Source organism: Acinetobacter sp. LT1 (assembly GCF_059800965.1).
This window is the reverse complement of sequence record NZ_JBBAXE010000007.1, coordinates 115,343-224,697: the sequence shown is the minus strand read 5'-3', so window position 1 is coordinate 224,697 and position 109,355 is coordinate 115,343. Positions and strand designations below refer to the sequence as shown.

Genomic DNA, 109,355 nt, shown 5'->3' with positions numbered 1-109,355 from the left:
TTCTTCTTGGTCTACGTGCCATAAAATACTCCATATATTGATGTTTATAACATCATTTGGGGAGCAAAATATCACTTATAAGTGTTGTTCAAATTTCCTGATCCACCTCTAAAGATCATACTTCTTCATAGTTAGCGACTTCTTTTTCAATGCCATGTAAGCTAATTTTATCTACAATCTCTTTAGTACAAGTATTAATTAACTCCTCAATCTTGCTAATCTCATCTACTTCCGAAATTCTAATTTCACGTGTTATCAATCCATGTACTAAACTTGATAAGTTTGAGTAGTACCCAAGGCTTGTATATTTTATCTTGCCTACATTACAAACATCAGGTGATCTCGTAGCTGGCTTTTTACTACCAATAATTCTTTTCTCTTGTAAAATAAAGTTGTACTCATCAGTTACCACACGATATTTCTTATTTAAATCTAATTCCATTTTTACCTCTACTGTTTATTTTACCCATAAAAATAGCCATAGTTCTTACCTGTCTGGTAGGTAACTATAGCTTCATTCAAAATCGCTCTATAACATGCTTAAATCATGCTTAGAATTAAAGTTTGGTTGTCATTTCCAAGACTTTATTTTCAATTAATTAAAAACTCATGTTTTAACTCCTTTTTTCTCTAGTGATATTAAAGCTATTACCCTTTTGAAATCGTTCTGGTAGTAAAAGCTTCTGTTCTGTTTTACACAAATAAGATGCCCTAATTATTGCATCCTCAAATTCGTTTTTTAAATCGTGCCAATAATAATCAATAAACTCAGTCTCAATTTTGACCTTGCTATTACTGTCTCGTAACTTAAGAAATCCTAGTGACACTACTCGATAATTTTTGGTACATACACAATCTTCATATAGAACCTCCTCTAAACCAGAGATTCTTGAGATCGCTTTATTAACACAAATTTTTATCTCATTACGTCCATAATCATTATGACCAATATCTACTATTATCATGATATGGATATGATGATATATACGCTCACTATTCCCCTCTTCATGCAAATACCTTTCGTATTCACTAACTTTGATGATTTTTGATTCAATACTATAAAGTAACTCGACTTTAGGAATTTTCCTTCTCTGATAATATTTAACTTTATCAGTCGGCATCCATTCCTTTTTATGTTCTTTATTTCTTAACTTTATTTCACTAATAAATTTTTCTTTAAATGATTGAATAAATTTATTTGGAAATGCATCAATATCTACAATTTCCGATACAAAATGAAGCATCCGAGGATTTATCATTGTATCTTTAGCCCTTGATAAAACTTTAATCATTGAATCTAAATTATCTTTATTCATTTCTTTATTAAGAATTATGAAGTTTTTATATTCTGTACTACCTACCATATCCCTCCTTTGTATGTTTAGTTTCTAGTCAGCATTTAACCAACCCTGTTCTCAACACTAAAAAGGCAATAGCTATCGCATAGATTTATTCTTTAAAAGAATATCTAGGATATGATAGTAATAATGAATATAGCTACAGAAGAAGATGCGGTAAGTTTTGTGCACTTATTGCTGAGTAAATTTCAATTAGATATATTGCGATTATTAGTGTTGGTTTAAATAATCAATTATGTTTTTTATTAAAAAAACGTCTGCCAAATCAGACAGGCGGCGAACTATACACAAGTTAAAAAAACTTGTCAACAGTTTTATGAAAAATATTTCTCTACTGTCTTTAATACATTTCCTAATTTAAAAGATTTCAAACACTTAACTATATAAGATATAAATTAATAAAACATACATTCCAAGCAACCCAACTAACAATTTAAAATCAATTACTTAACCGCAATTATTACATATTAATTAATCTCACGTCCCATCTTCATCTTCCGTGTAACACACTAATTACAATTAAGGATTTATCCATTCATAGGTTAAGCACAACAATAGAGGGGCTAAATAAATTTAATGTTATTTTTTAAAATATCTGGATGATTCTGTTCCTTCCTTAATAAACAAAATCAAGTTAGGAGATATCTATCTAACTCATCAGCATACCATTGCATCACTTCTTTCCTCTCCTCGAAATGTGCAGCTTTATCATAAACACCTTTTACCCCTTTTTTCATATGAGCTAAACATGTCTCAATAACCTGCTCTTTATCACTAAATCTATTGTTTAGTGCAGTACTAGCAATATGCCTAAAGCCATGAGGGTTTTGTCTTCCTTTATATCCCATCCTATTTAATGCCATATTAAAAGTATTATCAGAAATTGGTTTTGTTAGACTCCCACGACTTGGAAATAATAAATTAGATTCTGTTTTATAGAGTTGTAACTCTTTTAGTAAAAGGATGGCTTGTTTAGGCAAAGGTACAGCATGAGCTATTCCATTTTTCATAATCTCAGCAGGTTTCGTCCATACTGCTTTTTCAAGGTCAAATTGATCCCAAGTAGCAGAACGCAGCTCAACTGGTCTAGGAAACAGTAAGATAAAAAGCTCTAGCCCTATTGCTAAATTTCTTTTTGGATAACTACGGATTGATCTTATTAAAGTTGGGAGTTCATCTAACTCAACAAACTTCATATTGCCACCAACATTTTTATCAAGATGCTTAGCCATACCTTCTAAGGGGTTAGAATTAACTCGTCCTTGAAACTTTGCCCAATCATACGTATTACGACAGTAAGAAGTTAATTTATCGACTTGAGTATGAATATTTAAATTTCTTTGCAATCCTTGGAAAAAGGTAAACCACTCAACAGGTGAAATGCTTGTAAAATCCCGATCACCAAAAGCAGGAATAATATGTCGCTCAATAGATTTTTTTGCCTTATCAAAGGTAGCAGCTCCCCAATTATTTTTTTTTGTATTTAACCACTCATTAATCAAAATACTAAATTTTTGATTTGCTACTTTTTGCTGCTTCGATTTTAAAGTCGATTTTGTCTCTATACTTTCACCAAGTGCTATTTTTGCTAATTGTTCACTTGCTTTACGTCTTGCTAACGCTCCACCAACTTCGGGATAAGCACCTAAGCCCATCCAAGACCATTGACCATTTTCTTTCTTATAGCGTAATTGCCAAGATTTCCTACCTGTCTTTTTAACTACAAAATAAAGCGCGCCATTATCAGGTTCTCTATAATCCTTTTCCTCTGGTTCTAAATTCAACAATGTAGTGTCAGATAAGGGGCGCTTTTTTATTGCGTTTCTTTTCATAAATAAGATATGTCTTGTATCACGAGTTAGATTTATAGGTATGATACAACACGTGATACAGAATAAGCTTTAATATATAGATTTATATAAAGGCATATAAAGTAATAAAAAAACCCCAAATCATTGAAATTTGAGGTTTTTCGATTCATATAAAGTTATGTAACAGGATATGAATTTAAAATCTTGGTAGGTATATCCAGACTCGAACTGGAGACCTCTACGATGTCAACGTAGCGCTCTAACCAACTGAGCTATACACCTAGAATGGAAAGCATAATATTCATTTTTCAAAAGCAAAACAAGTGATTTACCATCGAAAAAAATACAAATGAGCAGACTTTAAGCAAACTCTTTTTCATTTTCCAAAAAAGAAAAACGGTACATGGTTTAACCACATACCGTTTCTTTAGCTGACTATTAAACTCAACTTAACAAGGACATTTCTTTAAATTACCGCCTGCCGATGGATATCTCGAATCAACACAATGACGGTAGAAAGTCGTCGCATCCATTGGGGTTAAATCAGGATGATGAGCTTTCATGTGCTCCAGATAAGTTTGGTAGTCTGGAACCCCAACCATCAGTCGAAAGCTTTGCTGCAAACGCTGCCACAAGGTTGCAATGCGCGACCAGTTCTTTGGAGAAAGTAATAGCTCTTTTTGCGAGAGCACTGTCATTTTGATGATTTTCGCAATAATGACAGTTCCATTTTTTGCAAATTTAAAATTCATCATTACTCTCCTCGTGGGGTGACCACTTTCGGATCAGCATATACAGCTGGTGCTTCATGCGCAGTTGGTGTCGGGCTTGCTAACGCACGGCGCACAATACCAATCGCAGCAATTACCATCACAATCGCAACGATCATGAAGAAACCACAAAGTGCAGCGTTGATTTGATTTGACATCACAATCGTCTGCATTTCTTCAAGTGTTTTTGCTGGTTTAAGAATTTCACCACGTGCAATCGCATCTGAAAATCTATTCGCTTGTGCTAAGAAACCAATCTTTGGATTTTCGTGGAAAATCTTTTGCCAGCCCGCAGTCATACAGGTAATGAACAAGAAAATTGTTGGGAAAATCGTTACCCATACATATTTTTCTTTTTTCATTTTAAACAGAATGACTGTACCCAAAATGAGTGCCATTGAAGCCAACATCTGGTTACCCACACCAAATAAAGGCCAGAGTGAATTGACACCACCTAACGGATCAATCACACCTTGATAGACGAAGAAGCCCCATCCACCTACCGCAACAGCAGTACCTAGCAAATTACCAAAGAATGAGCTTGAAGATTTAACCGCAGGAATAACAATACCCACAGTGTCTTGCACCATGAAACGACAAGCACGAGTACCCGCATCGACAGCAGTTAAAATGAATAATGCTTCGAATAAAATCGCAAAGTGGTACCAGAATGCCATCATTGAACGGCTATTAAAAATTTCAGAAATGATATGTGCCATACCAATCGCAAAGGTAGGTGCACCACCTGTACGTGAAAGAATCGAGCTTTCACCTACTTCTTGAGCCAACACCGTTAGCATTTCAGGCGTAACAACAAATCCTAGATTCCGCACAGCTTCTGCCGCAGATTCTACAGTTGTACCGAGTACAGCCGCAGGCGCATTAATTGCAAAGTACACACCCGGGTCTAAGACAGTTGCACAGATCATCGCCATAATACCGACGAAAGATTCCATGAGCATGCCGCCGTAGCCAATCACACGAATGTCAGCTTCGTTATCAACGAGTTTTGGTGTTGTACCACTTGATACAAGCGCATGGAAACCAGAAATGGCACCACAGGCAATAGTAATAAATAGGAATGGAAATAAGCTACCTGAGAATACAGGGCCAGTACCGTCAATAAAATGTGTCACGGCCGGCATTTTCAATTCAGGTAATGCAATCACAATACCAACGGCCAAGCCAAGAATGACACCAATTTTAAGGAATGTTGATAGATAATCACGTGGTGCTAACAATAACCAGACTGGTAAAACTGATGCGATAAATCCATAAATGATTAAGCACCATGTAAGCTGTGTTCCTGTTAAGGTGAAAAATTCACCCCAGTAAGGATCTGCTGCAACCTGTCCACCATAAACAATGGCAAGCATCATTAAAACGAAGCCGATAATAGAAACTTCAGCAATACGTCCCGGGCGAATAAAACGCATGTAAACGCCCATAAACAATGCAATTGGAATCGTCGCTGCAATACTGAAAACACCCCATGGACTATGGGCAAGTGCTTTCACCACAACTAATGCCAGTACAGCAAGGATAATAATCATTACCCCAAGCGCACCAAGCATGACCACAATACCGGCAAAAGAACCGAGTTCTTGTTTTGCCATTTCACCAAGTGAGCGACCGTCTCGACGTGTTGAAATAAATAAAACTAAAAAGTCTTGTACCGCACCCGCCAAAACCACACCGACCAATAACCAGATCGTTCCTGGTAAAAAGCCCATTTGTGCAGCCAAAATTGGTCCGACTAATGGCCCCGCTCCTGCAATTGCAGCAAAGTGGTGACCGAAAAGCACGTATTTATTGGTGGGAACATAATCCAGACCATCGGCCAAGCGATGTGCTGGGGTTAAACGTCTTGGGTTTAATTCAAATACTTTAGTTGCAATAAATAGACTATAAAATCGATATGCGATGCTATATACACATGCTGCAGCCAGTACAAGCCAAACCGCATTGACATGTTCACCACGACTGAGTGCCAGCATCCCAAAAGAAATTGCACCTATTATTGCCACTAGGCTCCAGACCAGCTTGGAGGGAAGCGTAGATTTCGCTTGCATTGTGTCCATTCTTAACCTCTCAATAAATAACTACAGCATTTTTATATTGTTATGTACTGTTTCTCTTAATCCCTGTGACTCTACTCCTCCTTTTTCTTTTTTCCTCTTATACTTTCGCATAAAAAAAGGGATGATTTACATCATCCCTTCGATAATAGTGTATTTTTTAACTATTATGCACGCTCTAAATAATCGCCAGTACGAGTATCTACACGAACGCTTTCTTCTTGCTGAACAAATAACGGAACACGAACAACCGCACCTGTTTCAAGCTTAGCTGGTTTACCGCCACCGCCAGATGTATCACCACGTACGCCCGGATCAGTTTCAACAATTTTCAATACAACGAAGTTCGGTGGGCTTACTGTTAAAGGTACGCCGTTGAACAACATAATTGTACATTTTTCATTTGAATCGTCTTTTAACCATTTAGCAGCATCGCCCATTGCAATTTTGTCTGCCGCGATTTGCTCAAAAGATACAGGATCCATGAAGTTCCACATTTCACCATCGTTGTATAGGTATTCCATTTCAACTTCAACGATGTCAGCTGCTTCTAAAGAGTCACCTGATTTGAAAGTTTTTTCTAATACTTTACCGGTTTTAAGGTTACGTAATTTTACACGGTTGAACGCTTGACCTTTACCTGGTTTTACATATTCGTTTTCCATGATTGAACATGGGTTACCATCAAGCATAACCTTAAGGCCTGCTTTGAAATCATTTGTAGAATAATAGGCCATGAAAGGCACACTCCAAACTTAACAAGTCAACTATGCGATATAATGCGTTGTTGCATTATCTTAATCGTGTCAAATGATAAACTATTTATACCAAGAGCAAAACTGGCAATCTCAACTGAGTGACCTTATTACTGATCCTTCGGAATTGCTAAGCCTACTCGAGTTATCCTCAGAACAGCTATTATCGGGTGCGATTCTGGCTTCTGAAAAGTTTAAATTGCGTGTTCCTCGTGCGTTCGTCGGAAAAATGAACGCTAAAAACCCGCTTGACCCGCTTTTGCTACAAGTATTACCTCATCATCTAGAACTCGAAGAACATCCTGAGTTTGTTACTGACCCATTAGGCGAAGAAGCAGCAAATCAGTTACCGGGTGTATTGCATAAATATAAATCACGTTTTTTATTAACCTTGACTGGTGCCTGTGCCGTACATTGCCGTTATTGCTTCCGTCGCCATTTCCCCTATCAAGAAAATTTGCCAAAAAATGAAGATTGGCTAAATATTAAAAACTATATTGAAGCAAACCCGAACATTAACGAGATCATTTTAAGTGGTGGTGACCCGCTTACGCTTTCTAACCGTAAATTAGCACTTTGGTTAGAACGCCTATCATCTCTCAAACAAATCGAGATTCTGAGAATTCACTCACGAGTCCCAATTGTTATTCCAAACCGGATCGACGAAGAGCTAATTTCTTTATTAAAAAACAGTAGGCTGCGTATAGTTCTGGTGGTACACTCAAACCATGCTTCTGAACTCGATGACTTTACTTGTTCAAAATTGTTGCAGTTATCCGACCATCACATTACTGTACTAAATCAGGCAGTATTGCTGAAAGGTGTCAATGACTCTGCACAGACGTTAATTGATTTAAGTTATCGTTTATTTGAAGCTCGCGTTATGCCTTATTACTTACATGTTTTAGATAAAGTAAAAGGTGCACAACATTTTGATTTAGAATCATCCAAGATAGATGATATCTATCGTGACGTGTTAGCGAACCTACCGGGGTATTTGGTTCCTAAACTCGTCAGGGAAATTGCGGGCGAAAAGAATAAAACACCGCTTTTTGGGGCTACAACTTTTTGAGTTATATAATAAGTGATGATGAATAATGCGCTGTCGGACATTTTTCACAATCAAACCGAACTCTCTCGTGAACGGTTAAGCTTTTGTGAAGCCAATATTAAAGATCTTAATGAATGGGTCACTACCCTTTCTATTATGCAACTCGGTGATACGTCAAAAGCATTATTCACAGCTATTTTAGAGCTCAATGAATTAAAATGTAGTGAAACCTTACGTTTCGACCTCATACAAACGCTTCATCCGACCATTAACAATGTACTCGCCAGCCTAGAGAAAAACTTCTTTAACCAAGGCGTGATTAGTACAGATCGTAATGAGCACATTATTGAGTTAGCGATGTTGCTCCGCTGCTATTTCGCCAGTATTTATTTAAATATTGCGCAAAATAGTCATGAGCAACTACAGCATCAAAAGTTTTCACTCTTTGCCTATAAGCAAAAAAAGAATTTGCAAACGGCGCGTATCTTATCGACTTTTCATGCCCTGCAACAATTAACCAATCTCCTCTATCAGCAGCATATGCTTTATAGCGAGCCCCTTAAAGGTCAATGGTTAATAGCGCATCAGCTGTATGAAACCGCGGTTCAATACAAATACCATCTCATCAATATCAATCATATTCAGGGCATACAACACCCTTTAGCGAATATTACACAAGCTTATGCTCAGTTGATTTTGCTGGATATTTTAAATACCAACCAGATTCGTCAGTCAGAAATTCAGGCATTATTTCAATGTAGTTTTGACTGGGCAAGAATGATTCATATTTTGCCGAAAGATACCGCATTAACGAAATATGTGGTTGACCCAAATAAGGACCATCCACCTGTTTATAATACAAAGCGTAGCTCTAACTTTAACCCAAGCATCTTCATAGGTACGCAAGCTTTACTTGAGCATGTCACTGCAACCATGCATAAAAATGCTCAATATATTTCTAAAAATGAAAAGTTTTATTTAAGCCCAGCTTTAAAATTTCATGTTCAAACGATTTTAGGAACCACGGCTCAACGTCGCCATGAACGTTATGAATACAATGCAGAGCTTCAAATTTGTTTTGGTTTAAGCACTGCCCATTTCTATCTATCAAAAGCAAAAAACTTTGAAGAAACGCTACAGCTTAACCATAACTATAACTTACAAAGCGAATCTAAAGTTTTATCCAACTTAGAGAAAAAAGAACAACAAACCAGCTCTTATCAACGCTTAAGTCGTGAAAGCAAAACCATTTATCAAACAACCGTTCTCGATATTAGTGTTAATGGATATCGTATTAAATGGTCTGGCGAAGCACCAAAGAACTTAAGAACTGGTGAGTACATTTTAGTTAAAGAAACTTTGCATGGACAATGGCGTGGCGGTGTAATTCGCTGGATTAAACAATCGACCGAAAAATCCCTAGAGTTAGGTTTAGAGATTTTGTCGCAAGCCATGTTCCCTTGTTCAGTGCATATTCAAGCTGAGCGTCATACTCGCAATTATCATCCCGCACTATTACTACAAACACAAAATCTAGAAGAAATACAAAATACGCTTATTTTACCGGGCTCTCAAATTTTTAGAGAGCAACAAACAATTCATTTACGATTGGGGACAGAAGAAATCAAAGTGTATCTACTCAAAGCACAACTCATTACGCAAAGTTTTATTCAATTTCATTTCGAGCTTTTGAATGAGCAGCAACAAGATCTGCTTGATCAGTTCATGATGAAAAAGGGTAATAACTCTAGCACTCAAGATTTATGGGAAGCACTAAAGTGAGAAACTCTTTATTATCTAAAAAGTTAAAACGTACTGAAACACGTTTACTCATTATTGATGACAACCAGCTACGTTATAACCAGATTTTAAATTTATTATTGGGGAATGATTATCAAGTTCAGGCATTATTACTTGATGATTTAAAAAGTTTTGAAAAACAGTTAAATACGCCGTGGGATGCTATTATTTTTGGTCGTGCTTATGACCTAAAAATTGAACAAACTCTCTCCCTCATTCAAGCATCTGAACAGCCAAATTTACCTGTTTTATTATTACAACCTGAAGATTATCAGCCTCAGCAATATCAGGCGTATATTCAAAAAGGCATTTATGATGTAGTTCCCTTAGAACCATTAGATTATTTTTATATCACCCTTCTTCGGACCTTGTCGTATAGCCACTTATTACAAACCGAACAACGCCTGACCAATGAGTTAGAAACAATTCACTCCCATACACAAACATTGGTCAATAACAGCCATAAAGCAGTTGCCCTTTTTCAAGAAGGGATGCATGTTAAGGCAAATACAGAATACCTCAACCTTTTTGGTTTTAAGCAAGAAGACGAGATTATTGGCCTACCGATTTTAGATGTTTTACAACCTGATGATTTAAATGTTTTTAAACAAAGATTTAAGAAAATTTCATTAGGCCAATTTGATCAGGCACGTTTTGAAATTCAAAGCCAACATGCAGCAATTTCAGGTAATAACGCGCTAAAACTAGAGTTTATTCCTAGTCAGGAAGAAGATGCCGTACAGTTGACCATTGACTACCAACTGGATTTAGCAACACCAGCAAATACAGTTTTTGCCGAAAAGAGTTATGGGGTACAAACAGCTTGGCAACAAATTAATCGACATCTATCGACCTATCCTGCTCAAGCCAATGCGTTAATTTTATTTAAATTAAATCAGTGCCCAGAGCGAGTATTTCAACAAGATTGGCAAACTCCTGCACAATATTTCAATCAGCTGCACAGTTTCTTAAAAGAACACGCGCAAATGCCGATTTTTAATATTGAACTTGGCGCATATGTTGGCGTTTTACAAGCTGAAAACAGCACAGTCCTTAACTCCCAACTGACTAGTCTGCAAAGTTTGCAAAAAGAGCATTTATTAAAGATCGATGAGCTTAACTACTCGATCCAATTTAAGCTGAGCTATGCCCCAATTACTGAACCTTTAAATGAAGATAGCTTTACAAGCTTACTGGCCCAAACAAGTCAGCAAGAGTTACCTAAGGCGCAGGCAGAAATTGAGCTGGCACCAACCATCGATATTATCTCTCCTGAGCCTGTTAAACCTTCTATATCGCTTGATCTAAGCCTTGAGCAAGTCGATGCTCCTTTGCAATCTTCGTTATTGCAGCAATTAAAGCAACAGTTAGCACGAAGTAAAATTCATTTAAAATATCAGCAGATCTACGATAAACACGATCAAGAAACCCATAACTATGAGGTGACTAGCGGTTTTATTAGCGATGAACAATGGTATGACATAAATGACTTGGCTGAATTAAAAGAAGACAGTGAACTTTCTATTCAATTAGATCGCTGGATTTTGGTTGAGGCATGTAAGCAACTACATAACTTTATTACTCAGTACCCTAAAGCTAAACTGATTATTAACCTGAATATTGATATCTTGCTCAAAGACAAAACATTCCCTGAGTTAATTTCAAAACTACTCACCATTATTGGTAGTAAGCTTGAAAGTCCACTGGTTTTACAATTTTCAGAACAAGCAATTCAGCCTCATCTTGCAATTGCTCAGCAACACATAGCTCGCCTGCGTCAACACGGCGCAGAAATTTCGATTCGGGATTTCAGCTCTTCTATGTATAGCGAATCAATATTGCAACAACTAGACGTTCAATATTTAAAACTGCAATCGAAGAAAACTGAGCTATTAAACTCAGATGATGGTTTAGCACGCTTACAAGAAAAGGTTTTGAACTATTTGACAGTAAAACCTGTAGGGATTTTACTGAGTGATCTAGATGATATGAACTTATTTGCTAACGCATGGAATGTGGAAACGCGTTTCTTGCAAGGCCGCTATTTCCAGAAAAAACTTGATCGATTAACAGACGTACAAGACCAATAATGGTCTTGTACTGAAAAACAAAAAACGGGCATAAAGCCCGTTTTTTGTTTCGTATTGCAGTATTAACGCTTGATAGAGCGAGACATACCAGCAAAACGTTGTTTGAATTTGTCGATACGACCACCAGTGTCTACATTCTTTTGCTTACCAGTGTAGAATGGGTGGCAAGCTGAACATACGTCAAGGTAGATAGTTTCTTTACCTAAAGCAGAACGAGTTTCGATTACGTTACCGCAAGAACAAGTTGCAACTAATTTTTCATATTTTGGGTGAATATCGGCGCGCATCGTCGATTACTCCTAATTGGAAGAAAGGCTTAAGCTGTCATCGCAATTGATCACTCTCAACTTAAGTTGAGGACAGGCTCAAAATGAGCAGATCAACACCACAACAGACCATTCTTTTGGCCCACCGAAACCTCTAGGGTTAGAGCTAAGCACAACAAGTGGGCAACATTATACGTCAAATAATTTTCTTTTGCGAATTAATCTTGGGATTTAGCCAAGTAATTTGCGATCACCCCACACACCATTAACTGTATTTGGTGAAAAATCATAATAGGTAACACGATCATGCCTAAAGGTTGGCCAATAAATAAGATTTGCGCCATCGGAACACCACTCGCCAAGGTCTTTTTGGAGCCACAAAAGAAAACTGTAATTTGATCTGCTCGGTTAAAACCTAAAGCACGCGGTAGGTAAAGTGCTAATAGCATAATAATTGTTAAAAGTACTGAACACGCAATTGTTAGAATGAGTAAAGTTTTCCAACTTACTTGATGCCAAAGACCTGCAACTACGGCTCCACTAAATGCGCCATACACCACCATCAAAATCGAGCCTTGATCGAATGCTTTAACAATACTCGGAACTTTTGCCATATAAGGGAAAATATAAGGACGTAATAATTGACCTAAAATAAATGGCACTAACAGTAATAATGTAATTTGTATAATTGAAGTCGTCGGGTCAAATCCATGTTGGCTTTGGCCTAAAATAAAAAAGCTCACCAAGACTGGTGTAATAAACATACCAATCAAGTTTGAAAAAGATGCACTGCATACCGCTCCCGCCACGTTCCCTTTTGCAACCGACGTAAATGCAATAGAGGATTGAACTGTAGAGGGTAAAAAGCACATAAATAAAAAACCCCAGTAGAGCTGTTGACCTAACAGAGGTAATAAAATTGGCTTAGCCAACAGACCAATCACAGGGAAAATAAAGAAAGTAAATGCGAAGACCAGTAAATGCATTTTCCAATGCAAAATACCTTCAATTACAGCCTCACGTGATAGTTTCGCGCCATGCAAAAAGAATAAGATTGCAATCGCGACTGTGGTCAGTGTATTGAAATATTGAGCTGCTTGACCACTGACTGGAAAAAATGTTGCTAGTAGTACCATTCCAACTAACAAAACTGTAAATCGATCAAGAGCCAATAACTTCAGCATAGCCATATCCTATGATTATTCTAGATAAATAAAAAACCCAGTTGATAAATTGACCATTTGGTCAAGCGTTCATCATACTGGGCTAAAAAAATAAAGCTAGGCTTTTAAGAACTAATTCTTAAAGCATCACAGTCAATTTTTAGTTATTTGTCGCATTAGCATCTTGTTGAATCAATTCGACTTTATAGCCGTCTGGATCTTCAACAAATGCGATAACGGTAACACCACCTTTCATTGGCCCTGCTTCGCGTACAACTTTGCCACCACGTGCTTTAATTTCTTCACACGCTTTATAGGCATCGTCAACACCAATAGCAATGTGGCCATAGGCATTGCCTAAATCATAACTTGATGTATCCCAGTTATGGGTAAGCTCAAGCACGGTATTGGTTTCTTCATCGCCATAGCCAACAAATGCTAGTGTAAAGCGCCCTTCTTCATAATCACGCTTACGAAGTAACTTCATCCCTAATACTTCGGTATAGAACTTTAAAGATTGTTCTAAATTGCCTACTCGCAACATTGTATGAAGCATTCGCATATATTTATCTCCTAGGAAACTTTCATTTTGATGATTGATTAGCCAACAACTTACCCACCCAAATCACGAGTAATAAAATTGGTAATCCCATCAAAAATGTAGCCGTAAAAAAGCCTGAATAACCGATATGATTCACTATTGTACCTGAGTAACCACCAATCGTTTTTGGTAACAACAGCATTAGCGAGCTAAAAATAGCATATTGCATGGCGGTAAATGACACACTAGTTAAACTAGAAAGAAATGCAATAAAAACTGCCCCAGCTAATCCGGAGGCTAAGTTATCAAATATGATGCCCATTACTAACCAAACTTTGCTATAAGGAACAACTACTTTTCCTTTCAATTCGATATCCATATTTTTATCAATCGGAATCGCTGGAATATCGGATAAATTCATACGATAACGAGGTTGATTCTCTTCTAGCTGCTTTTGATAAGAATGGTTTAAAGTTAAAGTATGTATTTGCTTATTGGCTTCATAATTTGCTTCTACTTGTATTGAATTAAGTTTAGCAAGATCATTTCCAGGAATAATAACATTCCAATCACTACCTTTAATCTTACCTTCTATTTTATTTTGTGAATTCAATAAAATACTAACGGATTTTAGCTCACCATTTTTAGGTAGATTCAATAAACTACCATGAAGAATTACATCTTTTTTCAGCTCATCTTTATATAAAAGATTATCTCCACCAATTGCTTGAACATAAATATCTGGTTGTGATTCTGAGTTAAATACTTTTAATGGAAGGTTTATCTTTAAAGGTTCAGCATAGCCTACAGGCTGAGAATTAATTGAGACTTCATTCTGAGCTGACGTCAATGTATTACTCGGGAATTTTAGTGACCAATTTCCCACTTCATCAGGGCTTGTTGTATAAGTGTGATCCCCTATATGAACTTGAACATTTTGCATAGTAGCGCCAGATTTAACTAATCCAACAAAAATCAAGTTGGTAGTGCTTGCTAAAATTGCTCCTAACAACATCATTTTCATTACATTATAGCGTTGCGCTAACATTCCTCCGAGAAAACCACCCAATATGACAAAGAAGATCGCAAAGAACTTATTAAACCAAGCAATTTCCTCTTTATCAAAATTCAAGTCTAAATAGAATAAATTAGCCATTACACCAGCAACGACATCTGAAATACGATAAAAACCTATTAGCAATAAAATTGCTAAAGCAACTTTTAATCCATATCGCTTAAAAAAATCTAGTAAAGGTGACAACCATGTTTCTACAACAATTTTCTTATTAATTAGACCAAACTTAATTAACCCAAAAATTACAATCACCGCAATTGATATACTAATTAAAAATTTAATAACTAAAAGTAGAAAGTTTAAAAAAGCATCTTCGATAGAAAACGAATCAAAAATTAAACCAATTTGGTAAAAGCTAATCCCAAAAACGATGGTTGAAATAACAAAAACTGAGAATAACTGAAAATAGTCTTTAGCTTGATAGTGATGTTGAATACGTTTAACTTCAGGCTCATGAATAAATAATGTTGTAATTATTCCTATACCCATGAGGCCTGCCATTAATAAATATGTAGTTCGCCAAGCTTCATATATATAATTACCAACAGCTGTACCCAGTGAAGCTGCAAATAATAACGCACCTAATTGTGTAATGATTGTAGCAGTACGATATCCAGCATTATACGTTGAAGCTAAAACAGTTTGCACATTAGGATCTTCAGTCAATTCAATACGATAAGCATCAACAATAATATCTTGAGTAGCTGAAGAGAAGCCAAGGAAAATAGCAGCTGCTGCCATAATAGTCAGATTTGAAAATGAGCCAAAATCAGAAGTATTCGGTAAGGGATTTGTAAATGCCATTAAACAAATTGCACAGATAACCAAAATTTGTGCAACTAATAGCCAACTACGTCTTAACCCCATTTTTCTTGTTAAATAAGGAAGTGGTAATTTATCTATCAAAGGTGCCCAAATAAACTTGAACGAATAAGCCAAAGCTGCCCAAGAGAACATGGTGATAGTACTTCTGTTAATTCCAGCTTCAGTCAACCAAAATGATAAAGTTGAAAAAATTAGAAATATGGGAATTCCTGATGAAAAGCCTAAAAACAACATAATAATTGCTCGGCGATCCAAGAAGGCCGTAAAGGAACTTTTCCACCCTTTTGATTCAGCACTCATTCGTTTTTTATTTTCCATAAATTATAAATGTGCCTATTCAAACCCTTCTTACAATTGCTTTCAAGATTCTTTATGCAATCAATTTTGTTTTGGCGATAAAAACGGCAAGTTTGCTTGATATTTTATGCTAAACCTGTATACCTTTAAGCTTCAACCTTCGTTTTCTTTTGCTGGATATCAACAGTGACACAAAAACTTGATCAAGTGACCATCTCAACTTTATCACTCGCTAAAACAAACACCACAAACGTCACAATAAATGCATTTCCTTCAGCTTTTGAGCAACCTGATATAAAAATGACTTTGGATAAAACAGCCTTAAAACCCGAACAACTAACACATATTCCAGATTTTGAAAAAATTCCAGCTTCTACAAAACGTATAAAACCGCTTAATAACTTTTTAGGGCAAGACCGTGCCAAAGCATCGGTAGAAGCGGGTATTTCTTTACCCTACTCTGGCTATAACATTTTTGCAGTAGGAACAGCAGGCTTGGGTAAACGCACCATGATTAAGCGTTTACTCCAACAACATGCGAAAACAATGCCTACCCCAGATGACTGGGTATATGTCTATAATTTTAAGCAGGCACGCCAACCACTTGCTTTACGCTTCCCTGCTGGACAAGGAACCAAGTTTCAACATGCCCTTCATCAAACTTGGCAAATTATTTTAAAACAGCTTGAACGCCGTTTTAGTGCGGAGACCTATCATAACCGTATTGAGCGTATCCGTGAGGAAACTGGAGATGAGCAGCAACAAGCGCTTGTCGAGTTAACCAAAGAAGGTGAAGAACTCGACTTAAAACTCATCTCCCGTAATGAAAAGCATGGCTTTGTACCTGTACAAGTAAAAGATGATCAAGTGCAAGAACTGACTCAAACAGAAATTGATGCTCTAAATACTAAGCAACGTGCTGAAATTGCAGCGAATGTTCGCTACATGGATAAAAAGCTCGAGCGTCTTGGTTTGCATTTAGGTGATTTAGAAGATGACGCACGTGACAAAGTCTCTGTGTTGAATCGAGACATCGCGACTCAAGTGGTTAAGCCACGCATGGATTTGATTTTAAATAAATATGGTCAAGTCAAAGGCCTTGAAGATTATTTAAAACAATATGCTCAAGATGTAATTGATAATGTTGAACTCATTTTAGAGCAAGAAGAAGATGACTTTGCTCCGGCAATGTTCAATCGTGTGCCTGCACGTTATCAGGCCAATGTAATTGTCTCAAACAAACCAAACAGTGGCGCACCGGTTATTTTTGAAGATTTCCCAACGCACTACAACTTGCTTGGTCATGTTGAACAACTTACTCACAACGGCACAATTACCACAGATTTTACTCTCATTCGTCCAGGTGCTCTACATCAAGCGAATGGTGGCTTTTTAATGCTTGAGGCCGAGCAATTACTCGAACAGCCTTATGCATGGCAAGGTTTAAAGCGTGCCTTGAAATCAGGTCAACTCAAGCTTTCTTCTCTTGAACATATGCTGACGTTAACAGGCTCTATCTCGATTGAACCTGCTGCTGTTCCACTTGATATTAAAGTGGTTCTTATGGCAGAACCTGAAATTTATTATGAAATTTTAGAAGTAGAACCAGAGCTTGGCAGTGTCTTTAAAATTCGTGCAGATTTTACCGATACTCTGCAACGTAATGACGAAAATGAGCAAGCCTACATGCAGCTAATTGCTGATTATGTACAAGCGGATAAATTACTTCCGTTTGATCGCAGTGCTTTAGCAGCATTACTTACCGACTCAAGTCGTCAGGCAGAAGATCAAAGCTCGCTGTCATTACATGCTTCAACTTTGGGCGACCTCATTCGCGAAGCACATCACCATGCTTTTAAAGCCAATGAAAAGCTTGTAACTGACCAGCACATTAACTTGGCACTACAACACAGACAGTATCGCTTAGGCTATTTAAGAGAGCTTTACTGGCAAGATTTGTCACGTGGAACTCAGTTAATCGAAACTTCAGGTCATCGTTTAGGTCAAATCAATGCCCTCTCTGTTATTCACTATGCAGATGTTGAGTTTGGTTTACCTTCACGTTTGACTGCATCAGTTTATCAAGGCGGCGGCGATATTCTTGATATTGAGCGTAGTGTAGAACTTGGCGGTTCACTGCATGCCAAAGGCGTATTGCTCATGTCTAGCTTCTTGAAAGCTCATTTTGGTCGTGAACAGATTTTACATTTCTCTGCTGCTCTAGCCTTTGAACAAAGTTATGGACAAGTGGACGGCGACAGTGCAACAGTTGCCGAGCTTTCTGCATTAATTTCTGCAATTAGCCAAATACCAATTGATCAATCATGGGCAATTACGGGTTCTATGAACCAGTTAGGCCAAGTTCAACCAATTGGTGGTGTAAATGCAAAAATTGAAGGCTTCTATGATGCATGTAAATTACAAGGTTTAACTGGTAAACAAGGTGTCATTATTCCACGTCAAAACATGCAGCACTTGATGTTACGCCAAGATGTAATTGATGCGGTACAAAGTGGTCAATTCCATATTCATGCGATTGATACTATTGATCAAGCGCTTGAGATTTTAATGGCCCGCCCTGTCGGTACACTCGACAAAAAAGGTAAGTACAGTAAACACTCTATTTATGCTGCTGTAATGGAGCAACTCGAATATTGGCAAGCCATTGAAGATGGCGCAGAAATTGAAGAGGAGCCAAAGAAGAAAAAGAAAAATAAGAAAAAAATTAAGAAGCATGAAGAGCTTACGGCGGAAGACCTACCACAAGAAAGCGTAGAAGAAGTCGCAACCTTAAAACAGAAGTAATAAAAAAGGGCCTGTCAAATACAGGCCCTTTTTACTTTTAGAGTGGCAAAATTAACGAACGATTTGGATCGCTCGTCCTCCTGCTAACTGACTAAAATATTGTTTAAGTGCTTCAACACAGCGCTGAATTTTCATTGGCTGTTGGTCATGCTTGGCAACTTCTGCATACAAAGTAAAAGTTGGTAATTTCCAATCTGGCATGAGTTCAATTAAAGAACCATTTTTTAACTCTTTTTGAGCATCTAAATATAAAATTCTTGCAATACCATGTCCTTGCTGACATAACGCTTTTGCAACTTGTAAATTATTGCTTTGCAAACGGCTTTGCATTTCAACATTAAGTGTTTCACCCGTTTTTACATGTTGAAAATGGAAATGGTGCGCGTCATTCATGACATTAATTGATAATAACTCATGATCTCTTAAATCATTAGGATGCACAATTGGACTAGATTGATTCAGATAACTTGGAGAAGCTACCAAAATCTGATCGACAAAAGCCATCGGAATGACAGAGCTGCTTTCTTCTACCGGCGTAGAACTCATGCGCACTGCAATATCAATTCGCTCTTCAATTAAGTCGATATAACGATGCCCAACTTCAAAATGCACAGATAAACCGCGATGAGCTGACATCCAGTGAGATAACGCAGGAATGAGGTGCTGAACTGCTAAATCAGGAGTAGTTGCGATACGCAAATCCCCAATTAAGTCATCCCTCAACTCATTAATTCTGATTTTCCCCCTTTCAGCAGCCGCCAACATTTCTTGACAGCTTGAAAAAAAAGCCTGTCCGGCTTCTGTCAAACTGAGTTTACGCGTGGAGCGATGTAATAGAATTACATCCATTTCATGCTCAAGGGATCGAATCTGCTGGCTCACCGCACTTGTTGTAATTCCTAATTCACGTGCCGCACCACTAAATGAACTTTTTTCAACCACACAAGCAAAAACACCCATCGCACGAAGCTGATCTAACATAGGTTTCCTCAAATCTAATTCTAAATTTATAAAAAAATGCTTATTGTTGTAATGAAAGCAACCAATTATATTATACGAGGAAACCTAAGTTTTATGCATTAGCTATTTTGGTAAAAGATTTATAGGATTAATTGGTTTTCCATCCAAACGGATCTGGAACTCAAGCATGACCTGAGAAGCCCCAGTAGAGCCCATCTCGGCAATTTTTTGTCCAGCAGTTACATTGTCACCGCTTTTCACCAACATCTTGCTATTGTGGGCATAGGCACTGATATAGCCGTCAATATGCTTAATTAAAACCAGATTGCCGTATTCTTTTAAGCCATCAGCTGCGTAGACAACTTGACCATCTGCTGCGGCATAAATAGGGTCCCCCTGATTTCCACCATAACGGATTCCTTTGACATTATTTGCCAAATTAAACCCTTGAATCACTGGTCCATTATTCGGTTTTATCCAGCGTAAACTAGAATTTGGTGCAACCGAGGTCACTGTCGTATTCGTTGATGGTGCGGTCGATGTAGGCTGAGTTACTGGTGTAACAGGTTGTGTGGTTGGTAGAGCAATAGTTTGACGTTTGATTTGCTCAGGTTGTGCTATGACTTGCGTAGATACTGTTCTTGGTGAAGAACCTTTCTTCAAACGCAAAGACTGATTAACATAAATACGATATGGCGGAGCAATATCATTCATTTCGGCAATACTAATATAGTCGAGACCATAACGCATTGCGATACCACTTAAAGTATCACCTGAACGAACTGTGTAATAGTTAGGAGCCATTGCATAGCGAGAACTATTATTAATTTGTGGTTTAGAAGCACACCCTGCCATAGCAACGGTAAAACCTACAGCCACAGACAACAACATAATTTTCATTATTTTGTCTTTTTGGATATGCACTCTGCTTTGTTGCCCAATTAAATGCATTGATCTCCCTCACTAAATGCTACAAATCATTTCGGCTAAGAGTACCAAAAAAGTAAGAGGAAACACGTTCCTCTTTTTCTTTATTCACAAAGTTATAACATTCGAGGCAAATTATTGACTCAAACTGATCTGTAAATCTTCTAAAACAGCGTAATTTGTTGCATCCATTTGAATAGGGGTAACACTTACATAACCGTTTGCAACGGCAAAGAAATCAGATTGAATCTGGCTAGAAACACGTTGCGGATCTGTAACCGCCTCACCTGCTAGTCCAATCCAGTAAACTTGACGGCCTCGTGGATCGACATGACTGGTAATAGGCTTAGATTGAGCACGGCGACCTTGATATGTAATCTGCGCCCCTTTTAACTGCGGTACGTCAGGAATATTGATATTAAAGATATGTCGCGGAGGCAAAGCTGGTAATCCGCTTGCAATAAAATCATGTACCCACTGAGCAGCCTGAGCATAATCTTCTTTATTGTTATAGGCACGCACATCAGGACCTGCTAAAGACACAGCGATTGCAGGTTGTTTCATTAAACGACCTTCAAATGCGGCCCCTACCGTTCCCGAATATAAAACATCATCACCTAAGTTCGCGCCACTATTGATTCCGCTCACGACCAAGTCAAACTCAAAATCAAACAATCCATTCATGGATAAATAAACACAATCTGCTGGTGTACCATTCACTGCCCAAACATCTTCGGCAATTTGAATGGGGCGTAATGGTCGATCCAATGTTAATGCACTTGAGAAACCACTTCTTTCACTTTCTGGCGCAACCACAACCACGCGTCCAAGTGGTCTTAATGCTTCAGCTAAAGCCTGTATACCTGGCGCAAAAACACCGTCATCATTCGCAATTAAAATATTCACTAAAATCTTTCTCTACAAATAAACCTAAAGGTTTTCACAATTGAATTATTTGTTGAATTATATATATTTATGCCTCCATAGCATTATAAAATTGTGAAAAAATGAAAACTTTCGCTCCTTTTTTTCAGGTATTGGGGATCAGTATCACATTGTGTACGCAAGCGGTTTTTGCAGATGAGGATATCTCAACACAAGAGGCTGATAGCTTAATTAAAGATGACATTGCCGCAACGCAAGTTTTGCAGGAAATCTGCCCAGCTTTTGTTGGAACAAATAAAAAACTTGAGTCAAACGCTCAAAAAATTATTGCGATGTATTTAAGTGGTTATTCAAATAAATCAATGACCTTAGCGACTCTACAAAACGATGCTGAATTTAAAACTTTACTAAATGAAGCACGTCTTGCGGCAAAACAAATGGACCATCACGAGCAACATGAGCTCTGTGAAGAGATCGTTAATTATAAAGAATAGATCTTACTCTTTTTTGATCTAGAGACTTATTCATTTTGGGTTTTCTGTTTGCCATTAAGCAGAAAACCAACATAACAATACATTTTTTCCATTTTTTTAAATTCTAAATTGGTTAAGCTAACGGCATATTTAGAAATTTTATTTTGGGTTATCGATGTTTATGAAGAAAAGCTTAGTTCAATCGCTCTCTTTGGTTTTACTTATGAGCATGGCAACAGCTGGTTTTGCTGCTGATAAGAAAAAAACAACTGAAAAGAAAACCGAAAATGAAAATGTTGTTGAAGTCACTCCACAACAAGGCACGACTCCTGAAGAATTAGCTGCAATTCAAGTGCTTTCTGAAATTTGTCCAAGTTTGATTGGTAAAAAAGACGCTGATTTTGCTCAAGGCTATGAACGTTTAGTTAAAGACTACCTACCAAATGAAACTGATGCTGTTTCTGCATTAGAAAAACGTAGTAAAGACAAAGCTTTCAAGAAATACTTAAAAGAAGCACGTAGCGATGCGAAAGCTGCTGGTGATGAACAAAACACATTAGTTTGCCAAGACGTGAAAGCATATCAATCGCAAAACTAAATTAGTAAAAAACTCTTGAGTTACAATACTGTTTGAAAAAGCCGACTTCTCCCGTAGAAGTCGGCTTTGCTTTATCCTAAAATGCTAGGCTCTTCTGCTTCATACAAGATATTGGAATTACCTAGAATGACTCGAAAAAGCGCTATTGCTGCACTACTCCTCTTACCAAGTTTTTCTTATGCAGCAACTGTCTTATCAGCTCCGCCAGAATTAAATAATAAGTCTTATGTATTAATGGATTATGAGACAGGCCAAATTCTCGCTTCTAAAAATGAAAACGAAAAGCTTGCACCTGCGTCTATGACAAAAATGATGACCAGTTACATCATTGAACAAAAATTATTAAAAGGTGAACTGACTGAAAATGAGCAGGTTCGTATGAACGAGTCTGCATGGTGTAAAGGAAGTAGCTCTGAATCATGTATGTATGTTCCTTTAAACGGTACAGCGACAGTTCTAGAAATGCTCCGCGGTATTATTATCCAATCAGGTAATGATGCATCAAAAGCAATGGCTGAACATATTGCCGGAAATGAAGGCACGTTTGCTCATATGATGAATCAGGAAGCAAAACGTATCGGCATGGTGAACACCCAGTTTATTAACTCGACTGGTATGCCAGCTGAAGGCCACTATTCAACTGCAAAAGATATGGCTGTGTTAGCACAACATATTATTAAAGACAGTTCAAAATACTACCCAATTTACTCTGAAAAAGAATTTACTTTTAATGGTATTAAACAAGGTAACCGTAATGCCTTGCTTTACACTGACCCAAGTGTAGATGGTTTAAAAACAGGTCATACAGATGAAGCAGGTTACTGCTTAACTACTTCAAGTAAACGCGGTCCAATGCGTTTAATTTCAGTGATTTTTGGTACTCCAAGCATGTCTGAACGTGCAGACCAAACGCGTACGTTACTGGCATGGGGCTTTGCAAACTTTGAAACTGCAAATGTTCAACCAGCCAATCAGGTTCTTGCAAAAGCAAAAGTTTGGTTTGGTAAAGAAGATGAAGTTCAAGTCGGTTTGGCTGAAAACTTTAGTGTGACTATGCCTAAAGGTAAAGCTGATGGCATTAAAACTCAGTTAGTGGTTCAACCTAACTTAAATGCACCACTTCAAAAAGGTCAAGTTGTCGGTAAACTTGTTGCTAGCCTAGACGGCAAAGTAATTGCTGAAAAACCTTTAGTTGCATTAAAGCCAGTTGAAGAAGCAGGTTTCTTTGCTCGTTTAATCGACCATATCAAACAATTCTTCAGCAACTTATTCTAATTTTTGAATAGTTGAATTAAGCACTCATGCTATTTAGCCTGAGTGCTTTTTTATTTTATAATTCGACTAAATTTTATTTTGATACTTCTTATGGCAAAGAACATTCGTCCTTATCTTGAACACCACCCTCAAGTAGATACAACCTGTTATATCGATGAAATGGCTGTTGTGGTTGGTGACGTTAGCTTAGCTGAAAATGTTTCTGTTTGGCCTTTTGCAGTCATCCGTGGTGATGTAAATAGTATTCAAATTGGCAAAAACAGTAACGTACAAGACCATTGTATGTTGCATGTAAGCCATAAAAATGATGCCAAACCGAATGGCTCACCTTTGATTATTGGCGAAGATGTAACGGTTGGACACCATGTGACTTTACATGGCTGTACCATTGGCAACCGTGTTTTAGTCGGAATCAACACCGTTATTCTAGATGACGTAATTATTGAAGATGATGTGATGATTGGTGCAGGGAGTTTAGTTCCGCCTCGCAAAGTCTTAAAAAGTGGTTATCTTTATGTAGGAAGCCCTGTACAACAAGTGCGACCATTGACTGAAAAAGAACTGGCGTTTCTTCCTTATTCAGCAAGACATTATGTAAAAGTGCAAAATAATCATAAAAATAGTGAAGTCTAACTTTGCTATTTTTAGTTTAATTGATACATATATTGCACTTACAAAAATAAGAAACCTTTGAGAAATAAATAATGAGCTTAGATAATACCCATAATTGCCCTACTGAACATGAGCTAATAAACCAAATCAAAATCAATATTGAAAAATATGGATTACAAGTTATGGGAATTAGTGCAACGAACTATTTACCTTCTTTCAGTTACAGTGTGGGTTTATATGAGAGTTATCAGCATCCTGAAATTATTTGTTTTGGATTACCTACGGATCTAGCTCATCTCATTATTAATGATGTAGCAAACCTAATTAAAAATGGCGAAAAAATTACCTCCTATCAAGATTATGATGATCAGTTTTTTAAAGAAAGTCGTGCTCAGTTTTTACCTGTAGACTTCAGGAATATTGATGATTATTTTGGAGGGGCGTTAAATTATTACCAACATAATAAATTCTCAGCTTTACAATTAGTCTGGACTGATCGCAATGACAAATTTCCTTGGGAAGATGGATATCAAGAAGAGTTTATTTATGATCAGCCTTTACTAGATCGAAATGCTGATTTTAAATTTAGAGAGGCCAAAAATTTAGGGGTTTTCACCACTCGACAGTGTCTGGAGTTCAATCAACCTATTTTAAGAGTTGTACATGATCATGATGGAGATTGGCAATTTTTGACAGGTAATCAGGAACCTGAAGATATTCGTCTTGTCGCCTTAGAACAAATGATATTAAGAGATTCGAGCTTAAATGAAGTTTTTGATCTTGACTACGGCCAAACTGCTGAGAGAGACTCCATTAATAATTCATGGCAAATAACAAATCTTGATGAGTAAAAAGATTTATAAAATAATACTGTAATCTATAAAAATCTTATCGTAGCCAAAAACCCCTAAATTTCGTATTATACGTCTTTTAAATCATGGTGCTTTTTTATGGCCGCGTGGACTCCTCATGTCACTGTTGCTACAGTCGTAGAAAAAGACGGACGCTATCTGTTTGTAGAAGAGCATAGCGAAGGTTTTGTACACACAGTATTTAACCAACCTGCTGGTCATGTGGAATGTGGTGAGTCATTAACAGAAGCTGCCATTCGAGAAACACTTGAAGAAACAGGCCATCATGTTGAAATTGATGCCTTGCTTGGTATTTATACTTATACCCCACCAATGTTTCCCGATCGCACCTATTACCGTTTCTGTTTTCTAGCGCATGTAACTCAGGTTGAAATTGATCCTCAACTCGACACAGGTATTATCGCTGCTGTGTGGATGACACCGGATGAACTCAAAGAATCTGCCCGTGCTCGCAGTCCTCTTGTGCTAAAAGCAGTTGAAGATGCTATGAAAGGCCACCATTATCCTCTATCGCTTATCTATGAGCACCCCTTCTCTCCCTCATTAACTTCTCATTTGGATGCCTAGTCCTATGCAACAACGTGTCATCGTCGGTATGTCTGGTGGTGTAGACTCTTCTGTTTCTGCAGCACTTTTACTTCAACAGGGTTATCAAGTTGAAGGTCTTTTCATGAAGAACTGGGAGGAAGACGACGGCACGGAATACTGTACGGCAATGGAAGACTTAGCCGATGCCCAAGCAGTAGCTGATAAAATCGGTATTAAGCTGCATACAGCAAACTTTGCTATGGAATATTGGGATCGAGTGTTTGAACTTTTCCTAGCTGAATATGCTGCTGGTCGTACGCCAAATCCAGATATTTTATGTAATAAAGAAATTAAATTCCGCGCATTTTTAGATCATGCCATGACTTTAGGTGCAGACTTTATTGCGACTGGCCATTACGCACGCCGTGGTGAAACTGCATATAACTCTAAAGGCGAAGCATACGCACCATTATTACGTGGTGTAGATAACAATAAAGACCAAACCTATTTCTTACATGCCGTTCATGGTAGAGAAATTAATAAAACCTTATTCCCAGTAGGTGAAATCGAAAAACCTGAAGTTCGCAGAATTGCTGAAGAACTTGATCTTGCTACAGCCAAGAAAAAGGACTCAACAGGAATCTGTTTTATTGGGGAACGTCGTTTTAATGACTTCCTTAAACAATATTTACCCGCTCAGCCCGGGAAAATTGTACTTGATACAGGTAAAGAAGTTGGTGAACATCACGGTCTGATGTACTATACGCTCGGTCAACGTGGCGGAATTGGTCTAGGTGGTTTGAAAGGTGCAGCTGAAGGTGCATGGTTCGTACTACATAAAGATCTTGATAATAATCGCCTCGTTGTTGGTCAGGGACATGAACACCCACTCATGCAAAGTACTCAACTGTGGAGTGAGTCAATTGACTGGGTAGCTGGTGAACAAAATATTCCAGTTGAAGGATTACGCTGTACAGCTAAAACGCGTTATCGCCAACCTGATCAGGCATGTACAATTTTTATTGATGAAAACACTGAACACGGTGTTCGCGTTGAGTTCGATGAACCGCAGCGTGCTGTTACACCGGGTCAAAGCGTTGTATTTTATTCAGATGAAGTTTGCTTAGGCGGGGGTGTCATTCACCATACAAATGCCCCTACACCAAATTTTATTTAAGGGAATGAATGGCATGGTGGAGTTACCATTTCAACAATCACAAGCCTTGAATGTTCGCCAAAACCGTGCCCTTGCCTTGGCTGGGGTATTTCAGGCCACTCAGCTCACCCATATGACAGCCATGACGGGTCAGCAAAGTATTGGTGAAAGTGGTAACTTCTATTTTGAACTATTAATCAAAGCAAGTTTAAATATTCGCCCTACAGCCAACAATGGTGTTCAAACCTTAGATTTTTTTAATCAATTAGCAGATATTTCTTTAGGGCTTAAAACACTCGAAAATTGTATTACTCAACCTTTTTCGAACATGCCTAAGTCTCGCCTTCCAAAAATGGGAACGGCCAAACTGCCAATGTCCTACGCGATGTCGCTCTTACAGCTAGAAAAAAAGGTTTATAGTAACCCTGAATATGTCGCAATCATTGAAAAAGCTCAGCAGAAAATTTTAAAACAGCTGTCTTTTTTTGATAATAACTACTTACACCCGAGTATTTTAGCTAATTTGGCGCAAACTTATGTTGATACGGCTGGCCAGATTAACCCACGCATTTTAGTTCGTGGTAATGCAGAAGCATTTAAAGATACCAATCATACTAACCGCATCCGTGCTTGTCTGTTTACTGGCTTGCAAATGGCCCATTTATGGCGACAACTCGGCGGTAGTTCGTGGAACATGATTTTTAGCAAACGTAAATTGCTACAGGATATTCAAGCACTTGCTCGTTTACAGTACCAAGTCGTTTAAGACTATAAACGAGATTTTTTTTAGTTTTATGTTTATTCCAACATTAAGGAATCGTTATGAACGCTTTAACCGCACTATCACCATTAGATGGACGTTATGCCAGCAAATGTGATGCGCTACGCCCTTTTCTTTCTGAGTTTGGTTTAATCCATGCTCGTGTCACTGTAGAAGTGCGTTGGTTACAAGCACTTTCTAACCGTCCGGAAATTGTTGAAGTTGCACCTTTTTCAAACGAAACAAATGCAGCATTAGATGCAATTGTTAGCAACTTCTCTGAAGAAGATGCAAATCGTATTAAAGAGATTGAACGTACGACTAACCATGACGTTAAAGCAGTTGAGTATTTCTTAAAAGAGAAAATTGCTGGTATCGCTGAATTACAAAATGCGGGTGAATTCATTCACTTTGCATGTACTTCTGAAGACATCAACAACTTGTCTCACGCGCTTATGCTTAAAAACGGTCGTGAAGTTTTAGTATCAAGCATGAAGCAAATCCTTAATGCGATCTCTGCTTTGGCAACGACTCACGCTGAACAACCAATGTTGTCTCGTACACACGGTCAAACTGCTAGCCCAACAACTTTGGGTAAAGAAATGGCGAACGTGGCATACCGTTTAGCTCGTCAAATCAAACAATTTGAAAACGTTGAGTTACTTGGCAAAATCAATGGTGCTGTAGGTAACTACAATGCTCACCTTTCTGCTTATCCAGATGTTGATTGGGCTGCTCACGCACAAGCTTTTGTTGAATCTTTAGGTTTAACATTCAACCCTTATACAACTCAAATCGAACCACATGACTACATGGCAGAGTTGTTTGATGCGTTACGTCGTTTCAATACGATTTTAATCGACTTTAACCGTGACGTATGGGGTTACATCTCTTTAGGTTACTTCAAACAAAAATTGAAAGAAGGCGAAGTTGGTTCATCAACAATGCCACACAAAGTTAACCCAATTGACTTTGAAAACTCTGAAGGTAACTTAGGTATTGCAAATGCAGTATTGGCTCATTTAGGTGAAAAATTACCAATTTCACGCTGGCAGCGTGACTTAACTGACTCAACTGTATTACGTAATATGGGTGTTGGTTTTGCACAAAGTTTAATTGCTTTCGATGCGTGCTTAAAAGGTGTCGGTAAACTTGAGTTAAATGCAAACCGTTTAAATGAAGATTTAGACCAAGCTCAAGAAGTTTTAGCTGAACCAATTCAAACTGTAATGCGTCGCTACAACATTGAAAAACCATACGAAAAATTAAAAGCATTAACTCGTGGTCAAGCAATGACGCGTGACATGATGGTTAATTTCGTAAATGGTGATGAACTTTCTCAAGTACCTAGCGAAGAACGTGCGCGCTTAGCTGAACTTACTCCTGCAACTTACACAGGTAATGCAGCTGAACAAGCGAAACAAATTAACGATCTAATTAGCAAAATTTAATTAAAAAGTTTACAAAAAGCGGAGCTTAGGCTTCGCTTTTTTATTACACTCATATAAATCACAATAAAGACTTCATAAAATGATCGAAAAACAATTCAAACTTAAACACTATATTGCTCTTGGCTTGCTTTTGATTGCGATTGTTATTTCAGCTATTCAGCCTCTTGAATTTGAAGCCTATTTACTTCACCAAGCGGGCACTGTGTTTATGTTGATTTTGCTCTTTGTTATTTTTAAGAAGATTGGACTCGATTTTTTAAGTTTTACTTTCTATCTGCTGTTTTTGCTCATCCATATTGTTGGCGCACATTACCTGTATTCATACGTTCCATACAATAATTGGATACAACAAGTATTCAATTTTAACTTAGATCAATATATGGGTTGGTCCCGTAATATGTATGATCGTTTGGTTCATCTTGCCTATGGTATTTTTCTTTACCCTCTTACTTATCGCGTGTTTCAAGTATGGTTACCATCCGTAAAGCCATTCAGTCTTTTTTTGCTAGTGGTTCAATTTGTAATGGCATCAAGTGTTTTATATGAACTTATTGAATGGGCAATTGCTATTGGATTATCTCCCGAAGAAGCCGAAAATTATAATGGGCAACAAGGCGATATGTGGGATGCCCATAAAGATATGCTGTTAGCAACTATTGGGGCAATTTTCTATGGACTTCTTGCACTGATGCTTCCATCTAAAACAAATAACTCATAAATAAAAAAGCGCTCAATGAGCGCTTTTTTTAAGATCCCTTTAGACAACAGGATAGGTTTGTTCTAAAAGGCTTTGTAAAACCGAAGAAGTCGTATCAGGTAAAACATGCTCAAGATTGGCAGTGATATTACTAGCGTTCGTAGTTATATCACTCTGATCATTTACCTGAGTAGGCTTTAATGCCGCTGAAGACAAAAGAGTTTCAATTGGGTCTGGTTCACTAGACGTAGAGCTTTTTAACAAATCATCTATTGGCACAGATTTCTGCTGCTGGCTATCCGTTTCATTTGTTGTGCTTTGTACTAACTTTAATGTATTTAACCCAACACTATCAGCAACAGATACAGTTTCTGTATGAGCAGTATCAACAGCTACCTCACTTAAACTTGTAACCTTTGGAGCGACCACATAAAACGTAAATGGTGAACTCACTTCACTTGTAAGGCCTGCTGCATCTGTTTGAGTTAAAGTAATCGTATGTTTACCAATTGCTAAGTCTTTATCAAGCGTAAAGCTCCATGATCGACTACTACTTACATTTACAATCCCAATAGCAACACCGTTATCATAAATGGTTAAAGTTGCATTTGCCTCACCTGAGCCTGTCAGCTTTGGTCTTGCATCGTCAGTTTCTGAACCAGCAGTAATCGCACCTTTTAGAGCACCAACATCATCATCCACACTGTTTAAAACAGGTTTTGCAGGTGGTGTTGTGTCCTTAGTACCAATAATATCAAGAACCTCAGATTTATTTCCTGCACTATCAATAGCCGCAACTGAAGCATGTTTGTTATCAGTTAAAGCAGGCGAAATCGTAATTGTAAATTTTCCATTTGCATCTGCCGTTCCCGTACCAATGACCTTACCTGTCGTATCTTTAATTTCAACTTTTGCATTTGCTTCGGTTGTACCTGTTACGGTTGTTCCATCAGCATTAATTTGAGCAACAGGTTTATCAGGTGCAATAGAGTCATAACTTGGAGAAACTTCTAAAGGTTTAGAGGTATTACCTGCTGCATCTTCAACAACAACTGTTGCCTTTTGTGACTCTTTTAATGCTGGAGAAAGCGTAATTTGAAATTCGCCTTGAGCGTTTGCGGTACCAGTACCAATTACTTTACCATCAGCATCTTTTATCTGAACTTTTGCATTAGGCTCAGTTTGTCCTTCAACCGTGGTACCTTCTTTATTGACTTCAACTAAAGGAACATCTGGAGCGAAAGTATCCTTTCCGGCAATAATTTTAGTTGGTTCAGATTTATTACCCGCTGCATCTTCAGCTATAACTTTTCCACCCGCGTCACTCGTCAATGGAGGAGTAAGCTTTAAAGAAAAAATACCATCTTTATTCGCAGTTACAGTGCCTAGTACATTACCACTAGCATCATAAACAGTGATTTTTGCATTTGCTTCAGTTTTACCAGTTACCAATGAGCCATCATCACTCAGCTGAGTTTGGGGAGCATCTGGAGCAATTGTATCTTTGGTACCTGTAATCGAAGCAGCAGTGGACTCACTGCCACCTTCACTTTGAGCTGAAACATTTAATTTATTTCCATCTGTCAAAGGTTTATCGAGCTTAATCGTAAAATTACCACTTGCATCTGCGTTACCTGAAGCAATTACATTTCCACTTAAATCTTTAATATAAATTTTTGCATTAGCTTCGGCTTTACCAGTGACCGTAACAGCATCATCTGCAAGTTTTACTTCTGTTGGTTTCGCAGTGGTTGGAACATTAACAGGCGAGTCATCTTTGTCATCATTATCAAAAGCCCAAAGATATAAACCTTCAGCGGCTAAAACCGCTAAACCTGCTTTTAGCACGTTACCCATCGAAAAAGTTGGGGAATCATCAACCGCCATTGTTGAAGCTGGTTGGCTCGTGCTGGTATAGGCTAAATCTGTGACATGGTTTAAACCTGTATAGTCGATCACCTTACCCTGAGCGTCAAATTGTGCTTCAACAAATTTTCCATGTTCAGTCGGAAGAACAAGTGAATGTTCTGTTGTATTCGTTGCTCCATTAAAGAAATTTTCTAAAACAATAGTCTCTCCATTTTTTAAATGGACGACTAGATTTCCACCTTGTTTTTCCACCGATGCTATATCTTTTTGACTTACGCCAATTTGAATAATAGAAGGTTTACTTAACACGACCTTATTGAGCTGACCATCTTGCAGAACGTCCAAACCCTCTTTGGATGCTACAATTATTCTTGTCATTATTTCCTGTCCTAAATTTCAGTTATATTTTTAAATGTCTAACTTTTTAAATATTTCATTTAAAAGCTATTTTATTGCTGTTTAAAATATCAAAACCATGTGTTTATCACAATTCAAAAATTATATTTATCAACATTTATTTTTTACTTTCCATTAAAAATCTAAGCACATTTAATAAGACAATTTTGAATATTAACTTTATAAAAAAACCAGCATTTAAGCTGGTCTTTTATAACATTTGAATTAGATAAACTTATAGTTTTGGATCACGTACCTGCACAAGCGTCGTATTCGCCTTTGCTAGGCTTTCCATGACTTTACTCATTACAGTAGGAATCAAACTATCGGCCATTTGCGCTGCTTGTAAACCCAGCTTTTCACCTAAGGTCGCTTTCTTACGTGTATTAATGACATAAACATCATGTTGTGGCAATAAAGCTAATAAATACTCATCAGATGTTTGTAATTTATCAACAAGGTTCAGATCTAGGGCATCTTCACCATACCAATGCTCACCTGTCGCCACCTTATCAACATTAAGCTGTGGGCGATATTTTTCAACAAAGTGCTTAAATAAAACATGAGTTTGTTGCAGTTCTTCTTCGAACTTCGCTTTACCTTCAGGCGTATTTTCACCAAACATGGTGACTGTACGCTTATACTGCCCTGCTGTGTAAAGCTCAAAATCCACATTGTGTTCTTTTAAAAGACGATTAAAGTTTGGAACTTGAGCAACCACGCCAATTGAACCCACAATAGCAAACGGTGCTGCAATAATTTCATTTGCAATACATGCCATCATATAGCCACCACTTGCAGCGACTTTATCAACACAAATTGTTAAATGAAAACCTGCATCGCGTAAACGCACCAACTGAGCTGCTGCTAGACCATAACCATGCACCATACCACCTGGGCTTTCAAGACGAACTACAATACGATCACGTCCTGCTTTAGCAGTTGCTAAAATCAGGGTAATTTCTTCACGTAAGTTTTCAACTGCCGAAGCTTGAATATCACCTTTGAAATCTAAAACAAAAATTTTCTGATTATTTTTACGGCGAATTTTAGCTTCTTTAGCAAGTTGTTGAGCTAATTGTAAAAGTTCTAAACGGCTTGCCGTAGTTTGTGCAATTTTTTTTCTCTGTTCATTTACACGTGCATTTAAATGACTAACACGTATTTCCGCAGGGAGTTTAGGCAAATGGAATAACATAAAATTCTAAGCTCATAAGTTTATCTTTATAGCCTTAAGATGTGGTCCTTTTGATTAAAATTCAATAGCGATTTTGCAAAATAGATTCATTTTCATTTATAAAATAAAAAAAAGAGCACGTGGCTCTTTTTCTTTTATTGTTTATTAATCAACCGAAGCGACCAGTAATATACGCTTCCGTTAACTGATGGTCAGGTTGAGTAAAGACTTTTTCAGTTGAGTTGACTTCAATTAAATCACCTAAATGGAAATAAGCAGTACGATCAGAAACACGTGCCGCTTGTTGCATTGAGTGAGTCACAATCACAATTGTGTATTGATTCGACAATTCAGAAATAAGTTCTTCTACTTTTGCTGTTGCAATTGGATCGAGTGCCGAACACGGCTCATCCATTAAAATCACTTCAGGACTAACAGCAATGGTACGTGCAATACATAAACGTTGTTGCTGACCACCTGATAAACCTGTACCTGGCTGATTCAAACGGTCTTTAACCTCATCCCACAAACCAGCTTTACGTAAGCTATTTTCAACAATTTCTTCTAGGTCATATTTATCACGCGCTAAACCGTGAAGTTTAGGGCCATAAGCCACGTTGTCAAAAATAGATTTAGGGAATGGGTTTGGCTTTTGGAACACCATACCAACCTGAGCACGCAATAATACAACGTCTAGATTTGGGTCATAAATATTGTGGTTATCAAGGGTAATTTTACCTGTTACGCGGCAACCATCAATCGTATCGTTCATACGGTTTAACGTACGAAGAAACGTTGATTTACCACAGCCTGAAGGACCAATAAATGCGATCACTTCATTTTGGTAAATATCTAGGTCAATACCTTTGATAGCTTCAAAATCACCATAATAAACATGGGCATCTTGTGCACTAATTTTGATTTCGTTTGAGTTCTGCTTTTTTGAAGTATGTGGTTCAAAATGCGAAACATACGAAGTGCCATGATTCAGCGATTTATCTGTAAATTGAGATTGTTCAGTATTCACTAACTTATCCTTTTCTAAGGAATTCGTAATATCAATAGTATTCATGATTTATCCTCTATTACCAACGCACTTCGAACTTTTTACGTAACCAAATTGCAAGACTGTTTAAACCAATCATTAATGCAAGCAGTACGATAATCGCAGCAGCAGTACGGCCTTCGAAGAAGTTACGCAACTCATTACCCTGCCATAAGTAGACCTGTACAGGTAAAGCAGTTGCTTGATCAAATGGAGTTGCTGGAATACTTGCAACGAATGCACTCATTCCAATTAAAAGTAAAGGTGCGGTTTCACCAAGCGCATGTGCAACACCAATAATTGCACCTGTCATAATGCCCGGTAATGCCAACGGTAAAACGTGATGGAAAATCGTTTGGAACTTAGAAGCTCCCAAACCAAGTGCCGCTTGTCGAATAGAAGGTGGCACTGCTTTTAATGAAGCGCGCGTGGTAATGATGACTGTTGGTAGTGTCATTAAGCTTAAAACCAAACCACCCACCAGCGGAGCTGATAAAGGCAAATGCATCCAACCAATGAAAATTGCAGCACCAAGTAAACCAAATACGATAGAAGGAACAGCAGCAAGGTTATTAATATTTACTTCAATAATGTCGGTCAGAACATTTTTTGGAGCAAACTCTTCAAGATAGATTGCGCTGGCAACACCAATTGGGATCGCAATGATGATCACAATCAGCATCATGAATAATGAACCCATGAATGCACCTGCAAGACCACTAATTGCTGGAGAACTACGAGAGTCAGGATTCTTAAATAAGTTCAAGTTAAATGTACTTTCAAGAACACCTTTCGCCTTTAATTCATCTGCGAGCTTACGCACTTCTGGATCGAGTTGTTGCTGATCATCTGGTAATGAACGATCAATATTACCTTTTAACCAAACATCGACATTCGCATCACCTAAGAAGGTAATATTTTCTTTTTTACCAATAAGTGATGGATCTGCAAAAACCATATCACGTAGACGATAAGCTTCCGAGCTTGCATATAAGCTACTCAAGTAGTCACGTTGTGATGCAAGTGCAGGATCTTTAGCAATCATTCCATTTACAATGATGCCATCCCAATCGACCATACCCATTTTAGTTTGCCAATCGACATAACGTTCTTGGTAATGCGCAGGTGTTTCACCTTGAGTACGTACAGGTACTGGTCCTGCATCAATCACTTTAGGGTCAAAGTAAATTGGAACATTCATACTGGTTTGCCAAAAAGCAGGTAAACCTTTTGCCAAGATACTACCGAACAAGAGAGCAACGAATGCAAGACCAATAATGACTGCCGAGAAACCCGCAAAACGGAAAGCTTTTTCTTTGCGATGACGTTTAGCCAAAGATTTTTCAATAACCTGTTTACGTCGTTCACGTGTTTCGGCAGCAGTTTTCGGATCAAATACGTTCTGATCCATAGGAGACGATGTATTTGATGTACTCATTCGTATTGCTCACGGTATTTACGCACAATGTACAGTGCTACAATATTTAATCCCAAGGTAATAACAAATAGTGTTAAACCTAGCGCGAATGCAACCAATGCTTGTGGACTTGAGAAGTCTGTATCTCCAGTCAACTGTTTTACAATAGTTACTGTCACTGTCGAAACAGCTTCAAATGGATTTGCGTGTAAAAGTGGGCTGTTCCCTGCTGCTAAAACCACAATCATGGTTTCCCCAACAGCGCGAGAGACTGCCAATAAGAAAGCGCCTGTAATACCCGGTAAAGCTGCTGGTAATACGACTTGACGAATTGTTTCAGACTTAGTCGCACCAAGTCCTAAAGAACCGTCACGTAGTGCACGCGGGACTTGAGTAATAATGTCATCTGACAAAGATGATACAAACGGGATAATCATAATTCCCATTACAAAGCCAGCAGTTAAAGCACTCGTCGCATTAATCTCTAAACCAACATATGCACCCGCTGCTTTAAAGAATGGTCCAATAATCATCATGGCAAATACACCATAAACAATTGTTGGAATACCCGCTAAGACTTCAATTGTCGGTTTTGCCCATGAGCGGAACCATGGTGAAGCATATTCAGCTAAATAAATTGCGATCATTAATCCAACTGGTACAGCAACGAGTAGAGCGATACCACTGACCATGAGCGTCCCCCATAGCAATGGTAATAAACCATAACTGCCTTCAGCATTACCAGAAGTACTAAAGCCCGGATTCCATTCTGTACCAAAGAAAAAGTCCATTGGACTGACAAAACGGAAGAAGTGCATTGCTTCGCCAAACATCGACATTACGATACCGATGGTTGTCAAAATCGCAACACCAGAACATAAAATCAAACCAACATTAATGGCACGTTCAACTTGGTTACGAGCACGATATTGTTGGCTGATTTTTTTCTTTGCCCAAACCAACCCCAATAAAGCAGCACAAATTACAACAGCAAATTTGGCAAAAGAGCCAATGGTTTGAAATTTTGCAAACTGTTGAGCAGCAGCTAATTCGTAGGCTGCCGGTTTATCGCTCACCCCAAAACCTGAAGCAATTGATTGAACACGATCAACCAATACACTTCTACCCGCTTCATCAAGAGAAGCACTTACAGACGCCGGAATATTATTAAAAATAATATGATTTAAAATACTTGGTTCAACCAAGTTCCAAATGATCAAAATTAAAAAAGCAGGGATACCGCACCAAAGACCAACCAGTGCGCCATAATAACCAGGACGAGAATGTAACGTCGCCGAGTTGCTTCCCTTACCTGCTATGTTACGGCTCTTTCTCAGCCCAAGTTGATATGCGATGGCCACAAGGGCTAACAGCACACCGATAAGTAGCAGATTCATGTACTCTCCACTGTTTTCTCAATTGTCATAATTTGGAAAAACAAGTTAGACAAAAAGGCTGATGAACTCTTAAGATCACCAGCCTTCATTCAAACTAACTTATTTAACAGTTTTACCTGCTTTAAAGTCAGCCAAAACTTTTGCACGTTCAGCATCAGACATCGCGATTAAACCATCACGTTCAGCTTTAGAACCTTTACCAGTTGCTTTCTTGCTTACGAAATATTCTACATATTGCGGTAAGCCTTTAACTGATTTTAAGTGTTCGCCTTTCACGTAGAAGTACAATGGGCGAGATACAGGGTATGTACCATTCAATACTGTCTTCTCAGATGGAACAACGTTGTTTACTGTTGCTACACGTAACTTGTCACGGTTCATGTCATAGAAACTTAAACCAAACACGCCTACTGCACTTGGAGAAGTCTTTAAGCGCGCTAATGTTTCTGTATAGTCACCAGCGATTTCAATTACACGGCCATCTTTACGGAAAGTAGAACATGCTTTCTTCTGAGCATCTTTATCTAAGCTCTTGAAGTATTCATATGCTTCACAACCAGCTTCAACCATTTTCTCTTGGAAAACTTCACGAGTACCGTGGTTAGATGCAGGGATTACAAGAGTAATCGGTTCATTTGGAAGTGTTTTATCAATTTGATTCCAGTTTGTATATGGGTTTGGAACCAATTTACCTTTTGAAGGTAACTGTGCAGCTAAAGCAGCAAACACGTGGTAAGGTTTTAATTTATAAGCTGCTTTGTTTGAGTTAGACGCGAATACAATACCGTCGTAACCGATTTTGATTTCTTGAATTTGTTTTACACCAGCTTTGTTACAAGCTTCGATTTCAGTGCTTTTAATTTTACGAGAAGAGTTAGCAACGTCGATCGTGTTATCGCCAACACCTTGACAGAATTGTTTCAAACCAGCAGAAGAACCGCCAGAACCAACTACAGGAGTTTTAAATTGAGGGAAAGTATTACCAAACTCTTCAGCTACAACGCTGGCAAACGGTAATACAGTTGAAGAACCAGCAATTTGAATCGTATCACGAGCTGCATTTGCAGTCGTTGTTACAGCTGCCCCAGTTACTGCTAACGCAATTGCGATTTGACGTGGATTTAAGCGCATTCTGTTCTCTCTCATTAATGCAATAGGTTGTACGTCACTTTTTGTTGAGTGCTTGTACGCTCTTCGATAGCTGCATTGTGAATAGAAAATATGACAATTAAGTTACAGTATGATGACGCTTTAATGATTTCGATATTGTTAACTGTCACATTAATATTTTTTATGTACTATCAATTAGTTATTTTAAATACAGAGATTATTTAACCCTCTCTATCAATCTATATTATGACATTAACTAAAAATATTAAATTTTTATTTTTTATAAAATATAAAAACAAAAGGTATTATAAATATATTAAAAAACGGTAATTTACTGATTTATTAATTTTATTATTTAAATATTTTCTGTCATTAAAATTATTATTAAAAATTTCTAGAAAAAAACAATTTCTTTGTAACATGAAAATAATATGACAAAAGATAAAGGGTTACCGACCCTAAGGCTGATAACCGCAATATCATTGTCAATTTAAAGGATCAATTCGATTGTACTTCTGGCAGAACAACCATTTTTTTACGATATTTTAAGAAGTACATCACAGCTAAAACAACAAGCCAGATTGGCCCTAAAATAACTGCCAATCTCATATCTGGAGTCATCGCCATAATAATAAGAATAAAGCATACAAAGCTAATGGTTAAATAATTACTCCAAGGACTCATAATGCTTTGGAACTTAGTTTGGCGTCTTTGCAATTTCATTGCTTTGGTAAATTTCAAATGCGTCACTGAAATCATGAGCCAGTTAATGACAAGTGCAGCCACCACAAGCATCATGAAGAGCTGAAAAGCTTGACCAGGAATCAGATAATTCACGACCACACATATTGCTGTAATAGATGCAGAAACAACTGCTGCTGGAACTGGAATACCGCGACTGTTTACTTTTTTCAAAATTGCAGGAGCATTACCCTGCTCTGCCAAACCATGCAACATACGGCTATTACAATAGATACAGCTGTTATAAACTGAAATAGCAGCAATCAAGACCACAAAGTTCAGAACGTTCGCAACACCGTTACTATTGAGTGACTGGAAAATCATAACAAATGGACTGCCGCCTTCTGCCACCATGTTCCATGGATAAAGACATAAAAGAATACCGATTGCACCGATATAAAAAATTAAAATACGGTACACAATCTGATTTACTGCTTTAGGAATAGTGGTTTCCGGTTTCTTCGTTTCAGCTGCAGCAATACCAATTAATTCCAAGCCACCAAATGCAAACATAATGACAGCTAAAGCCATGACAAAACCGTGAATCCCGTGCGGGAAGAAACCACCGTGTTGCCATAAATTTGCAACACCCGCTTGCGGACCTGCTGAGCCTGAAAGTAAAAGATAAGCACCGAAACCAATCATACTTAAAATGGCAACAATTTTAATGCAGGAAAATAAGAACTCGGATTCCCCAAAAAAGCGGACATTTACCAAGTTAATGCCGTTAATTAAAATAAAGAAAAATAAAGCAGTCAGCCATGTCGGAATTTCAGGCCACCAAAACTGTATAAACGTCCCAATCGCACTCAATTCAGCCATGCTGACGAGTACATATAATACCCAATAGTTCCAGCCAGACATAAAACCCGCCATTTTGCCCCAATATTTGTTCGCAAAATAACTAAAAGAACCACTGACCGGCTCTTCAACAACCATTTCACCTAAATGGCGCATAATTAAAAAGGCAATAATTCCTGCAATTGCATATCCTAATAAAATTGAAGGACCAGCCAATTTAATTGTTTGTGAAAGACCTAAGAATAATCCTGTACCAATCGCCCCTCCGAGTGCGATGAGTTGAATATGCCGATTGGATAAGCCTTGTTTTAACTCGTGCTTATTGTTTGCATCCATAACATTATCTCCAATGTTGGTGTCACTTCCTGTACACCTTTATTCAGCACCATATCCGAAGGCCAGAACCCGGCCTTCGGAAATAAGTAGTTTTAATATGAGTCCATTTAATTTTTGAGAAGACTTGTCCTGTCTTCTATTTAAAAAGAGATTGCATCCTTACATTTAATCGGTTGGGAACGCTCCTTTAAAATTTCGTAACCGCGATCACCGTAGTCAAAACGAGCAATCACAGAAGCAAATTTTTTCAAACTTACCGGCGCATCCATTGCTGGTAGTTTTAATTCAATGAAAGTTAACTGATCATTTTGCTGAACATTTTCTAAAACGCTCTTGAGCTGGCCAGCGGTTTCAACCACATAAGTTGTATGGCCTTTTTTACCGTTAAATACCGCAGGAATTTCAGTGTATTTCCAGTTTTGCACGTCGTTATAGGCCGCGTTTTCACCCATAATTAAGCGCTCAATGGTATAGCCGCCATTGTTCAGCAAGAAAATGATTGGTTTTAAACCATGACGGATAATTGTAGAAAGCTCTTGTACCGTAAGCTGGAAAGAACCATCGCCAATAAATAAAATTTGACGGCGTTCAGGAGCTGCCAGCAAGCTACCAAGTAAAGCTGGCAAGGTATAACCAATAGAACCCCAAAGCGGCTGAGCAATATATTTAGCTGTAGCAGGAAGTTTGATACCTGACAAAGCAGAGTTTGATGTTCCTACCTCACCAATAATCACATCATCTTCTTTTAAGAACCCTGAAATGTAATTCCAAAGCACATCTTGGCTTAGCTTTTGTTGAGCTGGAGCTTCAATTACTTTCTGAGGTTGTTTTTCAAGAAGAGGGGTTGTTGATTTACGTGGCGCAACTTTTTTATTTAGCTCGACAAGTAATTGTCCAATTTCAATACCTGGAAAATCCTGACCAAAAATATTTAGGCCATAAGATTTAATTTCGATGTAGTTTTTGGTCTCAATTTGATGAGTAAATACAGCTGAGCCTACATCGGTAAAGCGTGCACCAACACCAATTAAACAGTCGGATTGTTCAATGATATTTTTCACATGAGGCTGGCTTGCCCCACCCACATAAGTTCCAATGTAACGAGGTGAACCTTCATCCATAATATTTTTTGCAGTATTCATGCCTGCAAATGGAATTGAGCATTTTTGAGATAAATCATTTAAAAGTGAAGTTACACCAAAAACTGAAGCTTCATTATCTATTAAAAGCGCTGGACTTTGAGCATTCTCAATAATGTCACAGAGTTTGCTTACCACACTCTGCAATAATTCAGGTTCAACAGCTGGGTAGCTTAAGTCAAGCGGACGTTCAGATACTTCAATCTTAACGTGAGTAATATCGCCTGGTAGTTGAATGTGCACAGGACGGCGTTCCAGGAAACACTGACGTAATACACGGTCAATTTCAAAAGCTGCATTTGCAGGAGTTAAACGTGTTTGGGCAACTGTGAACTCTTTCATACAGTTCATAATATTGTCGTAGTTACCATCGACAAGCGTATGATGTATTAGTGTGCCCTTTTGAACCGCATGTAACGGTGGAATTCCTGAGATATGAATAAGAGGTACATTTTCTGCATAGGCACCTGCAATACCATTAATCGCACTTAAGTCACCTACACCATAAGTGGTTGCCAAGGCAGAAAAACCGTTAATTCGTGCATAACCATCAGCTGCATAGGCAGCATTTAATTCATTACAATTTCCAATAAATTCGAGTTGTGGGTCTGCTTCAACTTGTTCTAGATATGAGAGGTTAAAATCACCAGGTACACCAAAAAGATGTTGGATACCCATTTGTTTTAAACGAAGATTTAAAAAGTCACCGATTTCTATGAACATTGCTCTATATCCTTTGAGACCAATTTTTATTCCATAGAAAAATAATATTTCATCTATCTTTTATATTTCGTGCATAATGGAAACGCATTTTAATAAAAATACATGATTTGTGTATCATAAAAGGATTTTATGCAATGGATAAGTTCGACTGGCAAATCATTCAGGCACTACAAAAGAATGGGCGGCTCACTAATCAAGAAATAGGAGATTTAATTGGTTTATCTGCTTCGCAATGTTCACGACGACGTCAATTACTCGAGCAAAAAGGCATAATTCTAGGCTACACTGCACGCATCCAGCAGCAGGCGCTAGGACTGGAAGTTACAGCAATGATTCATATTAATTTAAGGACACACGAGGCAAAATCACAGCAGGCTTTTCAAGAGCTCATTGAAGCTGAAGACAACATTCAGGATGCATTCTCAATTAGTGGTGATGCAGATTTTATTTTAAAAGTCGTTGCTGAAAACTTAGAACAGCTTTCTCAATTTGTGACCGAAAGATTGCTTTCTTATAATTTTATTGGCCATATAAAGTCTTACATTGTTCTTAAAAAAATTAAAGAACAGAATCATTTTTTAATCAAACCTAAAAGTATGAGCTATCATCACTCCCAATAAGTAAACTAAGCATTTCACTCTTAAATAAAGTGAAAATAAAAAGGCGGATAATAGATCCGCCTTAAAGTTAATATTTAGACTTTACTAATATGGACTGTTTGCCCAATTGTATTTTCAAGCAAACCTTCCAAGCCAAATTCAGCACCTAGGCCAGACATTTTCCAGCCGCCAAAAGGCGCATGAGGAAGAACTTCTGCATGGGTATTAATCCAAACAGTACCACATTGAAGCTGACTAGCGTAAGTCTGTGCTGCTTTAATATCTGACGACCAGATTGAACCACCCAAACCAAACTCACTGTCATTGGCACGAGCAATTGCATCGTTGATATCGGTATATTTTAAAACAGGTAATACAGGGCCAAACTGTTCTTCTTGCACCACGCGGCAAGAATCAGAAACTTCAGTCAATATAGTTGGTGCAATAAAGTAGCCCTGCTCTGGTAGCTGCTGTTGCCCAGAAAGTGCTTTTGCTCCTTGAGAAATGGCATCGGCAATAAGTGCTTTCACTTTGTTATATTGCATTTTGTTTTGTACTGGACCAAATGTTGTAGAAGATGCCATACCATCACCCACAACTTGAGCGTTGGCAATATCAGCTAACTTTTGAGATAAAGCTTCATACTGGCTTTCATGAACGTATAAGCGCTTTAAGGCTGCACATGTTTGACCGGCATTCAAGAACGCCATATTAAAAATCTTAGGTGCAATTTCATCGATATTTGCATCTGGTAATACAATACCAGCATCATTACCACCCAACTCTAAAGTTAAGTGTTTTAGCTGCTGAGCTGCACCGGCCATAATGTGCTGGCCTGTTCGAGTTGAACCCGTAAATACAACTTTTTGTACATCTGGATGAGAAGATAATGCTTCGCCAATCTCACCAGCACCAACCACAATCGAAATTACACCAGCAGGAACTTCTTGCTGAATGATTTCACATAAACGCAAAGTTGATAGTGGTGTGTATTCAGAAGGTTTGCTAATGACCACGTTACCCGCACGCAATGCAGGCATGATGTGCCAAACTGCAATCATCAGTGGCCAGTTCCATGGTGTAATTGAAGCCACTACACCTAATGGTTGGCGATGGCGCTCAATACGCTTGGTTTCACTGTCTTCAATTACTTCTACAGGTAAATCCATCGCAGCCGCATAGCGAGTCCAGCCAATTGCGCCCTGCACTTCCATTTGAGCAAGTGCGAGTGGCTTACCTTGTTCAAGCACAACCAACTCTGCGAGCATTTCAGCGTGCTTTTCAATGCTATCGGCAATCTTGTTCAAGATTAACTTACGCTCTTCGTGTGAAACTTGTTGCCAAGCTTTAGATGCTTGTTTAGCAGCACTCACTGCCTGATTTACTTGCGCAACCGATGCTTTTGCACAACGTGCAGCAGTTAAGCCAGTAGCAGGGTTAAGAATTTCTAGTTCACCTTGTTCACCTGAACAAAGTTGACCGCCAATAATGAGTTTAAATTCATTGAGCATATTCGCTTGTTGCATTTCTTCTTCCTTGTCTTAATTGTAATTACAGCCACTTACTTTTTTCAGTTAAAGCGGGATTATTTAAAGTAAGTACGATATTGATATATCAATGTGACCAAAAATATTGGGGACATACCAATACAATAAGAAATTTGCTCCCCATAAATCATGCATAATTATTTTTGTTTTTTGAAAATATGCATGATTTGTGCATGTATTCTTTTCTTCATACACAATCCAAATAAAAACAATCTGCCATAAAAAAGCCCGGTAATAAACCGAGCTTTTTTTGTTATCAACTCAATTAGTCGATTGGTGGTACATAGTTACCAGAAGCAATTGCATCTTTAATGCGGTCAGCTTCAGCCAATACTTGACCTAAAAGGTTTTTAACGTTTTCGAATGTCACAACAGGGCTTAATGTTGTCATTTTCAATGACTGTACATTACCCACTTTTGTTACACCGATATTTGCTTCACCACGTGCAAACAATTCGTCCGCTACGTTTTGGTTCAAGCTATCGATAAACTCAGCTGGGTAGCCTTGTGGAACAACACGGAATAATACCGAAGCAAACTGAGGCTCAACTAAAAGTTCTAAACCATCAGTTGCCTTGATGTAATCTGCAACTTCACGAGTAAGTTTTACACCATGGTCAATCATTGAACCATAAAGGTCTTCACCTAGTGATTCAATTGTCATCCACAATTTCAATGCATCAAAACGACGAGTCGTTTGTAATGACTTAGACACAAGGTTTGGTACACCGTGCTCTTCGTCATAAGCAGAGTTCAAGTATTCAGCTTCGTAGTGCATGAAACGATAGTTCGCTTCATCTTTCAACAAGAACGCGCCACAGCTAATGCTTTGGAAATAATGCTTATGGAAGTCGAGGGTAATCGAGTCAGACAACTCAATACCATCAAGCATTGCACGATAGTCATTTGACAGAATTAATGCACCGCCCCATGCCGCATCGATATGCATCCATGAACCATATTTATTGGTAATTTCACGGATTTTCTTCAATGGGTCAATTGCACCGGCATCAGTCGTACCTGCTGTCGCAACGACACAAGCAACAACTTTACCTTCAGACTGAAGATGCGCCATCGTTTTTTCGAGAGCATCTACATCCATTTGTGCATTTTCATTCACAGGAACAGTCACAACTGACTGGAAGCCCATGCCCATCATTGCCATGTTCTTTTGCACAGAGAAATGTGCATTTTCAGAACAAATGACTTTGACGTTTTTCATTGCATCGGCAGGAATACCATCACGCTGTACAGACCATGGATTACCATTTTCGTCTTTCCAGTTTTTCGAGATGCACCAGTCACGAGCAAGCAATACACCCATCAAGTTAGATTGAGTACCGCCAGAAGTGAAAACACCAGCCTGACCAGAACCATAACCTACTTTTTGACGCAACCAATCAATGAGCTGAACTTCCATTAATGAACCTGCCGGGCTTTGATCCCATGAGTCCATAGATTGGTTAGTTGCATTGATTAACACTTCCGCAATCTGGCTCATCACCATGGTTGGGCAGTGTAAATGTGCTAATGAATGTGGATGATGTACTTTCAAGCTTTTATTCAAGAAAAGCTCAATCATACGTTGAAGAGATTCTTGTACACCCATACCTTCTTTTGAAGGTTGGAAAGAAATTGCTGAACGCAATTCTTTAATGCTACCACCAGTGTACATCTTTTCATTTTGCAACCATGCTGAAACGGCTTTTACCGCTTCGCCCATTGCTGACTCATAGTCAGCAATGGATTGTGCATCATTGCAGAGTAACGCTTTACGATGTTCTGCAAAATCCACCATACTTATGCGCCTCGTACTGCAACCAATGCTTCTGCAATTGCTTTCTTAAAGCGAGCAACTACTTCAACACACTCGTCTTGAGTGATGATAAGCGGGCAAAGTAAACGAATTACCGTACCGTTACGACCACCTTTTTCAAGCAATAATTTATTGTTGAAACAAGCAGTTTGAATTGCAGCAGCTAATTGTGAGTCAGCAGGATGCGAACCAATACGATCAGCTGGTTTACGCTCGTCAACGATCTCAACACCGATCATTAAACCGCGACCACGTACGTTACCGATACATGGGAATTCTTGAGCTAATTTTTTAAATTCAGCTTGTAAGAAGTCACCACGCTCTTGCGCATTTTGAGCAAGATTTTGTTCGCTAATCGTTTTTAATACGACAAGACCAGTACCCATAGCAAGTTGGTTACCACGGAAAGTACCCGTGTGACCAGCAGGCTGCCAAGCATCAAATTTACGTTTAATACCTAATACTGCAAGTGGTAAACCACCACCTACTGCTTTAGACATTACAACAACATCAGGTTCAATACCTGCATGTTCAAATGCAAACATTTTGCCTGAACGTGCAAAGCCAGCTTGAACTTCGTCTAAAATTAAAACGATGTTGTGCTTTTCAGTCACTTCACGGATTTTTTGCAACCATTTTACTGGAGCTGTAACTACGCCGCCTTCACCTTGAATCGCTTCAAGAATAACAGCAGCCGGTTTTGTTACACCGCTTTCTACATCTTCAATAAAGTTTTCAAAGTAGTAAGTTAAAGCGTCAACACCAGCTTCACCACCTAAACCAAGTGGGCAGCGGTATTCATGCGGATATGGCATGAATTGTACGCCTGGCATTAAACCGTTAACTGCATTTTTTGCACTTAAGTTACCAGTCATAGCAAGCGCACCATGGGTCATACCATGATAACCGCCTGAGAAACTGATCACTGAGCTACGGCCAGTGTAAGTCTTAGCAAGTTTGATTGCTGCTTCAGTTGCGTCTGCACCTGCAGGACCACAGAACTGCAAGCAATATTCTTCTTTACCACCAGGTAAATATGCTAACAATGCTTCAGTGAATGCATCTTTTAAAGGTGTGGTTAAGTCTAAAGTATGCAATGGCAAACCACTTGCCAATGTATCTTGAATACTTTGAATCACCGCAGGATGATTATGACCTAAAGCCAATGTACCTGCCCCAGCTAAACAATCAAGGTACTGTGTACCTTCAACATCAGTAACCCAGCATCCTTGTGCTTTCGCTATCGCTAACGGTAATTTACGTGGATAGCTACGAACATTTGATTCCATTTGACTTTGGCGAGTCAAATAATATTCGTTAGTAGCATTAGTGGCAGGGTTAACGGAAGTAACGCTCATATCGGATTACCATCTCTGATAGGGGTAGAAAGAAATAAGTCTGGTGACGATTGGTCCTTTGACTCGGTGCTTTATAGAACTAGTAAAGACACTTATTTTATATCTTGTAACTAGGAGCGCGATGATACCTAATTTTACAAGAAAAAAAACGTCTTTTATGTACTTTACTCATCTAATCTTATTGAAAAAATGTATCATCCCAATAGTTATGATGAATTATCATCATACTATGTGACAACCTAAAGAAAATATTCTTTTTTTATATTACTTTGATTTTTTAAGTTACATTGAAACACTTTAATTTTAAGCTTTTAATTTTTAAAGACTTTATATTTACCAAAATTTTAAAAAACCTGATCTGAATATTACAAATACGCCACAAAATCTGCAAAAGTTATGCATAAGTTATGTTTAACATTTCCTAATGAAAAAAATTAAATTTATATTAATTTTTAAAGGAAAAATTTATGCGTACTTTAGCCGTATCCACCCTTCTTTTAGGTTCTCTCCTTAGCCCTTTAGTTTTTGCTCAGGATGATAATGCTTTGAACTACAATATTGTAAATGTACAAGCGGAAGCTTCTCGCCAAGTTTCTAATGATGAAATGCATGCAACTTTATATATTGAAAAAAGTAACAAACAACCAGCCGAGCTTTCAAACCAAATTAATCAACTGATGAATCAGGCACTTAATGTTTCTCGTAAATATCCACAAGTAAAAGTGGAAACTGGTGCTCAAAGCACTTATCCAATTTACGATAACGATAGCAATAAGTTAAAAGAATGGCGTGGCCGCGCTGAAATCCGTCTTGAAAGTAAAGACTTTAAAGCTGCTAGCCAGTTAGTAAACGAATTACAGCAAAACTTCCAAACTCAATCAATTAACTTTACGGTTTCTGATGAACAACGTAAAAAAGTTGAAAATGAGTTAATGGTAGAAGCATCTAAAAACTTCCAACAACGTGCTCAAATGTTGACCCAAGCTTGGAATAAAAACCAATATAGTTTGGTCACTCTAAACCTGAACACGAATAACTATTTCCCACAACCTGTAATGCGTGCCAGCATGGCTAAATTTGCTATGGCCGAAGCTGCACCAGCTCAAGACATGGCAGCTGGTGAGTCTAAAATTACTGTGAATGCAAACGGTTCAATTCAGTTTAAATAATTTGTTTCTCTAAAAAAAAGCCCTGATTAGTTCAGGGCTTTTTTTGACTTATTTTTTAAAAGGTAAAGCGTATTTAAATATACGGCCTACCACTTGTCCAAACTGTTTAGCCAGACTTGCATTGTTATAATTTAGACCATATTTTTTACATACAGCTTCAACTTTTGGAGCCATTTGGCGATAACGACGCGCTGGGATATCAGGGAATAAATGGTGCTCAATCTGATGGCTCAAATGTCCGCTTAAAATATGTAATGCTTCTGAACCTTTCAAGTTAGAAGAGCCACGAATCTGGCGCATATACCAGTGACCACGGCTTTCTTCTTGTAAAACAGACTTTGGAAATACTTCCGCATCTTTTGTGAAATGACCACAAAAAATAATCGTAAATGTCCAGATATTACGAAGACCATTTGCAACCAAATTACCAGTGAATACAGGTAAAGCTGCTGGACCTGCAATTAAAGGGAAGAAAACATAGTCTTTAAAAAGTTGTTTTCCAATCTTTTTATTAACAGGTTTTAACTCTTCCAAGAATTTTGCCATGCTCTTACGTTTATAAAGGACACGTCCAATTTCAAGATTCTGAATAGCTACGCCCCATTGGAACAATAAACAGAATGGGATGCTATAAACAGGTTGAAGTAAGAAACCCGGCTTCCAGCGTTGCTCTGGGAATAAACGAAGTAAACCGTAACCGATGTCATCATCAATACCTTTAATGTTGGTATAGGTGTGATGTTTATAGTTATGAGTTTGGCGCCAGTTATCAGAAGTACCGACAGTATCCCACTCGTAAGTTTGACCATTAAATTTAGGATCGTTCATCCAGTCATATTGACCGTGCATCACGTTATGACCGAGTTCCATGTTTTCCATAATTTTAGAGAAGCCTAACAGACCTGTTCCTAAAATCCATGCTGGTGGGAACCAACCTGCAAACAAACATGCACGACCTAAAAAGCTACTATAACGAATTGCAGCATAAACACGGCGGATATATTTAGCGTCTTTCTCACCCAAATCATCCAATACTTCTTGCTTGATCTGATCGAGCTCTTTTGCAAATGCATCAAGTTCTGCTGGAGTCAAATCTCGATTTTTAGGATTTTTAAAATATTCGACTTTCACTGGCATATTCATAAGAGTTCTCTCTTAAAGATCAATAACTAGATCGGATTGTGCTGAGTTCACACAAATTTTGAGTAATTGGCTTGGTTCAGTGTTTTCACTACCGTTAAGTAAATTACGTGTTGAACCTTGTGATTTATTACAAACACATTTATTACAAATTCCCATACGGCAACCATGAGTTGGTTTAAGGCCTTCATGTTCAAGGCTAACCAGAATTGACTGGCCTTTAGGAATTGCAATTACCTTATTAGACTGGGTTAATGTGACATTCACATAACCAATATCATCAGCAGAGCTTTCATTTGTTAAGCTAAAGGCCTCTGTTAAAACGGCTGGAGATTTTTCAAAAAGTTGCTCAACTGTCGCCACAAAGCCAGAAGGTCCACACGCATAAATTGTGCTGTTTTCTACATCATCAACTAATGCTAAATGCTCTGTATTTAAACGCTCATCATTTGGGGTTTCTTGTGTATAGAAAACCTGATAATTAAAGTTCGGATATTGCTGTGCAACTTTTTCAAAGTATTCAACAAAAGCCGCATCTGAACGTTGTTTCACCCAATATAAAAGTTGTACCTGAACTTTATCTAACTGCTGACTTTGTTTAATCGCAGTAATTAGGCTCAACATTGGGGTAATACCACTACCCGCAGCCAACATAATTAAATTCGGTGTTTTGATGTTTTGTTGCATGTCACCATAAGGTTGACCAAGCTCAAAAATATCACCGATTTGGCTTTCAGAAATAAACCAGTTACTCACGATACCATCAGCAACTTTTTTTACGGTTAAACGTAAGTGCTGCGCATCTATTTGCGTCAAACTATAAGTACGTTCATAGCGACGACCAGCAATTTCAACAATCACAGGATGATGCTGGCCTGCAACGCCCATTTTTACTAGGCGGTTGCATTTTAGCGTTAGGCTCACCATGTCGTGAGCGACAAATTCTTTTTTTACAATTTGAACAAGGCCATGTTTTACAGACCATAAAGGATTAACTTTTTGTAGCCAGAAATTAGCCATTTCTTTATCAAAGATGGCTTGTGTCAATGAATTGAATAGAGAATTTCTCTTTTCGATTGCTTGCATAACTGAAGGCTCTGTCGCTCTTTTTTAATTATTATACACATGTATATATATTTGTATATACACCCGTACTTTTAATTACAATTTCACAAGTTCAGCTTCTAAGGCTATAATCCTGAGAGTTTACAAATATATTGAACAGCATGACCCAATCTTCACTTTCTCAGAACCTGAATGACACACCTCAACAACAAGATGTCATTGAAATTAAAACAGCTACGCGTTCTGTTGGAAGAAAAGCGACAATTACTAAAGAAGAACTTTTTCAGGCCGCTTTAAACCTCATTGGTCCGCAAAAAAGTATTGCTTCATTGAGTTTACGAGAAGTAGCTCGAGAAGCAGGAATTGCGCCAAATAGTTTCTATCGACATTTTAAAGATATTGATGAATTAGCAATTTCTCTAATTGAGCGCGCAGGTATCGTTTTACGTAAAATTATCCGTCAGGCTCGCCTACGTGCTTCTTTACAAGAAAGTATTATTCGTAGTTCTGTCGATATTTTCCTTCAACAACTCGATGCCGATGAAGGTAATTTAAGTTTATTACTACGTGAAAGTTTTACAGGTTCTGCTTCTTATAAGGCTGCCGTAGACCGCCAGCTCAACTTTTTTCAGCAAGAGCTACAAGAAGATTTAATTCGTCTTGAACGCTTAAATAACAATCACCTGTATCACCCAGACCTTGTTGCTAAAGCAATTACTCAACTTGTGTTTCACATGGGCGCCAAAGTGATTGATTTGCCGATCAATCAACGTGCAGAAGTTGCTGAACAAACCATGATTATGATTCGGATGATTTTAGAAGGTGCACGTCATTTAGATGAAGCAAAAATTCGCTAAAATGATCTAATGAATGGCTTGTTGATGAACAGGCCATTTTTACATCTAACTCCTCTATTTTCCAATAAAAATATAATTCACTGATTGAAGCGAATAGCTTGCCAGAGTATAAATAATCATTCCGTTTGCTCTTTCTCCTATATTCCCAACGATCTCAGGGATCCACATGCAAAATTTGAATAATCGTCAAAGTCTGATTGCAAGCTACATTCTAATGGGCATCTTTTTGCTTTCGGTTATCCCATTACATCTATTAGCAAGTTTTTTTGCAGGCTTTCTCATTTATGAAATTATTATTAGTTTAAGTTCGGTTGTAGAACGTTATATTGATGGCCAAAGAGCCCGTATTTTTATTAGTATTTTACTCAGTATCGTCACCATCTCACTTATTGGTTTTTTCATAACGAGTCTGATTAGTTTTGTTGTATACGATCTAAAAGGCGTCGGATTACATAGTATTAATAGCAAGGTTGATCAAACCCTCCTTCATTTGCAAGCAGAGATCACAAAATATCTTCCAGGTTATATTCCTGATAGCGTGACAGATCTAAAAGACGAAATCTTTGCATTTATGAAAGATAACGTCACCACCCTAAAAAACACCAGTTCCGATATTTTGCATAACTTCGTGACCATGGTCATGGGATTAATTATTGGTATTTTGGTGGCGATACATGGTTTTCATCGCCGTACGCCTCAGCCTGTTTTTAAGTCACTGCTTATCCAACGTATTCAAAAATTATCAATTTCATTTAAAAATGTTGTTTTTGCCCAAATAAAAATTTCAGCGATTAACACGCTGCTCTTTATTTTATTCGCCTTTATTTTATTGCCGCTTTGGGGAGTTCATCTTCCTTTTGCCAAAACTTTAACTATTTTGACCTTTATGTTTGGTCTCATTCCAATTTTAGGAAATCTACTTTCAAACACTTTAACGTTTATTGCAGCTCTTACCATTTCCCTAGGACTAGCAGGAGCAGCATTATTTTATCTCGTTCTGGTTCATAAACTTGAATATTTTATTAATGCTAAAATTATTGGGCATAAAATCAATGCAAATGCATGGGAGATTTTATTAGCAATGCTAGTATTTGAGTCAATTTTTGGCTTAGGCGGTTTAATCGCAGCTCCAATTTTTTATGCTTATTTAAAGTTAGAATTAAAAGACGCTGGTCTTATCTAATTCAAAATCGATATATAAAAAAAGCGCCCTCTCGGCGCTTTTTTCATTTTGAGTAAGTTACGGTTTAACCACAACTAACACTTGAATTGCTTCTGGTGTAACAGTTAAACCATCAAGTAAGCTCAAGCCTTCTTTTTGCAGTTTCTGTAAACGTTCAATTTCGTCTTGACGAATACTTGGGTTGAACTGTTTTAGATAAGTTAAACGGTCAATTTCATATTGCCATTTATTGCCATAATGCTCTTTTGCTTGTTGCTGAAGCTGCGGTAAATCAACTTTCGCAATTTCTAACGCTTGTTTATAGCGCTGCTCAATGATATCACGACGAGCTTTAACTACTTGGCGGCAGCTATTGCCATCTAAGTGATGTAAATATGGTTTTAAAATTGTCGGATCAATTTTTTCAGATAAATCCTGACCATTTTCACTTAACAATACACGGATAAGCTGTTTCGGCAAGCTTGATGGCAAGTTCAAAGATTTAGGTGCAATAACATCTACTTTAAACCAGACTTCAATTAATACTGAGCCCTGCTTTAATGCATTAGATTTAAGTACAGCAACATTGGTACTACCAAATGATTGCGTACGGATCATTTCCATAACACTTTCAATGAATGGATGCTCTAAAGTTAAATATTGAGCATCTTCACGAAGCTGAGCTTGATCGCGATAGAAAGTTGCTGTCATACCTTCTTCGTCTAAAGCCAAACCTTGCACTTGCATTTGGTCGGTTGGTTTAATAATCACCGTACCATTACTTTGCTCATCAAAATCGATATTGGTTGATGACATGAAACGCTTCACAAACATTGGTAGCGTTGTATTGTCGTCATAATCTTCAAGAGCTTGAACAATTTCTTGTGCCACAATAGGACGACATGAATTATATTCAAGTAAACGATCTCGGCCAGCTTGAAGTTCAGCTTCTAAGGCTTGACGTTGAACATTCACCTCTTCAAGCAAATCTTCAAATGTTTGACCTTGGTCTGCAAGTAAGCAGTCTTTTAATTCAACAATAAAATTCTCTTGCAGCGTTTGCGCTGTCGGAGAAATATTGCTGAAAATATTCAGTGCTTCGTTATACCAACGGAACATACGCTCTTGAGCTGTTCCCACAAGGTATGGCACATGAATTTGGATACGGTTTTCTTGACCAATACGGTCTAGACGTCCAATACGTTGCTCTAAAACATCTGGGTTAGCTGGTAGATCAAATAAAATTAGATCACTAGCGAATTGGAAATTACGGCCTTCCGAACCAATTTCCGAACACAATAGAATCTGAGCGCCATAGCTTTCTTCAGCAAAATAAGCAGCAGCTTGGTCACGTTCTAGTAAGCTCATGCCTTCATGGAACATTGCAGTACGAATACCTGCATGCAAACGCAATACATTTTCTAAAGACTCAACCACTGGTCCGCTACGCGCAATTAAAAGCACTTTTTTATGCTTAAGATCTTTGCGTAAAATTTCCATTAACCATGGCACACGCGGATCATTTTGCATCCATGAACCATCAATTTGTGCTTCTTCAGGCCACATCTGCTCACGCAGTTTGCCATCTTTTGACCAATCTTCTGGTGCTGGTAATGGTGCTGGCTGACAATCACGCCCTGGGAAGCCCTGAATGGCTTCACGTGTATTACGGAATAAAATACGTCCAGTACCGTGACGGTCTAATAATTCGTGAATTGCTCTAAAGCGTTGATCAGGCTGGTCTTCAATAGTGTGACCTAACAAACCTTCTAAAGCAGATAAATGCTCTGGCGTTAAAGCTTGATCAGACATGAGTACTTCAGCAATTTTTGCAGTTTGCTGATATTGGGTCTCTTCATCTAAAAAGCGTTCTAAACTACTAAAACGCTGTGGATCAAGTAAACGTAAGCGAGCGAAATGACTTTCTACACCTAATTGTTCAGGTGTTGCAGTGAGTAATAGTACCCCTGCTGTATTTTCAGCGAGCTCTTCAATTAAATCGTAACGATCATTACCGCCTTCTTCTTCGCTCCACATCAAATGATGTGCTTCATCGACTACGAGCAAATCAAAACCAGCTTCTATGGCTTGCTCACGCAAATCATCATGGTCAACCATTAAGTCAACGCTGGCAATAATGCATTGCTCAGTCAAGAACGGGTTAAGCTCTGGATCATGTTCTTTAATAGATGCGGTACGCGTTAAATCAAACAGAGAGAATTGCAAGTTAAAACGGCGACGCATTTCAATCATCCACTGATACTGAAGAGAATCAGGGACTAAAATCAGAATACGTTCTGAACGACCAGTTTTAAGCTGTTGGTGGATAATTAAACCAGCTTCAATTGTTTTACCTAAACCAACTTCATCGGCAAGTAAAACACGAGGAGCAAAACGTTTACCAACTTCATGTGCGATATAAAGCTGATGAGGAATCAGGCCAACACGTGCACCGACCATCCCACGTAGAGGACTGGTCTGCATTTGTGCTTGCATCAACATCGCTTCAATACGCAGGTCATACCACTCTTTATAGTCAACTTGACTTGCAAGCAAACGGTCTAAAGGTTTAGATAATTGAATTTGCGCACCAATACGTGTTTCATTGAGTGCTTTACGCTCTTGCTCGCCATTTTCTAAAGTACGAACAACGTTGTAACGCAAAACGCCATGACGATCTTCAACAGACTCAACGATCCACTTCTGGCCTTCTTGATCTTGAACTTCATCATTCGTATTGAAGATGATACGAGATAGTGGAGCATTGTTACGCGCATAGACACGTGTCTCATCACTTTTGGGGAATAAAATGCTGACAGATCTTTCATCTACATCAATAAGAACACCTAAACCGAGCTCAGTTTCTGTGTCTGATAGCCAACGTTGACCAATAGCATACTGCTGCAATTTTTCCACCTTTCTCTCAAGTTCGCACTACATATTGTACGATGCAAATTAGCTTATTTTTGCATCTTTTTATGTAGTCTTTAAAGCAAAATTTTGAAGCAAAAACCAATTAAATCGCTTTGCTACAAAAAATCACGCATTAAAATTTTTACATTAAAACGGTACAGGACAGTCAAAAGTTAATGTTTCTGCTGTGACAGGATGATTAAAACTTAACTGTTTGGCATGCAAACATAAACGCGGAACAAGTTGCTGCTCCGGTGTTGCATACAGCGTGTCACCTACAATTGGATGCCCAAGATATTGCATGTGTACACGGAGTTGATGAGATCGGCCCGTAATTGGTGTTAATTTCACACGAGTTACAGGCTGTCCCTGAATCTGAAAATGTTCTATGGCCTGCCAATGTGTTAAAGCAGGCTTATTGTGAGAAGCGTCGACAATATGTAAAGGTGGTCGGCTTGGGTCATAGATGACAGGAATATCTACAGTCCCCTCACCTTCTAAATGACCTGCGACAAGCGCTTCATATATTTTTGAAGTCTGACGATCTTGAAATTGACGTGCAATTGCACTTTGACCGCGCTTCGATAAACCAAATACTAAAATACCTGAAGTATCTCGGTCTAGACGATGAATGAGCAAAGTTTTAGGTTCAATCGCAACCAACCTTGTCAAAACACTATCATGTAAATCACCCTTACCAGGAACACTTAAGATGTCCGAAGGTTTATGAATCACCATAAAATCATCATCACGATAGATCAGATGTTCACTTAGAAAATCACTCAAAGTTGTATTCCCAAGGTAAGATGAAAAACAAGCGGGCAATAATAAAAAGCTTACGTCCGAATTACAATGCCGTTCGGGTAAATTAACAGCAGAATTTGCAAATATTATGGATCACTTGAGGTCTATAGTCAGTCAAGGCTTCAATAACTGCATAATATGTTGCAATGTCGGTGCTTGCATTATCTCTTCAGCACTTAAGCTCGCACCATTTGCACGCCATAGATCGACCAAATAATTCACAGCAGACTGATCTAGTCCGTAGTTTCTTAAATCAATTTCAGGATGGATCTCCATAGGATGTCGCCCCACCTGCTCAGCAATTGCCAATAAAATTCCTTTATCTGACAAGATATAAGAGGACGGCGTACTTAAAGACCATAACCGCATTAAGCTCTGCGTATTTAAATGTTTTATATGGTCAAAACTGATCTTTTCAACCCATTGGATATGCTGCTCTAGATTAGCCGCCAAGATCGCATCATTTACAACACTGACCTGATCTGTAATCGATAAAACAAGCTGCATGACTTGTTTAAACAGAGGCGACAAATCACCTGCCATCATAACTTGGGCTTTAGTATTTGATGACAAACGCTGACCAAGCTCCAACATGGTTTGTTGAAGCTGAGATGTCTCAATAAAAATAATTGGAATTTCGAGTGATTGAGCACGCTTACTCAACAGTTCCAAATGGTTCGCCAATGGTTGCTCAGACCAACCTGGTCGTAGTTTAAGCTCATTGAGCCCAACCATGAGCAAAATACTTTGCACTGACTCTATTGACCAATTTGAAGTACTTGCAGCTAATTGGATTTTTCGAGGAAAGGGATAAAACATTGTTCTCTACAAATATAAAAATAGCTCAAATTAAAAAGCCCGTTTAACACGGGCTTTTTTGCTTACTTCATTTCAGCGAATGTTTCTTTTGCAGCCTGAATCGTAAATTCAATATCTTCATCAGAATGTGCAGATGAAATAAAGCCTGCTTCAAATGCTGAAGGTGCCAAGTTTACCCCACGCTTTAACATGCCATGGAAGAACTTTTTGAAAGCTTCAATATCACATGCCAACATTGAGTCAAAGCTTGTAATGTCTTCTTGGTCAGTAAAGTAAAGACCGAACATTGCGCCAGCTTGCTGAGTCTTAAATGGAATCCCGGCTTCATCAGCTGCAGCTTGTAAGCCTGCAAGTAACTTTTCAAGTTGAGCAGATAATTTGCTGTAAAAGTCAGGTTGGCGTAAATGTTTAAACATCTCAATACCAGCACGCATAGCAAGTGGGTTACCAGATAATGTACCTGCTTGGTATACACCGCCCAAAGGTGCGATACATTCCATGATTTCACGCTTACCACCAAATGCACCAACTGGTAGACCTGCACCAATAATTTTACCTAAAGTCGTTAAATCAGGTTTAACGTTATAAACCGATTGCGCACCACCTAAAGCAACACGGAAACCTGTCATCACTTCATCAATAATGAATACAGATTTATATTCATCACAAATATCACGAATGGCTTGTAAGAAACCGTCAATTGGTTTCACCATATTCATGTTGCCCGCGACTGGTTCAATAATAACGCCCGCAATTTCATGGCCGAACTTAGCAAAGCATTCTTTTAATGCTGCAATATCGTTGTAAGGTAGTGTTAAAGTGTGTTTAGCAAAATCAACAGGAACACCTTTCGAAGTCGGTTCACCCTCACCTAAAGTAAGTAAGCCCGAACCTGCTTTTACTAAAAGTGAGTCAGAGTGGCCATGGTAACAACCTTCAAACTTCACAATTTTGTCACGGCCAGTATAACCACGCGCTAAACGAATAGCCGTCATGGTCGCTTCTGTACCCGAGTTAGTCATACGCACCAATTCAATGGATGGCATGATTTCACAGATAATATCTGCCAGTGTTGTTTCGTGTACGGTTGGTGCACCAAAACTTAAGCCATCTTCTGCTGCTGTTTGTACAGCCTTAATAATCTCTGGATGAGCATGACCCAAAATCATTGGCCCCCAAGAACCAACATAGTCAACATAACGCTTACCATCGACATCCCATAAATAAGCACCTTTGGCTTTCTCAATGAAAACCGGTGTTCCTCCAACGCCATTAAAGGCACGTACCGGAGAGTTCACACCACCTGGAATGTGTTTGCTGGCTTGTTTAAATAACTGTTCTTGCTTTGGAGATAAACTCATGGAAATGCTCGTCTTAAATATCTAAAAAATAATTTTGAAAGCTTAAGAAAATAATTGTGCCCAGGCCTGTACACGGGCAGGAATTTCAGCAGTTGATCGGCCTAATATATCACTAATGACTGCACAGAGGTCAGCCCCAGCCTCAATCACAGGTTTTGAGTTTTCAACAGTTAAACCACCAATCGCACAAATTGGTACATCATATTGGGCTGCTGCTTGCTTAATTACTTCGATCCCCACATTACCTGCTTCAGGTTTTGTAGAGGTCGCATAGACTGCACCAAATGCAATATAAGTCGCGCCATCTGCAATTGCTTTTTGTGCAAGCTCTAAAGAATTCAGACAAGTACGACCAATAATGACGCCTTCTGGTAATTGCAATTTTGCATCGGTAATTTCACCGTCACTTTGACCTAAATGCACACCTAATCCAAACTGAGCGGCCAGTTTTAGGTCATCATTAATCACAAAAGGAACTTGATATTTTTCACATAAAAGTTTGATCTGTTCAACTTCAGCAGGCTGGTCGACTTTTTCTACTTTCTTACGACGGTACTGTAAAATTGCGACCTGACGAGTTGCGAGTGCGGCATCTAGTTTTTCTAATAATAGTTGGATTGGGTCATCGTTGGTAATGAGGTATAAACCGCGCATACTCTACTCTCGCTTTAAAAAACTTCGCTAGTATAACGGATTTATAGATCATCATAAGTACCGATTGATATAGGCTTAAAAGTACCAATCGGTATATTAAGAATAGATATAAAAATTAGCTTGGAATTTTATCAAACTTACGGTCAACCAAACTCAAACGGCCACGTGCAACATCAGACAACATTCGCCAATCAGAAATAAAGCTATAGAAAGGCTGTTTAAAACTGGCAGGCTTATTTTTTTCAAACACAAAATGTCCAACCCAAGCATTTGCGTAACCCGCTACCAAACCATAGAGCACATATTTGGCTTGTTTCTTACGGACTGCTTTTGAAAAAAAGTATAGACCAATGCTACTGCCCACCACATGCAAACGTCTGCTCATGATGTTACGGTGTTCAGTTAAATAAAAACGATAAAATTCCTGATAGTTTTTAATCGGCAATTCAAACTCTGGCTGAGCTTCATTGCTAAAGTTTACTGGTGCATTCACGATCATCTTCCTGATTTTTATTTGATCAAAACGTCACCTGATTGTACACCTAAATAAAAGTGTAGCGTGATATGTTTGATTGTAACTTTCTCTATCAAAACCATTATTTTTAGAGCTAAGCTATTATACTTATTCAAGATAGTCTAAATACCTGATTCAGGGAGATATATTATGGTCGAAGTCGAACTAAAGTTTCAGTTACCTGAATCGAAGAAAAAAACTGTCCAGCAATACTTAAAAAAACATAAAGCAAAGAACATTCACTTACAGGCAAAGTATTACGATACGCCAGATCGCCTACTTGCAAAAAATGGTATGGCCTTACGTTTACGTAAAGAAGATGATCAATGGGTACAAACATTTAAAGCCGCAGGTCAAAGCCATCTCCACCGTGTTGAAGAAGAAACTCATTTAGGCGTTTGTGACCAAGAACCTGACTTAAACCTTGAGTTATACCAAGATAATAAAGTGGTAACTGATTTAATTAATGCGGTCTTAGGAACGCAAGCTGAAAAACTAAGTTTGCAGTTTGAGACTGATGTACAGCGCACCTACCATGTGTTTGAAGCAGATAATACAGCGATTGAAGTTTGCTTAGATGATGGTGTCGTAAAAACAGCGGATGCACACAGTGTAATTTGCGAAGTCGAATTTGAACTCAAGCAGGGTGCAGTGAAAACGCTCATTCATTTTGCGCAGCAATGGATTAATCGTTACTCACTTTGGCTTGATGTAAGAAGTAAAGCCGAACGTGGCAACTTATTAGCATTAGGGCAAGCTGCCTCACCTGCTGTTCATGCTAAAACTCTGACATTAAATAAAGATATTACTGCTGAACAGGCTCTAAAAAAGATTGTCGAAAACTGTTTAGGGCAATTCTTACCAAATATGGCTGTCATTGCAGATGGGGTTGCCGAAGCTGAGCATATCCATCAGGCACGTGTAAGCTTACGTCGTTTACGTAGTGCCCTTAAGCATTTTGCAGGTTGGTCAAGCGAGCTAAATCCTGTTTGGGAAGAACAAATTGCTGAGCTTTTCCGTAAACTTGGAGACACTCGTGATGAAGATGCGATTCGCACCGAAGTGTTACCTATTATTCAACAACATGGATCACCTGAACTTTTACTACCAGTTTCAGCCCAGCCCTCAAAAGAACTCTCAACAATCTTTAGCTCTGCAGACACGATTAAGCTATTACTCGATTTATTAGCATTTGCTTATTCAGAAGAAGATTCAGACAGCAAAAAAGGTGGATTAAAAAAACACATTAAAAAGAGTTTAGATAAGTTACATCATAAAGTGATTAATAATGCTGAACACTTCTCTGAGCTTGAAGTGACTGAACAACACAAAATAAGAAAGCAAGCTAAGCAGTTACGTTATTGTGTTGAGTTTATTTCTAGTCTTTATCCAAATAAAAAAGTACAGCAATATTTAAAACAGCTACAACCTGTGCAAAATACCCTAGGTCAATATAACGATTTGTTTATTGCAGAAGGTATTTTTAACAATGTGGTGGAACAAGATCCGTCTTTTTGGTTTGCTCTAGGTTGGGTCAAAGCCAAACAGCCACAATTACAAAAGCGCTCAGCAAAAGCTTTACAAACTTTTAGTCAGGCTGAAACTTTCTGGTAATTTATAAAAAGTCGCTGTAAACGTGCAGCGACTTTTATCGGTATTTACCAAATACTTTCCATACGCCGTTATCTGCTAACGGATCACTAAAGCTATCGCTGCGTTGCTTTCTTGGCTTATCACGAGCATCGACCAGTTTAAAATGCGGCTCAACTCCTAGCACAATCCCATTGGTATAAAACCGTGAACGTGTATATTCGCTTTGCCCATGTTGAAACACATAGGTTCTTAAATCGATGAACTCACGGTGAGCAACCAAAGCCGCGGTATCATCACTTTGCAACCATTCTTGCATCGTAAATATCTGGTCTGTTTCAAACTGCCCGCATTTTTCAATAAGACTCGCCACACCGCGGAAAGTTTTAGATTCTTTTGCACGTGTTTTATTAATCCGAATTCGGTCTACGTGAAAAAAGAATAGCGGTAAATTTAAATGGCTTGGCAAATGAATGGCATCTGGTAATTTATCTTCCATAAATGGCTGAAAAAGCTCTTGTGCCCTTTCAATTAGCCCCTGCCATTGACGGTAATAATTTTCGACTTCTTCTTGCAAGCCATAATAAATCGGCAATCCTTCAACATGCTCTAAATATTGGGGTGGGAAAACATGCTGGCGTAATAAAGCAATATCTGTCTTTAAACTTTGAATCGCAATTGCATCTTGCATATTAGTCTCTCCTACCAATACTTAGGCTATTTACAGACTAAGTCAAAGGTTTTGTTTCCGCAAGCGTTTGCCTATAATAAGCAGCTCTATTTTTGCGGGAATAAGTCATGTCTCAAAAGATTAATGCAACAGATATTACTGAAGAAGAAGCGTTAAATGCGGTTTTCTTTGAGCGTGCGGATGAATTTATTAAACAAGCTAATGATTTTTGTCGCCCGCCAAAAGATAAAAAAGTTGATCCAGCTGAGCTACGTGGTCAAGTGAGTGCTGCAATGTTATTTGCTACTGCCCGCTTCAATACATGGGTAGCAGCAAATAACTTTAAAGATGGTAATGAAATGCGTGATGCGAAAGATCAGGTTATGTCTTACCTTCTTCAGCAATTTCAGATGATGCTTGAAGATAACTTCGATGAATATTGTGAACAGTTTGAAAATTATTTACGTTTCCGTAAAAATGAAGATTTTCACGCACACAAACATGATCATTAATATGATTTAAAGATCCAAATAAAAAGCCACATTTCAGTGGCTTTTTATTTACGAGAAGACTTTATTTCTTTGCGGCCTGACCATATTGATCAGCCATCACTTCGACCAAATGTTCAGGTTTAATATACTTCTTAATTACTCTGTTAACGTCAGCAACAGTCAATTTAGTTAACTCTTGATCATGACGAATTCGGTCTTGCAATGTTTTGTTTGTTTCAAGCTGTAGATTTAACATGCCATGAATATTACGTTCATCTTCTAAAGCCGTAACTCGTTTCTTCATGATATCTGCTTTAGCAGCTTCAAGCTCTTGCTCAGTTACCCCATTTTTAACCAAGTCATTTAACACTTTATGTATTGATGCAGACACTTGTGCTGAGCGGCCCGAAGTATAATTTGCACTAATACTCAAAGCCCCTACATTCGTGTCACGGTCAAGTTGTAGCCCGCTTCCAAAACCATACACTAGGGCATTTTTCTCACGAAGCTCTTGAGCCAAACGTGATGAAATTTGAGATTCCCCTAAAATATAGTTCATTAAAATGAGAGCAGATGCATCTGGATGGTTTTTACCAACTGGAGTTGAAAGCACACTCTGGTAACTACCAAATTCACGTTGCTCAGATAAAACATGAACTTGCTGTGCTGGAAAATCAACGTGATCAATCAAGATTTTTTGATATGGCTGTTTACCGTTCCAATGACCAAATTCCTGATTCAGTAATTTTTGCATCTTTTTCGCATCAAATTCGCCTGTAATGGCAATTTGAGCATGGTTCATTGCAAAGAAACGCTCATATAACTCTTTCACCTGTTCTTGAGTTGCGTTTTTCAACTGCTGTTTTGCTAGTTCAGGTTCAAAGTGATAACGCAAATCACCTGGTTGATATTCTTCAAGTAAACGTGAAAGTGTTAAGCCCGCTACCACATCTGGCTCGGTATAAGGACGATCTAGGCTTGATAAGCTTTGCGATTTAATTAAATCAAACTGAGATTGTTCAAATTTTGGATTCTTCATCACATCAAGAACAAACTTGAAAAACTCATCAAATTTTTCTGATTTAGACTGAATATTAATGGTCATGCCATTGCCGTCAGCACTTGCATAAGCCGCACCGCCTGCATCAATTGATTTATCGGCAATATCTTGCAAACTGTATTTATCAGAACCACGAAGCAATAAGTATGAGGTTAGATCAACTACCGTACCTTTATTAAATAAAGATTTTTCTGTTCCGAAGTCCATCGTAATCGTTGCATAAGTACGATCATCACGTGTTTCAACTGGGAATAAAGCATACTTCATTCCATTTTTTAGTTTTCCACGGATAATCTTCTTCTCATTGCTTTCAACATATTGCTTAGAAGTTTTTAAAAACTCAGCAACTTCTTGTTGATATACCTTCGGATCTTTTAAAGGTTCAGCCTTTGCTTCGACCTGATCTAGAGTTTTAGGTGTCTCTTTTGAATTTTGCTGTTGCGCTTTTTTCTGGTCTTCAGGTGTTGGCAAAATATCGCCATCAATACGATGGTCAGCCACAAGGAACTGTTTTAAAGTTTGATTCACATCATCTAGCTTAACTTTTTCTACAGAATCTAAATCTTTAAAATATTGATCCCATTGCCCGCCAGCGACGGTGTAATCACTTAAACGTGACCCCAGTGCTACCGCATCTTTCGTGATTAGATCACCTTGAGTTTTCATTAAACTTTTAACACGATTTAATTCAACTTCAGTAAACGGCTTCCCTTTTTCAATGCCTGCTAACAAAGAACTTTCAACTTTTTTAGGGTCATTACTTGGTGAATAAATGGCGCCTAGAAACACCACATTAAAATCTTGGTCTAACCAAGTACTAGCTTCAACATTTGTGGTAATACCTGTTTCCACCATATTTTGGTATAGGTGACCACTTGGCTGCATTGTATATAACAAAGGAGCTAAAGCGAGTGTCGGCTGAATTTTGGTATTTTTACCATTCATATAGATATGGAATTTAGCCAGATCACTGCCCTTTTTCACCATGAATTGACGATTTTTTATTTTTGTAGAGTCAAGCACAGGAATCTGTACAGTCTTCGGAACTTCTCTTGCCGCAATTGGACTAAAATATTGATCAATTGTTTTTAAGACATCTGTCTTATCAAATTTACCTGAAATGACCATAACAGCATTATTAGGTGCATACCAGCTACGATAAAACTGGTTCAATTCAGGCATTTTAATAGATTTAAGTTCAGGCAAATCACCAATCGGTAAACGACCTAAATATTGGTTACCATAAGCTGACTTCCACATTTGATCCATCAGCACAGCAAATGGCTGATCCATGCGAACTTCGCGTTCACGCTTTACGATTTCAATTTCGGAAGGAACAAACTTTTCTTGAAGAACTAATTTATCCATACGCTCAGATTCAAGATACAGTACTTGATCAAGCGCAGTTTTTTCTGGACGAACGATATTAGTATATTTTGTTGAATAATAATCGGTGCTGGCGTTTGTCATCAATGTATATTGATCTAAACGACGCTGGAATTCTTCCCCTTTAACATTTTGTGTTCCCTTAAAAGCCAAGTGCTCAAGCAAATGAGCTAAGCCACTTTTACCTTGCGGGTCATTTAATGAGCCTGTTAAATAAATGGTATTAATAAAGATTTTATTTTCTTTGTCATTCGGTGCAAGCACAATCCGAAAACCATTATCTAATTTATATTCCTCAATATTTTGCTTACTTTTTACTAGTGTAGTTTGTGCCCAAGACGCAGCACTTAAACCAAGAATACATAGGGAGAGTGTCAGTTGTTTAAACTGCATAAACATATAAATACCAATTAATTTGAATAATAAAAAATCAATAGTTGTAGGACTATAGTAGGAAATTTGAACTAATTTTCATAGTAAAGTTTTGAAAAAAAAGCCGTTTATTTAAACGGCCTTATATTTTAAGGAAAAATTTCAGCTTGCATATAAAGCTTCCCATACCCTGAAACTTCAATACGTTCCTGATTCAGAATATTGCAATACAAAACGCCTCCACGGCTAGAAGCCTGATAAGCAATAATATTATTTTTAGCGAGTTTCTCTGCCCATAATGGCGCTATTGCCGTATGAATTGAACCCGTAACTGGGTCTTCTTCAATGCCCGCGACAGGTGCAAAATAACGCGATACACAATCATATTGTTGATCGGCTTTTGAGGTGATGGCAACATCCATCCCTGCAGTAGTAATCGCAGTCCGTTTACCCAAGGCTTTAAGTAAGTTCATGTCAGGCTGCTCATCTAACACGTCTTGCACTGATTCATACTCAATAATGTAGGCTTGAACATTTTGATAAACCGCTTTAAAAGGCTTTGTTAATGCTTGACGTAAAATAGCTGGATAATCTTCAACTTGATGAGCTTTGCGAATTGGAAAATCCATTCTGATTTTACCATCTTCATCTTGGTGGACCACAAAAAGACCTAAGTTTCGAACATGAAAATTAATTGTCTTTTTGTCAGTAAAATCTTTAAATAATACGAAAGCGCTGGCAAGCGTGGCATGCCCACAGAAATCAACTTCAACCGTTGGCGTGAACCAACGGATTTCATAGTTTTCAAAGTCTATAATTTTTACAAAAGCAGTTTCAGACAAATTATTTTCAAGTGCTATCTTCTGCATTAAATCTACATCTAACCACTCTTTTTCAACAACGACAGCGGCTGGATTTCCACGAAATAACTCTTTTGTAAAAGCATCGACTTGATACATTTTCATGATAGTGCTCTCTTTTGTAATAGGCCTATTTTCGAAAATTATTTAAAAGAAAAACAGATACAGTTTTTTTAAAATTAACATCACAGTGGCAATTTATGCCTATAAAAAAACGGCTCATCCAGAGTGGAGAGCCGTTTTTTTATTGATTTTTAATGATGTTGAGTTAACTCAATTTCATCTTCACTGTTTAATATTTCTTTATCAGTCTGGCCCATCAATTGGCTCGTAACTACGCCAGCAGTCATCGAACCATTTACGTTTAACGCAGTACGTCCCATATCAATGAGGGGTTCGATTGAAATAAGAAGCGCAACCAATGTTACAGGTAAACCCATGGCAGGAAGCACAATCAACGCAGCGAAAGTCGCACCACCACCTACTCCTGCAACCCCAATTGAACTTAAGGTCACAATACCGACTAACGATGCAATCCACATTGGGTCTAAGGTGTTAATACCCATGGTAGGTGCAACCATCACTGCCAGCATTGCAGGATACAAACCCGCACAGCCATTTTGACCAATGGTGGCACCAAAAGAAGCAGAGAAACTTGCAATAGATTCAGGCACACCCAAACGACGAGTTTGTGTTTCAATACTCAGTGGAATACTTGCTGCACTTGAACGGCTAGTGAATGCGAACGTTAAAACTGGAGCAACTTTCTTAAAGAATTTAAGCGGAGACACACCGGTCATAGTCAAAATAATGGCATGTACGACAAACATAATCGCCAAGCCTAAATAAGATGCAACCAAGAAACCGCCTAGATTTAAGATATCTGCGACGTTTGAACTTGCCACGACTTTTGTCATAAGCGCAAATACGCCATATGGCGTAAGTGTCATCACTAAGCGTACAAGCTTCATTACCCATGACTGCAACGTCTGAATCGCAGTCAGAATACGTTGACCTTTTTCTGCGTCGTCCTTCATTAGGTTAAGCGCTGCTATACCTAAAAAGACGGCGAAAATAACTACACTAATAATTGATGTTGGGTTTGCACCAGTCAATTCAGCAAATGGGTTACTTGGAATAAAGGAAAGAATAAACTGCGGTACACTTAAATCGGTAACTTTGCCTACATAGTCCGTATTAATCGCAGTTAAGCGTGCAGTTTCAGCAGCACCTTGCACCAAACCTTTTGCAGTTAAGCCAAACAGGTTGGTAACAAATACCCCTACCAGTGCAGCAATCAGTGTTGTAAAGAGTAAAGTACCAATCGTATAAAAACTGATTTTGCCTAAAGATGAGGCTTGGTGTAATTTTGCAACCGCTCCCAAAATAGACACAAATACCAAAGGCATCACGACCATTTGTAAAAGTTTTACATAGCCGTTTCCAACGATATTAAACCAGCTAATAGATTCAGCAAGAATCGGATGGCCACCGCCATAAATCAAATGTAGTCCTAAACCAAACACCACACCTAGAACTAAGCCAGCCAGAACTTTTTTAGATAAGCTCCAGTCCGTTTTACGTGTTTGGGCGAGTAAAAATATTAACCCGACAAAAACCACAATATTGATGATTAAGGGTATATTCATTCCCAAACTCCAAATTATTGCTTGTGTCATCTTTCAAGGGGGCATATTTGACCATAGCCAGCCTATATAAACTACCCTTTTCCACAATTTTATAGCATCAAGATGATTACAAACCTCTGTGAGAATATAAAATGACTTTTTCATACATATATATCACTTTTAATTTATAAATTAAGTTGGATATTTACGTATGAAAATCAATCACAACCTAAGCAACCTTTAATTCAAATTGTTGCTCAATAAAATGAATAAACTGCTTTAAATTGGTTCCCCATGTTTCGGGCGACTGGGCAACCAAGTAGGTAGTAAAATGAGCGGATTCAGTATTAAGTTCAAAACAACTTAATGACACTTTATCGACTACTTTGTTTAGATATGACTTTGGCAATAAAGCAAAACCAACGCCTAATTCCACACAGCTTACAATCCCGTCCAGACTGCCCATTTCCATGATTTGTGAAGGCGGAACACTGTGATCATTTAAAAATAACTCGATTGCATGACGATAAGAACAACCTTGTCGAAACGCAATAAATCGGGTCTTTGCAAGCTTGGCAACATCTGGAAAGTGAGTTTGCTGTTTCGGACAAACCAAAACCAATTGTTCTTTCCAAACAGGTAAACTATACAACTCTGGAATTAAATATTTAGAAGCAACAAAAGCACAATCGACCTCTCCTTGCTGCACAGCGCTTAACAAATATCGTGTCGGGTGAGTTTGCAGCTCAATCGGCAAATTCGGATATTGCTGCATACATTGATTGAGTAATTGAGGTAGACGTATTGCTGCTGTCGTTTCCATACTGCCCAAACGAATGGTTTCGTTCGGGTCAATATCACCCTCTTGAAAGATTTTTTTCGCTTTATTATGTAGAGCAATCATTTGAACAGCATAGCTATGCAGCTGTTGTCCAGCATTCGTTAAAGTCACTGGGTTATTACGATTGAATAAAATAACCCCTAACTCTTCTTCAAGCTTTTTCACATGGCTCGTGATATTCGATTGAACCGTATACATTTTTTGTGCAGCCAAGGAAAAACTTCCACTCTCTGCAACAGCTAAAAAAAACTCTAGAGACTTAAGTAACATACCACTATCTCAAAATAAGATAATCACCATCATATTAAATCATTTTTAAAGATTTAAAAACTCGCTTTTAATAATAAAAAAATTGAGCGTCCTCTCATGTCTACGTTTTATCGAATGAGCTTAATTGTCTTTTTGACAACTTGTTTGGGAATTGGTGTTTTTAGATTTTCCTATACTGCGCTTATGCCCATCATGATCGAGCAATACCAATGGACTCACGATTTTGCCAGTTACTTAGGGAGCGCAAATTTATTGGGATATCTGATTGGTGCCTTATTAGCGCTCTTAAGTATTAAAGAAAAGTACATCCCACCCATGATTGTCTTGTCGGCTATAGCTGGCAGCCTCAGCCTACTAGGCTGTTCATTCATGGATATGCCTTTGGTGTGGTTCATTTTTTGGCGTACGATTTCAGGTATTGCTGGCGGCTTACTTATGATTTTGGCGCCTAGCTTTGCAATGAAATACATTCCTATCACGCAAAGATTAAAAGTTAATTTTTTAGGCTTTAGCGGGATTGGTGTCGGCGTTTTATCCGCCACTATTATTATTCCTCTACTTAAAAATATGCCCGTACATTATGTTTGGAATATTTTCGCGGGTCTTTCTCTATTAGGAAGCTTAACTCTTTATCGATTATTAACTCGTAATACTGCCCAGATTATTAAACCGCAATCGACCTCTCTACAAGCCTTACAAAAATCACGTTTAGGCCTTGTCATTATTATTGCCTATATGTGTAGTGCCTTTGCATATATTCCACACTCTTTGTTTTGGATGGATTATTTATCCGGAACTCTGCATTTTCCCCTACAGCAAAGAAATCTATTTTGGGTTCTCTATGGAGTGGGAAGCTGTATTGGTGCACTTGTCGCTTATTGCTTAAGCAGACTAATTGGATATCTACAGGCCATTAAATGGTTATATACCATTTACAGCTTAGCCGTTGTTTTGCCGTTCCTTTCACATACCGCATCTTTACTGGCCTTATCTTCGCTTCTGACAGGCTTACTGACTCCCGCAACCGTATTTATTAGTTCTTATAGTCTGCTACAGATTTATGAGCACCGTTATCAAAAGCTTTGGAGCCTTGCCACCATTGGCTTTGCCAGTACTCAGCTTTTAGGAGGTGTTGTCATTAGTACTTTGCATCATTTGCATTGGTCTTATGCACATCTCTTTCTTTTGGGTGGAACCGTTCTACTCTTTGCAGTTTGCCTTTTAATTCCCCTACGCCCTTCTTTCACCTCAACTTTCGGAGAAACCAAATCATGAAATCTCTGTTCTTCCCGCTATTTTTAATTGCCTTTGTTCTTGTTATTCAGGCCATAGATCAGAGTTATCAAAAGAAAGTCGGCATCACGAAGACCACTAAGCACTCTGAATTTTTACAATAAAAAAAGCCCTCAACCGAGGGCTTTTTTATAGCAGATTACTCTCCCATGTGCTTAATAATCGCATCACCAAACTCAGAACAACGTAACAAGGTTGCTCCCGGCATTAGTCGCTCAAAATCATAAGTTACAGTTTTGGCAGCAATCGCTCCAGAAATCCCTTTAATGATCAAGTCAGCAGCCTCTGTCCACCCCATATCACGCAGCATCATTTCCGCAGAAAGAATAATAGAACCAGGGTTTACTTTATCCTGTCCCGCATATTTAGGTGCGGTACCATGAGTTGCTTCATATACTGCAATAGCACCACCAATATTTGCACCAGGTGCAATACCAATGCCGCCTACTTCTGCTGCCAAAGCATCAGAAATATAGTCACCGTTTAAATTTAGTGTGGCAATCACAGAGTAATCGGCTGGACGCATGAGGATCTGTTGTAAAAACGCATCTGCAATGACATCTTTGATAATGATGTCTTTACCAGTTCTAGGGTTTTTAATTTTAACCCATGGGCCACCATCAATTAGCTCTCCACCGAAACGATCAAGAGCCAACTCATAGCCCCATTCTTTAAAAGCACCTTCGGTGTATTTCATGATATTACCCTTGTGAACCAGCGTCACAGAAGGCTTGTCATTTTCGATTGCAAACTGAATGGCTTTACGGACTAAACGCTGTGTTCCTTCTTTTGAAACTGGTTTAATTCCAATGCCACATCCTTCAGGGAAACGAATTTTTGTGACACCCATTTCTTCTTGAAGGAACTTAATGACTTTTTTTGCCTCTTCAGAATCGGCTTTCCACTCAATACCTGCATAGATATCTTCCGAGTTCTCACGAAAAATCACCATGTCAGTTAATTCGGGGTGTTGAACCGGTGAAGGAACGCCTTCAAACCAACGTACTGGTCGTACGCAAACATATAGATCTAATTCTTGGCGCAAAGCAACGTTGAGTGAACGAATGCCTCCACCTACTGGTGTGGTTAAAGAACCTTTGATGGATACAACAAACTCGCGGAGTGCTTCAAAAGTTTCTTCTGGCATATAGTTGCCATAAATTTTATTGGCTTTCTCGCCGCAATACACTTCCATCCATTCGATTGAGCGTTTGCCACCGTAAGCTTTTAAAATCGCAGCATCTACGACTGCTTTCATTGTTGGTGTAATATCCACACCAATACCGTCGCCTTCAATGAAAGGAATAATTGGATGATTTGGTACGTTCAGTGATAGGTCTGCATTTACTTTGATTTTGTCGCCATCGGCAGGAACCACGATCTTCTGATAACCCATTGTGTAGATTCTCCCTTTTATAATACTTAAATAACTAAAAATAATTATCGATAAACAATACTTTCAACTTTTATTAACGCATAATAGCTTAATCGAATTTAATTCTTTTTGAGATTTATGTGGGAAATAAGCAAATTTCGCACTTAAATATAGCTCAATGTTTTCTCTAGTTATTTGAAAGAAGAAGCCATTTTTTATGAAAATTGTGATTCTCAACAAACCTTATGACGTTCTCTCCCAGTTTCGTAAAGACGAAGCGCACATGACCGTCTCTGACTTTGTTGATGACCCGACTTTGCGCTTGGCAGGCCGTCTCGATATGGACTCTGAGGGTTTAGTTTTTTTAACCGATCATGGTGGTCTGAATCAGTTCATTACCAACCCTGCAAATAAAAAATACAAAACGTATTTAGTTCAAGTTGATGGCGATGTAACCGAAGAAGCGCTTGAGCAACTTCGTAAAGGTGTAGAGCTAAATGATGGTATGACGCTTCCTGCCAAAGCCATTAAAGTCAGTGAACCTGAATGGTTATGGGAACGTAATCCGCCAGTACGTTACCGTGCAAATATTCCAACATCTTGGATTGAGATTTCAATTTGCGAAGGCCGTAACCGTCAAGTTCGTCGTATGACTTCTGCGGTAGGTTTTCCAACTTTACGTCTCATTCGTACTAAAATTGGCTCAATTGACTTAGTTCAACTTGGTCTAAGACCGGGTGATGTAAAAGAAATTGAACCATTACTCTACCCTGACTTTAAAGATGTACCAGCTGAACAGCCTTATCGCTCACGTTCATATGTGAAAAAGCCAGGCGGTACTGGTGGCAAACCAATGGTTCGCAAAAACAAAGATGGTTCTGCGAAAAAGTCTGGTACAAAACGTATCTGGCAAATGGATGAAAGCGAGAAACCACGTCGTAAGACTAATGGTACAACTCGTCCAAATACCAAAGCACCACGTGGTCGTGGCCGCAATGGTCGATAAGATTTAATCTTTTAAAAGCTCACATCAGTGGGCTTTTTTAATATCTTTTTTTAAGAAATAAAAAACCGGTGCATATGCACCGGCTCTTAAGCTATTTACTAACGAGTGAGTAATTAAGCCTCAACTGTTGCAAGAGCTGCATTAAATGTAGCACTTGGACGCATTACAGCATTTACTTTAGTTGGGTCAATTGCGTAGTAACCACCGATGTCCGCTGGTTTACCTTGTACTTGAGCAAGTTCAGCAACAATCTTCTCTTCATTTTCAGCTAAAGCTTTAGCAAGAGGAGCAAATTTAGCTTTCAACTCAGCATCTTCGTTCTGAGCAGCAAGTGCTTCAGCCCAGTAAAGTGACAAGTAGAAGTGGCTGCCACGGTTGTCGATTTCACCAGTACGACGTGATGGAGACTTGTCATTGTCAAGCAATTTACCAGTCGCTTCATCAAGTGTCTTCGCAAGTAACTTAGCACGAGCATTATTTTCTTTAATGCCCATCTCTTCTAAAGATACTGCAAGCGCAAGGAACTCACCAAGTGAATCCCAACGTAAGTGGTTTTCTTCAACAAGTTGTTGTACGTGTTTTGGCGCTGAACCACCTGCACCAGTTTCGTACATACCACCACCCGCCATTAGCGGAACGATAGACAACATTTTTGCAGAAGTACCAAGTTCCATAATTGGGAACAAGTCAGTTAAGTAGTCACGTAAGATGTTACCAGTCACAGAAATCGTGTCTAGGCCACGTACTACGCGCTCAAGTGTGTAACGCATTGCACGTACTTGAGACATGATTTGGATATCAAGACCAGTCGTATCATGATCTTTTAAGTACTTTTGTACTTTCTTGATCAATTCGTTTTCGTGTGGACGGTACGGGTCAAGCCAGAAGATTGCAGGCATGCCTGAGTTACGTGCACGAGTTACTGCAAGTTTAACCCAGTCACGAATCGGAGCATCTTTAACCTGACACATACGCCAGATATCGCCTTCTTCCACATTTTGAGTCAATAACACTTCACCAGTGTCAAGATCGGTAATGTTTGCAATACCAGCTTCTGAAATCTCAAAAGTCTTATCGTGAGAACCGTATTCTTCAGCTTTTTGAGCCATCAAACCAACGTTTGGTACTGTACCCATAGTCTTTGGATCGAAGTTACCATGCCACTTACAGAAGTTGATCATTTCTTGGTAAATACGGGCAAATGTTGATTCTGGCATAACAGCTTTAGCATCATACTGCTTACCATCAGCACCCCACATTTTACCACCGGCACGGATCATTGCTGGCATAGAAGCATCAACGATGATGTCGTTTGGAGAGTGGAAGTTTGTGATGCCTTTTGCCGAGTCAACCATTGCAAGTGCAGGACGGTGTTCTTGACAAGCATGTAAGTCTTCAATGATTTCTTCACGTAATGAAGTTGGAAGAGTTTCGATTTTCTCGTACAACCCAGCCATACCGTTATTAACGTTAATGCCTAATTCGTCAAATAACTTACCGTGCTTTTCGAAAGCTTCTTTGTAATAGATTTTCACACAGTGACCGAAAACGATCGGGTGTGAAACTTTCATCATTGTCGCTTTTACGTGTAAAGAGAATAAAATTCCCGCTTCTTTACAATCATCAAGTTCTTTTTCATAGAAATCACAAAGTGCTTTCTTGCTCATGAACATTGAATCAATGATTTCACCTTCTTGAAGCGCAACTTTTGGCTTAAGAACAATGCTCTTACCACTATTCGTGATAAGTTCCATTTTCACATTACGTGCGCGATCAAGTGTCATTGATTTTTCACCATGGTAGAAGTCACCTTCTTCCATATGTGAAACGTGAGTTTGTGACCACTGTTTCCACTCGCTCATTGAATGAGGGTGTTTTTTCGCATAGTTTTTAACTGCTGCTGGAGCACGGCGGTCAGAGTTACCTTCACGAAGGACAGGGTTTACTGCTGAACCAAGGCACTTACCATAACGAGCTTTGATTGATTTTTCTTCTTCAGTCGTTGGATTTTCCGGATAATCTGGAATTGCATAACCTTTTGATTGAAGCTCTTTAATACATGCAGTTAATTGCGCAACAGACGCACTAATGTTCGGGAGTTTGATAATGTTTGTATCTGGATCTTGTGTAAGACGACCTAGCTCTGCAAGGTTGTCGGATACCTTTTGCTCTTCACTTAGGTAATCAGCGAATTCTGCGAGCACACGTGCAGCTACAGAGATGTCACTTTTAATAATCTCGATGCCAGCTGGCTTGGTAAAGGTCTCAATGATCGGCAGTAGCGAATAGGTCGCCAATAATGGCGCCTCATCAGTCAGTGTGTAAATAATAGTTGACTTTTCACCAGCCATATATAGCCCCTTCCGTTTGATTGAGTGTTGAGGACCGAGCTTGTGGCCCAGTGCCTACGAACCGATATGCTTAAATAAAACCCTGAGAGTATCGGCTCTCATTGTCTTCCAGTCAACGAAATATCCAGTGATAACGACATTTCGCAGCGAAATAATACATAATTTAAATCTATTGATAATATTCCTATACCCAACTTTAAGTAATACATAATTCATCATTACTTTTTTAGGGACTGAATACGATTAAATTACATGAGATATCTTTCAGAGTTCTGACAATTATTATACTTTTCATTCAAAACAAACTCAAAGATAAAACGAATCTCATCGTTTAGCAGCACTTAAAAAATAAAAAACCGACGTACAAAACATCGGTTTTTTATAAACTATTTATTTGTTATTTAAGCTTTTAACCATTTTTCAGTTTTAGCCTGATCTTCAATAATAAGTTCAACTTCAGTTAAATCAGATGTAGCACATTCAACTTCAAAAGATAGTAACTCATCGCGACGGAAAGCAAACACAGTATAAGTACCGCCCTGCTTTGCATACTTCTCAACAAGTTTAGTGGTCGCTTTTAGCCCATCAATTGCAATAATTACATCATTGGCAGAAATACCTGCTTTAGCTGCTGCGCTATCACGGCGAGTACTTTGCACGAGTACACCTTCAGGCTTATCAACAAGTTTCAAACCAAGTGGCAAAGATTTGTCAGTTTTAACTCTATAACTTAAGCCAAACTCAGGGAACAGTTGATCAAGTGGCAATTCATCAGTGGTATTAATCAAATGATTAATTTGTTCAATCCAGCTATCACCCGTCAGTTCTTTACATAAATCAAAAATGGTTCTTTCGTTTACTTGCATACCATTTTGAGTGTTTTCATATAACCGACGCATTAAAGCATCAAGACTAGAACCCCGTAGACGTAAACCTAAATCTAGACATAATGCTACAAGCGAACCTTTATTGTAGTAACTAGTGCCCGCATTATTCGAGTTTTCATCTTGGCGATAAAATTTAATCCACGCGTCAAAACTTGACTCTGCAACTGTTTGAACAAAACGACCTGGGTTTTGCAAATAACGGTCAATTTGTGCTTTGAGTAAATCAAGATAAGACTTCTGAGAAATTACGCCACTACGTAATAAAATCAGGTCATCGTAATATGAAGTAAAGCCTTCAAATATCCAAAGTAAAGAAGTATAGCCTTCTTGATGCAAATTATAGTTTGCAAAGTTTTCTGGGCGGATAAACTTGACTAACCATGAATGAAAATATTCATGACTACATAAGCCTAAAAAGCGTTGATAATCTTTAGAAGGTTCAGTTGGTTCATTCGACTTTGGCAAATCATCACGCGGTGTAATCAAGCTTGTGCTATTGCAATGCTCTAATCCACCATAACTATTACCTGTTGCCATGGTCATAAAGGTATAGTTTTTAAATGGTGCCGAACCGAACATATTTATTTCAGCTGCACAAATCTTTTCAATATCGGCTTTTAGGCGATCAATATTGGTATTGTGCGAACCAGAAATTACGAACTCATGTTCAATGCCGTTCGTCTCAAAACTAAAGCGTGTTTGATCAGCCAATTCAAATGGACTATCGATCAGTTGATCGTAGTGATCTGCTTTTAAAGTAAATCGACCTTTAACTAAGCTTTTTGAAGCTAAGCCTGTTGCTAACTGAAAATGCTTTAATTCATCCGGCAAGAAAACTTCGACTTCACAAGCAGACTGCTCCTGCCCCTCTAACGCTAAACATACACACGCAGGATTAATATATAGACGAGTCTGGTCTACATACGCACCACGGACAGACAAATCATATGCATATACATCATATTCAATCGTCATTAATTCGTGGTCTGTATTAAATAAACGCCAGCGATTCTTGCTCGTTTTTTTAATGTCCAGTAGACGTCCAGCTTCATCATAAGCTTTAACGGATTCAATATGTTTTGAGAACTCTCGAATTAGATAACTACCCGGAATCCACGTTGGTAACCAAAGTTCCTGATTCGGGTTGGCTAAAAAACGAATTGTCACGTGAACGAGGTGCTGTTTGTAATCATCGAACTCAATTTGATAATGCAACATAAATTCTTCAATTTAAAAATAAGAACGGCTTCACATTAGATTATCACTTTTTTGTATCGTCTTGCGTAGATGTATTTTTTGGCAACAATTCCCACTAGCCTTCCACGAAAAAAAGGCATAGCATGCTGTGCATCTGTGTCCCGTATTTGCCAGTGAAAGTTAAGGTCATCCGTGAAATTTTTTCTATCTCTTTTTACCCTCTTTAGTATTTTTTGTACTACCCTAACCAATGCTGCATTACTCAATATTGCACCTGAAAGTGTTGAAGCTGCTGCATGGACTATTGTAGATACTCAATCGGGTCAAATCATTGCTGAGCATAATAGCCATGTTCAACGTGCACCAGCATCTTTAACCAAAATGATGGTTGCATACATTGCCCTAAAAGAGATTAAAGCTGGAAAACTGAAAAAAGAAGAAATCATTACTGCAACTCCAGTGGTTAGTGTTGTGCAGTGGGATGAATCACAAATGTATCTTAAAGCTGGTGAACAAATTTCAGTTGATCAGTTATTGGCAGGTTTAATCGTGATGTCTGCTAATGATGCAGCCGTGACTTTAGCTGAAAAAATCTCTGGTGATGTTCCGCGCTTCGTACAACGTATGAATCAGGAAGCTCAAGCTTTGGGTATGAAAGATACTCATTTTAGTAATCCTGCCGGAATTACGATGCCTGATCATTTCACTACAGCACACGACCTTAGCTTATTAAGTCAGGCATTAATTAAACAAACCCCTGAATATTTACATTATTCAAAAATGCCAAGCTTTAGCTATAACCAACGCTTCCATCATGCGACAAACCTTGCGCTCAAATATGACCCATATGTAGATGGCCTTAAAACGGGATATACCAAAGCAGCAGGTTATAACTTGGCACTCACAGCTTCACGTCCTTCATTCTCATCTGACTTAACTCAAAGACGTTTATTAGTCATTGTTTTAGGTACACCGAGTGCTGTAAAACGCGCTGAGATTGCAGATAAATTAATGAATCTTGCTTACGCCTATACACGTGATGAAGTGATTATTCCTGAGCAGAAATTAATTGCTGAACTACCTGTTGTAAAGTCGACTTTAAAAATGTTTAAGGTTGAAACAAAGCAACCAACAATTGTAACGACATCTTTATATGCAGACCCAGCACCAATTGACTTAAATACTTTTGATAATGTGACTCAACGCGTTCAAGTACTTGATAGCAATCAACAGCTCAATGTGATTACTCCACTTGAAACGACTCAGACCCATGTAAACATTGAACTCAATGAAAAACAATTAACTGCGCCATTAATGAAAGTCGTAAGTTTGGCAACAGTATCGATTTATCAAAATAATCAACTTATCCGCAGTCTTCAAATCGAAGATAACGTACATATTGAAGAAGCCAATATTTTCCAAAAAATCGCAATGTGGTTTTCTAGCCTCTTCTCTATTTTTTCATCAAGTGAACATAGTGCTGCTAAACTCTACCCAGTAGATTCGCACTAAAAACATCAAATTGTGCACAGACGCACAATAATTTTTATAAATAAAAGATGGCATAATTTAGCCATCTTTTTTTATAGAAAAATAATTAGGTGAAAAAAATGACCCAAAATTTACATCATATTGTAATTGTTGGTGGTGGTGCTGGCGGCTTAGAACTGGCAACACAACTCGGTGAAACTTTTGGGAAAAACCGTAAAGCAAAGATTACATTGGTTGACCAAAACCTTACTCATATTTGGAAACCATTGCTTCATGAAATTGCTGCTGGCTCTTTAAATCCACACGAAGAACAAACTAACTATTTTGCGCACTCAGAAAAACATCATTACGAATTTGTGCTCGGAACATTAGTTGGGGTTAATAAAGATAAAAAATTAATTGAACTAATGCCCCCTCAAGTGTCTAAGGATCAACAGAATCATTCGCAAGAGCTAAGTTATGACACACTTATTTTAGCGCTTGGTTCGGTATCAAATGATTTTAATACCACTGGAGTGCGTGAAAACTGCCATTTCCTTGATAGCAGAAAACAAGCCGATATTTTCCAGCAAGATTTATTACATCTTTATATTGAAGCTCAAAATCAACCCAATCAACGAACTTTAAATATTGGAATTGTTGGTGCGGGAGCAACAGGTGTAGAGCTGGCAGCTGAGTTAATTGAAACAACTAAAAACTTTTATCGATATGGTTTAAAGAAGATTCATCCAAACCAAGTCAAAATCACACTGATTGAAGCTTCTGAACGTATTTTACCTGCTCTAAGCGATAAAACTGCTGAACACAGTGCTGGGCAACTCAAAAAAATGGGCGTTGAAATTTTAACTCAACACCGCGTTGAAAAAATTGATGAGCATTGCATCTACTTTAGCAATGGCAACCAACTCAAAAGTGATATTACCGTTTGGGCCGCAGGCGTAAAAGCACCAAAGGTATTAGAAAGTTTTACCGATTTTAAACGCGATAACATTAACCGCCTGATGGTCTATGCAACGTTGCAGACCTATTCTGATCCAAATGTATTTGCGTTTGGTGACTGTGCTCATTGCCAACTTGATGCAAGACATCCTCCACTTGGCCCACGTGCTCAAGTTGCAAGCCAACAGGCCAGCTTCTTAGTTGATGCTATGGCTGCTCGACTAAATGGCCGGTCACAGCCGATGTTTACATTTAACGACAAAGGTTCTCTCGTGTCTTTAAGTCGTCATAAAGCCGTTGGAGAATTACTTGGAGATGTCAGCGTACAAGGCTATATTGCAAAAACAATGTATGTCTCTTTATATCGTTTACATCAAGCAACGATTCACGGATATACTCAGGCTGGACTACTCACAATGAAAGATTTACTTACAAGACGTGTACGTCCAAAAATTAAGCTGTATTAAGTTGAATTTTTTAAGTTCGTCCCTATTTATATAAAAACGCATCAGAAAAAGTGCCAAAGATTAAGATTTTGTAGTCTACAAAATTTATTTTTCACTTTATGATGTACGCTTCAATTGATTGAATGGATCAAAAACATGACTGCTATTGCAAATAACCACGTGGTTTCATTCCACTACAAATTAACAAACGCTGAGGGTGAAACACTTGATCAATCTCAAGGTGAACCACTTGCCTATTTGCACGGTGCAGGCAATATCATTCCTGGTTTAGAAAATGCATTAACAGGTAAAACTGTTGGTGAAAAATTCACTGTTAACGTTCCAGCTGCTGAAGGTTATGGCGAATACAACCCAGACCTAGTACAAGAAGTTCCAGCTCAAATGTTCCAAGGTGTTGAGAACATTCAACCTGGTATGCAATTCCAAGCTCAAACAGATGACGGCGTACAGATCGTTACTGTTAAAGCGGTTGAAGGCGACAACGTTGTTGTTGATGCTAACTTCCCACTTGCTGGTCAAGATTTAACTTTTGAAGTTGAAATCGTAGAAATCCGTGATGCTTCTCAAGAAGAATTAGATCACGGTCACGTACACGGTGCTGGTGGTCATCACCACTAATTCATCTTTAAAGATGATAAGGGCAAAGCTTCGGCTTTGCTTTTTTTATGTATTTATTTTTATATAATATTTTGATAATAATCCTTTAACTCACCTCACTCTATAAGGGCCAATTTTCATGTCAAACGTAAATCAGCTAATTTGGTTTCGTCAAGATTTGAGAGTTCGAGACCATGCTGCTTTATGGCATGCCTCTCAACAAGGGCCTTGTATTGGGTTAATTATTTTATCGCCTGAACAATGGAAAATGCATCACGATGCGCCTATAAAAATTAATTTCTATTTACGTCAACTTCAACAACTCAAAAAAGAACTAGAACAACTTAATATTCCCCTTATTATCCAAGTCATTCCTTACTGGAAAGATATCGCTGATTATATTGGTGAACTTAGCACTCAACTTAATATTGAAAATGTCTATTCAAATATAGAGATCGGCGTTAATGAATTAAAAAGAGATAAAACTGTACAAGATTTTTTAAATCAACAAGGTAAAGAGCTCTTTTTATTCCATGACCGTACGATTTTTCCTTTATGCTCTATTCGCAATCAGTCACAGCAGCCCTATCAGGTTTTCGGTGCATTTAAAAAAGCATGTTATTCAAAATTGGATATCAGTGGTTTACCTCAATGCTATCCAATTCCTGAAAAGCAAAGTAGCTATCCAGCGTCTTTTTCAAAAATAAACAGCTTAACTCTAGAAGATATTGAAGCTTTTTTTGATCCTTCTGTTTCTAAAGAGCAACAAGGCTTATGGCCAGCTGGAGAAAATTTTGCTCTAGAGCAGCTCGACATATTTATTAAAGATCGTTTATCTGATTATAAATTAGAACGTGACTTTCCCAATGTAAGAGGAACTAGCCAACTTTCCCCCTACTTAAACATTGGGATTTTGTCTATCCGCCAGTGCCTGCAAGCTCTTTTTAGGGCTGAACATGGCAACTTTCATTTGACAAATGAAGGCCAGCAGACTTGGTTAGATGAACTCATTTGGCGAGAATTTTATCAACATATTTTATTTGATTTCCCCCATGTTTCTAAACATATTCCGTTTAAAAAAGACACTCAGAAAATTAAGTGGAATCACAACCCAGAGCACCTAATTGCATGGCAAACGGGCCAGACAGGTATACCGATTATTGATGCTGGAATGCGTCAACTTTTAAAAACGGGATGGATGCATAATCGTGTTCGCATGATTACCGCTATGTTTTTATGTAAAAACTTACTCATCGATTGGCGAGTAGGTGAACAATGGTTTATGGAGCATTTAATCGATGGGGATTTAGCAGCAAATAATGGTGGCTGGCAATGGTGTGCTTCTACCGGAACTGATGCCGTACCTTACTTTAGAATTTTTAACCCTATTGCTCAATCAAAGAAATTTGATCCAAATGGAGATTATATTCGTCAATGGGTTGAAGAATTAGCTCATCTAGACAATAAAGCCATTCATGAGCCCTACTCGACTAAAACGAATATTCAGTTAAATTATCCAAAACCAATTGTAGATTTAAAGGAAACTCGTCTTAAAGCAATTGAAACTTTCAAGAGTATTTAAATAAGAATTACGTCTTAAGTGTTTATTTTTAATTAAAAAATAATAACAGTATTTGACTATAGTGAGACTTTGTTCTACAAATAAACATAATAGATACTTAAAAAAGGCCATAAACAACAACAACTTCGCAATGTCTCACATTTAGTAATAAAAGTATAAAAAAATTAACATTACAATAAGGTAGCTATAGCTCACATGCAACAAAAGAACCCTGGAAGAACACTCGTCTTATGGATTATCGCAGCTCATCTATTTATGGGCATGGTGGCGTATGAGTGGTTACCTGTAAGTTTTAGAGGAAGCTGGATTTTTATTCTCATTCTTTTAATTTCTGGAGCTTTTTTACAAGTTGGTGCATCCTTAATTGTGGGCTTACTCGCTTTTATCGGTGTTGCAGTATATTTTCTACTCGACTTAGGGGCTCAGACGCATATTGAACGTCAGCTTCTTTTACTTTTTATTATTCCCCTCATTCCTCTTTTTCTGAGTGCTGTTCGCCATAATATTGAAATTAACGTTCAAAAATACCGCGATATTCAAAGTTATGACCGTAATTATCGCCGTGATATTTTCCCGCTTAGCGCACTCAAGTATTTTCAACGCAGTTTCTTTAAGCTTCTTGATCATCATCACATTCAAGACTATGAAGTCTTTGAAATTAGTATTCTCAACCGAAGCTTAATTAAAGAAATGTTAGGCGACGATGTGTGGAAAACCACTCAAAATGAAATGATTAAAATTTTGAGCCAACATCATCCACAAGAAATCGTTTTCCAGTTTGCTGATGATGATCTTGAAACTATATACAGCATTGTAATTCGCAAGCAAAAAACGGATGAAGAACCTGAATTTATTAAAAAGCTAAAAGAAATTATGACTTTGCGGCTTGAAGTCGAATATAAAGTTATTCAGATTCCACCTGAAGAGGAGATTACTTAATGTCTAATCTTCTTAATATTTGTGGAATTATTATTGCATCTAGTCAGTATCCTGATGCCACTTTACAGCAGTTCTATCGGCAATATTATCATTGTGAGATTAAAACGGAACAAACAAAAACAGAAGTTCAGAGTACCGATGATCTTTCAATGTTTTTTCCATATCAGGATACATGGTGGCCTATCTTTACAATTGACCAGATCAGCTCGGATAGCTTTCAACGACTTATTCATAAAGGGTTCAAGCCTGGCATTATATTGCCGGATGAAGTTTTTAGCTTTTCTCATTATTTCTTGCTCAAAGAAGCAGTCAGCCAAGGTGCGATTCCGATTGCACTTTATAAATCAGAGCAACCTCAATATTTTGCGGCTAAAGCCACATTTTCGACTGCAATTGGGTTGCGCCCAATGGCTGCTTTTGTCTCAACGGGATGGGATGAAAATTTAATTTCACAGACCGCTGGTAGTTATATTATTCAATTTAACCCTTCGCAGCTCCCGTTACCCTCTAGAGAAATTAAGCAAAAACAGCATTTATTTTATTCGGCTAAACGTTTTAACGGTCATATTTCTGGGTATGAAATTATTATTAATCCTCCTGCTGATCTACCCACAACAAATATTCGATATCCTCAACTCGGAATATCTTGGAAATTTAATAAGATTAATTACATAAGTACGCCAGAGCATGTAAAAACTAATTTCCTTGGATACATTTTTATCGGTTTAAGTACTGTTGTAGTTCCACTCGATCTAATTCTGACGAGTACCTACCCTGACCTCCTTGGTACGTTTGGTAGCTATATTTCATGGTTCTCTCTTGTAATCGGGTTGATTTTATTAGTCTTGCTCATCTCGTCTATTATCAGGAGGGTTAAATCAAATGGCTCCCATTGATATTCTCTTCTTATTTGGATTTTTAGGGATTTGGATTCCACAAGCATTTTGGGCGTGGTTAAGTTATCAAGCTTGGAAATATTCAAAAACAGCAGAAAAAGAGTTACAAAACCTTCCAATACCAGAGAGATGGCCCGTTTTGAGTGTCTTGATCCCTGCCTATAATGAAGGTGTTGTGATTGAAGATACTTTGCATGCAATTGCTCAACAAGATTACCCAGCCGAAGCATATGAAGTTTTACTCATTAATGATGGGTCAAAGGATAACACCCTAGAAATCGCCGAAAATTTGGCAAAAATTTATCCTTGCATAAAGATTGTTAATGTTCCTAAAGGAATGGGGGGGAAAGGTAAATCTAGAACGCTTAATAATGGCCTCCCCCATGCTAGAGGCGAATTGATTGTTGTCTATGATGCGGACAGTACACCAGAACCCGATTGTGTTCGCTTGCTAGCTCAAACCCTACTTGCCGATAAAAAATTAGTAGCCGTTAATGGAAAAGTAAGAACACGTAATTGGCAAGATAGTATTTTGACCCGATTTATTGCCATTGAGTTCATCTTTTTCCAATGGATTTTCCAAGGCGGTCGTTGGCAACGTTTTGAGCTATCGACATTAATGGGTACTAACTATGTGATTTGGCGTGATGCTTTAGAAACCTTAGGCGGTTTTGATGAAAAGTCATTGGTCGATGATACAGAAATGAGTTTTAGGATTTTCATTGGTCAAAAACGGATTAAATGGGTGCCCTATGCAATTGGTTGGCAGCAAGATCCTCCATCTCTGAGTGTGTTTGTTAAACAGCGTTCACGTTGGACCCAAGGTAATTTTTATGTGACTCGTAAATATTTACCCGTCGCATTAAGAACGCCTTTTCCTATCGGAATTGAAATTCTTAACAACATTATGTGCTACATACTTTTTGTACCCGCTTTATTCTGGAGTCATATCACGTTAACCCTTGGCATACTTGATATTGCGGGTATTTCAGTTCCAGGCCCATTCACAACTCTATGGGGACTGTCATTTTGCCTATATGTGGCACAAATGTGGTTTACGCTTTCACTCGAAAAAGTTAAACCAGAACTCTACTTTTATTCAGTTCTATCTTACGTAAGTTACTCACAAATATTTCTATTTATTGTTTTTAAAGCCGCATATGACATGCTTAAAAATAAAATACAGGGCAACTCCCTTCAATGGTACAAAACGGAACGTAGCAAGGAGAAAAAATAAATGAAAAAGACTTTTGATCTTTACAAAACAGCTCAAGTGCTCCTTGCCAGCACCAGTCTTATGCTCGCCATGTCTGCTCATGCGTATACATGGGAACTGGACGATATTAGTACTTCTACTAAATACACAGTCGAGCCTCATTTTTTCTATATTGGCAAAGGTGCCCAGTGGCAAAACATTCAATTTTCAAGTGATTATTCCACTGAAAGCGATACAACTTTACTTGTAAAATATGATGATAAACTCATTTATAACACTACCCTAAGTGGGGATGGTCAAGTCAAATTTGATATTCCAGCAAGTCAGAGTGGTTTTCACCGTTTAGATTTTATTATTCAACAATATGCGAAACCGACTACGCTGAATCAAACCAAAGAAACATTCTGTACAGAAGATATTGATCACCTAACTTATTTAAGTAATTCCCAGCTCGACTTTACACCTATTCGTAATGAATATCGCTTAAAAGATTTGCCAGATGCTTTATATAACCCACAAGCGAGACGGCCTACTCCATTTGTTGGTATTTTAAAATACAACCGTAAAGAGATTATAGAAGCCTCCATGCTCGCCAGATTAGCAAGTTCATGGACCTCCATAACACCTGTTGAATGGGTTGATTCAGGACAAACCAATTTAAATCCTGAAACAAACTTTATTATTGAAGTTATTCGCTCAGCAGCACCACTAAAAGGCGGAGCACTAGTACAAATTGCAAAACCTGTAGAAGGTGTGCCTACCTTATCAATTACTTATCATACTCAACAAGATTTAACGAGCGCAGTAAATGGACTAATTAATTCTTCTTATGTACAACAATTGAGTACAGGAAACGCAGTTTTTCCAAATACAATATCTAATCCAACATGGGCTCAATTTAAAAAAATCGATACACTCGCCGATTTAGGTATTCAAGATTTCAGATTAAATCACGCTGAAAAAAACTTATTTCTTGATTTCCCTGCGGTATGGCAACCAACCGATATCTTGCAAGGACAAATCGCACTTCGTATTCAAAGTGGTTTATTACAAGGTTCCAATATTACAGCTTGGATTGATGGAGGACTTGCTGGAAGCATGAAAACAGCCGACCTTGCTTCAGACCCAGTAAACCGTCAGTTCAATATTTTTGCAAAAGCTATTTCTAATACGACAAATTTTAGTCTAAAGCTGGAAAATTCAGTGATAGCCAATTCCCAATGTTTACCTAACGCACATGGTTCACTTTGGATTGATACAGCCAAATCTACTGTAAAGCTACCTCATAAACTTAAAAATGGTGTAGCCGCAATTTCAGTGACTTTAGCAACAACCCCCACAATTGCGGTTGATGGTCAATCTGGTGCATTAAATATCGCGATTGTGTTAGGTCAAACTGCGAAAAAAATGCTTTTAACCCAAGCACCAATGCCTCTCAACCTAGTCCGTTATTCACCGAGCGCGCCACAATCTGTAAATGTCCGCGTTAACAAAGATATTTATCAACAACAAGTACTAATGCATCAGGATATTATTTATGCACCTGCTGCCCAAAATGGTTTTATTGTCAGTTATAACAATAACCGCTTTGATGTGATTACCGACTCACAAGGTGGCGCACAAACGTTTATGCACCTTTGGGAAAAAATACAACATAAAATTCCAAACAACGTGACGAAAATGCTGGTTTCAGAAAATGGAAATATCTATGTTTTACAAAAACTCATTGTCGGAAATCAAAAGGCGCCTCTAGTCCAACAGTCTTCTTTCTTCTTATTAGTTGTGATTATCTCTGCAATTATGATAATAATTATCTTCTTGTGGTACTGGTTAAGACGAAATAATGAGAAAACAGATACCAATTAAAATAGCTGCTTTTATTATTTTAATTATATGTAGTGTCATCGTATATGCGGGGCTTTTCAAACATCAAGGTCAAGCCCCTCATATTGAAGGTGTTTTCTGGCAACCTGACAATAACACTACTCCTCCAGAAGGAAATTGGCACTATTTAGGTGTTGATACATTTGTTCCCCAATGGTCTGTTGTTGAATCTAAATCTTGGTGGAAAGAATCAAATTTTCCACAATGGGAAAAAGCTATTAATTTAGAAAAGATTAAACAAGAACCTTGGGCAAAAAATCTCATATTGGGCTTAGCCGGTGAATATAATGAACCTAAAGCTCGGGCTAATGTCATTGAATTAGGCGAAAAATCTGCCCAAATTATAAAAGAGCAAAAAACAGCATTTAAAGGTTATTACTTTCCGGTAGAAGCAGATCCAACTTGGCTACGAGTCAGTGCTTTAGGTCATGTGTTATCGAAGCTTCCTTCACCAGTCTGGGTGAGTATTTATAGTGGCGAAACTGAGCCTGAAAATTATGATTTATGGGTTAAAAGCTGGCTGCCTGACCATACGGGAGTTTTTTTCCAAGATGGTGTTGGCGTAGGCGTTCGATCACCTAAACAGGCCAAACATATTTTAGATCAGCTTGAAGATAAACTTGGAAAAGACAAAGTAATTATAGTATTAGAAGCTTTTAGAGTGAAAAAGAATGGGCAATTTAGAGCCGCATATCCTTGGGAAATTATTTCTCAGCTAAAAGCATATGAAGGTAAAACTGTTTATATTTTTGATGGTCCTCATTACATGAGCCGCTGGTGCGTTAATATTGTGAGCTTATGGTACCGCCTCACTTATGGTCATGCCAACAAAACCATAAATGAGACGAGATCCTTAAATCATGATTATGCCAATTCATAAGATTTAGCAATTTGATTGAGAATACGTTGAGCTGCTTGCCCATCGCCGAATGGGTTTTCTACATGCGCCATTTTTTCATAGTGCTGTTGGTCAGTGAGTAACTTTTCAGCTTCTTCAATAATTTTTTCTTGATTTGTCCCCACCAAAACGCCTGCCCCCACCTCAACCACTTCTGGTCGCTCGGTAGTGTCCCGCAAGATTAAAACTGGCTTATTAAATGATGGACTTTCTTCTTGTAAGCCTCCCGAATCCGTCAAAATAAAAGTAGATCGGTCTATCACTGCCAATAGACTTGGGTAGTCTAATGGTTTAACAAGATGAATTTGGGAATGGTCTTTAAACTTATCATGGACTACGTCATGGACGGCTGGGTTTAAATGTACAGGCCAAATGAAATGTAAATCAGGATGTGCTTGAGCTAAGTGCTCAACCGCATTGCAAATATTTTGAATTCCACCGCCAAAATTTTCACGACGGTGGGCAGTAATAAGTACTACTTTGTCATCTTGCTTTAATTGAATTCCATAAGGTTCAAGCCGGTTCTTCAAATCAGATTTTTCAGCAATTAATTTACGCCCTAAATACACCGCATCAACAACTGTATTGCCTGTAACCGTAATGAGCTCTGACGGAATTTGTTCATTGAGTAAATTTCTTTTTGATTGTTCAGTCGGGGCAAAATGCCATTTAGTAATACGTGAAACCAACTGACGATTTCCCTCCTCTGGAAAAGGATGATCTAAATCATAAGAACGTAAACCAGCTTCAACATGCGCAACAGGGACTTTCATTGAAAACGCGACTAAGCCAGCTGCTAAAACAGTTGTTGTATCACCCTGAATAACAATTGCATCTCGTTTTTGCCCATCAGTGTATACATTCTCGATTTGGCTCAAACCATGAATTAAGAGCTGATTTAAACTTTGTCCAGCATTCATAATTTTAAGACGGTGGTCAATTTCAACCCCAAAGAAATCTATCGCATCTCTTACTAGTTCGTCATGCTGTCCAGTAAAAATCACTTCAACTTGAAAGCGAGGGTCTTGTTTTGCCAATAAAATAACAGGGGCAAGTTTGATTAATTCAGGACGGGTTCCAAATACAATAGATATAAAAACTTTATTCACTTTAGAAATCCTTATAAAAAACGAGTTCTACTCGAGTATTGTTGTAATGATCTTTCGTATTTACTGGCACATCTTTAAAGTAATTGCCATATAGTCGTTCAACACGTAGTTTTATTGGTTGATAATTAAAAGGCTGCCATGAAATACCTGGGCCATATTCAAATAAATTATTGTAATATTCATCTTTACTGTCAGCTAAGCCATGCAATTTCATATAAGCTTGTACAGTGCCTGTTTCACCCTTATAGACATTCAAACCCGTACGTAAGCGTAAATCGCCAATAACATTATAATCTTCTCTAGAATAAGTCGCAGCATTGCCATATAAATCAGTGAAGTACTCATTAAAACAAAGTGACTGATCACAATTATTTTGAGAATACCATTCTTGATAACCTGTCACCCCACCGACAACACTTTCACGAAATTTATCTCTATTTCGATCAATCAGATCGTAACTTCCACCTACTTCTAAATACATGCGCACAGGTATAGAAGTCCAAGGTTGATAATTAGCACCTACACCTAGAGTTACTGCATTTTCATCAATAATTTCAGGTCGTACACCACCTTGAGATTGAGTATCGCGGTTTAGATTTAAAAAGCCATACACCTGCGCTCGACCATTATCGAGGTTCTTACCATAGCGAGCTTTAAGTGGGAAAATTACATCGTCGTAACGTGATTCATATGAAGGCGCAAAATACACATCACGGAAATAAGTTTTGACCTCTCCTCCACTCAGATTTTTTATAGCCTGTGTCGCTTTACTCGCAATATCAGCATCTTTAGATTGGGTAAGTTCCTTAAAAACCACCAAAGCCTCTTTGTTATTTTTTTGAGAATTCAGTAGATAAGCTTCTTGGAGTTTTAAATTATCATCTGCTGGATCTAATGCCTCTGCTTTTCTTAGACTTTGCAAAGCTGCATCTTGTTTCCCTAGTCGAATTTGTAAATAAGTTAAGCTTTTCCAAACTTTAATATCTTGTGGCGTCATCTCTCCAAGTTCTAATAATAACTTCTCGGCATTTTCAGGTTGAGTCTTTTCAATTTTATAAAATTGATCCCATTTATCATAAATTGGATTACCTGGTTTATATTCTTGATTAACAATCTCTTGTGCAAAACTAGTCTCAATACTTAAGAGGCCTAAAGCTGGACAGATCGAACCAACAACGATAAAGGAACGAGTTATAGATTTTATTGTTTTGCTATTCATTGGGACCTCTAGAGTACAATAGGTAGAATGCTTGCGTAGCAATCAAATTAAAATTTAATCAATAAGTATTATAATTAAACCCATAAATGACACTGTTTATATAAGTAGATGAGTTCTTTAAATTGTTCATTTTATCTCCTTTAATATTATGTTTTAAAAAGTTCTTATCTGTTTGTTTTTCCTATAATGACACATTTTTTAATCGTATTATTGTAAATAATCTTATAGGATAAGATAAAAATTTATAACTACAAATAGGGGAAAACATGTCCTTTTCTCAACATCCAGAACATCATTTTATTCACCGCTCAGGGTGGTTAAGGGCGGCCGTTTTAGGGGCAAATGATGGAATTATTTCTGTTACTAGTCTAATTATGGGAATGGCTGCAAGTGGGGCTTCTGCTCATACACTTCTTATTGCATGTATTGCTGGTTTAATTTCCGGTGCAACCTCTATGGCTGCAGGAGAATATATTTCAGTAAAATCACAAGAAGATATTGAAAAAGCCGACTTAAAATTTGAAGAACAAGAACTTAAAAAGCATCCGCAGCGTGAACTGGACGAACTCACTCAAATTTATATATCCAGAGGCTTAGCACCTGATTTAGCGCTACAAGTTGCTACTGAACTTACAAATCATGATGCTTTAGGGGCTCACGCGCGTGATGAAATAGGTATTCATGAAAATACCGCAGCAAATCCTATTCAAGCCGCATTAGCTTCAGCTGGCTCATTTTCATTTGGGGCATTGTTTCCTATGCTGGCTATTTTACTCAGTTCAGATATATGGATCGAAAAAACAGTCTTAATATTTGGCATTATTTCATTAGCTTTTTTAGGAGCGCTATCAAGTCATTTCGCAGGTACTTCCAAGCTTAAAGGGAGTCTACGCATTACCTTGTGGGGAATTTTAGCGATGGGCTTTTCAAGCTGGATCGGCTCTTTATTTCATGTTACTCCACTTTAAAAAATCAGAACTTATCAATGTTTAAGAACTAAATATTTAAAAACTAAATGCCCAATATTATTTGCTCTTGGTTCTGCTTTCACGTTATGGTGAACAGAAAGAAATGAGGTGAATAAAATGGACCTATTACAACAACTTGAAATTAAACATCCAATTTTTCTTGCCCCTATGGCAGGTGTATCTACACCTGAACTTGCAGCAGAAGTTTCTAATCAGGGTGGTCTTGGGTCCTTAGGTCTAGGTGCAAATACGGCACAAAGTGCACGTGAACAGATTTTAAAAACCCAAACACTTACAGAAAAATCATTTCAGGTTAATTTTTTCTGTCATCAACCCGAGCAACTTAATCTTCAAACTTCTGCTCAATGGATTGAATATTTACGCCCACAATTTGAAAAGTTCGGAGAACAGCCTCCTCAAAAGTTAAACTGTATTTATCCAAGTTTTCTTGATAACGATGATTTTCTAAATGTCGTATTAGAAACCAAACCTAAAGCGGTAAGTTTTCATTTTGGAATTCCCCATCCCCATCAAATTCAGGCATTAAAAGATGCCGGAATTATCACGATGGTGTCTGCTACCAACTTAGTTGAAGCACAAGCCATTGAAACGGCTGGTATAGATATTATTATTGCTCAAGGGATTGAAGCAGGCGGACATCGTGGAATCTTTAATAAAGCCTTTGATGCAGCAATTAAAACGAGCGATTTAGTACACCTTATTGTCAAGCATTGCAAACCACCTGTGGTAGCTGCAGGCGGTATTATGAATGGAGCACAGGCACGGCATATGTTGAGCTTAGGAGCTGCTGCGGTTCAACTCGGAACAGCATTTGTTCAATGCCATACATCAAATGCATCTGCCGAGTATCGTAAAGCTTTATTTAATGAACCTGTAACACAAATCAGCGCCAGTCTTTCTGGGCGTCCAGCCCGTGGCCTGCTCAACCATTGGCACACACAAATTGATTTACCTAATCGCCCTCCTCAACCCGAATATCCATATGCATACGATCTAGCCAAGCAATTAAATGCCATTGGAAGCAAGAATAAAGACTATGGCTTCGGTGCTTTTTGGGCGGGTAGTAATGTCTCTCAAATACGAGAGCTAGATGCTGCTGATCTGGTTAACCAGTTAGTTGTAGAAATGCTAGAAGATGAGTAAATCTTAAAAAGCCAGTAATCATATACTGGCTTTTTATTTAATGGGTTTCTAGTAAGTTAACCTGCTCAACCTGAACATCACTCATCAAATTGCCTTCAGCTAATAACTGATTAAAATAATTTTCGACTACTATTGCCTGTTCAGCAGTGCTTTCAACTTTATACATATTTTGGCGGAATTCATTACTCGAACGTAATCCTTTGGTGTACCAAGCAATGTGTTTACGGGCAATACGGCAGCCAGAGTATTCACCATAAAATTGATAAAGTTCTGATAAATGTCCTAGTAACACCTGCTTCACCTCTTCAATATTAAGTGCAGCTAAGTGTTCACCAGTTTTTAAATAATGAGCAATTTCACGAAAAATCCATGGTCGACCTTGAGCAGCTCGACCAATCATAATTGCATCTGCCCCAGTATAGTCGAGTACATATTTTGCTTTTTCAGGACTATCAATATCACCGTTCGCAATAAGTGGAATATTGATTAATTCTTTAACATGTTTGATCAAATCATAACGCGCTGTATTTAAATACATGTCTTCGCGAGTACGGCCATGTAAAGCTAGCGCGGCAATCCCCGCTTCTTCTGCCCTTTTTGCGACTCTTAAAATATTTTCCTGACCATTTAAAAAGCCCAAACGGGTTTTCAAAGTCACGGGAACATCAACAGCAGCGACCACTGCATCAAGTATTCGGGCCACTAAGTCTTCATCTTGCAATAACGCTGAACCTGCGAGTTTATTACATACTTTCTTGGCAGGACATCCCATATTGATATCAACAATTTGCGCGCCATTTGCTACTTGATAACGTGCAGCCTCTGCCAATTGCTCAGGATCAGAACCTGCAATTTGAGCAGAGATTGGAGCGAGTTCACCATCAAAGTTCGCACGGTAGAGGCTCTTTTTGCTCATCCGCAAAGTTTTATCAGCAGTCATCATTTCACTGACTGCATGGCCTGCGCCAAAATACTTGCAGAGTGTTCTAAATGGACGGTCAGTAACTCCCGCCATAGGAGCAACAATTAAATTATTTGACAGTTGATAGGGACCAATATACATATATATTCATACAATTGATGATCAACATAGTATACTTCATCCGCTTAATCGGCTCATCTTTTTATGCAGGTGCTTTCCTCGCCATGAACAAACCGTTGTCTTCCCGTTTTTTATTAAAATCATTCGGCATGGCTGCCGTATGCATGAGTTTAGCTGCTTGTGGTGATAAAGCTTGGTGGTCAAACAATGATGAGCCTGAACTAGAAAGCCAACAGATTAAACGTCTAATTCCATCGCGTGTGCATGACCGTGAGTCATGGGCTAAAGATATTGATGACATTATGAAAGACTTGGATATTCCTAAAACCAAGAAAAATGTCTGTAGTATTGTGGCTGTAGTGGATCAGGAATCTAACTTTGTTGCCAACCCTCAAGTGCCTGGGTTAGGACAAAAGGCAGTTGAAGAAGTTAGTACACGTTTAAATGAAAAATTTGAAGATAAGCTTGGCAAAACCGTTGGTGGAACAATTGCTGGTTACTTTGAAGAAGTTCTAAGAACTCAGCCCTCTCCTGATAACAACTATATGAGTCAAATGCGTAAAGTTAAAACCGAGAAAGAACTCGACTTACTTTACCGAGAAATTTTCGACTTCATGGCTAAACACTATCATGTGAGTGCCTTAACTGGTGCAGCCAAATTGGTTGGTCAAGATATTGGCGAGAAAATGAACCCTATTACGACTTTGGGCTCAATGCAAGTTCATATTAATTATGCGAAAGCCAATAAGCGTTCGAGTATGAGTACTGCTGCGCTCCGCGATGACCTATATACTGAATACGGTGGTTTATATTACGGCATACATCGTTTAATGGTTTATCCGGCAGACTACGATAAAGCCATTTATCGTTTTGCGGATTATAACTCTGGTATGTACTCTAGCCGTAATGCAGCTTTTCAAAAAATGCTAAAAGAACTTACCGATAAAGATATAAGTCTTGATGGCGATCTACTTCTTTATACAAAAGATGGTGATCCACGCGCAGCTCAAAGCGAGTCAGAAAAAGAACTGATCACGGTATTTGCAAAAAATAATGTATTGGTTACCCCACGACAAATCCGTGATGATCTTAAATTAGAAAAAGAGAAAAAGTTTGAAAGTACTCAAACTTATATTGCGCTGACTAAACTTTATAAATCAAAAACTGGCAAAGAACCACTCTATGCAATTATGCCTCAAGTGGTAATTTCTGGGCCTAAATTAAGTCGTGATTATAATACCAATTGGTATGCAACCCGCGTAAACGGACGATATGAAACATGTATGCAACGAGCGAAACGAATAAGACTATAAAAAGTCTCGCCCTGTTCGATTTTGATGGAACCTTGTGTAGTAAAGATAGTTTTACAGGGTTCATCTTTTATGCTTTATCTAAGCGTCACATTGTTAAGCAAGGCTTGAAAATTCTGCCATGGATTCAAGCCTACTATCTTAACTTTTATCCTGCCCATGCTATGCGTGCTAAGTTATTCCGTAGCATGTTTAAAAATACGCCTGCAATTGAATTACAAAAATTAGGTGAAGAATACGCACAAGAGTTAGTCTCTGCGCTTTCGCCTGAAATTTTTACTCAGTTACAACATCATCAATTGCGTGGTGATCAAGTCGTATTAGTTTCAGCTTCAATTGATGTCTATCTTGCTCCACTTTGCAAGTTACTAGATATCGAGTTGATTTGTACCGAAACTCAAATTAAAAACGGCAGGATGACGGGTTACTATTCTACTCCAGACTGTAGTAGTGAACAAAAGAAGTTAAGGATACATCAGCAATATACGCTACAGCATTACCACCAGATTTATGCTTATGGTAATAGCTCGGAAGACTTAGACATGCTTAGTCTTGCCACACATCCATATATGGTAGGTGAAGATCGTGTTTTACCTCGTTTAACGCCAGAAAAAAAGCTCGCATAAAGCGAGCTTTTTTATTTGAGCAAAACTTAATAAATTGCCATATGATCACGATGAATCATTTCAAGTGAACGAGCTTCACCAAGTACTTGATAAACCTTATCTGAGGCTAAGCCTTTAATAATTTCGGCTGATCGTGAGCTAAAGTTCACTCGACCTACCGCAATACGTTTACCTTGTTTATCGACACATTCAACCACATCACCACGATCAAAATGTCCTTCAACATTTTTAACTCCAACAGGGAGCAAACTGCGATGTTTCAATTTAATCGCTTCAACAGCACCATCATCAATCACAAGACGACCTGCTGTTTGTAAATGAGCAGCAAGCCACTGTTGATGAGCAGTCATGCGGTCTTTATCTGTAGTAAATAAAGTACCTAGCATCTCACCAGCCATCGCACGTGACAGGACATTATCACTTTCACCACTCGCGATGAGGGTTGGGCAGCCCGATTTAGCAGCTAAACGTGCAGCACGAACTTTAGTGACCATGCCACCTCGCCCGAGCACACCACCACCGCCGGCCATATCGAATAAATCATCATCCATGGCACGAACAGTAGAGAGTAATTTAGCATCAGGGTTATGACGCGGATCTGAGTCAAACATACCTTGCTGATCGGTTAAAATGATCAGCAATTCTGCATGAACCTGACCTGCCACCATAGCAGCTAAAGTATCGTTATCACCAAAACGGATCTCATCGGTAGACACCGTGTCATTTTCATTAATGACAGGAATCACACGCCAATCAATCAAGTTTTGCAAAGCATCACACGAGTTCAGATAACGACGGCGATCTGCCAAATCATCATGAGTCAATAAAACCTGAGCAGTACGAATACCGTGGTTTTCAAGCACACTAGACCAAGTATGAATTAAGCCCATCTGCCCAATTGCAGCACAGGCTTGTAGACTGGGTAGATCGGTGGGTCGACTCGCAAGCTTCATACGAACCATACCTTCTGCTACAGCTCCTGATGACACTAAAATAATCTCGTGTCCGGCATTGTGTAGATCTGCAATCTGTTTCGCCCAATGCGAAATAGCATCTAGATCTAAACCTTGCCCATTAGCTGTAAGTAAAGATGATCCGATTTTAACAACGATTCGTTTACACTCACTGAGCTGACGTTGCCCATCGACCACTTCTATCATGTTTCCCTCGGTTTTCTAGTCACGAACGTAGATGACTTCTACATCATTGTCGTCTTCATCATCGTCAAAATCGTCATCATCGTCCATCATGCTTTCGAGACGTTGTGCTCGACGCATTGCACGATATGCTTCTTTTGCCGCAATGGTTTGTTCACGTGTTTCAACTTCTAGTTGTTCACGGAAAGCTCTTACTTCTGCTGCGTATTCAGGATCTTCAACTTCGCGTTCACGTTGCTGTTCAATCTGATCCATCAAGTAATACACAACTTCTTTTGTACCTTCGCTTAATAAGCCCGATGTCTTAAAGACAGGTCCAGTCCACTCTAGTTCATCTAGAATGTGCTGACACCACTCTTCACGGCTTTCTTCAGCAATCTGATCAAGTTTGTTGAGTACTAAAACAACTGGTAATTTAGCCAAAGTTGGTGAGAACTTAGCCAACTCATTCATAATCGCTTTTGCATTATGTGCTGGATCTGAACCATCAATTGGTTGTACATCAATAATGTGTAAAAGAATACGCGTACGTGCCAAATGTTTAAGGAAACGAATTCCTAAACCTGCACCTTCTGCTGCACCCTCGATTAACCCAGGAATATCGGCCATTACAAATGAACGATGGCGGTCAGCATCGACTACACCCAAGTTTGGAACCATGGTTGTAAATGGATAATCTGCCACTTTTGGTTTTGCAGCACTTACAGCACGAATAAAAGTAGATTTACCGGCATTTGGCATACCAAGCAAACCAACATCTGCCAATACTTTTAATTCAAGACGAATTTCGCGGAACTCACCTTTTGTACCAGTCGTACATTTACGCGGTGCTCGGTTAGTTGATGATTTAAAGTGAGTGTTACCTAAACCACCTTCACCACCACCAGCAACCAGAATTCTTTGGCCGTCTTCAACCAAATCGCCAATAATATCGCCTGAATCTGTATCAACAATTGTTGTACCAACGGGTACTTTTAAAACCACATCTTCACCACCACGTCCAGTACAGTTAGCACCTGCACCGTTTTTTCCACGCTCAGCACGGAATTTACGTGTGTAACGGTAATCGACTAGCGTACTTGTATCATCATCAGCTTGAATATAGATACTTCCACCACGTCCGCCATCACCACCATCTGGGCCACCAAATGGTACAAATTTTTCACGGCGAAAACTGGCTACGCCATTGCCACCGTCGCCAGCCTCTACGGTAATGACTGCTTCATCAACAAAGCGCATCTGCCAATCCTCTAAAAACTCTAAAACCGCCTATTCTGCCATATTTTCATAAAATTCTCGAATAGAAAATGGAACAATTCCATTTATAACGATCTGTTTTATCTTTAATCCAGCAGATGCTTTTAGTTTTGCAAATAAGATCCTTATAAAAAATAAAATTTAGCCAATTTATTTAATTATCAAGGATGAACATTGCGCAGAGGTAAGGTCATTTGCATATCAAGATTTGCTTTTGTTTTTGGCACAGAATTATACATGATGGCATTAAATGAAGAGACATTCCCCATTTCCATAGGATCATTTATGTTTAGGCTTGGTTTAAACTGATGTTTCACCGATAAATTTACAGGTTCATCGAATTCAAAATAAACCGGACCATCAAAAACAATTTTAACGGGAACGGTATAACTACGTTTTAAATTAAAAGGCACATCTAATTTAATAGGGATATCTAATTTAAGGGGAAATTTTGGTAAAAACTTACTTTGATAAACCAAGTCTGTGGTGGTTTCTAAAGGCATAACCTGATCAATTTTTAGAGTCGTTGAATAATCGACACTTACCGTAATAGGTGTTTCTACAGCAAAATTTAAATCTGCCAAATATTTCCCTTTTAAGGGTAAAGTTAATTGGCGATCTATATCTAAAGTTGTATCAAGTTTACCAATAGACTGAACCTGCAAAGTATTACCAACTTGAATTTTTGTTTCTAAAGAGTCAGGTAAACTAATATCGGCATTATGAGCCGAAACGACTAAATTTGCTTGAATATTGAGATATACCCAAAACATAATAGCGGCAAGTATCATCATTAAAAAGAAACTGATTAACATACTCTTGAGTGAACGGAACATTAGCATCCACCCTATTGATCAGTTGTCTTTTGTGATGTTTCTGAACCTAATACTCGATTTAATCGCATAGTGGACAGAGGAATCTTTAACTCACCATTTGCAATCTTAACAGGCAAAGTATTTTTCACATCAACTGAAGCATTTAATGCAGTTTTAACAGGTACATTTAAATTCCCTTCGATTGGGATATTCGTGTCTAATCTTGCTTTTAAAGGAATATGTAGATTTTCTTTTAATACCGTGCGTACTGGGGCATCAAATTTTAAATGAACCTTTTGCTCAAGTGGGACATTAATATCAATTGGCACATCAAGTTTTAGTGGAATTGTCCCTTTCAATGGCAAGGTAATATCACGTCCTAAAACTCGCACCTGAACCTTGGTATCAATTGGTAGATTTTGCTCAACTTTTAATGTTTCTTTGACCGGAATGGTTGTGCTAATCGGCACCATATTATCGAAGTAAACACGCGGAGTTAATGTTTGTGTTAAAGGAATATTCAGTTTCTCATCAATTGGAATACTGGCATTTACGCGCCCCTTTACATCCACATTTAAAGCATCTTGTACTTTAACCTTAACCTGTAGAGGCTCTTGCAAATCAATAGCAACTGCCTGATTTTTCAGTGGAATATAAATATTAAAGTGCTTAAATACCCATATTGCAATGAGTACACCACATAAATTGGCAATAATGATGAATATAAAAACGACCAACAAACGTTTAAACTGCGACAATTCCAATCCCTTACTATTTTCTTTTTTTCCTTAATTTGTATTCTCATTTATTTACAAAAAATAGTCAGCATATATTTTGTACGGTTGTAAAAAAACCCAGTCTAAACTGGGTCTTTTTGTGAAAATATTTTATAGATCGTTAAATGATCTTAAGCATTCAATTCTGCTGGAATTTTTTTGTAGCTTACGCCGCACATTTGTTCAGCGATACGTAATACCTGACAGCTATAACCAACTTCGTTATCGTACCAAACGTAAGCAGTTAAACGGTTACCAGAAGTAATCGTTGCTTGAGCATCGTATACACCTGCTGTACGAGAACCAATAAAGTCACTTGATACGACTTCAGTCGAGTTGGTATAACCAATTTGACCTTGAAGGCTAGAGTTAATCGAGATTTGACGAATGTATTCATTCACTTCTTCGCGATCAACTTCTTTATCAAGTGTTAAATTCAAGATTGCAAGAGATACGTTTGGTGTAGGAACACGTACAGAGTTACCAGTTAATTTACCTTTCAATGCAGGTAATGCTTTAGCAACTGCTTTAGCTGCACCAGTCTCTGTAATTACCATGTTCAAAGTAGCAGCACGGCCACGACGATCTGCTTTATGGTAGTTATCGATTAAGTTCTGGTCATTTGTAAATGAGTGAACAGTTTCAACATGACCGTTAAGAACTTTATATTTGTCATCCAATACTTTAAGAATTGGAGTAATTGCATTTGTTGTACAACTTGCAGCAGAGATGATTTTGTCTTCATCTAAGATATCTGTGTTGTTTACGCCAAATACAACGTTTTTCATTTCGCCTTTACTTGGTGCAGTCAATACAACACGTGCAACGCCTGGGCATTTCAAGTGTTGGCTTAGACCTTCAGCATCACGCCATTTACCAGTGTTGTCGATTAAAAGTGCGTTTTCAATACCGTATTCAGTATAGTCAACTTCACTTGGGCTAGACGCATAAATCACTTTAATGAAGTTACCGTTAGCAATGATTGCTTCGTTTTCTTCATCAACAGAAATTGTACCAGCGAAAGTACCGTGAATAGAGTCACGGCGAAGTAAAGAAGCACGTTTTGCCAAGTCACCGTCAGAAGACTTACGTACAACAATTGCTTTAAGGCTTAAACCACGACCTAAACCTGATTGGCTAATGATTAAACGAGCCAAGATACGACCAATACGACCAAAACCGTAAAGAACTACATCTTTAGGTTGTTCAGAAGTTGCGCTACCTTTGATTGACTCAACTGATTGAGCAACAAAAGCATCAACATCACCGCCTTTTTCTTTATATTCAACAGCAAGTTTACCGATATCAACTTCTGCAGAACCAATATTTTCAACTTTTGCTAAAGCTTCTAAAATTGGGAAAGTATTTACAACAGAAAGCTCAACGTCTACAACACGTGTACGACGGTGAGTTTTCAAAATTTGGATAACAGAACGGTTAATTAAAGAGCGACCGTAAACAGATACGACAATATTTTTTTCACGGTATAATTGACCGATTAATGCAATCATACGTTCCGCGATTTCTTCACGGTTTTTCCAACGGCCTTGGTGTTCAGCGTGCAGGGCGATGATAGTGTCTTTGCTCACAGATACGTCCTCTAATTAATTATATCTAGGCGTGATTTTTAAAACCCCGTAATTGTAATGGAATTATTGGCAAGAATGAATCAAAAGCTGACGTTAGTGACTAGATTTTCCTAAAATTCATCATAAATTCATAAAATACCTATAATTATTTTTTATTATCTTATTGTTTAAAGCAGCTAAATTTTTGCTTTTTCTTACTTTTTAGGTTCTGACAGCCTAATTGAACTCATCATTTTTTAATCTTTTTTGATATTTCGTGATATTAAGTTGCAGATTTTGGGCTTTTTGCCGTTGTTGATAAAGATGAATTGCCCCTTCTAAAACGAGTACAAAAACAGCACACCAAATCGGAATATAAGTGAACCATTCTTCCTGGCCAATGCTCTCCCCTAAAACTAAAGAAGCTAAAGCAAGTAATACAGGTTCCAAATACCCCAAGAGTCCAAACACAACTAAAGGTAGAAAGCGACTTGCCAGAATATAACTTCCCAGACCAATAGCACTTAAAATTCCAAGCCCAATAATGATCAAAGAAAGACTTGGTTGGTCTATAAATTTACTGTATGGTAGCAAACCTGTATGAGTTAAATAAATCGCAACGGGCATAATAATGACCAAATCCCACCAAAAGCCCCCTAAATTATCTGTTTTAATTTTTTTACGTAATAAAAAGTAGGCAGAATATCCAACTGCTACCAATGCAGTTTCCCACGCAATACTTCCTAAACGCCATATCTCATGGCTAACACCAATGACTGCAAGAATAATTGCTACCCATTGAAATTTTGATATTTTTTCGCCATACAACACACTTCCAGCTAAGACAAGAACCAGCGGTAATAAGAAATATCCCAAAGAGACTTGTAACCCACGCCCATGCATCGGCCCCCACAAAAAAAGCCAAAGTTGTACTGAGGTTAAAATAGAGGTTGTGATTAATAATAATAGTAAAGAAGGCTTAGCCAAAATACGTTGATAGATATTTTTGATATAAGCTAAATCACCACTCCACCACATAAATAAAGTAAGGAACGGTAGTGTTGCAATAATGCGCCATCCAAAAGTTTGCTCACTATCGAGCTGGCTTAATAATTGAGTATAAAAATAAAGTACACCAAAAGTGAATGATGCCATGACAGACAAGATCACGCCCTTAAACATCATTAACCTCTTAGACTTTAATAAAAACAACTCACTACAATACTTGATTTATCCACTATAAAAAAGAAAAAACCATGTAAAAACATGGTTTTTTCTTAATCAGACATATACCACTATTCTTTATGTTCTGTACGAATAACATCTCGAATATCAAAACCCAATGTTTTTGCATAATTTAAATATTCATCCACCACTTCTTGCTCTGGATGAGGGTTTCTTGATAGCACCCAAAGGTATTTACGTGAAGGCTCCCCGACTAAAACAGTCTGATAGTCTTCATCTAGCTTTAAAATCCAGTAATCCCCACGGATTACCGGAATCCATCTTACAGCTTCCGGTAAAAAACTTACCTTCAATTTGGTGTTATATGGCGGGTTAACCACAAAGGCCTCCCCGATAGATTGCTGTAATTGTTTTCTATTATCGTAGCAGCGATTATCTACTACTACATTTCCATTTTCGTTTAAGGTGTAGGTTGCAGATACATTATAAGCACACTTTTTTTGGAAAAATGCAGGTTTACGCGCGACTTCATACCAAACACCTAAATATCGGTCCAGTTCAACTTTATAGACAGTTTGCAAAGGTTTCGGCTGGGCATAGACATAGGTTCCAACAGCCAAACCAGCCAAAACGACACCGCCCAACGCAATTTTAGCCAAACGCCAGCTGGCTTGCGGAACATTATTTCGAAATGCCATTGTTGCCCTCAACGATTAGTTGTGAATACAAAAGAACTCAAATATCTACAGTAGCTTGTTTTTTAAACACATTATGTAGCGTTATGTATTCGTTTATTGCAACATTTGCGCTTTCAGTCGAATGATTTCATCACGTATCCGTGCTGCTTGCTCAAACTGTAAATCTTTCGAAGCTTTTAACATCTCTTTTTCAAGCTTAGTAATATGCTTACTAAACAATTTTGGGTCAGAGAGAATATGTCTTTCGTCAGCACTTAAAGCTTGTGCTTGTTCAAGCACCTTCTCATCAATTTCGTCGTCTGAAAGCACTTCGCCTGAATCAATTTCTTTGATGACCTGACGAACAGCACTACGTGGCGTAATACCATGCAACTCGTTGAACTCGATTTGTTTAGCTCTACGGCGTTCAGTCTCATCTATTGCTTTTTGCATAGAATCAGTAATTCGGTCAGCATATAAAATTGCTTTACCTTTCACGTTACGCGCGGCACGACCAATTGTCTGAATGAGTGAGCGTTCTGAACGTAAAAAACCTTCTTTATCTGCATCTAAAATAGCAACTAAAGAAACTTCTGGCATGTCGAGACCTTCACGCAACAAGTTAATACCGACTAGAACGTCGAATACACCTGTACGTAACTCATGAATAATTTTGACACGTTCAACCGTATCAATATCCGAGTGTAAATAAGCGACTTTAACCCCATATTCTTTTAAATAAGAAGTCAGATCTTCCGCCATACGCTTTGTTAAAGTGGTCACTAACACACGTTCATTTAGGTTCTTACGAATATTGATCTCAGAAAGAACATCATCAACTTGAGTTAATACAGGACGAACTTCAATTTCAGGATCGATTAGTCCTGTTGGACGTACCACCTGTTCAACCACTTGGTCAGACTTTTCTAGCTCATATTTAGCAGGTGTTGCACTGACAAAAATGGTCGTCGGTACAATGCGCTCCCACTCTTCAAATTTCATTGGTCGATTATCAAGTGCGCTTGGTAAACGGAACCCGTAATTCACTAAATTTTCTTTACGTGATCGGTCACCTTTATACATCGCTCCAATTTGCGGAACTGTAACGTGTGACTCATCAATAATCAGTAATGCATCTTCTGGTACATAATCAAATAAAGTTGGAGGCGCTTCACCAGCTGGACGGCCCGATAAATGACGTGAATAGTTTTCGATACCATTGGTATAGCCCAACTGTTGCATCATTTCTAAATCATAACGGGTACGCTGCTCAATACGCTGGGCTTCCAGCAATTTGTCATGTTCACGGAAGAATTTAAGTTGATCTTGTAACTCATCTTTAATTGTATCAATAGCACGAGTTAGATGATCTTTCGGCGTTACATAGTGGCTTTTTGGATAAATCGTAACACGTGGAACTTTACGGACCATTTTACCCGTTAACGGGTCAAACCAACGGATCGAATCGACCTCGTCATCAAATAGTTCAATACGAATCGCATGTTGATCAGATTCGGCAGGGAAAATATCAATAATTTCGCCGCGAATTCGATATGTACCACGTAAGAACTCAAGTTCATTACGCGTATATTGCATTTCAAGCAAACGTCGGATAATTTCATCACGACTTACGCGGTCGCCCTCAACCACATGCAGTAACATTTGCATATAAGCATTTGGGTCACCCAAACCATAAATTGCAGAAACCGATGCCACAATAATTGCATCACGACGCTCTAATAAAGCGCGTGTTGCCGATAGTCGCATCTGGTCAATGTGATCGTTAATGGCAGCATCTTTTTCAATAAAAGTATCTGAGGATGGAACGTAAGCCTCGGGTTGATAGTAATCATAGTAACTTACGAAATACTCAACCGCATTATTAGGGAAGAACGCTTTAAACTCTCCATAAAGCTGGGCAGCCAAAGTTTTGTTATGAGCCATCACAATTGTAGGTCGCTGTGTTTGAGCGATCACATTCGCCATGGTATAGGTTTTACCCGAGCCAGTTACACCCAGCAATAACTGATTACGAAAACCATGCTCGATACCATTTACCAGCTTTTCAATGGCCTGTGGCTGATCACCTGCTGGCTGATAATGAGTGACCAAATCAAAAGGTTGATTTTCGTTCAAAGTTATCTCTCTTTATGAAAAATTGAATTTAACGTCTCCCCTTTTAATGGGGATTTTTATCTTAATTTAAAGTCTAAATTGAGCTTGAAATTCAATGTAAAAGATTAAGCATCTTAACACTTGACCAATACCCTAATCGGTTGCAACATGAAGCTATCCATTAAACAAAAAGTATAACCATGACCTATCAATATCATGATGAAAGTATTGTAACCGAACTTCCCGAAGATACAGTTTTTGTATTTGGAAGTAATCTTGCTGGACAACACGGTAGTGGTGCAGCGCGCGTTGCAAGTCAGCACTTCGGAGCAGTTGAAGGTGTAGGTCGTGGCTGGGCTGGTCAAAGCTTTGCAATTCCAACTTTAAATGAACACATTCAACAAATGCCACTTTCACAAATTCAACATTATGTTGAAGACTTTAAGGTATACACAAAAAATCATCCTAAAATGAAATATTTCATTACTGCATTAGGCTGTGGCATTGCGGGTTATAAAGTTTCTGAAATCGCTCCTCTTTTTAAAGGGATTTATCATAACGTTATCTTTCCGGAATCTTTTAAACCCTATGTAGAAGATAATGCAGTATCACAATTTCCGACTTTAACTCAAAAGATGGTACAAAGTTTCATTAATGATGAAGTTATTTTTTACTTTAATCATGGCAGTGAATCATTTGAAGAAGCTTTAGATAAAACTGATTTATCAGATGCTGAAAAAGCCATAGCTCTTATTGTTTTAAATGAAGAGTTGTATCCACGAGATCGTTATGGACGAGGCCGTGATCATGAGCTTAGTGATATTTTAGGGAAGTTAAACGGTAAAATTTTCAATCTTCATGGAAACTCTGAAGGTGCCATGATTTTTGTGAGTGCTGTTGTTGCACTGATGGAACTTTACGATTTTGATGAGCAAGATTTTATTAAGTTATGGCGTGGTGAAAAAAACATTGATCACCCTATTAATCGTTAAGTTTTCTTATAAATTTATGAGTTAAGCAGATAATCTCTGCTTTCTCATTATTTTATTTTTACTTACATTTAATCCTTTTATTTTTAATTATTCTAATATATTTAAACTCTTTATCCTCCCCAATCTTAATTTTTCTCATTATACTTTAAGACAAACTGAATACTTAAAGAAACATATGGAAACTTTAGATTCTTCGATTTTTGACCTTAGCCCAATTCCGATGTGGATTGAGGATTTCAGTGAAGTTAAACAACAATTTGATTTATGGAGAAAGCAAGGAATTGAAAACCTCCATGAATTTTTAAATCAAAATAAACACTTAGTTATCGAATGCGCTCATAAAATTAAAATTATTCGTGTTAACAAAAAAACCTTGGAACTTTTTGAAGCAACAACACACGAAGAACTATATTCAAATTTGAATCTTATTTTTAAAAAGGAAATGTTCGAATCACATATTTATGAGCTTGAAGCGTTATGGAATGGCAAAACCCATTTTTCAAGCACTACCGTGAATTACACCTTATCAGGCAAACGTATTGATGTTCAGTTAAGAGGTTCCATTTTACCTGGTTCTGAATCTACCTTTGAACGTGTATTAATTACTACAGAAGATATTACCCCTTATCAAAATGCACTCCGTCAGGAAGAAAAAAATCGTCGACTGGCTGAATCTATGTTTATCTACTCGCCTACTTCACTGTGGGTCGAGGATTTCAGCCGTATAAAAAATAGAATTGATCAACTTAGGCTATTGGGAATTGAAGATTTTAGAACTTTTCTAGATGTTCATCCTGAGTTTGTCCGCCAGTGTGTAGAGGATATTTTAATTTTAGATGTTAATCAGGCCACGATAGATTTATTTAAAGCTCCTGATAAGTCGACACTTTTAAGAAATACACACAAGATTTTTGCTGAAGAAATGGTTGAAACCTTTCGAGAACAACTCATCGAGTTATGGCAAGGTAATATTCATCACAAACGTGAAGCCATTAACTACGCTTTAGATGGCCAAATAAGAAATGTCTTACTTCAATTTACCGTTTTTCCGGGATATGAAGAGACTTGGGGATTAGTGCAAGTTGCGCTGACAGATATTACTGCCCGGAAAAAAGCGGAAAACTATCTTGAATATTTAGGGCAACACGATGTTCTTACTAAACTATATAACCGTGCTTTTTTTACAGAGGAACTTAATCGCTTAAACCGAAGTATTATTCGACCAGTTTCTTCAATTTTTTTAGATATGAACGGATTAAAAGAAACAAATGACCAGTTTGGGCATGATATTGGAGATGGTTTATTACGCCGTGTTGGAAATATTTTAAGTCAGGCTATTTCAAATACAGCATATACTGCATCCAGAATCGGTGGTGATGAATTCGTGATCTTAATGCCAGGCGCAGATGAAGCGAACGTTCAAATTATGCTTCAAACGATTCAGGAGCTTTTTAATATCGACAATCAATACTATTCAAGCCATCCAGTAAGTATTGCAATTGGACATGCAACCACTCAAATAAATGAACAAATTGAGGACATGTTAAAACGAGCAGACCATCACATGTACCAAAAGAAAAAAAGTTATTATCAAGAAATTTTATTCAATCAATAAAAAACAGGCATATTGCCTGTTTTTCAAAATTAGCGTTTTCCCATAGAACGACGCGTACCACGTGGAGGCATCCATGTTCTATCCGCGTATTGCTCTGGTTTTGGACGCACTTGGTTGTGTACCGCATCATCTGCTTGATTGCTTTCATTCGGCATTGGGAATGGCAATTTCACCAAAGCCTTTTTCTGTTTTGGCTGTTGCTCAGTCATGATTCATTCTCGAAATTTCGATTGCGACCTATTATAAATGATTTTTATCATTTCTTTTCAAAAAAGCTTCAATTGAGTAAAACAGCAACAAGAACCTTCTTAAATTAAACTTTTTTACATCTAAAAATACCCGTATCCGCAAATTGCTTAATTTTTGCGATAAGATAGTATGCTTTTTATTTTTTAATCCCATAAGAGGAATATTGCCGTGGACGTACGTCTTTCTGATCGTGTCAATGCTATCAAACCGTCCCCTACACTTGCTGTAACAAACAAAGCTGCTGAACTTAAAGCTGCTGGCAAGAACGTGATTGGTTTAGGTGCTGGCGAGCCAGATTTTGATACCCCTCAACACATCAAAGATGCTGCAATTGAAGCGATTAATAATGGTTTCACCAAATATACGGCTGTAGATGGTACTCCTGGGTTAAAAAAAGCAATTATTGCTAAGTTTAAGCGTGATAATAATCTTGATTATCAAGCGAACCAGATTTTGGTTTCTTGTGGTGGTAAGCAAAGCTTCTTTAACTTGGCACTTGCTCTATTAAACAAAGGCGATGAAGTTATCATTCCAGCACCTTTCTGGGTAAGCTATCCAGATATGGTCATTATTGCTGAAGGGACTCCAGTCATTGTGAAATGTGGCGAAGACCAACGCTTCAAAATCACTCCTGAACAATTAGAGGCTGCGATTACACCTAACACTCGTTTAGTTGTATTAAACAGCCCATCTAACCCAACAGGCATGATTTATAGCAAAGCTGAATTAGAAGCTTTAGCTGAAGTATTACGTCGTCATCCACAAGTATTTGTTGCATCTGACGATATGTATGAACCGATTCGTTGGGAAGATGAGTTCTACAACATCGCAACTGTTGCACCTGATTTATATGACCGCACAATTGTTTTAAATGGTGTTTCTAAAGCATATGCAATGACAGGTTGGCGTATTGGCTATGCAGCTGGTCCAGCAAAAATCATTGGTGCAATGAAAAAGATCCAATCACAGTCAACTTCTAACCCGACTTCTATTTCGCAAGTTGCTGCTGAAGCTGCATTGAATGGTCCACAAGACGTTTTACAACCTATGATTGAAGCGTTTAAACGCCGTCATGACTTAGTTGTAAATGGCTTAAATGATATTAAAGGTATCTCTTGCTTACCTGCTGATGGCGCTTTCTATGCCTATGCAAACATTCGCCCTCTTATTCGTGCAAAAGGCTTAAAATCTTGCACAGAGTTCTCTGAATGGTTATTGGAAGAAACTGGCGTAGCAGTTGTTCCTGGTGACGCATTTGGTTTAGGCGGTTTTATGCGTATTTCATATGCAACAGCTGATGAAGTACTTGTTGATGCGTTAGCACGTATCAAAAAAGCTGCTGATTCAATTGAAGGTGTAGACGCTGCTATCGCTTCAATTGAAGCTGAAAAAGCTGCGAAATAATCTGCATTTTGCATAAAAGGGGTTCTCTTGAGAGAACCCTTTTTTTCATTCACTTATGCATTTTTGGCTTTTTGAGGTCTTATATAAATGACTAATAAAATTCCAAATAAAAC

At 38.2% G+C, this 109,355-nt stretch carries 92 protein-coding genes and 1 tRNA gene (1 of these 93 cut by a window edge); 39 read left to right on the top strand and 54 right to left on the bottom strand.

Annotated elements, in window-relative coordinates; all coding sequences use genetic code 11:
* Positions 1-115 precede the first annotated feature (115 nt).
* The 7 genes from WBW42_RS09385 to efp form a co-directional block, all read right to left on the bottom strand.
* Positions 116-442 (bottom strand): hypothetical protein, encoded by a 327-nt coding sequence (locus WBW42_RS09385; RefSeq protein WP_119030538.1) that lies wholly within the window; start codon positions 440-442, stop codon positions 116-118.
* A 172-nt stretch (positions 443-614) separates the two neighbouring features.
* Positions 615-1,364 (bottom strand): hypothetical protein, encoded by a 750-nt coding sequence (locus WBW42_RS09380; protein WP_284105567.1) that lies wholly within the window; start codon positions 1,362-1,364, stop codon positions 615-617.
* Between the two features lie 623 nt (positions 1,365-1,987).
* A complete protein-coding gene (locus WBW42_RS09375; RefSeq protein WP_119030542.1) occupies positions 1,988-3,190 on the bottom strand; it encodes a tyrosine-type recombinase/integrase in 1,203 nt (400 codons plus the stop codon).
* 184 nt (positions 3,191-3,374) lie between these two features.
* Positions 3,375-3,451 (bottom strand) — tRNA-Val (locus WBW42_RS09370).
* A 167-nt stretch (positions 3,452-3,618) separates the two neighbouring features.
* Positions 3,619-3,924, bottom strand: a complete 306-nt coding sequence (locus tag WBW42_RS09365; protein ID WP_000980869.1) for a YbdD/YjiX family protein — start codon at positions 3,922-3,924, stop codon at positions 3,619-3,621.
* Positions 3,924-6,020, bottom strand: a complete 2,097-nt coding sequence (locus WBW42_RS09360; protein WP_017399304.1) for a carbon starvation CstA family protein — start codon at positions 6,018-6,020, stop codon at positions 3,924-3,926. The genes WBW42_RS09365 and WBW42_RS09360 overlap by 1 nt, the downstream gene beginning before the upstream one ends.
* A 164-nt stretch (positions 6,021-6,184) precedes the next feature.
* The gene (gene efp, locus WBW42_RS09355) at positions 6,185-6,754 is read right to left on the bottom strand and encodes an elongation factor P (protein ID WP_002118666.1); all 570 of its coding nucleotides are present in this window, start codon (positions 6,752-6,754) and stop codon (positions 6,185-6,187) included.
* Positions 6,755-6,827: 73 nt separating this feature from the next.
* On the opposite strand from efp, the gene epmB reads away from it, so the two are divergent.
* Genes epmB through WBW42_RS09340 form a run of 3 tightly spaced genes read left to right on the top strand, consistent with a single transcriptional unit; the run spans position 6,828 to position 11,713 of the window.
* The gene (gene epmB / locus WBW42_RS09350; protein ID WP_032055300.1) at positions 6,828-7,844 is read left to right on the top strand and encodes an EF-P beta-lysylation protein EpmB; all 1,017 of its coding nucleotides are present in this window, start codon (positions 6,828-6,830) and stop codon (positions 7,842-7,844) included.
* A gap of 15 nt (positions 7,845-7,859) precedes the next feature.
* Positions 7,860-9,605: a cyclic-di-GMP receptor FimW-related protein gene (locus WBW42_RS09345; protein WP_032055299.1), complete on the top strand. Its 1,746-nt coding sequence runs from the start codon at positions 7,860-7,862 to the stop codon at positions 9,603-9,605.
* On the top strand, positions 9,602-11,713 hold the full coding sequence (locus WBW42_RS09340) for an EAL domain-containing protein (RefSeq protein ID WP_080776968.1): 2,112 nt from the start codon (positions 9,602-9,604) through the stop codon (positions 11,711-11,713). Before WBW42_RS09345 ends, WBW42_RS09340 begins: the two co-directional genes overlap by 4 nt.
* 62 nt (positions 11,714-11,775) lie before the next feature.
* Here the strand turns inward: WBW42_RS09340 and rpmE are convergent, their stop codons facing one another.
* The 4 genes from rpmE to WBW42_RS09320 form a co-directional block, all read right to left on the bottom strand.
* A complete protein-coding gene (gene rpmE / locus WBW42_RS09335; RefSeq protein WP_001200845.1) occupies positions 11,776-12,000 on the bottom strand; it encodes a 50S ribosomal protein L31 in 225 nt (74 codons plus the stop codon).
* Positions 12,001-12,197: 197 nt separating this feature from the next.
* Positions 12,198-13,169 (bottom strand): bile acid:sodium symporter family protein, encoded by a 972-nt coding sequence (locus WBW42_RS09330; RefSeq protein WP_014207306.1) that lies wholly within the window; start codon positions 13,167-13,169, stop codon positions 12,198-12,200.
* A gap of 133 nt (positions 13,170-13,302) precedes the next feature.
* Positions 13,303-13,704 (bottom strand): lactoylglutathione lyase, encoded by a 402-nt coding sequence (gene gloA, locus WBW42_RS09325; protein ID WP_005067992.1) that lies wholly within the window; start codon positions 13,702-13,704, stop codon positions 13,303-13,305.
* A 22-nt stretch (positions 13,705-13,726) separates the two neighbouring features.
* Positions 13,727-15,901, bottom strand: coding sequence for an AmpG family muropeptide MFS transporter (locus WBW42_RS09320; protein ID WP_032055292.1), 2,175 nt, complete (start codon positions 15,899-15,901; stop codon positions 13,727-13,729).
* Positions 15,902-16,066: 165 nt separating this feature from the next.
* Here WBW42_RS09320 and WBW42_RS09315 point away from each other — a divergent pair, with 165 nt between their 5' ends.
* On the top strand, positions 16,067-18,685 hold the full coding sequence (locus WBW42_RS09315; protein ID WP_005067989.1) for a Lon protease family protein: 2,619 nt from the start codon (positions 16,067-16,069) through the stop codon (positions 18,683-18,685).
* A gap of 51 nt (positions 18,686-18,736) precedes the next feature.
* Here WBW42_RS09315 and WBW42_RS09310 read toward each other — a convergent pair whose 3' ends face one another.
* The 3 genes from WBW42_RS09310 to surE all read right to left on the bottom strand — a co-directional run bounded on the left by WBW42_RS09310 (position 18,737) and on the right by surE (position 21,478).
* On the bottom strand, positions 18,737-19,666 hold the full coding sequence (locus WBW42_RS09310) for a LysR family transcriptional regulator (RefSeq protein WP_002118686.1): 930 nt from the start codon (positions 19,664-19,666) through the stop codon (positions 18,737-18,739).
* A 102-nt stretch (positions 19,667-19,768) separates the two neighbouring features.
* On the bottom strand, positions 19,769-20,596 hold the full coding sequence (locus WBW42_RS09305) for a peptidoglycan DD-metalloendopeptidase family protein (RefSeq protein ID WP_284105566.1): 828 nt from the start codon (positions 20,594-20,596) through the stop codon (positions 19,769-19,771).
* Between the two features lie 111 nt (positions 20,597-20,707).
* On the bottom strand, positions 20,708-21,478 hold the full coding sequence (surE, locus tag WBW42_RS09300) for a 5'/3'-nucleotidase SurE (protein ID WP_032055287.1): 771 nt from the start codon (positions 21,476-21,478) through the stop codon (positions 20,708-20,710).
* Between the two features lie 101 nt (positions 21,479-21,579).
* Here surE and WBW42_RS09295 point away from each other — a divergent pair, with 101 nt between their 5' ends.
* The 10 genes from WBW42_RS09295 to WBW42_RS09250 all read left to right on the top strand — a co-directional run bounded on the left by WBW42_RS09295 (position 21,580) and on the right by WBW42_RS09250 (position 29,900).
* Positions 21,580-21,951 carry an MCR_0457 family protein gene (locus WBW42_RS09295; protein WP_005073292.1) on the top strand — a complete coding sequence of 124 codons (372 nt, stop codon included), beginning with the start codon at positions 21,580-21,582 and terminating at the stop codon, positions 21,949-21,951.
* Between the two features lie 154 nt (positions 21,952-22,105).
* Positions 22,106-22,528, top strand: a complete 423-nt coding sequence (locus WBW42_RS09290; RefSeq protein WP_002118406.1) for an MCR_0457 family protein — start codon at positions 22,106-22,108, stop codon at positions 22,526-22,528.
* 126 nt (positions 22,529-22,654) lie between these two features.
* On the top strand, positions 22,655-23,803 hold the full coding sequence (dacC, locus tag WBW42_RS09285; RefSeq protein ID WP_002118558.1) for a D-alanyl-D-alanine carboxypeptidase PBP5/6: 1,149 nt from the start codon (positions 22,655-22,657) through the stop codon (positions 23,801-23,803).
* 90 nt (positions 23,804-23,893) lie between these two features.
* Positions 23,894-24,436 (top strand): gamma carbonic anhydrase family protein, encoded by a 543-nt coding sequence (locus tag WBW42_RS09280; protein ID WP_005067983.1) that lies wholly within the window; start codon positions 23,894-23,896, stop codon positions 24,434-24,436.
* 71 nt (positions 24,437-24,507) lie between these two features.
* On the top strand, positions 24,508-25,266 hold the full coding sequence (locus WBW42_RS09275) for a DUF4262 domain-containing protein (RefSeq protein WP_032055282.1): 759 nt from the start codon (positions 24,508-24,510) through the stop codon (positions 25,264-25,266).
* A 99-nt stretch (positions 25,267-25,365) separates the two neighbouring features.
* Positions 25,366-25,854, top strand: a complete 489-nt coding sequence (locus tag WBW42_RS09270; RefSeq protein WP_002119006.1) for an NUDIX hydrolase — start codon at positions 25,366-25,368, stop codon at positions 25,852-25,854.
* 4 nt (positions 25,855-25,858) lie between these two features.
* On the top strand, positions 25,859-26,992 hold the full coding sequence (mnmA, locus tag WBW42_RS09265) for a tRNA 2-thiouridine(34) synthase MnmA (RefSeq protein ID WP_005067972.1): 1,134 nt from the start codon (positions 25,859-25,861) through the stop codon (positions 26,990-26,992).
* Between the two features lie 13 nt (positions 26,993-27,005).
* Positions 27,006-27,737, top strand: coding sequence for a high frequency lysogenization protein HflD (hflD, locus tag WBW42_RS09260; protein WP_002118587.1), 732 nt, complete (start codon positions 27,006-27,008; stop codon positions 27,735-27,737).
* A gap of 56 nt (positions 27,738-27,793) precedes the next feature.
* Positions 27,794-29,182 carry an adenylosuccinate lyase gene (purB, locus tag WBW42_RS09255; protein WP_002118712.1) on the top strand — a complete coding sequence of 463 codons (1,389 nt, stop codon included), beginning with the start codon at positions 27,794-27,796 and terminating at the stop codon, positions 29,180-29,182.
* 79 nt (positions 29,183-29,261) lie between these two features.
* The gene (locus WBW42_RS09250) at positions 29,262-29,900 is read left to right on the top strand and encodes a DUF2238 domain-containing protein (protein WP_032055277.1); all 639 of its coding nucleotides are present in this window, start codon (positions 29,262-29,264) and stop codon (positions 29,898-29,900) included.
* 39 nt (positions 29,901-29,939) lie between these two features.
* Here the strand turns inward: WBW42_RS09250 and blp2 are convergent, their stop codons facing one another.
* The 8 genes from blp2 to WBW42_RS09210 form a co-directional block, all read right to left on the bottom strand.
* The gene (blp2, locus tag WBW42_RS09245; protein ID WP_032055275.1) at positions 29,940-32,126 is read right to left on the bottom strand and encodes an Ig-like repeat protein Blp2; all 2,187 of its coding nucleotides are present in this window, start codon (positions 32,124-32,126) and stop codon (positions 29,940-29,942) included.
* A gap of 253 nt (positions 32,127-32,379) precedes the next feature.
* Positions 32,380-33,342, bottom strand: coding sequence for a protease SohB (gene sohB / locus WBW42_RS09240; RefSeq protein ID WP_002118820.1), 963 nt, complete (start codon positions 33,340-33,342; stop codon positions 32,380-32,382).
* A 148-nt stretch (positions 33,343-33,490) separates the two neighbouring features.
* Positions 33,491-34,393: a phosphate ABC transporter ATP-binding protein PstB gene (pstB, locus tag WBW42_RS09235; RefSeq protein ID WP_005067963.1), complete on the bottom strand. Its 903-nt coding sequence runs from the start codon at positions 34,391-34,393 to the stop codon at positions 33,491-33,493.
* Between the two features lie 13 nt (positions 34,394-34,406).
* The gene (gene pstA, locus WBW42_RS09230; RefSeq protein WP_005073268.1) at positions 34,407-35,804 is read right to left on the bottom strand and encodes a phosphate ABC transporter permease PstA; all 1,398 of its coding nucleotides are present in this window, start codon (positions 35,802-35,804) and stop codon (positions 34,407-34,409) included.
* Positions 35,801-37,180 (bottom strand): phosphate ABC transporter permease subunit PstC, encoded by a 1,380-nt coding sequence (gene pstC / locus WBW42_RS09225; protein ID WP_002119004.1) that lies wholly within the window; start codon positions 37,178-37,180, stop codon positions 35,801-35,803. Before pstC ends, pstA begins: the two co-directional genes overlap by 4 nt.
* A 99-nt stretch (positions 37,181-37,279) precedes the next feature.
* Complete coding sequence (locus tag WBW42_RS09220; protein WP_005073265.1) at positions 37,280-38,311, bottom strand: substrate-binding domain-containing protein; 1,032 nt, start codon at positions 38,309-38,311, stop codon at positions 37,280-37,282.
* A 477-nt stretch (positions 38,312-38,788) separates the two neighbouring features.
* Positions 38,789-40,168, bottom strand: coding sequence for an amino acid permease (locus WBW42_RS09215; protein WP_005073263.1), 1,380 nt, complete (start codon positions 40,166-40,168; stop codon positions 38,789-38,791).
* Positions 40,169-40,308: 140 nt separating this feature from the next.
* Positions 40,309-42,030, bottom strand: coding sequence for an alpha-keto acid decarboxylase family protein (locus WBW42_RS09210; protein WP_032055272.1), 1,722 nt, complete (start codon positions 42,028-42,030; stop codon positions 40,309-40,311).
* 134 nt (positions 42,031-42,164) lie between these two features.
* Between WBW42_RS09210 and WBW42_RS09205 the strand changes: the two genes are divergently transcribed.
* The gene (locus WBW42_RS09205) at positions 42,165-42,650 is read left to right on the top strand and encodes an Lrp/AsnC family transcriptional regulator (protein ID WP_004700117.1); all 486 of its coding nucleotides are present in this window, start codon (positions 42,165-42,167) and stop codon (positions 42,648-42,650) included.
* 74 nt (positions 42,651-42,724) lie between these two features.
* On the opposite strand, the gene WBW42_RS09200 is transcribed toward WBW42_RS09205, so the two are convergent.
* The 3 genes from WBW42_RS09200 to WBW42_RS09190 form a co-directional block, all read right to left on the bottom strand.
* On the bottom strand, positions 42,725-44,155 hold the full coding sequence (locus tag WBW42_RS09200; RefSeq protein WP_032055269.1) for an aldehyde dehydrogenase family protein: 1,431 nt from the start codon (positions 44,153-44,155) through the stop codon (positions 42,725-42,727).
* 286 nt (positions 44,156-44,441) lie between these two features.
* A complete protein-coding gene (locus tag WBW42_RS09195) occupies positions 44,442-45,974 on the bottom strand; it encodes a pyridoxal phosphate-dependent decarboxylase family protein (protein WP_017399290.1) in 1,533 nt (510 codons plus the stop codon).
* Positions 45,975-45,976: 2 nt separating this feature from the next.
* The gene (locus WBW42_RS09190) at positions 45,977-47,350 is read right to left on the bottom strand and encodes a diaminobutyrate--2-oxoglutarate transaminase (RefSeq protein WP_002118718.1); all 1,374 of its coding nucleotides are present in this window, start codon (positions 47,348-47,350) and stop codon (positions 45,977-45,979) included.
* Between the two features lie 467 nt (positions 47,351-47,817).
* On the opposite strand from WBW42_RS09190, the gene WBW42_RS09185 reads away from it, so the two are divergent.
* Positions 47,818-48,519: an SIMPL domain-containing protein gene (locus tag WBW42_RS09185; RefSeq protein ID WP_014207320.1), complete on the top strand. Its 702-nt coding sequence runs from the start codon at positions 47,818-47,820 to the stop codon at positions 48,517-48,519.
* Between the two features lie 48 nt (positions 48,520-48,567).
* Here the strand turns inward: WBW42_RS09185 and WBW42_RS09180 are convergent, their stop codons facing one another.
* Both WBW42_RS09180 and WBW42_RS09175 read right to left on the bottom strand, forming a co-directional pair.
* Complete coding sequence (locus WBW42_RS09180; protein ID WP_002118415.1) at positions 48,568-49,662, bottom strand: fatty acid desaturase family protein; 1,095 nt, start codon at positions 49,660-49,662, stop codon at positions 48,568-48,570.
* A 12-nt stretch (positions 49,663-49,674) separates the two neighbouring features.
* Positions 49,675-50,745 carry a ferredoxin reductase gene (locus tag WBW42_RS09175; protein ID WP_032055266.1) on the bottom strand — a complete coding sequence of 357 codons (1,071 nt, stop codon included), beginning with the start codon at positions 50,743-50,745 and terminating at the stop codon, positions 49,675-49,677.
* Positions 50,746-50,885: 140 nt separating this feature from the next.
* Here WBW42_RS09175 and fabR point away from each other — a divergent pair, with 140 nt between their 5' ends.
* Together fabR and WBW42_RS09165 are read left to right on the top strand one after the other, a co-directional pair.
* Positions 50,886-51,581, top strand: coding sequence for an HTH-type transcriptional repressor FabR (gene fabR / locus WBW42_RS09170; RefSeq protein ID WP_032055264.1), 696 nt, complete (start codon positions 50,886-50,888; stop codon positions 51,579-51,581).
* Positions 51,582-51,747: 166 nt separating this feature from the next.
* A complete protein-coding gene (locus tag WBW42_RS09165) occupies positions 51,748-52,764 on the top strand; it encodes an AI-2E family transporter (RefSeq protein ID WP_032055263.1) in 1,017 nt (338 codons plus the stop codon).
* A 57-nt stretch (positions 52,765-52,821) separates the two neighbouring features.
* Here the strand turns inward: WBW42_RS09165 and rapA are convergent, their stop codons facing one another.
* The 6 genes from rapA to WBW42_RS09135 form a co-directional block, all read right to left on the bottom strand.
* Positions 52,822-55,659, bottom strand: a complete 2,838-nt coding sequence (rapA, locus tag WBW42_RS09160; RefSeq protein ID WP_032055262.1) for an RNA polymerase-associated protein RapA — start codon at positions 55,657-55,659, stop codon at positions 52,822-52,824.
* Between the two features lie 144 nt (positions 55,660-55,803).
* Positions 55,804-56,442 (bottom strand): RluA family pseudouridine synthase, encoded by a 639-nt coding sequence (locus WBW42_RS09155; RefSeq protein ID WP_005307342.1) that lies wholly within the window; start codon positions 56,440-56,442, stop codon positions 55,804-55,806.
* A 132-nt stretch (positions 56,443-56,574) separates the two neighbouring features.
* Positions 56,575-57,279 (bottom strand): isochorismatase, encoded by a 705-nt coding sequence (locus WBW42_RS09150; RefSeq protein WP_032055259.1) that lies wholly within the window; start codon positions 57,277-57,279, stop codon positions 56,575-56,577.
* 62 nt (positions 57,280-57,341) lie between these two features.
* On the bottom strand, positions 57,342-58,640 hold the full coding sequence (hemL, locus tag WBW42_RS09145; protein WP_016146072.1) for a glutamate-1-semialdehyde 2,1-aminomutase: 1,299 nt from the start codon (positions 58,638-58,640) through the stop codon (positions 57,342-57,344).
* A gap of 42 nt (positions 58,641-58,682) precedes the next feature.
* Entirely contained in the window at positions 58,683-59,294 is a 612-nt protein-coding gene (gene thiE / locus WBW42_RS09140; protein WP_032052345.1) for a thiamine phosphate synthase, read from the bottom strand.
* A gap of 115 nt (positions 59,295-59,409) precedes the next feature.
* Positions 59,410-59,793 carry an Mpo1-like protein gene (locus WBW42_RS09135; protein ID WP_080776953.1) on the bottom strand — a complete coding sequence of 128 codons (384 nt, stop codon included), beginning with the start codon at positions 59,791-59,793 and terminating at the stop codon, positions 59,410-59,412.
* Between the two features lie 165 nt (positions 59,794-59,958).
* Between WBW42_RS09135 and WBW42_RS09130 the strand changes: the two genes are divergently transcribed.
* The gene (locus WBW42_RS09130) at positions 59,959-61,422 is read left to right on the top strand and encodes a CYTH and CHAD domain-containing protein (RefSeq protein ID WP_032055254.1); all 1,464 of its coding nucleotides are present in this window, start codon (positions 59,959-59,961) and stop codon (positions 61,420-61,422) included.
* Positions 61,423-61,456: 34 nt separating this feature from the next.
* Here the strand turns inward: WBW42_RS09130 and WBW42_RS09125 are convergent, their stop codons facing one another.
* Positions 61,457-62,089: a hypothetical protein gene (locus WBW42_RS09125; protein ID WP_032055250.1), complete on the bottom strand. Its 633-nt coding sequence runs from the start codon at positions 62,087-62,089 to the stop codon at positions 61,457-61,459.
* A 107-nt stretch (positions 62,090-62,196) separates the two neighbouring features.
* On the opposite strand from WBW42_RS09125, the gene WBW42_RS09120 reads away from it, so the two are divergent.
* Positions 62,197-62,580 carry a DUF3144 domain-containing protein gene (locus WBW42_RS09120; protein ID WP_002118682.1) on the top strand — a complete coding sequence of 128 codons (384 nt, stop codon included), beginning with the start codon at positions 62,197-62,199 and terminating at the stop codon, positions 62,578-62,580.
* A 61-nt stretch (positions 62,581-62,641) separates the two neighbouring features.
* Here the strand turns inward: WBW42_RS09120 and WBW42_RS09115 are convergent, their stop codons facing one another.
* The 4 genes from WBW42_RS09115 to WBW42_RS09100 form a co-directional block, all read right to left on the bottom strand.
* Positions 62,642-65,404, bottom strand: a complete 2,763-nt coding sequence (locus WBW42_RS09115) for a M16 family metallopeptidase (RefSeq protein WP_032055246.1) — start codon at positions 65,402-65,404, stop codon at positions 62,642-62,644.
* A 122-nt stretch (positions 65,405-65,526) separates the two neighbouring features.
* On the bottom strand, positions 65,527-66,342 hold the full coding sequence (locus WBW42_RS09110; RefSeq protein ID WP_032055244.1) for a PhzF family phenazine biosynthesis protein: 816 nt from the start codon (positions 66,340-66,342) through the stop codon (positions 65,527-65,529).
* Between the two features lie 149 nt (positions 66,343-66,491).
* Positions 66,492-67,886, bottom strand: a complete 1,395-nt coding sequence (locus WBW42_RS09105) for an L-cystine transporter (RefSeq protein WP_002118474.1) — start codon at positions 67,884-67,886, stop codon at positions 66,492-66,494.
* A gap of 208 nt (positions 67,887-68,094) precedes the next feature.
* On the bottom strand, positions 68,095-68,976 hold the full coding sequence (locus WBW42_RS09100) for a LysR family transcriptional regulator (protein ID WP_032055242.1): 882 nt from the start codon (positions 68,974-68,976) through the stop codon (positions 68,095-68,097).
* A 96-nt stretch (positions 68,977-69,072) separates the two neighbouring features.
* On the opposite strand from WBW42_RS09100, the gene WBW42_RS09095 reads away from it, so the two are divergent.
* Positions 69,073-70,251: a YbfB/YjiJ family MFS transporter gene (locus tag WBW42_RS09095; RefSeq protein ID WP_032055241.1), complete on the top strand. Its 1,179-nt coding sequence runs from the start codon at positions 69,073-69,075 to the stop codon at positions 70,249-70,251.
* Positions 70,248-70,373 carry a hypothetical protein gene (locus tag WBW42_RS09090; RefSeq protein WP_080776957.1) on the top strand — a complete coding sequence of 42 codons (126 nt, stop codon included), beginning with the start codon at positions 70,248-70,250 and terminating at the stop codon, positions 70,371-70,373. Before WBW42_RS09095 ends, WBW42_RS09090 begins: the two co-directional genes overlap by 4 nt.
* A 35-nt stretch (positions 70,374-70,408) precedes the next feature.
* Here the strand turns inward: WBW42_RS09090 and icd are convergent, their stop codons facing one another.
* Positions 70,409-71,665 (bottom strand): NADP-dependent isocitrate dehydrogenase, encoded by a 1,257-nt coding sequence (gene icd / locus WBW42_RS09085; RefSeq protein ID WP_284105565.1) that lies wholly within the window; start codon positions 71,663-71,665, stop codon positions 70,409-70,411.
* 196 nt (positions 71,666-71,861) lie between these two features.
* Between icd and WBW42_RS09080 the strand changes: the two genes are divergently transcribed.
* Entirely contained in the window at positions 71,862-72,650 is a 789-nt protein-coding gene (locus WBW42_RS09080) for an rRNA large subunit pseudouridine synthase E (protein ID WP_005067912.1), read from the top strand.
* Between the two features lie 113 nt (positions 72,651-72,763).
* Here WBW42_RS09080 and WBW42_RS09075 read toward each other — a convergent pair whose 3' ends face one another.
* Both WBW42_RS09075 and WBW42_RS09070 read right to left on the bottom strand, forming a co-directional pair.
* Positions 72,764-75,001 (bottom strand): NADP-dependent isocitrate dehydrogenase, encoded by a 2,238-nt coding sequence (locus WBW42_RS09075; protein WP_002118624.1) that lies wholly within the window; start codon positions 74,999-75,001, stop codon positions 72,764-72,766.
* A gap of 401 nt (positions 75,002-75,402) precedes the next feature.
* On the bottom strand, positions 75,403-77,106 hold the full coding sequence (locus WBW42_RS09070) for a M61 family metallopeptidase (RefSeq protein WP_032055240.1): 1,704 nt from the start codon (positions 77,104-77,106) through the stop codon (positions 75,403-75,405).
* Between the two features lie 171 nt (positions 77,107-77,277).
* On the opposite strand from WBW42_RS09070, the gene WBW42_RS09065 reads away from it, so the two are divergent.
* From WBW42_RS09065 to WBW42_RS09025, 9 genes are all read left to right on the top strand, one after another.
* Positions 77,278-78,597, top strand: coding sequence for a D-alanyl-D-alanine carboxypeptidase PBP6B (locus WBW42_RS09065; RefSeq protein ID WP_032055238.1), 1,320 nt, complete (start codon positions 77,278-77,280; stop codon positions 78,595-78,597).
* Between the two features lie 98 nt (positions 78,598-78,695).
* Positions 78,696-79,982 carry an NAD(P)/FAD-dependent oxidoreductase gene (locus tag WBW42_RS09060; RefSeq protein WP_005067905.1) on the top strand — a complete coding sequence of 429 codons (1,287 nt, stop codon included), beginning with the start codon at positions 78,696-78,698 and terminating at the stop codon, positions 79,980-79,982.
* A gap of 135 nt (positions 79,983-80,117) precedes the next feature.
* The gene (locus tag WBW42_RS09055) at positions 80,118-80,600 is read left to right on the top strand and encodes an FKBP-type peptidyl-prolyl cis-trans isomerase (protein ID WP_002118581.1); all 483 of its coding nucleotides are present in this window, start codon (positions 80,118-80,120) and stop codon (positions 80,598-80,600) included.
* 118 nt (positions 80,601-80,718) lie between these two features.
* Positions 80,719-82,161, top strand: coding sequence for a cryptochrome/photolyase family protein (locus WBW42_RS09050; protein WP_002118715.1), 1,443 nt, complete (start codon positions 80,719-80,721; stop codon positions 82,159-82,161).
* Between the two features lie 195 nt (positions 82,162-82,356).
* On the top strand, positions 82,357-83,100 hold the full coding sequence (locus WBW42_RS09045) for a hypothetical protein (protein WP_032055236.1): 744 nt from the start codon (positions 82,357-82,359) through the stop codon (positions 83,098-83,100).
* Positions 83,100-83,996 carry a hypothetical protein gene (locus WBW42_RS09040; protein WP_002118561.1) on the top strand — a complete coding sequence of 299 codons (897 nt, stop codon included), beginning with the start codon at positions 83,100-83,102 and terminating at the stop codon, positions 83,994-83,996. Before WBW42_RS09045 ends, WBW42_RS09040 begins: the two co-directional genes overlap by 1 nt.
* Complete coding sequence (locus WBW42_RS09035; protein WP_002118919.1) at positions 83,983-85,233, top strand: glycosyltransferase family 2 protein; 1,251 nt, start codon at positions 83,983-83,985, stop codon at positions 85,231-85,233. Before WBW42_RS09040 ends, WBW42_RS09035 begins: the two co-directional genes overlap by 14 nt.
* On the top strand, positions 85,234-87,078 hold the full coding sequence (locus WBW42_RS09030) for a hypothetical protein (protein WP_032070357.1): 1,845 nt from the start codon (positions 85,234-85,236) through the stop codon (positions 87,076-87,078). It abuts the gene before it with no gap.
* Complete coding sequence (locus WBW42_RS09025) at positions 87,056-87,976, top strand: hypothetical protein (RefSeq protein WP_017386261.1); 921 nt, start codon at positions 87,056-87,058, stop codon at positions 87,974-87,976. Before WBW42_RS09030 ends, WBW42_RS09025 begins: the two co-directional genes overlap by 23 nt.
* Here WBW42_RS09025 and wecB read toward each other — a convergent pair.
* Together wecB and WBW42_RS09015 are read right to left on the bottom strand one after the other, a co-directional pair.
* On the bottom strand, positions 87,961-89,103 hold the full coding sequence (gene wecB, locus WBW42_RS09020; RefSeq protein ID WP_032006957.1) for a non-hydrolyzing UDP-N-acetylglucosamine 2-epimerase: 1,143 nt from the start codon (positions 89,101-89,103) through the stop codon (positions 87,961-87,963). The two genes, WBW42_RS09025 and wecB, sit on opposite strands and share 16 nt — an antisense overlap.
* 1 nt (position 89,104) lies before the next feature.
* Positions 89,105-90,322, bottom strand: a complete 1,218-nt coding sequence (locus tag WBW42_RS09015) for a tetratricopeptide repeat protein (RefSeq protein ID WP_032055232.1) — start codon at positions 90,320-90,322, stop codon at positions 89,105-89,107.
* 266 nt (positions 90,323-90,588) lie between these two features.
* On the opposite strand from WBW42_RS09015, the gene WBW42_RS09010 reads away from it, so the two are divergent.
* Both WBW42_RS09010 and WBW42_RS09005 read left to right on the top strand, forming a co-directional pair.
* Positions 90,589-91,290 (top strand): VIT1/CCC1 transporter family protein, encoded by a 702-nt coding sequence (locus WBW42_RS09010; RefSeq protein ID WP_032055229.1) that lies wholly within the window; start codon positions 90,589-90,591, stop codon positions 91,288-91,290.
* Between the two features lie 117 nt (positions 91,291-91,407).
* The gene (locus WBW42_RS09005; protein ID WP_032055228.1) at positions 91,408-92,454 is read left to right on the top strand and encodes an NAD(P)H-dependent flavin oxidoreductase; all 1,047 of its coding nucleotides are present in this window, start codon (positions 91,408-91,410) and stop codon (positions 92,452-92,454) included.
* A gap of 37 nt (positions 92,455-92,491) precedes the next feature.
* Here the strand turns inward: WBW42_RS09005 and dusB are convergent, their stop codons facing one another.
* The gene (gene dusB, locus WBW42_RS09000) at positions 92,492-93,517 is read right to left on the bottom strand and encodes a tRNA dihydrouridine synthase DusB (RefSeq protein ID WP_032055227.1); all 1,026 of its coding nucleotides are present in this window, start codon (positions 93,515-93,517) and stop codon (positions 92,492-92,494) included.
* Positions 93,518-93,600: 83 nt separating this feature from the next.
* On the opposite strand from dusB, the gene WBW42_RS08995 reads away from it, so the two are divergent.
* A complete protein-coding gene (locus tag WBW42_RS08995; protein WP_045126687.1) occupies positions 93,601-94,809 on the top strand; it encodes a DUF1615 domain-containing protein in 1,209 nt (402 codons plus the stop codon).
* A complete protein-coding gene (locus WBW42_RS08990; RefSeq protein ID WP_017386255.1) occupies positions 94,776-95,432 on the top strand; it encodes an HAD-IB family hydrolase in 657 nt (218 codons plus the stop codon). Before WBW42_RS08995 ends, WBW42_RS08990 begins: the two co-directional genes overlap by 34 nt.
* A 26-nt stretch (positions 95,433-95,458) precedes the next feature.
* Here the strand turns inward: WBW42_RS08990 and proB are convergent, their stop codons facing one another.
* The 8 genes from proB to uvrB form a co-directional block, all read right to left on the bottom strand.
* A complete protein-coding gene (gene proB / locus WBW42_RS08985) occupies positions 95,459-96,592 on the bottom strand; it encodes a glutamate 5-kinase (protein ID WP_002118789.1) in 1,134 nt (377 codons plus the stop codon).
* A gap of 15 nt (positions 96,593-96,607) precedes the next feature.
* On the bottom strand, positions 96,608-97,828 hold the full coding sequence (cgtA, locus tag WBW42_RS08980) for an Obg family GTPase CgtA (protein ID WP_002118576.1): 1,221 nt from the start codon (positions 97,826-97,828) through the stop codon (positions 96,608-96,610).
* A gap of 179 nt (positions 97,829-98,007) precedes the next feature.
* Positions 98,008-98,682 carry a hypothetical protein gene (locus tag WBW42_RS08975; protein ID WP_005067862.1) on the bottom strand — a complete coding sequence of 225 codons (675 nt, stop codon included), beginning with the start codon at positions 98,680-98,682 and terminating at the stop codon, positions 98,008-98,010.
* A gap of 11 nt (positions 98,683-98,693) precedes the next feature.
* Positions 98,694-99,419 carry a hypothetical protein gene (locus tag WBW42_RS08970; RefSeq protein WP_005067859.1) on the bottom strand — a complete coding sequence of 242 codons (726 nt, stop codon included), beginning with the start codon at positions 99,417-99,419 and terminating at the stop codon, positions 98,694-98,696.
* Positions 99,420-99,568: 149 nt separating this feature from the next.
* On the bottom strand, positions 99,569-101,026 hold the full coding sequence (locus tag WBW42_RS08965; protein ID WP_005067858.1) for a glyceraldehyde-3-phosphate dehydrogenase: 1,458 nt from the start codon (positions 101,024-101,026) through the stop codon (positions 99,569-99,571).
* A gap of 216 nt (positions 101,027-101,242) precedes the next feature.
* Positions 101,243-102,190, bottom strand: coding sequence for an EamA family transporter RarD (rarD, locus tag WBW42_RS08960; protein WP_014207355.1), 948 nt, complete (start codon positions 102,188-102,190; stop codon positions 101,243-101,245).
* Between the two features lie 110 nt (positions 102,191-102,300).
* Positions 102,301-102,888 (bottom strand): lipocalin family protein, encoded by a 588-nt coding sequence (locus WBW42_RS08955; RefSeq protein ID WP_032055225.1) that lies wholly within the window; start codon positions 102,886-102,888, stop codon positions 102,301-102,303.
* A 93-nt stretch (positions 102,889-102,981) separates the two neighbouring features.
* Positions 102,982-105,003, bottom strand: a complete 2,022-nt coding sequence (gene uvrB / locus WBW42_RS08950) for an excinuclease ABC subunit UvrB (RefSeq protein ID WP_032055224.1) — start codon at positions 105,001-105,003, stop codon at positions 102,982-102,984.
* Positions 105,004-105,182: 179 nt separating this feature from the next.
* Between uvrB and WBW42_RS08945 the strand changes: the two genes are divergently transcribed.
* Positions 105,183-105,974 carry an A1S_2505 family phage non-structural protein gene (locus WBW42_RS08945; RefSeq protein ID WP_017386250.1) on the top strand — a complete coding sequence of 264 codons (792 nt, stop codon included), beginning with the start codon at positions 105,183-105,185 and terminating at the stop codon, positions 105,972-105,974.
* Positions 105,975-106,149: 175 nt separating this feature from the next.
* Positions 106,150-107,589, top strand: coding sequence for a sensor domain-containing diguanylate cyclase (locus WBW42_RS08940; RefSeq protein WP_032055223.1), 1,440 nt, complete (start codon positions 106,150-106,152; stop codon positions 107,587-107,589).
* 29 nt (positions 107,590-107,618) lie between these two features.
* Here WBW42_RS08940 and WBW42_RS08935 read toward each other — a convergent pair whose 3' ends face one another.
* Positions 107,619-107,798, bottom strand: coding sequence for a hypothetical protein (locus WBW42_RS08935; RefSeq protein WP_002118942.1), 180 nt, complete (start codon positions 107,796-107,798; stop codon positions 107,619-107,621).
* Positions 107,799-108,006: 208 nt separating this feature from the next.
* Here WBW42_RS08935 and WBW42_RS08930 point away from each other — a divergent pair, with 208 nt between their 5' ends.
* Positions 108,007-109,242: a pyridoxal phosphate-dependent aminotransferase gene (locus tag WBW42_RS08930; protein WP_002118408.1), complete on the top strand. Its 1,236-nt coding sequence runs from the start codon at positions 108,007-108,009 to the stop codon at positions 109,240-109,242.
* 53 nt (positions 109,243-109,295) lie between these two features.
* Here the strand turns inward: WBW42_RS08930 and WBW42_RS08925 are convergent, their stop codons facing one another.
* Positions 109,296-109,355, bottom strand: the 3' portion of a protein-coding gene (locus WBW42_RS08925) for a DMT family transporter (protein WP_002118781.1). Its footprint extends 783 nt past the window's final position; the window shows 60 of its 843 coding nt (coding positions 784-843); the start codon falls outside the window, past its right edge; its stop codon occupies positions 109,296-109,298.

What these genes read in the sequence shown, in the direction of transcription:
- WBW42_RS09385 (WP_119030538.1), bottom strand. Translation starts at nt 442, where the DNA reads ATGGAATTAGATTTAAATAAGAAATATCGTGTGGTAACTGATGAGTAC.
- WBW42_RS09380 (WP_284105567.1), bottom strand. Translation starts at nt 1,364, where the DNA reads ATGGTAGGTAGTACAGAATATAAAAACTTCATAATTCTTAATAAAGAA.
- WBW42_RS09375 (WP_119030542.1), bottom strand. Translation starts at nt 3,190, where the DNA reads ATGAAAAGAAACGCAATAAAAAAGCGCCCCTTATCTGACACTACATTG.
- WBW42_RS09365 (WP_000980869.1), bottom strand. Translation starts at nt 3,924, where the DNA reads ATGATGAATTTTAAATTTGCAAAAAATGGAACTGTCATTATTGCGAAA.
- WBW42_RS09360 (WP_017399304.1), bottom strand. Translation starts at nt 6,020, where the DNA reads ATGGACACAATGCAAGCGAAATCTACGCTTCCCTCCAAGCTGGTCTGG.
- efp (WP_002118666.1), bottom strand. Translation starts at nt 6,754, where the DNA reads ATGGCCTATTATTCTACAAATGATTTCAAAGCAGGCCTTAAGGTTATG.
- epmB (WP_032055300.1), top strand. Translation starts at nt 6,828, where the DNA reads ATGATAAACTATTTATACCAAGAGCAAAACTGGCAATCTCAACTGAGT.
- WBW42_RS09345 (WP_032055299.1), top strand. Translation starts at nt 7,860, where the DNA reads ATGATGAATAATGCGCTGTCGGACATTTTTCACAATCAAACCGAACTC.
- rpmE (WP_001200845.1), bottom strand. Translation starts at nt 12,000, where the DNA reads ATGCGCGCCGATATTCACCCAAAATATGAAAAATTAGTTGCAACTTGT.
- WBW42_RS09330 (WP_014207306.1), bottom strand. Translation starts at nt 13,169, where the DNA reads ATGGCTATGCTGAAGTTATTGGCTCTTGATCGATTTACAGTTTTGTTA.
- gloA (WP_005067992.1), bottom strand. Translation starts at nt 13,704, where the DNA reads ATGCGAATGCTTCATACAATGTTGCGAGTAGGCAATTTAGAACAATCT.
- WBW42_RS09320 (WP_032055292.1), bottom strand. Translation starts at nt 15,901, where the DNA reads ATGGAAAATAAAAAACGAATGAGTGCTGAATCAAAAGGGTGGAAAAGT.
- WBW42_RS09310 (WP_002118686.1), bottom strand. Translation starts at nt 19,666, where the DNA reads ATGTTAGATCAGCTTCGTGCGATGGGTGTTTTTGCTTGTGTGGTTGAA.
- WBW42_RS09305 (WP_284105566.1), bottom strand. Translation starts at nt 20,596, where the DNA reads ATGCATTTAATTGGGCAACAAAGCAGAGTGCATATCCAAAAAGACAAA.
- WBW42_RS09295 (WP_005073292.1), top strand. Translation starts at nt 21,580, where the DNA reads ATGAAAACTTTCGCTCCTTTTTTTCAGGTATTGGGGATCAGTATCACA.
- WBW42_RS09290 (WP_002118406.1), top strand. Translation starts at nt 22,106, where the DNA reads ATGTTTATGAAGAAAAGCTTAGTTCAATCGCTCTCTTTGGTTTTACTT.
- dacC (WP_002118558.1), top strand. Translation starts at nt 22,655, where the DNA reads ATGACTCGAAAAAGCGCTATTGCTGCACTACTCCTCTTACCAAGTTTT.
- WBW42_RS09280 (WP_005067983.1), top strand. Translation starts at nt 23,894, where the DNA reads ATGGCAAAGAACATTCGTCCTTATCTTGAACACCACCCTCAAGTAGAT.
- WBW42_RS09275 (WP_032055282.1), top strand. Translation starts at nt 24,508, where the DNA reads ATGAGCTTAGATAATACCCATAATTGCCCTACTGAACATGAGCTAATA.
- WBW42_RS09270 (WP_002119006.1), top strand. Translation starts at nt 25,366, where the DNA reads ATGGCCGCGTGGACTCCTCATGTCACTGTTGCTACAGTCGTAGAAAAA.
- mnmA (WP_005067972.1), top strand. Translation starts at nt 25,859, where the DNA reads ATGCAACAACGTGTCATCGTCGGTATGTCTGGTGGTGTAGACTCTTCT.
- hflD (WP_002118587.1), top strand. Translation starts at nt 27,006, where the DNA reads ATGGTGGAGTTACCATTTCAACAATCACAAGCCTTGAATGTTCGCCAA.
- purB (WP_002118712.1), top strand. Translation starts at nt 27,794, where the DNA reads ATGAACGCTTTAACCGCACTATCACCATTAGATGGACGTTATGCCAGC.
- WBW42_RS09250 (WP_032055277.1), top strand. Translation starts at nt 29,262, where the DNA reads ATGATCGAAAAACAATTCAAACTTAAACACTATATTGCTCTTGGCTTG.
- blp2 (WP_032055275.1), bottom strand. Translation starts at nt 32,126, where the DNA reads ATGACAAGAATAATTGTAGCATCCAAAGAGGGTTTGGACGTTCTGCAA.
- sohB (WP_002118820.1), bottom strand. Translation starts at nt 33,342, where the DNA reads ATGTTATTCCATTTGCCTAAACTCCCTGCGGAAATACGTGTTAGTCAT.
- pstB (WP_005067963.1), bottom strand. Translation starts at nt 34,393, where the DNA reads ATGAATACTATTGATATTACGAATTCCTTAGAAAAGGATAAGTTAGTG.
- pstA (WP_005073268.1), bottom strand. Translation starts at nt 35,804, where the DNA reads ATGAGTACATCAAATACATCGTCTCCTATGGATCAGAACGTATTTGAT.
- pstC (WP_002119004.1), bottom strand. Translation starts at nt 37,180, where the DNA reads ATGAATCTGCTACTTATCGGTGTGCTGTTAGCCCTTGTGGCCATCGCA.
- WBW42_RS09220 (WP_005073265.1), bottom strand. Translation starts at nt 38,311, where the DNA reads ATGCGCTTAAATCCACGTCAAATCGCAATTGCGTTAGCAGTAACTGGG.
- WBW42_RS09215 (WP_005073263.1), bottom strand. Translation starts at nt 40,168, where the DNA reads ATGGATGCAAACAATAAGCACGAGTTAAAACAAGGCTTATCCAATCGG.
- WBW42_RS09210 (WP_032055272.1), bottom strand. Translation starts at nt 42,030, where the DNA reads ATGTTCATAGAAATCGGTGACTTTTTAAATCTTCGTTTAAAACAAATG.
- WBW42_RS09205 (WP_004700117.1), top strand. Translation starts at nt 42,165, where the DNA reads ATGGATAAGTTCGACTGGCAAATCATTCAGGCACTACAAAAGAATGGG.
- WBW42_RS09200 (WP_032055269.1), bottom strand. Translation starts at nt 44,155, where the DNA reads ATGCAACAAGCGAATATGCTCAATGAATTTAAACTCATTATTGGCGGT.
- WBW42_RS09195 (WP_017399290.1), bottom strand. Translation starts at nt 45,974, where the DNA reads ATGGTGGATTTTGCAGAACATCGTAAAGCGTTACTCTGCAATGATGCA.
- WBW42_RS09190 (WP_002118718.1), bottom strand. Translation starts at nt 47,350, where the DNA reads ATGAGCGTTACTTCCGTTAACCCTGCCACTAATGCTACTAACGAATAT.
- WBW42_RS09185 (WP_014207320.1), top strand. Translation starts at nt 47,818, where the DNA reads ATGCGTACTTTAGCCGTATCCACCCTTCTTTTAGGTTCTCTCCTTAGC.
- WBW42_RS09180 (WP_002118415.1), bottom strand. Translation starts at nt 49,662, where the DNA reads ATGAATATGCCAGTGAAAGTCGAATATTTTAAAAATCCTAAAAATCGA.
- WBW42_RS09175 (WP_032055266.1), bottom strand. Translation starts at nt 50,745, where the DNA reads ATGCAAGCAATCGAAAAGAGAAATTCTCTATTCAATTCATTGACACAA.
- fabR (WP_032055264.1), top strand. Translation starts at nt 50,886, where the DNA reads ATGACCCAATCTTCACTTTCTCAGAACCTGAATGACACACCTCAACAA.
- WBW42_RS09165 (WP_032055263.1), top strand. Translation starts at nt 51,748, where the DNA reads ATGCAAAATTTGAATAATCGTCAAAGTCTGATTGCAAGCTACATTCTA.
- WBW42_RS09150 (WP_032055259.1), bottom strand. Translation starts at nt 57,279, where the DNA reads ATGTTTTATCCCTTTCCTCGAAAAATCCAATTAGCTGCAAGTACTTCA.
- hemL (WP_016146072.1), bottom strand. Translation starts at nt 58,640, where the DNA reads ATGAGTTTATCTCCAAAGCAAGAACAGTTATTTAAACAAGCCAGCAAA.
- thiE (WP_032052345.1), bottom strand. Translation starts at nt 59,294, where the DNA reads ATGCGCGGTTTATACCTCATTACCAACGATGACCCAATCCAACTATTA.
- WBW42_RS09135 (WP_080776953.1), bottom strand. Translation starts at nt 59,793, where the DNA reads ATGATCGTGAATGCACCAGTAAACTTTAGCAATGAAGCTCAGCCAGAG.
- WBW42_RS09130 (WP_032055254.1), top strand. Translation starts at nt 59,959, where the DNA reads ATGGTCGAAGTCGAACTAAAGTTTCAGTTACCTGAATCGAAGAAAAAA.
- WBW42_RS09125 (WP_032055250.1), bottom strand. Translation starts at nt 62,089, where the DNA reads ATGCAAGATGCAATTGCGATTCAAAGTTTAAAGACAGATATTGCTTTA.
- WBW42_RS09120 (WP_002118682.1), top strand. Translation starts at nt 62,197, where the DNA reads ATGTCTCAAAAGATTAATGCAACAGATATTACTGAAGAAGAAGCGTTA.
- WBW42_RS09115 (WP_032055246.1), bottom strand. Translation starts at nt 65,404, where the DNA reads ATGTTTATGCAGTTTAAACAACTGACACTCTCCCTATGTATTCTTGGT.
- WBW42_RS09110 (WP_032055244.1), bottom strand. Translation starts at nt 66,342, where the DNA reads ATGAAAATGTATCAAGTCGATGCTTTTACAAAAGAGTTATTTCGTGGA.
- WBW42_RS09105 (WP_002118474.1), bottom strand. Translation starts at nt 67,886, where the DNA reads ATGAATATACCCTTAATCATCAATATTGTGGTTTTTGTCGGGTTAATA.
- WBW42_RS09100 (WP_032055242.1), bottom strand. Translation starts at nt 68,976, where the DNA reads ATGTTACTTAAGTCTCTAGAGTTTTTTTTAGCTGTTGCAGAGAGTGGA.
- WBW42_RS09095 (WP_032055241.1), top strand. Translation starts at nt 69,073, where the DNA reads ATGTCTACGTTTTATCGAATGAGCTTAATTGTCTTTTTGACAACTTGT.
- WBW42_RS09090 (WP_080776957.1), top strand. Translation starts at nt 70,248, where the DNA reads ATGAAATCTCTGTTCTTCCCGCTATTTTTAATTGCCTTTGTTCTTGTT.
- icd (WP_284105565.1), bottom strand. Translation starts at nt 71,665, where the DNA reads ATGGGTTATCAGAAGATCGTGGTTCCTGCCGATGGCGACAAAATCAAA.
- WBW42_RS09080 (WP_005067912.1), top strand. Translation starts at nt 71,862, where the DNA reads ATGAAAATTGTGATTCTCAACAAACCTTATGACGTTCTCTCCCAGTTT.
- WBW42_RS09075 (WP_002118624.1), bottom strand. Translation starts at nt 75,001, where the DNA reads ATGGCTGGTGAAAAGTCAACTATTATTTACACACTGACTGATGAGGCG.
- WBW42_RS09070 (WP_032055240.1), bottom strand. Translation starts at nt 77,106, where the DNA reads ATGTTGCATTATCAAATTGAGTTCGATGATTACAAACAGCACCTCGTT.
- WBW42_RS09060 (WP_005067905.1), top strand. Translation starts at nt 78,696, where the DNA reads ATGACCCAAAATTTACATCATATTGTAATTGTTGGTGGTGGTGCTGGC.
- WBW42_RS09055 (WP_002118581.1), top strand. Translation starts at nt 80,118, where the DNA reads ATGACTGCTATTGCAAATAACCACGTGGTTTCATTCCACTACAAATTA.
- WBW42_RS09050 (WP_002118715.1), top strand. Translation starts at nt 80,719, where the DNA reads ATGTCAAACGTAAATCAGCTAATTTGGTTTCGTCAAGATTTGAGAGTT.
- WBW42_RS09045 (WP_032055236.1), top strand. Translation starts at nt 82,357, where the DNA reads ATGCAACAAAAGAACCCTGGAAGAACACTCGTCTTATGGATTATCGCA.
- WBW42_RS09040 (WP_002118561.1), top strand. Translation starts at nt 83,100, where the DNA reads ATGTCTAATCTTCTTAATATTTGTGGAATTATTATTGCATCTAGTCAG.
- WBW42_RS09035 (WP_002118919.1), top strand. Translation starts at nt 83,983, where the DNA reads ATGGCTCCCATTGATATTCTCTTCTTATTTGGATTTTTAGGGATTTGG.
- WBW42_RS09030 (WP_032070357.1), top strand. Translation starts at nt 85,234, where the DNA reads ATGAAAAAGACTTTTGATCTTTACAAAACAGCTCAAGTGCTCCTTGCC.
- WBW42_RS09025 (WP_017386261.1), top strand. Translation starts at nt 87,056, where the DNA reads ATGAGAAAACAGATACCAATTAAAATAGCTGCTTTTATTATTTTAATT.
- WBW42_RS09015 (WP_032055232.1), bottom strand. Translation starts at nt 90,322, where the DNA reads ATGAATAGCAAAACAATAAAATCTATAACTCGTTCCTTTATCGTTGTT.
- WBW42_RS09010 (WP_032055229.1), top strand. Translation starts at nt 90,589, where the DNA reads ATGTCCTTTTCTCAACATCCAGAACATCATTTTATTCACCGCTCAGGG.
- WBW42_RS09005 (WP_032055228.1), top strand. Translation starts at nt 91,408, where the DNA reads ATGGACCTATTACAACAACTTGAAATTAAACATCCAATTTTTCTTGCC.
- dusB (WP_032055227.1), bottom strand. Translation starts at nt 93,517, where the DNA reads ATGTATATTGGTCCCTATCAACTGTCAAATAATTTAATTGTTGCTCCT.
- WBW42_RS08995 (WP_045126687.1), top strand. Translation starts at nt 93,601, where the DNA reads ATGAACAAACCGTTGTCTTCCCGTTTTTTATTAAAATCATTCGGCATG.
- WBW42_RS08990 (WP_017386255.1), top strand. Translation starts at nt 94,776, where the DNA reads ATGTATGCAACGAGCGAAACGAATAAGACTATAAAAAGTCTCGCCCTG.
- proB (WP_002118789.1), bottom strand. Translation starts at nt 96,592, where the DNA reads ATGATAGAAGTGGTCGATGGGCAACGTCAGCTCAGTGAGTGTAAACGA.
- cgtA (WP_002118576.1), bottom strand. Translation starts at nt 97,828, where the DNA reads ATGCGCTTTGTTGATGAAGCAGTCATTACCGTAGAGGCTGGCGACGGT.
- WBW42_RS08975 (WP_005067862.1), bottom strand. Translation starts at nt 98,682, where the DNA reads ATGTTCCGTTCACTCAAGAGTATGTTAATCAGTTTCTTTTTAATGATG.
- rarD (WP_014207355.1), bottom strand. Translation starts at nt 102,190, where the DNA reads ATGATGTTTAAGGGCGTGATCTTGTCTGTCATGGCATCATTCACTTTT.
- WBW42_RS08955 (WP_032055225.1), bottom strand. Translation starts at nt 102,888, where the DNA reads ATGGCATTTCGAAATAATGTTCCGCAAGCCAGCTGGCGTTTGGCTAAA.
- WBW42_RS08945 (WP_017386250.1), top strand. Translation starts at nt 105,183, where the DNA reads ATGACCTATCAATATCATGATGAAAGTATTGTAACCGAACTTCCCGAA.
- WBW42_RS08940 (WP_032055223.1), top strand. Translation starts at nt 106,150, where the DNA reads ATGGAAACTTTAGATTCTTCGATTTTTGACCTTAGCCCAATTCCGATG.
- WBW42_RS08935 (WP_002118942.1), bottom strand. Translation starts at nt 107,798, where the DNA reads ATGACTGAGCAACAGCCAAAACAGAAAAAGGCTTTGGTGAAATTGCCA.